At 71.9% G+C, this 114142-nt stretch carries 105 protein-coding genes and 2 tRNA genes (1 of these 107 cut by a window edge); 62 read left to right on the top strand and 45 right to left on the bottom strand.

The annotated features are described in order from the left end of the window. Window positions 1–460, top strand: the 3' portion of a protein-coding gene (locus tag ABD709_RS17190; RefSeq protein WP_344777660.1) for a YbhB/YbcL family Raf kinase inhibitor-like protein. The gene continues 113 nt to the left of window position 1, outside the view; only the last 460 of its 573 coding nucleotides appear in the window; its start codon lies off the left edge, out of view; it ends in the stop codon at window positions 458–460. A 4-nt stretch (window positions 461–464) separates the two neighbouring features. Here ABD709_RS17190 and ABD709_RS17185 read toward each other — a convergent pair whose 3' ends face one another. Genes ABD709_RS17185 through ABD709_RS17170 form a run of 4 tightly spaced genes read right to left on the bottom strand, consistent with a single transcriptional unit; the run spans window position 465 to window position 4253 of the window. Further along, on the bottom strand, window positions 465–1232 hold the full coding sequence (locus ABD709_RS17185) for a thioesterase family protein (RefSeq protein WP_344777658.1): 768 nt from the start codon (window positions 1230–1232) through the stop codon (window positions 465–467). Between the two features lie 7 nt (window positions 1233–1239). Next, window positions 1240–1872 carry a DedA family protein gene (locus ABD709_RS17180; RefSeq protein WP_344777656.1) on the bottom strand — a complete coding sequence of 211 codons (633 nt, stop codon included), beginning with the start codon at window positions 1870–1872 and terminating at the stop codon, window positions 1240–1242. 7 nt (window positions 1873–1879) lie between these two features. Beyond that, complete coding sequence (locus tag ABD709_RS17175; RefSeq protein WP_344777654.1) at window positions 1880–2785, bottom strand: alpha/beta hydrolase; 906 nt, start codon at window positions 2783–2785, stop codon at window positions 1880–1882. A gap of 4 nt (window positions 2786–2789) precedes the next feature. Continuing rightward, window positions 2790–4253, bottom strand: coding sequence for a flavin-containing monooxygenase (locus ABD709_RS17170; RefSeq protein ID WP_344777652.1), 1464 nt, complete (start codon window positions 4251–4253; stop codon window positions 2790–2792). A 126-nt stretch (window positions 4254–4379) separates the two neighbouring features. Between ABD709_RS17170 and ABD709_RS17165 the strand changes: the two genes are divergently transcribed. The 5 genes from ABD709_RS17165 to phoA all read left to right on the top strand — a co-directional run bounded on the left by ABD709_RS17165 (window position 4380) and on the right by phoA (window position 9338). Next, on the top strand, window positions 4380–5420 hold the full coding sequence (locus ABD709_RS17165; RefSeq protein WP_344777650.1) for an AraC family transcriptional regulator: 1041 nt from the start codon (window positions 4380–4382) through the stop codon (window positions 5418–5420). Window positions 5421–5622: 202 nt separating this feature from the next. Then, window positions 5623–6534 (top strand): cation diffusion facilitator family transporter, encoded by a 912-nt coding sequence (locus tag ABD709_RS17160; protein ID WP_344777648.1) that lies wholly within the window; start codon window positions 5623–5625, stop codon window positions 6532–6534. After that, a complete protein-coding gene (locus ABD709_RS17155; protein ID WP_344777646.1) occupies window positions 6531–6866 on the top strand; it encodes a YidH family protein in 336 nt (111 codons plus the stop codon). Before ABD709_RS17160 ends, ABD709_RS17155 begins: the two co-directional genes overlap by 4 nt. 36 nt (window positions 6867–6902) lie before the next feature. Beyond that, window positions 6903–7472 carry a TetR/AcrR family transcriptional regulator gene (locus ABD709_RS17150; RefSeq protein ID WP_344777644.1) on the top strand — a complete coding sequence of 190 codons (570 nt, stop codon included), beginning with the start codon at window positions 6903–6905 and terminating at the stop codon, window positions 7470–7472. A 117-nt stretch (window positions 7473–7589) separates the two neighbouring features. Then, window positions 7590–9338, top strand: a complete 1749-nt coding sequence (gene phoA, locus ABD709_RS17145) for an alkaline phosphatase (protein ID WP_344777642.1) — start codon at window positions 7590–7592, stop codon at window positions 9336–9338. A gap of 42 nt (window positions 9339–9380) precedes the next feature. Here the strand turns inward: phoA and ABD709_RS17140 are convergent, their stop codons facing one another. Further along, window positions 9381–10142 carry an SDR family NAD(P)-dependent oxidoreductase gene (locus tag ABD709_RS17140; RefSeq protein WP_344777640.1) on the bottom strand — a complete coding sequence of 254 codons (762 nt, stop codon included), beginning with the start codon at window positions 10140–10142 and terminating at the stop codon, window positions 9381–9383. 162 nt (window positions 10143–10304) lie between these two features. On the opposite strand from ABD709_RS17140, the gene leuS reads away from it, so the two are divergent. The 3 genes from leuS to ABD709_RS17125 all read left to right on the top strand — a co-directional run bounded on the left by leuS (window position 10305) and on the right by ABD709_RS17125 (window position 14732). Then, the gene (gene leuS / locus ABD709_RS17135; RefSeq protein WP_344777683.1) at window positions 10305–12806 is read left to right on the top strand and encodes a leucine--tRNA ligase; all 2502 of its coding nucleotides are present in this window, start codon (window positions 10305–10307) and stop codon (window positions 12804–12806) included. Between the two features lie 3 nt (window positions 12807–12809). Further along, a complete protein-coding gene (locus ABD709_RS17130; RefSeq protein ID WP_344777638.1) occupies window positions 12810–13673 on the top strand; it encodes a DegV family protein in 864 nt (287 codons plus the stop codon). Window positions 13674–13787: 114 nt separating this feature from the next. After that, on the top strand, window positions 13788–14732 hold the full coding sequence (locus ABD709_RS17125) for a helix-hairpin-helix domain-containing protein (protein ID WP_344777636.1): 945 nt from the start codon (window positions 13788–13790) through the stop codon (window positions 14730–14732). A 6-nt stretch (window positions 14733–14738) separates the two neighbouring features. Here ABD709_RS17125 and ABD709_RS17120 read toward each other — a convergent pair whose 3' ends face one another. Next, window positions 14739–15785 (bottom strand): HPP family protein, encoded by a 1047-nt coding sequence (locus tag ABD709_RS17120; RefSeq protein WP_344777634.1) that lies wholly within the window; start codon window positions 15783–15785, stop codon window positions 14739–14741. Between the two features lie 23 nt (window positions 15786–15808). On the opposite strand from ABD709_RS17120, the gene ABD709_RS17115 reads away from it, so the two are divergent. Next, a complete protein-coding gene (locus tag ABD709_RS17115; RefSeq protein ID WP_344777632.1) occupies window positions 15809–18136 on the top strand; it encodes a ComEC/Rec2 family competence protein in 2328 nt (775 codons plus the stop codon). Between the two features lie 46 nt (window positions 18137–18182). Then, the gene (gene holA / locus ABD709_RS17110) at window positions 18183–19127 is read left to right on the top strand and encodes a DNA polymerase III subunit delta (RefSeq protein ID WP_344777630.1); all 945 of its coding nucleotides are present in this window, start codon (window positions 18183–18185) and stop codon (window positions 19125–19127) included. A 76-nt stretch (window positions 19128–19203) separates the two neighbouring features. On the opposite strand, the gene rpsT is transcribed toward holA, so the two are convergent. Both rpsT and ABD709_RS17100 read right to left on the bottom strand, forming a co-directional pair. Continuing rightward, window positions 19204–19464, bottom strand: a complete 261-nt coding sequence (gene rpsT, locus ABD709_RS17105) for a 30S ribosomal protein S20 (protein ID WP_344777628.1) — start codon at window positions 19462–19464, stop codon at window positions 19204–19206. A 142-nt stretch (window positions 19465–19606) separates the two neighbouring features. Further along, window positions 19607–20524, bottom strand: a complete 918-nt coding sequence (locus ABD709_RS17100) for a phosphotransferase family protein (RefSeq protein WP_344777626.1) — start codon at window positions 20522–20524, stop codon at window positions 19607–19609. A gap of 60 nt (window positions 20525–20584) precedes the next feature. On the opposite strand from ABD709_RS17100, the gene lepA reads away from it, so the two are divergent. Genes lepA through ABD709_RS17080 form a run of 4 tightly spaced genes read left to right on the top strand, consistent with a single transcriptional unit; the run spans window position 20585 to window position 25215 of the window. Then, window positions 20585–22468, top strand: coding sequence for a translation elongation factor 4 (lepA, locus tag ABD709_RS17095; RefSeq protein WP_344777624.1), 1884 nt, complete (start codon window positions 20585–20587; stop codon window positions 22466–22468). Continuing rightward, window positions 22465–23592 (top strand): hypothetical protein, encoded by a 1128-nt coding sequence (locus ABD709_RS17090; RefSeq protein WP_344777622.1) that lies wholly within the window; start codon window positions 22465–22467, stop codon window positions 23590–23592. Before lepA ends, ABD709_RS17090 begins: the two co-directional genes overlap by 4 nt. Continuing rightward, window positions 23589–24536, top strand: a complete 948-nt coding sequence (locus ABD709_RS17085) for an aminoglycoside phosphotransferase family protein (RefSeq protein WP_344777620.1) — start codon at window positions 23589–23591, stop codon at window positions 24534–24536. Before ABD709_RS17090 ends, ABD709_RS17085 begins: the two co-directional genes overlap by 4 nt. A gap of 49 nt (window positions 24537–24585) precedes the next feature. Further along, window positions 24586–25215, top strand: coding sequence for an MBL fold metallo-hydrolase (locus ABD709_RS17080; protein ID WP_344777619.1), 630 nt, complete (start codon window positions 24586–24588; stop codon window positions 25213–25215). Between the two features lie 273 nt (window positions 25216–25488). Here the strand turns inward: ABD709_RS17080 and ABD709_RS17075 are convergent, their stop codons facing one another. Further along, the gene (locus tag ABD709_RS17075; protein WP_344777618.1) at window positions 25489–26937 is read right to left on the bottom strand and encodes an HNH endonuclease; all 1449 of its coding nucleotides are present in this window, start codon (window positions 26935–26937) and stop codon (window positions 25489–25491) included. A gap of 360 nt (window positions 26938–27297) precedes the next feature. On the opposite strand from ABD709_RS17075, the gene ABD709_RS17070 reads away from it, so the two are divergent. From ABD709_RS17070 to ABD709_RS17050, 5 genes are all read left to right on the top strand, one after another. Next, a complete protein-coding gene (locus tag ABD709_RS17070; protein WP_344777616.1) occupies window positions 27298–27954 on the top strand; it encodes a hypothetical protein in 657 nt (218 codons plus the stop codon). Window positions 27955–28015: 61 nt separating this feature from the next. Then, window positions 28016–28678 (top strand): MOSC domain-containing protein, encoded by a 663-nt coding sequence (locus tag ABD709_RS17065; protein ID WP_344777614.1) that lies wholly within the window; start codon window positions 28016–28018, stop codon window positions 28676–28678. A 60-nt stretch (window positions 28679–28738) separates the two neighbouring features. Further along, window positions 28739–30559, top strand: a complete 1821-nt coding sequence (locus tag ABD709_RS17060; RefSeq protein WP_344777612.1) for an AMP-dependent synthetase/ligase — start codon at window positions 28739–28741, stop codon at window positions 30557–30559. A gap of 17 nt (window positions 30560–30576) precedes the next feature. Further along, entirely contained in the window at window positions 30577–31800 is a 1224-nt protein-coding gene (gene hemW, locus ABD709_RS17055) for a radical SAM family heme chaperone HemW (RefSeq protein ID WP_344777610.1), read from the top strand. A gap of 50 nt (window positions 31801–31850) precedes the next feature. Further along, a complete protein-coding gene (locus tag ABD709_RS17050; RefSeq protein WP_344777608.1) occupies window positions 31851–32303 on the top strand; it encodes a TM2 domain-containing protein in 453 nt (150 codons plus the stop codon). A gap of 29 nt (window positions 32304–32332) precedes the next feature. Here the strand turns inward: ABD709_RS17050 and ABD709_RS17045 are convergent, their stop codons facing one another. The 3 genes from ABD709_RS17045 to ABD709_RS17035 all read right to left on the bottom strand — a co-directional run bounded on the left by ABD709_RS17045 (window position 32333) and on the right by ABD709_RS17035 (window position 34693). Continuing rightward, window positions 32333–33178 carry a DUF3097 domain-containing protein gene (locus ABD709_RS17045; RefSeq protein WP_344777606.1) on the bottom strand — a complete coding sequence of 282 codons (846 nt, stop codon included), beginning with the start codon at window positions 33176–33178 and terminating at the stop codon, window positions 32333–32335. Between the two features lie 285 nt (window positions 33179–33463). Next, a complete protein-coding gene (locus ABD709_RS17040; protein ID WP_344777604.1) occupies window positions 33464–34312 on the bottom strand; it encodes an MBL fold metallo-hydrolase in 849 nt (282 codons plus the stop codon). Window positions 34313–34321: 9 nt separating this feature from the next. Continuing rightward, the gene (locus ABD709_RS17035) at window positions 34322–34693 is read right to left on the bottom strand and encodes a hypothetical protein (protein WP_344777603.1); all 372 of its coding nucleotides are present in this window, start codon (window positions 34691–34693) and stop codon (window positions 34322–34324) included. Between the two features lie 118 nt (window positions 34694–34811). Here ABD709_RS17035 and hrcA point away from each other — a divergent pair, with 118 nt between their 5' ends. From hrcA to ABD709_RS17020, 3 genes are read left to right on the top strand one after another with little or no spacing between them, the layout of a single operon-like run. Next, complete coding sequence (gene hrcA, locus ABD709_RS17030) at window positions 34812–35834, top strand: heat-inducible transcriptional repressor HrcA (protein ID WP_344777601.1); 1023 nt, start codon at window positions 34812–34814, stop codon at window positions 35832–35834. Then, on the top strand, window positions 35831–37000 hold the full coding sequence (gene dnaJ / locus ABD709_RS17025; RefSeq protein ID WP_344777599.1) for a molecular chaperone DnaJ: 1170 nt from the start codon (window positions 35831–35833) through the stop codon (window positions 36998–37000). Before hrcA ends, dnaJ begins: the two co-directional genes overlap by 4 nt. 11 nt (window positions 37001–37011) lie before the next feature. Beyond that, complete coding sequence (locus ABD709_RS17020; protein ID WP_344777597.1) at window positions 37012–37752, top strand: 16S rRNA (uracil(1498)-N(3))-methyltransferase; 741 nt, start codon at window positions 37012–37014, stop codon at window positions 37750–37752. 139 nt (window positions 37753–37891) lie between these two features. Here the strand turns inward: ABD709_RS17020 and ABD709_RS17015 are convergent, their stop codons facing one another. The 5 genes from ABD709_RS17015 to ABD709_RS16995 form a co-directional block, all read right to left on the bottom strand. After that, window positions 37892–38833 (bottom strand): type IV toxin-antitoxin system AbiEi family antitoxin domain-containing protein, encoded by a 942-nt coding sequence (locus tag ABD709_RS17015; protein ID WP_344777595.1) that lies wholly within the window; start codon window positions 38831–38833, stop codon window positions 37892–37894. A gap of 239 nt (window positions 38834–39072) precedes the next feature. After that, the gene (locus tag ABD709_RS17010) at window positions 39073–40128 is read right to left on the bottom strand and encodes a winged helix DNA-binding domain-containing protein (RefSeq protein ID WP_344777593.1); all 1056 of its coding nucleotides are present in this window, start codon (window positions 40126–40128) and stop codon (window positions 39073–39075) included. A gap of 28 nt (window positions 40129–40156) precedes the next feature. Further along, complete coding sequence (locus ABD709_RS17005) at window positions 40157–41035, bottom strand: Gmad2 immunoglobulin-like domain-containing protein (RefSeq protein WP_344777591.1); 879 nt, start codon at window positions 41033–41035, stop codon at window positions 40157–40159. Between the two features lie 33 nt (window positions 41036–41068). Then, the gene (locus tag ABD709_RS17000) at window positions 41069–42085 is read right to left on the bottom strand and encodes a GerMN domain-containing protein (RefSeq protein WP_344777590.1); all 1017 of its coding nucleotides are present in this window, start codon (window positions 42083–42085) and stop codon (window positions 41069–41071) included. 2 nt (window positions 42086–42087) lie between these two features. Continuing rightward, window positions 42088–42702, bottom strand: coding sequence for a SigE family RNA polymerase sigma factor (locus tag ABD709_RS16995; protein ID WP_344777588.1), 615 nt, complete (start codon window positions 42700–42702; stop codon window positions 42088–42090). 67 nt (window positions 42703–42769) lie between these two features. Here ABD709_RS16995 and ABD709_RS16990 point away from each other — a divergent pair, with 67 nt between their 5' ends. The 4 genes from ABD709_RS16990 to ABD709_RS16975 all read left to right on the top strand — a co-directional run bounded on the left by ABD709_RS16990 (window position 42770) and on the right by ABD709_RS16975 (window position 45949). Then, window positions 42770–43123: an HIT domain-containing protein gene (locus tag ABD709_RS16990; protein WP_344777586.1), complete on the top strand. Its 354-nt coding sequence runs from the start codon at window positions 42770–42772 to the stop codon at window positions 43121–43123. Window positions 43124–43184: 61 nt separating this feature from the next. Further along, window positions 43185–44183: a PhoH family protein gene (locus ABD709_RS16985; RefSeq protein ID WP_344777584.1), complete on the top strand. Its 999-nt coding sequence runs from the start codon at window positions 43185–43187 to the stop codon at window positions 44181–44183. Further along, entirely contained in the window at window positions 44180–44641 is a 462-nt protein-coding gene (gene ybeY, locus ABD709_RS16980; protein WP_344777582.1) for an rRNA maturation RNase YbeY, read from the top strand. The genes ABD709_RS16985 and ybeY overlap by 4 nt, the downstream gene beginning before the upstream one ends. A gap of 12 nt (window positions 44642–44653) precedes the next feature. After that, the gene (locus tag ABD709_RS16975; protein ID WP_344777580.1) at window positions 44654–45949 is read left to right on the top strand and encodes a hemolysin family protein; all 1296 of its coding nucleotides are present in this window, start codon (window positions 44654–44656) and stop codon (window positions 45947–45949) included. Here ABD709_RS16975 and ABD709_RS16970 read toward each other — a convergent pair. Then, window positions 45933–47666: a calcium-binding protein gene (locus ABD709_RS16970; RefSeq protein WP_344777578.1), complete on the bottom strand. Its 1734-nt coding sequence runs from the start codon at window positions 47664–47666 to the stop codon at window positions 45933–45935. The two genes, ABD709_RS16975 and ABD709_RS16970, sit on opposite strands and share 17 nt — an antisense overlap. A gap of 71 nt (window positions 47667–47737) precedes the next feature. Continuing rightward, window positions 47738–49426 (bottom strand): calcium-binding protein, encoded by a 1689-nt coding sequence (locus ABD709_RS16965; protein ID WP_344777576.1) that lies wholly within the window; start codon window positions 49424–49426, stop codon window positions 47738–47740. A gap of 149 nt (window positions 49427–49575) precedes the next feature. Between ABD709_RS16965 and ABD709_RS16960 the strand changes: the two genes are divergently transcribed. The 10 genes from ABD709_RS16960 (at window position 49576) to era (ending at window position 58798) form a co-directional block, all read left to right on the top strand. Further along, a complete protein-coding gene (locus ABD709_RS16960) occupies window positions 49576–49938 on the top strand; it encodes a cytidine deaminase (protein ID WP_344777574.1) in 363 nt (120 codons plus the stop codon). 45 nt (window positions 49939–49983) lie between these two features. After that, a complete protein-coding gene (locus ABD709_RS16955) occupies window positions 49984–50907 on the top strand; it encodes an ABC transporter ATP-binding protein (RefSeq protein WP_344777572.1) in 924 nt (307 codons plus the stop codon). 1 nt (window position 50908) lies between these two features. Next, window positions 50909–51694 carry an ABC transporter permease gene (locus ABD709_RS16950; RefSeq protein ID WP_344777570.1) on the top strand — a complete coding sequence of 262 codons (786 nt, stop codon included), beginning with the start codon at window positions 50909–50911 and terminating at the stop codon, window positions 51692–51694. 20 nt (window positions 51695–51714) lie between these two features. Next, window positions 51715–52821: a sensor histidine kinase gene (locus ABD709_RS16945; RefSeq protein ID WP_344777568.1), complete on the top strand. Its 1107-nt coding sequence runs from the start codon at window positions 51715–51717 to the stop codon at window positions 52819–52821. Then, window positions 52818–53426, top strand: a complete 609-nt coding sequence (locus ABD709_RS16940; protein ID WP_344777566.1) for a response regulator — start codon at window positions 52818–52820, stop codon at window positions 53424–53426. The genes ABD709_RS16945 and ABD709_RS16940 overlap by 4 nt, the downstream gene beginning before the upstream one ends. Window positions 53427–53436: 10 nt before the next feature. After that, window positions 53437–54849, top strand: coding sequence for an FAD-binding oxidoreductase (locus tag ABD709_RS16935; protein ID WP_344777564.1), 1413 nt, complete (start codon window positions 53437–53439; stop codon window positions 54847–54849). Beyond that, on the top strand, window positions 54846–56138 hold the full coding sequence (locus tag ABD709_RS16930; RefSeq protein WP_344777562.1) for a class I SAM-dependent methyltransferase: 1293 nt from the start codon (window positions 54846–54848) through the stop codon (window positions 56136–56138). Before ABD709_RS16935 ends, ABD709_RS16930 begins: the two co-directional genes overlap by 4 nt. An 82-nt stretch (window positions 56139–56220) precedes the next feature. After that, window positions 56221–56973, top strand: coding sequence for a hypothetical protein (locus ABD709_RS16925; RefSeq protein ID WP_344777560.1), 753 nt, complete (start codon window positions 56221–56223; stop codon window positions 56971–56973). Between the two features lie 41 nt (window positions 56974–57014). After that, window positions 57015–57797, top strand: coding sequence for a siderophore-interacting protein (locus ABD709_RS16920; RefSeq protein ID WP_344777558.1), 783 nt, complete (start codon window positions 57015–57017; stop codon window positions 57795–57797). After that, window positions 57794–58798 carry a GTPase Era gene (era, locus tag ABD709_RS16915; RefSeq protein ID WP_344777556.1) on the top strand — a complete coding sequence of 335 codons (1005 nt, stop codon included), beginning with the start codon at window positions 57794–57796 and terminating at the stop codon, window positions 58796–58798. The genes ABD709_RS16920 and era overlap by 4 nt, the downstream gene beginning before the upstream one ends. A 77-nt stretch (window positions 58799–58875) precedes the next feature. On the opposite strand, the gene ABD709_RS16910 is transcribed toward era, so the two are convergent. The 4 genes from ABD709_RS16910 to ABD709_RS16895 are packed head-to-tail and all read right to left on the bottom strand — an operon-like array spanning window position 58876 to window position 62232. Beyond that, a complete protein-coding gene (locus ABD709_RS16910; RefSeq protein WP_344777554.1) occupies window positions 58876–60030 on the bottom strand; it encodes a hypothetical protein in 1155 nt (384 codons plus the stop codon). Window positions 60031–60069: 39 nt separating this feature from the next. Continuing rightward, window positions 60070–60894, bottom strand: a complete 825-nt coding sequence (locus ABD709_RS16905; protein WP_344777681.1) for a septum formation family protein — start codon at window positions 60892–60894, stop codon at window positions 60070–60072. 5 nt (window positions 60895–60899) lie between these two features. Further along, window positions 60900–61715 carry a septum formation family protein gene (locus ABD709_RS16900; protein ID WP_344777552.1) on the bottom strand — a complete coding sequence of 272 codons (816 nt, stop codon included), beginning with the start codon at window positions 61713–61715 and terminating at the stop codon, window positions 60900–60902. 19 nt (window positions 61716–61734) lie between these two features. Beyond that, the gene (locus ABD709_RS16895; RefSeq protein WP_344777550.1) at window positions 61735–62232 is read right to left on the bottom strand and encodes a flavodoxin family protein; all 498 of its coding nucleotides are present in this window, start codon (window positions 62230–62232) and stop codon (window positions 61735–61737) included. A gap of 142 nt (window positions 62233–62374) precedes the next feature. Between ABD709_RS16895 and leuA the strand changes: the two genes are divergently transcribed. Then, complete coding sequence (leuA, locus tag ABD709_RS16890; RefSeq protein ID WP_344777548.1) at window positions 62375–64108, top strand: 2-isopropylmalate synthase; 1734 nt, start codon at window positions 62375–62377, stop codon at window positions 64106–64108. A 91-nt stretch (window positions 64109–64199) separates the two neighbouring features. Here the strand turns inward: leuA and ABD709_RS16885 are convergent, their stop codons facing one another. Beyond that, window positions 64200–64835, bottom strand: a complete 636-nt coding sequence (locus ABD709_RS16885) for a hypothetical protein (RefSeq protein ID WP_344777546.1) — start codon at window positions 64833–64835, stop codon at window positions 64200–64202. Then, window positions 64832–65422 (bottom strand): RNA polymerase sigma factor, encoded by a 591-nt coding sequence (locus tag ABD709_RS16880; RefSeq protein WP_344777544.1) that lies wholly within the window; start codon window positions 65420–65422, stop codon window positions 64832–64834. The genes ABD709_RS16885 and ABD709_RS16880 overlap by 4 nt, the downstream gene beginning before the upstream one ends. A 68-nt stretch (window positions 65423–65490) precedes the next feature. On the opposite strand from ABD709_RS16880, the gene ABD709_RS16875 reads away from it, so the two are divergent. Beyond that, window positions 65491–66369 carry an alpha/beta fold hydrolase gene (locus tag ABD709_RS16875; RefSeq protein ID WP_344777542.1) on the top strand — a complete coding sequence of 293 codons (879 nt, stop codon included), beginning with the start codon at window positions 65491–65493 and terminating at the stop codon, window positions 66367–66369. On the opposite strand, the gene ABD709_RS16870 is transcribed toward ABD709_RS16875, so the two are convergent. Both ABD709_RS16870 and ABD709_RS16865 read right to left on the bottom strand, forming a co-directional pair. Continuing rightward, entirely contained in the window at window positions 66339–67400 is a 1062-nt protein-coding gene (locus ABD709_RS16870; RefSeq protein WP_344777540.1) for a lipase family alpha/beta hydrolase, read from the bottom strand. The two genes, ABD709_RS16875 and ABD709_RS16870, sit on opposite strands and share 31 nt — an antisense overlap. Window positions 67401–67473: 73 nt before the next feature. Further along, window positions 67474–68010 (bottom strand): hypothetical protein, encoded by a 537-nt coding sequence (locus ABD709_RS16865; RefSeq protein WP_344777538.1) that lies wholly within the window; start codon window positions 68008–68010, stop codon window positions 67474–67476. A gap of 145 nt (window positions 68011–68155) precedes the next feature. Between ABD709_RS16865 and recO the strand changes: the two genes are divergently transcribed. Further along, window positions 68156–68911: a DNA repair protein RecO gene (gene recO, locus ABD709_RS16860; protein WP_344777536.1), complete on the top strand. Its 756-nt coding sequence runs from the start codon at window positions 68156–68158 to the stop codon at window positions 68909–68911. A 198-nt stretch (window positions 68912–69109) separates the two neighbouring features. Here recO and ABD709_RS16855 read toward each other — a convergent pair whose 3' ends face one another. Further along, window positions 69110–70165, bottom strand: coding sequence for a type IV toxin-antitoxin system AbiEi family antitoxin domain-containing protein (locus tag ABD709_RS16855; RefSeq protein WP_344777535.1), 1056 nt, complete (start codon window positions 70163–70165; stop codon window positions 69110–69112). Between the two features lie 147 nt (window positions 70166–70312). Here ABD709_RS16855 and ABD709_RS16850 point away from each other — a divergent pair, with 147 nt between their 5' ends. Then, window positions 70313–71095, top strand: a complete 783-nt coding sequence (locus tag ABD709_RS16850; RefSeq protein WP_344777533.1) for an isoprenyl transferase — start codon at window positions 70313–70315, stop codon at window positions 71093–71095. 7 nt (window positions 71096–71102) lie between these two features. Here the strand turns inward: ABD709_RS16850 and ABD709_RS16845 are convergent, their stop codons facing one another. After that, a complete protein-coding gene (locus ABD709_RS16845; RefSeq protein ID WP_344777531.1) occupies window positions 71103–71390 on the bottom strand; it encodes a hypothetical protein in 288 nt (95 codons plus the stop codon). A 70-nt stretch (window positions 71391–71460) separates the two neighbouring features. On the opposite strand from ABD709_RS16845, the gene ABD709_RS16840 reads away from it, so the two are divergent. Both ABD709_RS16840 and ABD709_RS16835 read left to right on the top strand, forming a co-directional pair. After that, entirely contained in the window at window positions 71461–71766 is a 306-nt protein-coding gene (locus ABD709_RS16840) for an antibiotic biosynthesis monooxygenase family protein (protein ID WP_344777529.1), read from the top strand. A gap of 56 nt (window positions 71767–71822) precedes the next feature. After that, window positions 71823–73232, top strand: coding sequence for a glycine--tRNA ligase (locus tag ABD709_RS16835; RefSeq protein WP_344777527.1), 1410 nt, complete (start codon window positions 71823–71825; stop codon window positions 73230–73232). A gap of 7 nt (window positions 73233–73239) precedes the next feature. Here ABD709_RS16835 and ABD709_RS16830 read toward each other — a convergent pair whose 3' ends face one another. Then, on the bottom strand, window positions 73240–76170 hold the full coding sequence (locus ABD709_RS16830) for an InlB B-repeat-containing protein (protein WP_344777525.1): 2931 nt from the start codon (window positions 76168–76170) through the stop codon (window positions 73240–73242). Window positions 76171–76332: 162 nt separating this feature from the next. Here ABD709_RS16830 and ABD709_RS16825 point away from each other — a divergent pair, with 162 nt between their 5' ends. The 8 genes from ABD709_RS16825 to ABD709_RS16790 all read left to right on the top strand — a co-directional run bounded on the left by ABD709_RS16825 (window position 76333) and on the right by ABD709_RS16790 (window position 83924). Beyond that, window positions 76333–77037: a hypothetical protein gene (locus tag ABD709_RS16825; protein WP_344777523.1), complete on the top strand. Its 705-nt coding sequence runs from the start codon at window positions 76333–76335 to the stop codon at window positions 77035–77037. Then, window positions 77034–78170, top strand: a complete 1137-nt coding sequence (gene dusB / locus ABD709_RS16820; protein WP_344777521.1) for a tRNA dihydrouridine synthase DusB — start codon at window positions 77034–77036, stop codon at window positions 78168–78170. Before ABD709_RS16825 ends, dusB begins: the two co-directional genes overlap by 4 nt. A gap of 128 nt (window positions 78171–78298) precedes the next feature. After that, window positions 78299–79180 (top strand): VldE C-terminal domain-containing protein, encoded by an 882-nt coding sequence (locus ABD709_RS16815; RefSeq protein ID WP_344777519.1) that lies wholly within the window; start codon window positions 78299–78301, stop codon window positions 79178–79180. Window positions 79181–79219: 39 nt separating this feature from the next. Further along, window positions 79220–80449, top strand: coding sequence for a deoxyguanosinetriphosphate triphosphohydrolase (locus ABD709_RS16810; RefSeq protein ID WP_344777517.1), 1230 nt, complete (start codon window positions 79220–79222; stop codon window positions 80447–80449). Beyond that, window positions 80449–81369, top strand: a complete 921-nt coding sequence (locus tag ABD709_RS16805; protein ID WP_344777515.1) for a 2-hydroxyacid dehydrogenase — start codon at window positions 80449–80451, stop codon at window positions 81367–81369. Before ABD709_RS16810 ends, ABD709_RS16805 begins: the two co-directional genes overlap by 1 nt. A 57-nt stretch (window positions 81370–81426) precedes the next feature. Then, on the top strand, window positions 81427–83301 hold the full coding sequence (gene dnaG, locus ABD709_RS16800) for a DNA primase (RefSeq protein ID WP_344777513.1): 1875 nt from the start codon (window positions 81427–81429) through the stop codon (window positions 83299–83301). After that, the gene (locus ABD709_RS16795; protein WP_344777511.1) at window positions 83298–83777 is read left to right on the top strand and encodes a hypothetical protein; all 480 of its coding nucleotides are present in this window, start codon (window positions 83298–83300) and stop codon (window positions 83775–83777) included. The genes dnaG and ABD709_RS16795 overlap by 4 nt, the downstream gene beginning before the upstream one ends. Before the next feature lie 71 nt (window positions 83778–83848). Next, window positions 83849–83924 (top strand) — tRNA-Asn (locus tag ABD709_RS16790). A 107-nt stretch (window positions 83925–84031) separates the two neighbouring features. Here ABD709_RS16790 and ABD709_RS16785 read toward each other — a convergent pair. Further along, window positions 84032–85603, bottom strand: coding sequence for a hypothetical protein (locus ABD709_RS16785; RefSeq protein ID WP_344777509.1), 1572 nt, complete (start codon window positions 85601–85603; stop codon window positions 84032–84034). Between the two features lie 76 nt (window positions 85604–85679). Here ABD709_RS16785 and ABD709_RS16780 point away from each other — a divergent pair, with 76 nt between their 5' ends. Beyond that, entirely contained in the window at window positions 85680–86528 is an 849-nt protein-coding gene (locus ABD709_RS16780; RefSeq protein ID WP_344777507.1) for a uracil-DNA glycosylase, read from the top strand. Between the two features lie 22 nt (window positions 86529–86550). Here the strand turns inward: ABD709_RS16780 and ABD709_RS16775 are convergent, their stop codons facing one another. From ABD709_RS16775 to ABD709_RS16760, 4 genes are all read right to left on the bottom strand, one after another. Further along, the gene (locus tag ABD709_RS16775; RefSeq protein ID WP_344777505.1) at window positions 86551–88830 is read right to left on the bottom strand and encodes a putative bifunctional diguanylate cyclase/phosphodiesterase; all 2280 of its coding nucleotides are present in this window, start codon (window positions 88828–88830) and stop codon (window positions 86551–86553) included. A 171-nt stretch (window positions 88831–89001) separates the two neighbouring features. Continuing rightward, window positions 89002–90000: a non-homologous end joining protein Ku gene (gene ku / locus ABD709_RS16770; protein ID WP_344777503.1), complete on the bottom strand. Its 999-nt coding sequence runs from the start codon at window positions 89998–90000 to the stop codon at window positions 89002–89004. A 28-nt stretch (window positions 90001–90028) separates the two neighbouring features. Continuing rightward, window positions 90029–92740 carry a putative bifunctional diguanylate cyclase/phosphodiesterase gene (locus tag ABD709_RS16765; protein ID WP_344777501.1) on the bottom strand — a complete coding sequence of 904 codons (2712 nt, stop codon included), beginning with the start codon at window positions 92738–92740 and terminating at the stop codon, window positions 90029–90031. Next, window positions 92731–94503 (bottom strand): S8 family peptidase, encoded by a 1773-nt coding sequence (locus ABD709_RS16760; RefSeq protein ID WP_344777499.1) that lies wholly within the window; start codon window positions 94501–94503, stop codon window positions 92731–92733. The genes ABD709_RS16765 and ABD709_RS16760 overlap by 10 nt, the downstream gene beginning before the upstream one ends. Window positions 94504–94654: 151 nt before the next feature. Here ABD709_RS16760 and ABD709_RS16755 point away from each other — a divergent pair, with 151 nt between their 5' ends. Beyond that, window positions 94655–95299: a methyltransferase gene (locus tag ABD709_RS16755; RefSeq protein ID WP_344777497.1), complete on the top strand. Its 645-nt coding sequence runs from the start codon at window positions 94655–94657 to the stop codon at window positions 95297–95299. On the opposite strand, the gene ABD709_RS16750 is transcribed toward ABD709_RS16755, so the two are convergent. Together ABD709_RS16750 and ABD709_RS16745 are read right to left on the bottom strand one after the other, a co-directional pair. Beyond that, window positions 95290–96018, bottom strand: a complete 729-nt coding sequence (locus ABD709_RS16750; RefSeq protein WP_344777495.1) for a glutamine amidotransferase — start codon at window positions 96016–96018, stop codon at window positions 95290–95292. The two genes, ABD709_RS16755 and ABD709_RS16750, sit on opposite strands and share 10 nt — an antisense overlap. 23 nt (window positions 96019–96041) lie before the next feature. Then, window positions 96042–97040: a cation diffusion facilitator family transporter gene (locus ABD709_RS16745; RefSeq protein ID WP_344777493.1), complete on the bottom strand. Its 999-nt coding sequence runs from the start codon at window positions 97038–97040 to the stop codon at window positions 96042–96044. Window positions 97041–97064: 24 nt separating this feature from the next. Here ABD709_RS16745 and fdhD point away from each other — a divergent pair, with 24 nt between their 5' ends. From fdhD to ABD709_RS16715, 6 genes are all read left to right on the top strand, one after another. After that, window positions 97065–97907, top strand: a complete 843-nt coding sequence (fdhD, locus tag ABD709_RS16740; protein ID WP_344777491.1) for a formate dehydrogenase accessory sulfurtransferase FdhD — start codon at window positions 97065–97067, stop codon at window positions 97905–97907. 102 nt (window positions 97908–98009) lie between these two features. Beyond that, a complete protein-coding gene (locus ABD709_RS16735) occupies window positions 98010–98639 on the top strand; it encodes a hypothetical protein (protein ID WP_344777489.1) in 630 nt (209 codons plus the stop codon). A gap of 62 nt (window positions 98640–98701) precedes the next feature. Continuing rightward, on the top strand, window positions 98702–99694 hold the full coding sequence (locus ABD709_RS16730; protein ID WP_344777487.1) for a hypothetical protein: 993 nt from the start codon (window positions 98702–98704) through the stop codon (window positions 99692–99694). 73 nt (window positions 99695–99767) lie between these two features. Then, the gene (locus tag ABD709_RS16725; RefSeq protein WP_344777485.1) at window positions 99768–101390 is read left to right on the top strand and encodes an LCP family protein; all 1623 of its coding nucleotides are present in this window, start codon (window positions 99768–99770) and stop codon (window positions 101388–101390) included. 13 nt (window positions 101391–101403) lie between these two features. Continuing rightward, window positions 101404–102123, top strand: a complete 720-nt coding sequence (locus ABD709_RS16720; protein ID WP_344777483.1) for a lysophospholipid acyltransferase family protein — start codon at window positions 101404–101406, stop codon at window positions 102121–102123. Window positions 102124–102172: 49 nt separating this feature from the next. Next, window positions 102173–102246: transfer RNA gene (locus ABD709_RS16715), tRNA-Ile, on the top strand. Window positions 102247–102286: 40 nt separating this feature from the next. On the opposite strand, the gene ABD709_RS16710 is transcribed toward ABD709_RS16715, so the two are convergent. From ABD709_RS16710 to ABD709_RS16685, 6 genes are all read right to left on the bottom strand, one after another. After that, window positions 102287–103414, bottom strand: a complete 1128-nt coding sequence (locus tag ABD709_RS16710) for a glycoside hydrolase family 16 protein (protein ID WP_344777481.1) — start codon at window positions 103412–103414, stop codon at window positions 102287–102289. Between the two features lie 280 nt (window positions 103415–103694). Further along, window positions 103695–104687, bottom strand: coding sequence for a hypothetical protein (locus tag ABD709_RS16705; RefSeq protein WP_344777479.1), 993 nt, complete (start codon window positions 104685–104687; stop codon window positions 103695–103697). A 101-nt stretch (window positions 104688–104788) separates the two neighbouring features. Further along, window positions 104789–106036, bottom strand: a complete 1248-nt coding sequence (locus ABD709_RS16700) for a choice-of-anchor P family protein (RefSeq protein ID WP_344777477.1) — start codon at window positions 106034–106036, stop codon at window positions 104789–104791. Window positions 106037–106143: 107 nt separating this feature from the next. Then, window positions 106144–106809 (bottom strand): hypothetical protein, encoded by a 666-nt coding sequence (locus tag ABD709_RS16695; RefSeq protein ID WP_344777475.1) that lies wholly within the window; start codon window positions 106807–106809, stop codon window positions 106144–106146. 77 nt (window positions 106810–106886) lie between these two features. After that, the gene (locus ABD709_RS16690; RefSeq protein ID WP_344777473.1) at window positions 106887–107336 is read right to left on the bottom strand and encodes a hypothetical protein; all 450 of its coding nucleotides are present in this window, start codon (window positions 107334–107336) and stop codon (window positions 106887–106889) included. 5 nt (window positions 107337–107341) lie between these two features. Next, window positions 107342–108094, bottom strand: coding sequence for a PIG-L deacetylase family protein (locus ABD709_RS16685; RefSeq protein ID WP_344777471.1), 753 nt, complete (start codon window positions 108092–108094; stop codon window positions 107342–107344). A 51-nt stretch (window positions 108095–108145) separates the two neighbouring features. Here ABD709_RS16685 and ABD709_RS16680 point away from each other — a divergent pair, with 51 nt between their 5' ends. Further along, complete coding sequence (locus tag ABD709_RS16680) at window positions 108146–109198, top strand: DNA adenine methylase (protein ID WP_344777469.1); 1053 nt, start codon at window positions 108146–108148, stop codon at window positions 109196–109198. Here ABD709_RS16680 and ABD709_RS16675 read toward each other — a convergent pair. Then, complete coding sequence (locus ABD709_RS16675; protein ID WP_344777467.1) at window positions 109173–109991, bottom strand: DUF72 domain-containing protein; 819 nt, start codon at window positions 109989–109991, stop codon at window positions 109173–109175. The two genes, ABD709_RS16680 and ABD709_RS16675, sit on opposite strands and share 26 nt — an antisense overlap. 16 nt (window positions 109992–110007) lie before the next feature. Between ABD709_RS16675 and ABD709_RS16670 the strand changes: the two genes are divergently transcribed. Further along, the gene (locus ABD709_RS16670; RefSeq protein WP_344777465.1) at window positions 110008–110988 is read left to right on the top strand and encodes an NAD-dependent epimerase/dehydratase family protein; all 981 of its coding nucleotides are present in this window, start codon (window positions 110008–110010) and stop codon (window positions 110986–110988) included. Here ABD709_RS16670 and ABD709_RS16665 read toward each other — a convergent pair. Next, window positions 110969–112426 carry a serine/threonine-protein kinase gene (locus ABD709_RS16665; RefSeq protein ID WP_344777463.1) on the bottom strand — a complete coding sequence of 486 codons (1458 nt, stop codon included), beginning with the start codon at window positions 112424–112426 and terminating at the stop codon, window positions 110969–110971. The two genes, ABD709_RS16670 and ABD709_RS16665, sit on opposite strands and share 20 nt — an antisense overlap. A 57-nt stretch (window positions 112427–112483) precedes the next feature. Between ABD709_RS16665 and tyrS the strand changes: the two genes are divergently transcribed. After that, the gene (tyrS, locus tag ABD709_RS16660) at window positions 112484–113755 is read left to right on the top strand and encodes a tyrosine--tRNA ligase (protein WP_344777461.1); all 1272 of its coding nucleotides are present in this window, start codon (window positions 112484–112486) and stop codon (window positions 113753–113755) included. Window positions 113756–114142: the final 387 nt, after the last annotated feature.

Here is a 114142-nt window from a genome sequence, read left to right as displayed (position 1 = left end):
ACCGGCGGAGTCGACGATGCCGAGGGAGCACGTGGCCAAGCGCGCCGGCGGCGACAACGTGTCGCCATCGCTGACTTGGGACGAGGCCCCCGCCGGGACCGCGGAGCTGCTGCTGGTGGTCGAGGACCCGGATGCGCCCACGCCGCGGCCATGGGTGCACTGCGTGGCTCTCCTCGATGCGGGCCTCACCGAGCTGACCGCGGGAGCGCTGGGCAAGGGGCGGAACGCCTCGGGCGTGCGGGTGCTGCGCGCGACGATGGGCCGGGGCTACCAGGGACCGGAGGCGCTCAAGGGTCACGGCCCGCACCGCTACGTCTTCCAGTTGTTCGCGCTTCCCGAGCCGCTTCCCGCGGCGCCGGGTGGCAGGCCGGTCGAGCGCGCCGGGCCGCGCGCCGTCCTCGGAGCTGCGCCCGGTCCGGTGCTCGCGCGCGGCCGGTGGGACGTTCTCTTCGAGCGCTGACTCCTCAGAGCGGGCGCACGGTCAAGGCCTGCGCCAGCGTCCCGACGGGTCCGCCCTGGTCGTGGATCACGCTCGAGGTGAGGCCGAGGCCCGTCGTACCGAAGGAGACAGTCGTGTCGAAGCCGACCCACTCACCGCGAGGCTGCTCGAAGAAGTGCGCGGTCAGGTCAACGTTCGGGAACGCGACCTCGGTGGGCGACTCGCGGACCGTCATTCCGTTGGCGATGTCCAGGAGGGCGGTGAAGCGCGCGAGGTCGCTCACGGGCTCGTCTCCGAGCAACGTGGTCCGCGACCGCACCCAGAAGCGCGCGCGACCCGGCTCCTCCTGGTCCCGGAGCACGTCCACCGACCGGACGAAGCCGCCGGGCCAGATCGCCGGGTCCCACGGCTCGAGCGCCGACACCGGCGGCATCGGGGCGAGGCGGGTGCCGGCGACCTGCTTGGTCTCACCCGGGTGGAGCAACCAGGCATGGAGCCGTACGACGTCGCGCCCGCCGTGCCGCAGGCGCGCCTCCACCAGCTCCACCGTCCGCCCCGGTCGCGCGACGGAGACCGACACCTCGACCTGCTCGACCGGCACGGTCCCCAGGATGTCGTAGGAGAGCCGGGACACGGCCAGCCCCTGCCGCCCGCGTCCGTCGCGGTCCCGCTCGACCTCGTGCACGAGCAGCCCGAGCGCGGGCGCGATGTGCTGCTCCTCGGTGTTCCAGGCCCCGCTCACCTCCTGGGAGGCGGCGAAACGGTGGTCGTCGAGCCGGTCGAAGTAGGCCATGCCCCGATCATGGCCGGTCGGTGAGCGCGGCCGCCGCAGCGGTACGGCGTCGCCGCACCTTGTAGACGAGGACCAGCAGCACGACGAGCGCGACCGTGACGACCGCACCGGCGGTGGACACGAGGTGCGCGAGCGTGTGCCAGCTGTTCCCGGCGACGTAGCCGATGAGCACCATGACGACGCCCCACACGACGGCGCCGCTCACGTTCGCGACGGCGAACTTCGGATAGGCCATGCCGGACATCCCGGCCAGGCCGGGGATCATCACCCGGAGGACCACGGTGAACCGGCCGAGGAAGACCGACCAGCCGCCGCGTCGCGCGAGGGCGTTCTGCGCCCGGTCGAGGTGCTCGACCTTGACGAAGCGGCCGAACGTCGAGTCCAGCAACCAGCGGCCCCAACGGCGCCCGACGACGTAGCCGACCGCGTCCCCGGCGACCGCCCCGGCGATCGCCGCGGCGGCGACGGCGACCACCGAGAGGTCGCCCTGGCCGGCGTACACGCCTCCCAGGATGACGGCGGTCTCGCCGGGGAAGGCGAAGCCGAGGAAGGCCGAGGACTCCAGCGCCGGGAGGGCGAAGACCACCAGGAGTGCCACCCACGCCGGGGCCGACAGCAGGTGCTCGACGATCCCGGTCATGGCACGGTCAGCTGTCCAGCGCTGCCGCGCGGGCGAGGGCGGTCGCGAGCAGCTCGACGGCCTGGGTGGACTCCCGGACCAGCCCGGCGTGCAGGTGCATCACGTGCCAGCAGCCGTCGAGGAACTCGTAGTCGACCGGTACGCCGGCCGCGCGGGCGCGCTTCACGATCGTCTCGGCGTCGCCGAGCAGGATTTCGTCCGAGCCGGCGTGGACGACCATCGGCGGCAGCCCGGCGAGGTCGGCCAGGGCGGGGGAGACCGCGGGATCGGCGCGGTCAAGGTCGCCGGCGTAGGCCGGGGCGCACGACTCGAGCCACTCGCGCCGCAGCATCGGGTCGTTCGCGACGGGCTCGAGGTGGTCGAGCGTGAGGTCCGCCCACGGTGAGATCAGCCCGAGCACGCCGGGGAGCGGACCGCCGTGGTCGCGCAGGTGGATCGCGGTGGCGAGCGCGAGGCCACCGCCGGCGGAGTCGCCGACGATCGCGACGCGGCTCGGTTCGAGCCCGCTCTCGAACAGGGCGGTCACGGCAGCGACGCAGTCCTCGACGGCGGCGGGGTAGGGGTCCTCCGGGGCGAGCCGGTAGTCCAGTGCGTGGACCGGGGAGCCGGTCGCCGCGGCGAGGTGCACGGCCAGCGCGCGGTGCGTGCGCCGCGAACCGAGGGTGTAGCCGCCACCGTGGAGGTAGAGGATGGCCCGGTCCGTGGCCGGGGTCCCGACCTCGAGCAGGTCGGCCGGGCGGTCGCCGAGCGTGGTCTCGGTGATGCTGGTGCCCGGTGGCAGCGAGGCGACCCGCCCCAGCGCGTCCAGGGCGAGCCGCTGCTTCGTGACGGGCAGCGACGGGGACAGGATGGGCCGCACCGACGTGCGCACCATCCCGCGCATCACGGTCCGGGGGATGAAGTCGCGAGGCACCTGGTCAGCTCACCTTCTCGTAGTCCGCGGGGTCGAACCGCGCGTGGGTCCTGTACTCGATCCCGAGCGACGGCCAGTTGGTGGTGATCCGCCCGTCCGGCTGGCGGTACCACGACGTGCACGCGCTCCACACGCTGCCGGACAGCTTCTCCTGCACCTTCTGGTCGTAGGCACGCTCGACCTCCGGGCGTACGGCGAGCGGCGCGCCGGTGGTGGCGAGGTGCGCGACGTAGTCGCCGACGTACCTCGCCTGCGTCTCGAGGAAGTAGATGATCGACCCGCCGCCGGTGTTGGTGTTGGGGCCGTACATCACCAGCATGTTGGGGAAGCCCGGGACGGTCAGGCCGTAGTAGGCGTGCGCACCCAGCGACCACTCGTCCTCGAGCTTGCGGCCCCCGGAGCCGGTGATCCGCATGGGGGAGAGGAACTCGGTGGCCTTGAAGCCGGTGCCCCAGATGATCACGTCGGCCTCGTGCAGGGCGCCGTCGGCGGTGACCACCCCGCGCGGCGTGATCTCCCGGATCCGGTCGGTGACCACGTCGACGTTGTCCTGCGCGAGCGCGGGCAGGTAGTCGTCGGAGAACAGCACCCGCTTGCAGCCCATCGGGTAGTCCGGCCAGACCTTCTCGAAGAGGCCGGGTTTGGCCGCGGCCCCCTTGCGCATGTGCCGCTTCGAGCGGGCCCGGAGGACCGCGGCCAGCGGCTTGGCGTAGACCCACGCGAGGCTCAGGCTCTCGACCATGCCGTACCAGGTCGCGCGCTCGACGAGCTGGGTCGCGGGGACCCGCTCGAAGACCTTGTGGTGCAGCTCGGAGAACTCCCGGTCGGGCCGGCCCAGGAGGTAGGGCGGCGTCCGCTGGAAGACGCTCAGCTGCCCGACCTCGGGCTGGATCGCCGGCACGAACTGGATGGCGCTCGCGCCGGTCCCGATCACGGCGACCCTCTTGCCGCGGAGGTCGACGTCGTGGTCCCAGAGGGCGGAGTGGAACATCGCCCCCTCGAAGGTCTCGCTGCCCGGGATGTCGGGGTAGGACGGCCGGGACAGCTGCCCGACCGCGGGGACGAGCACGTCGACGACCACGGGCTCGCCGCGGTCGACCTCGATCGTCCACTTGCCGGTCGCGTCGTCGAAGGCCGCCCCGAGCACCTCGGTGTCGAACCGGCAGTGCCGGCGCACGTCGTACTTGTCGACGACGTCGTTGATGTACTCGAGGATCGCCGGCTGCCGGGAGAACCGGTGCGGCCAGCGCGGGTTCGGCTCGAAGGAGTAGGAGTAGAACGGCGAGGGCACGTCGCACGCGGCGCCCGGATAGGTGTTCTCCCGCCACACGCCGCCAGGGCTGCTGGCCTTCTCGAGCACGACGATGTCGTCGTACCCGAGCCGCTTGAGCTCGATGGTGGCGGCGATGCCGCCGAAGCCGGTGCCGATGACGGCGACCGACGGGGTCGAGGTGGCAGCGGTGCTCATGGGGGCTCCTCGGACGGGTGGGACTCGTGACCGTAACGCTAGGAGACGGCGAGCCGCCCGCACAGGTGATCGATGGCCGAAAAGTTACTAGGATCGGCAACCGGTTCGGGTGGGAGGTGGCGCGGGGTGGTGCACTGGGACGTGCCGCGTACGCCGACCGGCGCCCTGCTGGCGGTCCGCTTCGGCGAGGACCTCGGCGTCCCGGCGGCGGTCAGCCTCCGGGGCACCGGCCTGCGCGCCGACCGGCTCGGGGACCCGCGGCTCGAGGTGACGCCCGCGACCGAGCTCGACATCATCCGCAACATCGTCGGCGCCGCCGGCGACGAGCCCGGCCGCGGGCTGGAGGCGGGCTCGCGGTTCACGCTGTCCTCCTACGGCATCTGGGGGTTCGCGCTCGTGACGAGCCCGACGCTGCGCTCGGCGGTCGACGTGGCGTTCCAGTTCCTCGACCTGACCTTCGCGTTCACGAGGATCGAGCGGCGGCCCGGCCGCGACGGGCTGCGCCTCGTGGTGACGGCGCCGGACGTGGAGCCGGCGCTGCAGCGGTTCGTGGTCGAGCGCGAGGTGGCGGCGATCCGGGTGCTCGAGCGCGACCTGCTCGGTGACCGGGCGCGGCCGGTGGCGGTCGAGTTCGGCTTCCCGGAGCCGTCGGCGGACGTCGTCGAGCGGTGCACGGCGCTCCTCGGCACCCGGCCGTCCTTCGATGCCCCCGAGACGGTGGCGACGCTCGACGCCGGCCTCCTCGACCTGCCGCTGCCGCAGGCCAACGAGGTGACGATGGCGATGGCCCTCGAGCAGTGCCGGGAGCTCCTCGACCGGCGGCACGCCCGCACCGGCGTGTCCGGGAAGGTGCGCGACCTGCTGGTCGCCAACCTCGCCGACCCGCCGGAGGCGCGGCAGGTCGCCGCCGCGCTCGCGGTCTCGGACCGCACGCTGCGGCACCGGCTCGCCGTCGAGGGCACCACCTTCCGCGCCCTGCTCGACGAGGTCCGGGAGCGGCTCGCCGAGGAGCTGCTGGTCCGCGGTGGCCTGCCGGTCGCGGAGGTTGCGGTGCGGCTCGGGTACGTCGAGGTGTCGAGCTTCTCCCAGGCGTTCCGGCGCTGGAAGGGCATGGGGCCGCGCGACTACCGCGCCCGCCACGGCGAGGGCCTCCTCGCGCGGACCTGACGGTCCCGCTGCCGGAGCCTCGCACCACCGCCTGGTGGGATCGGGGTGAAGCGAGGCCCCGGAGCTTCGGGCAACAGCCCTCCTCGGCTTTGTGGGGAAGCCGGATCAAACGGTAACGAGCGGCGCGGACGGCCGTGGGCATGTTGCAGGTGGCGGCGCGGCACGCATCTTCGAGCCTCCGGCCATCTGGGAGACTCGGGGAATGGGTGCGGGCCACGGGCACGGGGTGGCGCCCGGCCACGCCGCCGGTCGCTACCGCTGGCGGCTCGCGGTCACCTTCGCCCTGGTCGCCGCGTTCCTCGTCGTCGAGGTCGTCGCCGGCCTGCTCGCCGACTCGCTCGCCCTGATCTCCGACGCGGGTCACATGGCCGCCGACGTCGTGGCCCTCGGCGCGGCGCTGGTCGCGACCCGGATCGCGACCAGGAAGGACACGACCGGCCGGCGCACCTACGGCTCCTACCGGGCCGAGGTGTTCGCGTCCGGGCTCACCGTGCTCGTCATGCTGGGCGTCGCGGTCTACGTGGTCGTCGAGGCGGTCGGCCGGATCGGGTCGGAGGCCGAGGTCGGCAGCGGCGCGCTGCTCGTCGTCGGCGTGGTGGGACTCGCGGTGAATGTCGTCTCGATGCTGCTGCTCCGCGAGGGCGCCGCCGAGGCGCTCAGCGTGCGGGGCGCCTACTTCGAGGTCGTCGCCGACGCGGTCGGCAGCCTCGGCGTGATCGCCGCGGGCGTCCTCGTCGCCCTCACCGGCAGCGCCTGGTGGGACACCGGCGTCGCCGTGGCCATCGGGCTGTTCGTCGCCGTGCGCGCGGTGCTGCTCGGCCGGCAGGTGCTCGCCGTACTGGGTCAGCACGTACCGGAGGGCATGGAGCTCGAGCAGGTCGTCGCCGACCTCGAGGCGGTCGAGGGCGTCGGCGGCGTGCACGACCTGCACGTCTGGACGCTGACCTCCGGCATGCACGTCGCGACCGCCCACCTCGTCCTCGCCGGCGGCGCGGACGCCCAGGTCGTGCTCCTGCGCGCGCAGACGGTGCTGGCGACACAGCACCGGATCGAGCACGCCACCCTCCAGACCGAGACCGCCCCGACCCGGCAGTGCCACGAGGTGACCTGGTGAGCGAGGCACCCGACCCGCGCTTCTCCCTGGCCAACGAGCGCACCTTCCTGGCCTGGATCCGGACGGCGCTCGCCCTGCTCGCGGCCTCCGCCGGGCTGGCCGTCGTCGACGTGCCGTGGCCGACGGCCGTCGTGCGCGTCCTGGGCTGCGTGCTCGCGCTCTGCGGAGGCGTGTGCGCCGTGCTCGCCTGCGTCCGCTGGCGCGCGGTCGAGGTCGCGATCGGCGAGGGCCGGGCCGCCCCGATCGCGCGCCCGCACCTGCTCGTCGCGATGTCCGCCGCCGTCGGCGTGGTCGCGCTCGCCGTCGTCGTCCTCGTGCTCGCCACGGGCTGACCGTGATCCCGCTGCCGCCGCACTAGGGTGGCGGCCATGGCGAGGTCGCGCGGCCGAGGGCGCACCCGGGAGGCCGTCTTCGCGGCCCTCCGCGAGCTGCTGCTCGAGAACCCGTGGGCGGAGGTGACCCTCGAGGCCGTCGCGAAGAAGGCGGGCGTCAGCCGCCAGACGCTCTACAACGACTTCGGCTCGCGGCGCGGGCTCGCCGAGGCGTACACGTTCGCGATGGCCGAGGCCTACTGCGACGCCGTCGACGACCTCCTCGCCGCCGAGCCCGAGCCGCTGGCCGCCCTCGAGGCCGCGATGCAGCTGTTCCTCACCGGCGCGGCGGAGGACCCGCTGATCCGGCGCGTCCAGTCCGGGGAGGCCCACCACGACCTGGTGCGGATCGTGACCGCGGACAGCGGCCCGCTGCTGGACCGGATCGCCGAGCGGCTGGCTGCCGGCCTGGCCGGGCGCTGGCCGACCGTGGACGCCGCGACGGTCGAGGCCGCGGCCACGCTGATGGCCCGGCTGGCGCTCGGGCTCGTCACGATGCCGCCGCCGGCGGGGGACGAGCTGGCGAAGCGGATGGCGCTGCTCGTGGCCCCGGCGTTCGGAGCCTGACGCGCCACCAGGTGCCTGCCTCGGCTTCGCCCGCCCGACACCGGGGCAACCGGCTGGGTTCACCCGCCACTGATCGGCTTCGGGTGTTCGTGCCCACCCTCAGGAAAGAGACACCCGATGCCCCGATCGTTCGGCGCCTCCCAGCGCGCCCGGACTCTCAGCCTCGTCACCGCGACCCTGGTCGCGGGCGGGGTGCTCGTCACCGCCGGTCTCGCCTCCGGCGACTCCGACACCCCGGCCGACCTCACCCTCAAGGGCGCGGCCCGTCGCCTGGACGGCGACCAGACCGCCTCCGTGCGCAGCGAGGTGAGGAGCGGCCACCCGCAGAACGTGATCCTGCTGATCGGCGACGGCATGGGCGACTCGGAGATCACCGTCGCCCGCAACTACGCCGAGGGCGCCGCCGGGCACTTCGACGGGATCGACGAGCTGCCGATGACCGGGTCCTACACGACCTACGCCCTGCACAAGTCGGGCCCCTACCAGGGCAAGCCGGACTACGTGACCGACTCGGCCGCGTCGGGCACCGGCTGGTCGACCGGCACCAAGACCTACAACGGCGCGATCAGCGAGAACCTCTCCGGCGTCCCGCAGCAGACGCTGCTCGAGCTCGCCAAGGTCAACGGCCTCAAGACCGGTGACGTCACCACCGCCGAGATCCAGGACGCGACCCCGGCCGTGCAGACCGCCCACGTCGCCGACCGGGGCTGCTACCAGCCCGGCCTGAACAACGGCGGCACCGTCACCAAGGGCATGAACAACTGCCCGAACGACACCTACTCGATCACCGAGCAGCAGCTCCAGGTGCGCCCGGACGTGCTGATGGGCGGCGGCGCGAAGTGGTTCGGTGCGAGCGCCACGACCGGCGAGTACGCCGGCCAGACCCTCACCGCGCAGGCGGCCGCTCGCGGCTTCACCACCGTGACCGACCAGGCCGGCCTCGACGCCGTGACCGAGGCGGACCAGGAGCACCCGCTGCTCGGCCTGTTCGCTCCGGGCAACATGCCGGTGCGCTGGACGGGCCCGATCGCCAAGCACGGCGGCTACGCGGACCCGCCCGCCACCTGCACGGACAACCCCAACCGGCCCGCCGCCCAGCCGAGCCTCGCGCACATGACCCAGAAGGCGATCGACCTGCTCGAGAACCCGAACGGGTTCTTCCTCCAGGTCGAGGGGGCCTCGATCGACAAGCAGGACCACGCGGCCGACCCGTGTGGCCAGATCGGTGAGACCGTCGACCTCGACGAGGCCGTCCAGGTGGCGCTCGACTTCGCGAAGCAGGACGGCAACACCCTCGTCCTGCTCACCGCCGACCACGGCCACTCGAGCCAGATCATCAACCCGGAGGACATCAACCCCGCGTCGCCGGCCACGGTCCCGCCGGGCCTCACCACGACGCTGATGACTGCCGACGGAGCGCCGATGACGATCTCCTACGGCACCGCCGACACCGGTGGCTCGCAGCAGCACACGGGCACCCAGGTCCGGCTCGCCGGCTACGGCCCCTACGCGGCGAACGTCGTCGGCCTGACCGACCAGACCGACCTCTACTTCACGATGCGCGACGGCCTCGGCCTGGTCGACGACCCGGCGGACGCCAGCTCCGACGGTGCCGTGACCGCCACCCCGGCCAAGGTGAGGAAGGGCAAGAAGGTGACGCTGAACCTCACCGGGTTCGAGGGTGATCGGCGGGCGAGCGTGAAGGTCACCGGGCCGAACGGCTACAGCAAGACGCTCGACCTCCAGCTGACCGTCGGGAGCGCCTCCGCCCAGCTCCCGATGAAAACCCTCGGCAAGTACAAGGTGAAGACGACCGGCGCGCAGACCGGCGTCGCAGCCTCCACCTCCTACACGGTCGTCGGCTGACCTACACCCGGGTACGGCGTGCGCTCGGGCGCACGCCGTACCTCAGGTGATCGTCAGCCCGCCGTCGACCGCCCAGGTCTGGCCGGTGACGTAGCCGGCGGCGTCCGAGGCGAGGAACACGACCGTGGCGGCCAGCTCCTGCGGGTCGCCCTTGCGGGCCATCGGGATCCGGCCGCGCATCAGCTCGAGGTAGCCCTCGGGGTACTGCTCGGTCATCTCGCTCTCGAAGAACCCGGGCGCGATCGCGTTGACCCGGATGCCCTTGCGACCGGTCCACTGCTGCGCCAGGTCGCGGGTGAGCCCGATCAGCCCGGCCTTCGAGGCGGAGTACGCCGCCTGCGGCAGGCCGGCGGTGGTGATGCCGAGGATCGAGGAGATGTTGATGATGCTCCCGCCCGGCTGCATCACCCGGCCGCACGCCTGAGCCATCCAGTAGCAGCCGTTGAGGTTGACGTCGATCACCTGGCGGAACTGCTCCGGCGTCTCCCGGGTCGCGGGGACGGCGGTGCCGACGCCCGCGTTGTTCACCAGCACGTCGACCTTCCCCAGCTCGGCCATCGCGGCGTCGACGAGCGCGGTGCAGGACTCCGGGTCGCTCACGTCCGTGGCGACGGTGACGGCCCGCCGCCCGGCGGCCTCGACCAGTCGGGCGGTGTCGGCGAGCTTCTCGGCGCGGCGCGCGCCGAGCACGACGTCGGCGCCGGCCTCGGCCAGCGCCTGCGCGAAGGCGACGCCGAGGCCGGAGGAGGCACCCGTGACGACGGCGACCCGGCCGTCGAGCCGGAACAGATCGGTGACAGTCATGCGGCGACTCTAGGGGCGGATTCGTGCGATATCATGGCGGGGTGCGAGTGACCCTGCTTCTTCCCTAGCCGCGTCGACGATCCAGTCGGGTCGACGCGGCCGCCCCTCCCTGCGAGGGGCTTTTGTGTGTCCGGAGCAGGAACGATGGAGAGAGACGAAGCGATGAGCGAGCAGGAGCGGACCGAGCCGGGGTCCTACGACGTCCACGCGGTCGAGGAGAAGTGGCTGCCCGTCTGGGAGAAGCTCGACCCGTTCCGGGCCGACGACGCCGCCGTGCTGGCGGGGGAGCGGCCCAAGCGCTACGCGCTGACGATGTTCCCCTACCCGAGCGGCGACCTGCACATGGGGCACGCCGAGGTCTTCGCCCTGCACGACGTGATCTCGCGCTACTGGCGGTTCCGCGGGTTCGAGGTGCTGAACCCGATGGGGTGGGACTCCTTCGGCCTGCCCGCGGAGAACGCGGCCATCCGCAACGACGAGCACCCGGCGACGTACACCTACGCCAACATCGAGACCCAGCTGGAGTCGATGAAGCGCTACGGCCTGTGCTTCGACTGGTCGCGACGCCTGCACACGTCCGACCCCGAGTACTACAAGTGGACGCAGTGGCTGTTCCTGAAGCTGCGCGAGCAGGGGCTGGCCTACCGGAAGAACAGCCCGGTCAACTGGTGCCCCAACGACCAGACCGTGCTGGCGAACGAGCAGGTGCTGGCCGACGGCACCTGTGAGCGGTGCGGCGCCGAGGTCACCAAGAAGGAGCTGACGCAGTGGTACTTCAAGACCACGCACTACGCGCAGGAGCTGTACGACCGGCTGGATGACCTGCAGGACACCTGGATCGGCAAGGTCGTCAACTCGCAGCGCAACTGGATCGGCCGCTCCGAGGGCGCCCACGTGGTGTTCGAGGTCGAGGGCCACGGCCCGGTCACGGTCTTCACGACGCGGCCGGACACCCTGTTCGGCGCGACGTTCTTCGTCGTCGCGGCCGACGCCAAGCTGGCCGCGGAGATCTGCGCGCCGGAGCAGCGCGAGGCGTTCGAGGTCTACCTGGACGAGGTGCGCAAGGCCTCGGACATCGACCGGCTGTCGACCGAGCGTCCGAAGACCGGCGTCTTCCTGGGGCGGTACGCCGTCAACCCCGTCAACGGCGAGCGGATCCCGGTGTGGGCGGCCGACTACGTGCTGGCCGACTACGGCACCGGCGCGATCATGGCCGTCCCGGCCCAGGACCAGCGTGACTGGGACTTCGCGAAGGCCTTCGACCTGCCGATCGTGCGGACGGTGCAGCCGCCCGCGGACTTCGAGTCCTCGGGGGGCGAGGCGTTCACCGGCACCGGCCCGGCGATCAACTCGGCCAACGACGAGGTGTCGCTGAACGGCATGGACGTGCCCGAGGCGAAGTCGACGATCATCGCGTGGCTGGAGAGCAAGGGCCTGGGCAACGGCACGATCAACTTCCGGCTGCGCGACTGGCTGCTGTCGCGGCAGCGCTACTGGGGCGCGCCGATCCCGATCATCCACTGCCCGGTCGACGGCGAGGTCGCCGTCCCCGAGGACCAGCTGCCGGTCGAGCTGCCCGAGCTGCGCGGTGCGGACCTGAAGCCGAAGGGCACCTCGCCCCTGGGGGCCGCGGCCGAGTGGGTCGACGTCACCTGCCCGACGTGCGGCGGCCCGGCGAAGCGGGACACCGACACGATGGACACGTTCGTGGACTCGTCGTGGTACTTCTTCCGCTACCTGTCCCCGCACGACGACGACCGCGCGTTCGACCCGGCGCTGGCCGAGGCATGGGGTCCGGTCGACTTCTACCTGGGCGGCGACGAGCACGCGGTGCTGCACCTGCTGTACTCGCGGTTCTTCACCAAGGCGCTGCGCGACATGGGCCTGATCACCTGGGACGAGCCGTTCTCGGCGTACCTGTCCCAGGGCAAGGTCGTCAACAACGGCCGCAAGATGAGCAAGTCGCTGGGCAACGGCGTCAGCCTCGGCGACCAGCTGTCGGAGTACGGCGTCGACGCCGTACGGCTGACGCTGGTGTTCGCGAGCCCGCCCGAGGACAACATCGACTGGGCGGACGTGTCGCCGGCGGGTTCCCTGCGTTTCCTGCAGCGCGCCTGGCGGCTGTCCGGGGACGTCACCTCGGAGCCGGGCACGCCGGCCACGGGCGGCGACGTCGCGCTGCGCAAGGTGACCCACAAGACGGTGCACGAGGCCGAGCAGCTGCTGGAGTCCTACCGGTTCAACGTCGTCGTGGCGCGGGTCATGGAGCTGGTCAACGCGACCCGCAAGGCGATCGACAGCGGGTGCGGTCCGGCCGACCCCGCGGTCCGGGAGGCCGCCGAGACCGTCGCGATCCTGCTGTCGCTGGTGGCGCCGTACACCGCCGAGGAGATGTGGGAGCGGTTGGGCCACCAGCCGTCCGTCGCGCAGGCGGCGTGGCTGACCGTCGACCCCGAGCTGCTGGTCGAGGACTCGGTCACCGCCGTCGTCCAGATCCAGGGCAAGGTGCGGGCGCGGCTGGAGGTCGCCCCCGACATCACCGCCGCCGACCTGGAGGCCGTCGCGCTGGCCGATCCGGACGTGGTCCGTGCGATCGACGGCCGGGACGTGCGCCGGGTGATCGTGCGTGCGCCGAAGCTCGTCAACGTCGTCGTCGGTGGTTGAGGTGTGACCACCGCGATTGTCACCGACTCGACCGCGAGCCTGCCGCCGGAGGTCGCGGAGCGGCTCGGCGTCGAGGTGGTGCCGGTGCAGGTGGTCGTCGACGACGTGTCCTACGACGAGGGCGCCGCGGACGTCACCTCGGAGCGGGTGGCGGTCGCCCTCAAGGAGAAGCGGGCGGTCAGCACCTCGCGACCCGCACCGGCGGTGTTCGGCGACGTCTACCGCCGGCTTGCGGCCACCGGCGCCGACCAGATCCTGTCGGTGCACCTGTCCAGCCGCGTCAGCGGCACCTTCGAGTCGGCGCACCTCGCCGCGCGGTCGGCCACGGTGCCGGTGACCTGCGTCGACACCCGCGAGGTCGGGCCGGCGACGGGGTACGCCGTCGAGACCGCCGCCGCCGTGCTCGCGGCCGGGGGAGACCGGCTCGCCGCCGCCGAGGCCGCTCGGGCGCGCGCCGCGGCCTCGTCGTCGCTGTTCTACGTCGACACCCTGGAGTACCTCCGCCGCGGCGGCCGGGTCAGCGCGGCCGGCGCCCTGCTCGGCGGGGCGCTCGCGGTCAAGCCGCTGCTCAGCATCGTCGACGGCGTGATCAAGCCGCTGGAGAAGGTACGGACGTCGACGAAGGCGATCGCCCGGCTCGAGCAGCTCGCCGTCGAGCGGGCCGGCGACCGCCCCGTCGACCTGGCGGTCGCCCACATGGCCAGCGCCGAGCGCGCCGAGGAGCTCACCCAGCGGCTCGGCCAGCGGCTCGCCGGCCAGCTCGAGGGCCGCGAGATCCGGTGCGCCGAGCTAGGCGCCGTGCTCGGCGCCCACGTCGGCCCCGGCATGCTCGCGGTCTGCGTCTCCCCGCGTCCCGACCTCCCCTGACCCCTCGCCGAGGACGGGCCAGGAAGCGTGCACAGGGCGCCGCTGCTGCGGCGTTGTCCACAGGGCTGACACGGGCTCGGTGCGCGTGCCGGACCGGCTGCCTAGGTTCCCGGCATGCGCAGCAGACGAAGCACGGACGCCGCGTGGTCCGAGGCGGCCGCGCGCCGGCTGGCGCAGCTGACCGCGGACCTCGGGGGCGCGCCGCCGGCGGGGTCGGACGACCACACCCGGCCGCGCGAGGACTGGTGGGCCGACCACACGCGGGTGGCGCAGTCGCCCGCCGCCGCGTGGAAGGAGGCCCTGGCACCCGACCCGGACCCGCCGGAGCCGGCGGGGCTCCCGCAGCCGGGCCGGCACGCTGCGCGGCGGAGGCGCTCTCCGGCCTGGCGTCCGGCGACGCCGGCGCTGCCGGCTCTCGGAGCGGCGCAGGTCGCCGTCGTCGCCGTGCTCGCGGCCGTCGGGCTGGCCGCCACCGCGTGGTGGGTCGCGCGCGACCATGCCCAGCCGGTGCAGGCGGTCCCCGTCGCCGAGGCCTCGCCCCTCGTGCCGCAGCCGACGTCCACGGCGACGGCCGCGTCCGCGGCGGCCTCGGGGCCGGCCGGCACGGGGTCGGCCGGTGCGCAGGTGACGGTCGACGTGACGGGGAAGGTGCGCCGGCCGGGGATCGTCGTCCTCGACGCCGGTGCCCGGGTCGTCGATGCCGTGAAGGCCGCCGGTGGCGCGCGACCGGGGATCGACCTGGCCTCGCTCAACCTGGCGCGCCTGCTCGTGGACGGGGAGCAGATCGTGGTCGGCCAGCCCGCGGTGGCACCGCCGGCCGCGGCGTCCGGGGCTCCCGGGGGATCTGCGGCGCCCTCCGGGCCGACCGCGCTGGTCAACCTGAACCTCGCGACGGAGGCCGAGCTGGAGTCGCTGCCCGAGGTCGGGCCGGTCACGGCGCAGGCGATCATCGCCTGGCGCGACGCGCACGGCGGCTTCACCTCCGTCGACGAGCTGCTCGAGGTCGACGGGATCGGCGAGGCCACGCTCGCGCAGGTGACGCCGTACGTGACGGTCTGACCGGTGCTAGGCGGTGGCGGCGCCGTCGGCGCCCAGCAGCGCCCGGTGCAGTACGGCGATCAGCTCGCCGCGGGTGATGATCCCGACCAGGCGGTCGTCGTCGTCGACGACGGGCACGTTCTTGAAACCCTCCTGGGTCATCAGCGGCACCAGCTCGGCCACCGGCGTGGAGGCGTGGATCGTGGTGACGTCGCGCCGCATGATCGACTCCACCGGCTCGAGCTCGACGATGTCGCGGGTGAACAGGTCGATGATCGAGATGATGCCGACGACGTGCCGGTCCTGGTCGACGACGGGCAGCGTCTTGACCTGGTGCTGCACCATCGCGGTCCGGGCGCGATAGATCGACTCGAACGGCTGGACCACCGCGACGTCGGTGAGCATGATCCGCTCGACGGGGAGCGAGCCGAGCCGCCGGTCCAGCGCGTGCGTCTCTGCGTCCTGGACCAGGGCGAGCACGTCCTCGGGCAGCACGTCGAGGCGCTGGCTGAGCCGCCGCATCGCCTCCTCGATGTCCGGCGTGGCCAGGCCGAGCTGGGCGGCGGGCCCGCCCGGGGCCACGGCCGCCCGGTGCGGGTAGCGACGCCCGGACAGGTTGTTGACCGCGATGCCGATCGCCAGCAGGGCCAGCGTGTTGACCGCCACGGGGGCCGCCACGAACACCAGCCCGCGGTCATAGACGGCCGGCGTCGCCGTCGCCGCCAGCAGGGCGCAGGCGCCACCAGGCGGGTGCAGGCAGCGCAGGAGCATCATCACGCCGATCGCCACGCCGACCGCGACGGCCGCCGCGAGCAGCACGTCCGGAACCAGCCAGTGCGCCGTCAGGCCGATCGTCGTCGACACCAGGTTGCCGCCGATCACCGGCCACGGTTGGGCGAGCGGGCTCGCCGGCACGGCGAACAGCAGCACCGCGCTCGCACCCATCGGAGCCACCAGGAACGGCAGCAGGTCCGACCCGCCGGGGACGAGCTTCGCGGTCGCGCCGGAGACCGCGATCCCCAGGAGTGCGCCGAGGGCTCCCCGCGCGATCTCGGGCCTGCTGTAGCTCGTCACCCGCCGAAGGTTAAGCGAACCGCGTGACCCACGACTGGCGGATGCCGGCACTCGGTGCGGCGGCGTGGCTGGCCGGCCTCGTCGGTTACCTGCCCGCGCCCTGGCCGGACCGGCTGGTGCCGCTCCTGGGAGCCGGGGTGGTCGTCGCCGCCGCGGGCGCGTGGCGCGCCGGCACGGAGCAGCACCGGGCACGGCTCCGGCTGGCGACCGGTCTGCTGCTGGTCGCGGCCGCCGTGCTCGCCGGCGTCGTGCTGCGGCATACCGCGGTCGCCGCGAGCCCGTTGGAGGCGTGGGCGCAGCAGCGTGCGGTCGCCGAGCTCGACGCGACCGTGGTGTCGGACCCGCGCACGATCAGCGGGCAGTGGGGCGACCAGGTGGTGGTGCGGCTGCAGGTGCATGCGGCGTCGGCCCGCGCGACGACGTACGACGTCGGCGGCAGCGTGGTCGTGCTCGGCGATCCGGCGTGGCGGCGCGTCGCGCTCGGCGAGCGGGTCGCGGTCGAGGGCCGGCTCGGCCCCGCCGACGACCCGGACACGGTGGCGCTGGTGACCGGGGCCCGGCCGCCGGTGCTGATCAGGGGGCCGGACGTGTGGTGGCGGGCGGCCGACGCCGTACGAGCCTCGATCCGGGCGTCCGTGGCGCATCGCCCCGACGCCCAGCGCGGCCTCGTCCCGGCGCTGGTGGACGGCGACGACGCGGCGCTGCCGGCGGAGGTGGAGCAAGACTTCCGCACCACCGGGCTGACCCACCTCACGGCGGTCTCCGGCACCAACCTCACCCTGGTCGTCGGGTTCCTGCTGACGATCGCGCGGCTGGCAGGCGTACGCCGGCGGTGGCTGCACCTGGTCGGCCTGCTCGGGATCGTCGGCTTCGTCCTCCTTGCGCGCACCGAGCCGAGCGTGCTCCGGGCGGCGGTGATGGGTGTGGTGGCGCTGTTCGCGTTCGGTGCGGACGGGCGGCGCCGGGGCCTGCGCGCGTTGGGGGTCGCCGTGGTCGTGCTGATGCTGGTCCAGCCGGCACTGGCGGTCTCGCCCGGCTTCGCCCTCTCGGCGCTGGCGACCGCCGGGATCGTCGTGCTCGGACCGGGCCTGCAGCGGGCGCTGGGGCACTGGCTGCCCGCGCCGCTCGCGGAGGCGGTCGCCGTACCGCTGGCCGCGCAGCTCGCATGCACGCCGGTCATCGCCGGGCTGTCGGGCCAGGTGAGCCTGGTGGCGGTCGTCGCGAACCTGCTCGTCGCACCCCTGGTCGGGCCCGCCACCGTGCTCGGGCTCGTCGCCGGGCTGGTCGGGCTGGTGTGGCCGTGGGCGGCGTCGTTGGTGGGCACCGGCGCCGCATGGTGCGTGGCCTGGCTGGTCGTCGTCGCAGAGCGCGGTGCCGGGCTCCCCGGGGCCGCGATCGGTTGGGGGAGCGGCGTCGTGGCGCTGGCGGTCCTGGTGGTCGTCTGCGTCGCGCTGGGGCTGCTGCTGCCGTGGCTGCTGGGCCACCCGCTGGTGGGGGCGAGCGCGGCGCTGCTGCTGGTGGTCGTCGTGCTGGGAGTGCCGGGGCGGGTCCCGTTCTGGCCGGGCCACTGGCCGCCCGACGGCTGGGTCCTCGTCGCGTGCGACGTCGGGCAGGGCGACGCGCTCGCCCTCGCCGTCGGGTCCGGCTCGGCGATCGTCGTCGACGCCGGCCCGGACCCGGCCCCGGTCGACCGGTGCCTCGACCGCCTCGGGGTCCGGCAGGTGCCGCTCGTCGTGCTCACCCACTTCCACGCCGACCACGTCGACGGGCTCGCGGGGGTCCTGCGGGGCCGTCGGGTCGGCGCCATCGAGACCAGCCCGGTCCTCGACCCACCCGAGGGCGTGTCACTCGTCAGGGACGTCGCCGACGACGCGGGCGTGCCGGTGGCGATGGCGCCGTACGGGCAGTCGATGACGTACGGCGACGTCCGCTTCCAGGTGCTCTGGCCCGACGTCGCCGGCCCGGTGCCGGGCGCGGGCGACGGCAGCTCGGCCAACAACGCCAGCGTGGTGCTGCTCGTGGAGAGCCACGGGATCCGGCTGCTGCTCGGCGGCGACGTCGAACCGCCGGGCCAGGAGCAGATCGCCGCGATGCTGCCCGGCCTGCACGTCGACGTGCTGAAGGTGCCGCACCACGGGAGCCGCTACCAGGACCGGGACTGGCTCACCTCCCTCGATGCGCGGGTCGCTGTCGTGTCGGTGGGCGTCGACAACGACTACGGCCACCCCGATGAGTCGCTGCTCGACCTCCTCGCGGCCCAGCACACCGACGTCGGCCGTACCGACCAGGACGGCAGCGTGGCCGTCGTCGTCGGCCCGGACGGCGGCCCGGAGCTGGTCCGGGCGCACTGATCGGGGCTGCGCCGACGTGTCGGGAGGGTGTGGCAGGGTTTGCGCCATGCGGGCCGAGGACGTGCTGGGACGGGTCGCCCTGCTGACCGGCAAGGAGGAGTTCCTCGCCGCGCGCACCGTCGACGAGGTGCGCCAGGTGGTGAAGGCCTATGACGCCGAGGCGGAGGTCTCCGACGCCGACGCCTCCGACCTGACCCTGGCCACCCTCGGTGAGCTGTCCGCGCCCTCACTGTTCTCGGCGGTGCGCTGCGTCGTCGTCCGCGGCCTGGAGAACCTGCCCGACGAGTCCGTGGACGGGCTGCTCGGCTACGCCGCCCAGCCTGCCGAGGAGGTCGCCCTGGTGCTGGTGCACGGCGGTGGGCCGAAGGGGAGCGGCGTCCTCGCGAAGCTCCGCAAGCTCCCGACGGTGACCGAGGTCAAGACCGCCGAGGTCAAGCCCTGGGAGATGAGCGGCTTCGCCACCGGCGAGGCCAGGCGGCTGGGCGCCACCTTGGACAAGGACGCCGCCGAGGTCCTCGTGGCCGCCGTCGGCAACGACCTACGCTCGCTCGCCGCCGCCGTCGACCAGCTCACCAACGACTTCCCGGGGGAGCGGATCACCGAGGAGAAGGTGCGCCGCTACTTCGGTGGCCGCGCCGAGGTGAAGAACTACGAGATCGCCGATGCGATCCTCGCCGGCAAGCGGGAGCTGGCGCTGCGCGAGCTGCGCTGGTCCATCGAGGCCGGGACCTCCGAGGTCTACATCCTGTCGGCCATCGCCGGACAGGTCCGCTCGCTGGCCAACCACGTCGCCGGCAACCGGGACGGCGGGATGCCCGCCTGGAAGGCCAAGTCGCTCAACGCCCAGGCGCGCGGCTGGTCCGAGCAGGGCCTCGGCCGCGCGATCCGCGCGGTCGCCCTGGCCGACGCCGACCTCAAGGGCGCCGCCAGCGACGCGTCCTACACCCTCGAGCGCCTGGTCCTGACCATCTCGTCCTTCCGCGACCGGTGAAAAAACGCCGAGTCGGCAGAAACTTGGCTCAAGTTTCTGCCGACTCGGCGTGACTCCGGACCGGAGCCGGTGAAGGTCAGAGAGAGGCGGCCTTCTTGGCGATCGCCGACTTGCGGTTGGCGGCCTGGTTCTTGTGGATGACGCCCTTGGAGGCGGCCTTGTCCAGCATCTTGTTGGCGGTCTTGCCGAGCTCGACGGCCTGGTCCTTGTCGCCGGCCTCGGCGGCCTCGCGGAACTTGCGGACGGCGGTCTTCAGGCTGGTCTTGACCGCCTTGTTGCGCTCGTGGCGCTTCTCGTTCTGCTTGTTCCGCTTGATCTGGCTCTTGATGTTCGCCACGTGTGCTACGCCTCTTGGTGTTCGGGATCCCGGAGGATCGAGGATTCTGGTCAGGTCCGGAGTGCGACGGGCATGCGGACAGCGCGCCCTGACGCGACGGACAAGGCTAACAGCGCCGGGATTCCCCACCCAAATCCGTGGGTCACCAGCCCCGGCGCTCCGCCAGCCAGTCGCGGACCACGTCGCGCTGCCAGCCCTGGACGTCGCGGATGTACGGCGACGTGGTCGGCACCGGCAGGGCGGCGCTCGCAGCGAAGTAGCCCAGGATCAGGGCGAGGGCGACGTCGATGGCCTCCGGGTCGACTCTCGACAGCATCGGGTGGTCCGCGAGGTGTGCTTGGACGTCCAGTCCGTCCCCGCGCGGCCCGATCAGCAGGAACAGCGAGTCCAGCCAGGCGGCGCCGACGACCGGCCAGTTCCAGTCGCAGGCGACGACCGAGCCGTCGGCTCGGATGATCAGGTTGTCGTCCCGGAGGTCGCAGTGGACGAGCGTGTCGCCGGCGACGACGTCCTCGAACCGCACCGTCAGCGCCCGGCACTCGGCTGCGTGCGGATCGTCGATCCGCTCCCAGAGGGCCGGCCAGTCGCCGAACGCCTCCGCGGCGGTCTCGATCCCGGCGGGCGCCGGGGTGAGCAGCCCGGCCGTCTCGACCACCATCGCGGAGGCCGCGGCGAGGTCCGCCGCCGTCCACGGACGACCCGGCGGCCGGCCGTCGACGTACTCGAAGCCGAGGACGACCCAGTCGTCCGCGTCGTGCACCCATTGCAGCCGTGGCGCCGGCACCGCGGGCGGCAGCAGGCGCAGCTTGCGCGCCTCCTCGCGGTAGGCGCCCGCGAACGTCTTCTGTGCGACCGTCGAGGCCGCCTTCACGAAGTGCCGCGACCCGTCGGCGCACACGAGCACCGACGCCAGGCCCGGCGTGAACCCGGAGGTCCGCGACTCCGACTCCACCACGGGCGACCCCAACCGCGACTCGACCGCGGCCCTGATGTGCGGCGGCAGGTGCACCCACTCCAGGCGTCGGGCGGTCCGGCCGTGCGGGATCGTCGTCGGGATCACCCGCACATCCTCGCCGACGAATTCCGGACCGTGCGGGCCCCCTGCGAGAATGGGCGGACCATGCCGCAAGCCGCCGCCGCGCCCGCCCCGGGCCACACCGACCCCGCGATCCTCCGCAACTTCTGCATCATCGCGCACATCGACCACGGCAAGTCGACCCTCGCGGACCGGATGCTGCAGCTGACCGGGGTGCTGTCCGACCGGGACGCCAAGGCGCAGTACCTCGACCGGATGGACATCGAGCGCGAGCGCGGCATCACGATCAAGAGCCAGGCCGTGCGGATGCCGTGGACGGTGACCGCCGAGGCGGGAGAGCTCCACGACGTCGAGCCGGGCACCTACGTCCTCAACATGATCGACACCCCCGGCCACGTCGACTTCACCTACGAGGTCTCCCGCAGCCTGCAGGCCTGCGAGGCCGCGATCCTGCTCGTCGACGCCGCGCAGGGCATCGAGGCCCAGACCCTGGCGAACCTCTACCTGGCGATGGGCGCCGACCTGCACATCATCCCGGTGCTCAACAAGATCGACCTGCCCGGCGCGGAGCCGGAGAAGTACGCCGAGGAGCTCGCCGGCATCATCGGCTGCGACCCGGGCGACGTGCTCAAGGTGAGCGCCAAGACCGGCGAGGGCGTCGCGTCCGTGCTCAACGAGATCGTCAGGCAGACGCCGCCGCCGGTCGGCGACCCCGACGCACCGGCCCGGGCGCTGATCTTCGACTCCGTCTACGACACCTACCGCGGCGTCGTCACCTACGTCCGGGTCGTCGACGGCAGCCTGAAGCACCGCGACCGGATCAGGATGATGTCGACCAACGCCGTGCACGAGATGCTCGAGGTCGGCGTGATCAGCCCCGAGCCGGTCAAGGCGACCGAGATCGGCGTCGGCGAGGTGGGCTACCTCATCACCGGCGTGAAGGACGTTCGCCAGTCCCGGGTCGGTGACACCGTCACGTCCCAGCACCACGGCGCCACCGAGTCGCTCGGCGGCTACCAGCACCCAAACCCCATGGTCTACGCCGGCCTCTACCCGATCGACGGTGACGACTACCCCGTGCTGCGCGACGCCCTGGAGAAGCTGGAGCTCAACGACGCCGCGCTGACCTACGAGCCGGAGACCTCAGGGGCCCTGGGATTCGGCTTCCGGGTCGGCTTCCTGGGGCTTCTCCACATGGAGATCACCCGGGACCGCCTCGAGCGCGAGTTCAACCTCGACCTGATCTCCACCGCGCCGAACGTGGTCTACGAGGTGCACCTGGAGGACGGCAAGGTGATCGAGGTGACCAATCCCAGCGAGTACCCCGACGGCAAGATCGCCGAGGTGCGTGAGCCGGTCGTCAACGCGACGATCCTCAGCCCGTCCGACTACATCGGCACGATCATGGAGCTGTGCCAGGAGAAGCGCGGCAACCTCCAGGGCATGGACTACCTGTCCGCCGACCGCGTGGAGATGCGCTACACGCTGCCGATGGGCGAGATCGTCTTTGACTTCTTCGACCAGCTGAAGAGCCGCACCAAGGGCTACGCGAGCCTCGACTACGAGCGCTCCGGCGACCAGGCCGCCGACCTCGTCAAGGTCGACATCCTCCTCCAGGGGGAGCCGGTCGACGCCTTCTCCGCGATCATCCACCGCGACGCGGCGTACTCCTACGGCGTGATGATGGCCGGCAAGCTCAAGGAGCTCATCCCGCGCCAGCAGTTCGAGGTGCCGATCCAGGCCGCCATCGGCGCCCGGGTGATCGCCCGGGAGAACATCCGGGCGATGCGCAAGGACGTGCTCGCCAAGTGCTACGGCGGTGACATCACCCGCAAGCGCAAGCTGCTGGAGAAGCAGAAGGAGGGCAAGAAGCGGATGAAGATGGTCGGTCGCGTCGAGGTCCCCCAGGAGGCCTTCGTCGCCGCGCTCTCCACGACCGGACCTGCGGGGGACAAGCCCAAGAAGTGACCCGGCGCGCGCTGCTCGTCCTCGCGGCCGCCGCCGTCGTCACGGCGCTGCCGACCGGCTGGGGCGTCCTCACCGCGCACGACACCGGGCCCGACCCCGCGGCCGACCGGCCTGCCACGCCGGCCGCCGGTCACCCGACCCAGCTCTCGGACCTGCACTGGGACCGCGCGGCCCTGCTCGGGCTGGACACCTGCGACTCGGTCGCGGTCGTGTCCGAGGACGGCCGGCCGCTGGTCGTCGTCGACGGCGACCACGTCGTCGTACCCGGCGTGCTGGCTCCGCCCGGCTCCGGCCTCGAGGTCGACGGCACGTGGACCACGTCCGGTGGGTGCGTACCGACCGCCCGGGGACCGGTCGTGGTGGTCGAGGCGCAGAAGTCGTACGCCGACCCGTCGCCCCCCGGCCCGAAGGTCTTCGCCGGCTTCACGCCCGAGGGCCGGCAGCTGTGGTCGCGGCGGGAGGATCCCGGCGCGTTCGGGAGCTACGCCGGACGCGGCGCCTTCGTCGTCGACGGCTCCCGCGACCGGCGCTGGGCGATCGTCGACGCCCGGACCGGCGCCGACGTCGCCACCGGCACCCCGGAGGAGCACCGGCCGACGGTGCCGCTGACACCGCACCTGGTCGGCGACGAGGCCGGCGGCCTCGTCGAGTACCCGGACGGCCGCCCGGTCGGGGACTTCGCCACCGCGATCGCGCAGGTCGACGACGACCGGATGATCGTCTCGGGGGTGCAGGGTCTGGAGCTGGTCCGCCTCGACGGCCTGCAGCGGATCTGGCTGCGCCGCGACCTCGCTCCGTCGGTGATCTGGGACGAGGTGGCCGACCTGTCGACCGGCACCGCCGTCCTCTTCGACTTCCGGAACCGGATCCACGGCGTCGACCTCGCCACCGGTACGGACCGCTGGATCGCCGACGTGCCGCGCAGCGAGGTGAACGGCATCGAGCTGCAGGCCGGCTCCGGCGTCGTCGTGTTCCGCACCTCCGGCGGCGCCGGCCAGGTCGTCCTCGACTCCGAGACCGGCGAGCGGCTGCACCCGGGCGGGTTCGTGCTCGCCGACCAGCACCTGCTGCTCCTCGTCCGCGGCGGCACCCCGCGTCCGGTCACGGTCGAGGACCTCCGGTGAGGCTGCCGGGACCGGTCCCGCCGGGTCTGGAGGAGCACCGGTCGCTCGGGGCCGACTGGGCCGACTGGCTGGACCGGCTGCCGGTGCTCGCCGCAGACGTCAGCGAGGAGTGGGGCCTGACCTTCGAGGGCCCGCTCTGGCACGGGTTCTGCTCGCTGGTCGCGCCGGTCACCACGACGCGCGGCCGCCCGGCGGTGCTGAAGATCCACACCGACGCCGACGCGGAGGAGTCCGACCACGAGCACCTCGCGCTCCAGCACTGGCGCGGCCGTGGAGCCGTGCGGCTGCTCCGCGCCGACCCCGGCCGCCGCGCGCTGCTCCTCGAGCGGCTCGAGCGCACCGATCTCTCCGACCACTGGGACGAGGAGGCCTGCAGGATCGTCGCGGGGCTCTATCCCCTGCTCCACCTGCCCGTCATGCCCCAGCTGCGGGCGCAGTCGACGTACGTCGCCCGCTGGGCCGCCGCCCTCGCCCGCGACGCGCACGACGTACCGGTCCCGCGTCGCCTCGTCGACCAGGCCGTCTCGCTCGCCCGCGAACTCTGTGCCGAGCCCGCCACCGCGGTCATCCATGCGGACCTGCACTACGAGAACGTCCTGCTCGGCGACCGCGACGGCGCGCCCACCTGGCTGGCGATCGACCCGAAGCCGACCAACGGCGACCCGCACTACGAGCTCGAGCCGATGCTGCGCAACAGGTTCGAGGAGTACGCCGCCCCCGGCGCCTTCGGGTCGGTGCGCGACGGCATCCGGCGCCGCTTCCACGCCCTGGTCGACGCCGCCGGCTTCGACGAGCACCGCGCCCGCGACTGGGTCGTCGTCCGCAGCGTCCTCGACGCCCACTGGGCTCACGCCGACGCCGTCCGCGCCGGCCGGCCCCTCGACGCCGAGGACCGCGACCACGTCACGCGATGCATCACGGTGGCGAAGGCTGTCCAGGACTGATGCGACGGGCCGCCGATGAGAACCGCGATCGGGAGGAGTCGACAGGGACGTGACCACGCTCTCGACCATCACCCCCGTCCTCGTCGGCGACCTGCTCGCCGAGGACGACCGGATGCCCGTCTACGTCCACGTCGTCGACCACCCCGAGGGGCGGATCCTCGTCGACACCGGGATGACGCGGCTGCACCCAGCCGTGGCCGACATGGATCCGCGGTTGGACCCGCTCGACGCGCAGGCGGACTTCGACCTGGCCGGGATCGACCTCGTGGTCAACACCCACCTGCACTTCGACCACTGCGGCGGCAACCACCTGTTCGCGGGCACCCCGGTCTACGTGCAGCGGGTCGAGCTCGAGGAGGCGCGGAGCAGGGACGACTACACGATCCGGGAGTGGGTCGACGCGGACGGCGTCGAGTACACGCCCGTCGAGGGCACGCTGGAGCTGCTCGCGGGGGTGCGGCTGGTGGCCACCCCGGGACACACCCGCGGCTCGCAGGTGGTCGTCGTGGAGACGGGCGCCGGCACGTCGGTGATCGCCGGCGACACTGCCGTCTACTTCGCCGAGCTCGACGAGCCGCGGACGGAGGGTCAGCACTTGGTCCGCGGACTCGACCCGGTGGAGGTCTGGCTCTCCCACGAGCACGAGCCGTGGCGGCCGCCCGGAGCCGTGGCCAGCTGAGCGAGGTTCGCCGCCGGAAGGCTGGAGCGGGCTCCGCGATCTTCCGCCGGTCGAATCGACAACCCCGGGTCCGCGGCCTGCGTTCAGGATTCTGGATACGTGGGCGCTCGCCGCTGGGGGTCGACGGTCTGTGGTCGCGGCTTGGAGGCTCGGAGGCGGTCGGTGGTCGAGGAGGTCGCGCATCGACCGTCACGAGACCCGTTCAGGGCCCTTTGGACGTGTCGATGACCCCGCCGGTGCTGCTCGGGGCAGGCGGGGTGTGGGGCGGGACGGTCACTGGTCGGGTGGGTGGGCGCCGGGGCACGGGGCGCCGTCGTAGTCGTGGAGCTCGGTTGTTTCCCAGGGGTGCTCGACGTCCATGGTCTCCGGGTCCAGGCGTCGGGGTGGGTCGAGCTGGCGGGTGCCGTCGTGGTCGACGAGGAAGTGTCGGTCGTGGGGCGCGATCCACAGGTAGGTGCCGGGTTCGACGATCACGTAGCGCCACAGGCTCAGGGTCTTGGCGCGGTGATGTCGGCGGCACAGGGGGACCAGGTTGCACGGACAGGTGGACCCGCCCTTGGTGTGCTCTTTGGCGTGGTCGAGGTCGCAGGCCTCGGCCGGGCGGCCGCAATGCGCGAAGACGCAGTGCGGGTCGCGCAGCCGGACCCGGGTCTTGAGGCGGTCGGGGATCTCGTAGGACCCGACGGGGAGGTGATCGGCGAGGTCGATGACCGGTCGGACGATCACGGTGGTGTTGGGCTGGTTGACCCATTCCCTGATCTGGAACGGGCTGATCGGCGTCTGGGCGTTGGCGAGCCGCCCGACCGCGGCATGCGCTGGCAACGCGCCCAGTCCCGTGGCGGCGAGGGCCCGGATGGCGGTGTCGGTGAGGTGGGCGTGCAGCTCGACCTTCCTGCCCGGAACGGTCCGGACCACCTCACCGGTCTGGGGGTCGGTGACCTCCAGATCGAGGGTGAGGTCCTGGCGGGCCAGCTCACCGGCGGCATTGGACCGCCGCAGGTCCAGGGTGTCTTCGGAGCCGAGCTTCCCGAGCAGGTTCGCCCGCCGGCCGATCGCGGTGTTCAGGTCGATCCCGTCCGCGGCGTCCAGGACCCCCTCGACCGTCACCAGGCCGCTGCTGTCGACCTCACGCAGGTTGATGTCGAAGTGCCGTTCCTCGGCGGCCTCGCGACGGCGCTTCTCGGCGAGCTCGGGGTCGAATCGGATGATCGCCTCCTCGCCCAGGCGTTCGATCTGGGCCCAGGTGCAGGTCGCGATCACGGGCGCGATGTGGCGGTCCACGAACTCCGCGGCGTCTGCGGAGAGCTGGCGGGTGAGGTCGGCGAGCCGTTCGGCACGCCACGCGGCACACCGCCCGTCGAGCACGGCGGCGAAGGTCCGCTGCAGTCGCCAGCCGAGCTCGATGACCCGACCCACGTAGTCACGGCCACCATCAGGAGACCGGCCGAGGACCGCGACCAGCTCCATCAACCCAAACTCACTGACCAGGGGTGCGCCGGGGCCGGCGATCGGGACCCCGGTGTCCAGGAAGCCGTCGGTGATCGTCGCGGCACCCTCGGTGCAGTCGGTGGTGTTGGCGTCGGCCCAGGCCACGATCTGGCACCACTCATCGATCCGCGCGTCGCGCTGGACCTTCAACGCGGTGGTGAGCCCGGCGAGCAGGTCGCGGGTGGAGCGGCCGTCGTACCGCCCCATCGGCGAGGGGTGCTTCCCGAGATCCATGAGCGAATTCAAGCACCGACCGCCGACACAAAGAGACGTCGAGAACCCGCCTGTGGACAGGGAATTCGCCCACCCGGGCTGGGCACGGATGGTGTCGATACGCCCTCGCTCGTGCCTCGCGAGGGCTACTCAACCAACGGTGGGGTGCCGGAGGTTTCGAGGCTCGGCGCTGGGGCGCCTCGCACCTCAACCACCGGCGCAGGCTCGGCGCTGGGGCGCCTCGCACCTCAACCACCGGCGCAGGCTCGGCGCCAGGGCGCCTCGCACCTCAACCACCGGCGGCGGCTCAAGCGGCGGTGGTGCGGGCCGAGTTCGGGTGTTCCGCTGCGAGGGGTGTCCGGCTCATCCAGAATCTTCAGCATGTCTCGGATAGTCGCGGCCGTTCTCGTTGCTGCGGCAGTGCTGCTGCCCTCGGCCGCCCACGCAGAGCGTTGGACAGGCGCCGACCCGCGCAAGGACGTCGCCGGGTTCTGGTTCAGCCCCGATCCGGCACCGTGCGGCAGCCACGCCGACGTGGACGCGACCGGTGACAAGAACGACGACCTGGTCCGGTTGACGGCGCGCCACGCCGACCGCGCCGTGTGGCTCAAGGGGCGGTTCCGGGACCTCGAGGAGGAGAGCGAGCAATGGGTGACGTTCCGGCTCCGGACGCCGGCAGCGCGCTGGGAGCTCGACGTCAACCGATTCCGGACCGATGCTGGCAAGGTCCGGGTGATGGGTTTCATCGGCCGACTGCCGAAGAACGCCCCGCGGGATGACTGCGGCACGACGACGTTCGCCTACACGGTCGTGGGCGAGGGCTGCCGCGTCTACCCCGAGGTCGACACCGATGCCGACACGGTCCGTGCCCATGTGGCACGCAGGTGCCTCGGCAAGCCGCGCTGGATCGAGGCGGGTGTGTACGCCAACGGGTGGGTGGAGCCGACGGACCCGGAGGACCCCAGCTCCACCGTCTTCTCCGACTCCTGGGACGCGTTCGGAAGCTACGGGCCGCGCCTGTACCGAGGAGCCTCGTGACGGTCGCTGCGCGCGCGGGAAATGGGAGGCCGGAAGGCGGCGATCCTGGGAGGATCCGGCCATGGCGTACCTGAGATCGGTGAACGTCGGCCTCCCGAAGGTCAAGGACTGGGCGGGCATCGGCCGGACGTCGATCGACAAGCGGCCGGCGACCGGGCCGGTGGCGGTGGAGCTGCTCGGGCTCGCCGGCGACCAGGTGTCGGACACCGCGCACCACGGCGGCCCCGACCAGGCGGTGTCGGCGTACGCCCGCGAGGACATCGACTTCTGGGAGGGCGAGATCGGGCGCACGATCCGGGACGGCCAGTTCGGGGAGAACCTCACGACCGAGGGGCTCGACCTCAACGAGGCCGAGGTCGGCAGCCGGTGGCGGATCGGCAGCGCGGAGCTCGAGATCGCGCTCACGCGCACGCCGTGCAACGACTTCAAGGGGTGGATGGGGGAGTCGGGCTACGACAACACGGCCTGGGTCAAGCGGTTCGCCGCGGCCCAGCGCCCGGGGCCCTACCTGCGCGTGCTCACGCCGGGAACGGTCACCTCCGGCGACGAGATCCATGTCGTCCACGTGCCCGGCCACGGCGTGACCGTGCGCACCATGTTCCTCGCGCTGACGCTCCGTCAGGACCTCCTGCCGGAGCTGTTGCGGGTGCCCGGGCTGGCGGAGAAAGCCCGCCGGAGGGCCGAGGAGAACGCCTTGCGGATGGGATCGGCTACCGGCGCGTAACCAGGTGTTCTAGGTTACGTGGAGTAGCCCGTCGTTCTCGCTGAGCGCTTGAGGAGCGTCATGCCCATCAACCTTGACACCGGCTTCCTGGCGCACATGCCACCCAACGTGGCGGTGCAGTTCTTCGATCGGGTCGCCAAGTCCGGCGACCGCGAGGCGTTCCGGTTCCCCAAGGGGGACGCCTGGGAGTCCGTCACCTGGAAGCAGGTCGGCGAGCGCGTACGCCGGCTCGCGGCCGGTCTCCGCGCTCTCGGCCTGGACAACGAGCAGCGCGTCGGCATCGCGTCCTCGACGCGCTACGAGTGGATCCTCGCCGACCTCGCGGTCATGTGCGCCGGCGGCGCGACCACCACGGTCTACCCGAGCACCGGGGGCGCTGACACGGCATACATCCTCGGCGACTCCGAGTGCCGGTTCGTCTTCGCCGAGGACGAGAGCCAGCTGGCCAAGCTGCGCGACCACAAGGCCGACCTGCCCGCGCTGGAGCGCGTCATCGTGTTCGACGAGACTCTCGCCGACAACGAGTGGGTGATCAGCGTCGACACGCTGGCGTCGATGGGCGACGGCTACCTCGCCGACCACCCCGACGCGGTCGACGAGATCGCCAAGGAGATCCAGCCCGACCAGCTCGCGACGCTGATCTACACCTCGGGCACGACCGGGAAGCCCAAGGGCGTGCGCACCCTGCACCGCGCGTGGGTCTTCGAGGGTGAGGCGATCAAGGCCCAGGACATCCTCAGCGAGGACGACCTGCAGTTCCTGTGGCTGCCGATGGCGCACTCGTTCGGCAAGGTGCTGCTCTCCACCCAGCTGGCGTGCGGGTTCCCGACCGCGATCGACGGCCGGGTCGACAAGATCGTCGACAACCTCGGCATCGTGAAGCCGACGTTCATGGGCGCCGCGCCGCGGATCTTCGAGAAGGCGCACGGGCGGATCGTCACCATGACCCAGGCGGAGGGCGGGCTCAAGGAGCGGATCTTCAACCAGGCCTTCAAGGTCGGCATCGAGCACGACCGGCTCCGTCGCGAGGGCAAGGCCATCCCGCTCGGTCTCAAGCTCCAGCACGGCCTGTTCGACCGGCTCGTGTTCAGCAAGGTGCGTGAGCGGTTCGGAGGCCGGGTCCGCTTCTTCATCTCCGGGTCGGCCGCGCTGAACGCCGAGATCGCCGCCTGGTTCAACGCCGCGGGCATCCTCATCCTCGAGGGCTACGGCATGACGGAGAACGCCGCCGGCGCCACGGTCAACCACCCCGACGACAACCGGATCGGCACCGTCGGGCAGCCGTTCCCGGGCACCGAGGTGCGGATCGCCGACGACGGCGAGGTCCAGCTCAAGGGGCCACACGTCATGGCCGGCTACCACAACCTTCCCGAGGAGACCGCGAAGACCCTCACCGAGGACGGCTGGCTCCGCACCGGCGACAAGGGCGAGCTGGACGACGGCTTCCTCCGCATCACCGGCCGGATCAAGGAGCTGTTCAAGACGTCCGGCGGCAAGTACATCGCCCCGCCGGCGATCGAGGCGAAGTTCAAGGCGCTCTGCCCCTACGTCAGCCAGTTCATGGTGTTCGGCGCCGAGCGGAACTTCGTCGTCGCGCTGATCACCCTCGACCCGGACGCGATCGCAGACTGGGCCAAGGAGAACGGCATGGGCGGCACGGCCTACGCCGAGCTCGTGCGTTCCGCCAAGGTGCGTGAGATGGTCGGGGAGTACGTCGACGAGCTCAACTCCCACCTCAACCGCTGGGAGACCATCAAGAAGTGGGAGCTGCTCGACCACGACCTCACGATCGAGTCGGGTGAGCTGACGCCGTCGTTGAAGGTGAAGCGCTCCGTCGTCGAGACCAACAACAAGGACCTGATCGACTCCTTCTACGGCTGAGGTGTGAGACTGGTCGGGTGCCGTCAGCGCTGCCCGAGGGGGATCCTGCTCCTCGCGACGGCAGCCTCCCGGAGGCGGCGCTCACCGAGGTCGGCACGCGCCCGTTCGGCGTCTACGTGCACGTGCCGTTCTGCCGCGTGCGCTGTGGCTACTGCGACTTCAACACCTACACGGCCGAGGAGCTGGGGTCCGGCGTCTCCCGGTCGACGTACGCCGACCAGGCCGTCGCGGAGGTTCGGCTGGCGCGTCGGGTGCTCGGAGACCGCGACGTCAGCGTCGGCACCGTCTTCCTGGGCGGGGGCACACCGACCCTGCTGCCGCCGGGCGACCTCGGGCGCATCCTGGCCGCGATCGACGACGAGCTCGGGCTCGCGCCCGACGCCGAGGTGACGACCGAGGCCAACCCCGACTCCGTCGACGCCGCGAGCCTCGAGGGGCTGAGGGAGGCGGGGTTCGACCGGATCTCGTTCGGCATGCAGTCCGCGGTGCCGCACGTGCTCGCCACCCTGGACCGCACCCACGACCCACGCCGGGTGCCCGGCGTCGTCGAGGCCGCGCGGCGTGCCGGCTTCGACCAGCTCAGCCTGGACCTGATCTACGGCACGCCGGGGGAGTCCATGGCCGACTGGCAGGCCAGCCTCGAGGCGGCCGTCGGCTACGGGCCCGACCACGTGTCGGCGTACTCGCTGATCGTCGAGGAGGGCACCGCACTGGCCCGCCGGGTCAAGCGCGGCGAGCTGCCGATGCCGGACGAGGACGACCTCGCGGACAAGTACCTCGCCGCGGACGAGCGGCTCACGGCGGCCGGGCTGGGCTGGTACGAGGTGTCCAACTGGGCCGCCGACGAGCGCGCGCGCTGCCGGCACAACCTCGGCTACTGGCGGGGCGCCGACTGGTGGGGCGTCGGGCCGGGCGCACACAGTCACGTCGGCGGCGTGCGGTGGTGGAACGTCAAGCACCCGGCGGCGTACGCCGATCGCATCGCCGCAGGTGTCAGCCCGGCGCACGCGCGCGAGCTCCTGGACGCCGAGACCCGGCGGGTCGAGCGGGTCCTGCTCGAGGTGCGGCTGGCCGACGGGATGCACGGCGACGTCCTCGACGCCGCGGGCCTGGCCGCAGTGCCGGCCCTCGTCGGACGCGGCCTGGTCGACGGCGACGCGTGGGCGGGTGACGACCGGATCGTGCTGACCCGGGAGGGCCGGCTGCTCGCGGACGGCGTGGTGCGCGACCTGTTGGGGTGAGATCCGCAGGTCTGCGACGCGGGAGGCCCGCTGCGCCGTACGCTTCGGGCGTGACCACACCGCCGAGCGGCCCCTACGACGGGTCGCAGAACCCCGAGGGCCAGCAGCCCCCGCCTCCCTACGGCGACCAGCAGCCGGGCTACCAGCCCTACAACCAGCAGCAGCAGCCGGGCTCCTACCCGCCGGTGCCGGGGACCGGAGCGCCGGGCTACGGCGCGCCGCCTCCGGGCTTCGGCCCCCCGGGAGCGCCGTACGGCGTGCACCCGGTGAGCGGCATCCCCTACTCCGACAAGCAGAAGATGGTCGCGGGACTCCTGCAGATCTTCCTCGGCGGGTTCGGTGTCGGGCGGTTCTACATCGGCGACACCCAGACCGGCGTGCTGCAGATCGTCGTGACCGTGTTCACCTGCGGCATCGGGAGCATCTGGGGCCTGATCGACGGCATCATGATGCTGACGGGCGAGCCGAACGACGCCCAGGGCCGGCCCCTGCGACCCAACTGACCGGTTGACCGACCGCGGTCGGGGAGCTGTCAGTCGACGGTCACGAAGTCGATGAGCTCCTCGACGCGGCCGAGCAGCGCGGGCTCGAGGTCGTCGTAGGACTGCACCTTGGACAGGATGTGCTGCCAGGCGCGGGCGATGTCCGCCTGGTCGCGGTGCGGCCAGCCGAGGTGCTGGCACACGCCCTTCTTCCACTCGATGCTCCGCGGGATCGTCGGCCAGCCAGGCAGGCCGAGCCGGTCCGGCTTCACCGCCTGCCACACGTCGACGAACGGGTGACCGACGATCCGCACGTGCTGGCCGTGCGGGCCGCGTGCGATGGCATCGGCGATGCGGGACTCCTTCGATCCGCGGACCAAGTGGTCGACGAGCACCCCGACCTTGCGCTCCGGGCCGGGCTTGAAGGAGACCAGGTGGTCGGCGAGGTCGTCGACGCCGCCGAGGTACTCCACGACCACGCCCTCGATCCGGAGGTCGTCGCCCCAGACCCGCTCGACCAGCTCGGCGTCGTGCCGACCCTCGACGAAGATCCGGCTCGCGCGGGCGACCCGCGCCTTCGCGTCGTGGACGGCCACCGACCCGCTGGCCGTGCGAGTGGGCTTCTTGGGCGCCGAGGAGCGCACGGGCGCGGTGAGGATCACCGGCTTGCCCTCGAGCAGAAAGCCCGGTCCGAGCGGGAAGGTGCGGCGCTTGCCGCGCCGGTCCTCGAGGGTCAGCGTGTGCAGGTCGCGGTCGACCGCGACGATCTCGCCGCACCAGTCGGTCGTGACCTCCTCGACCACGGCGCCGATCTCGGCCGCCGCCTCGACGGCGCGGCCGTTCCTCGGCTTGCGCCAGTCGGTGGACAGGACGTCGGATCCGTAGCGGTCGGTCACGACCCGGGACCGTACGCCGGACGGGGTCAGCGGCGGCGGTGCCGCGCCGTCCGCGCCCTCACGAACGCACGCCGTTCACGCGGAAGAAAATCCAGATCGATGCATCCGCGATCCGCTGGACCGCCGCGCTCGCTGCGTGGGTCACCTGCTCGCTCATCTCCTCCACCTCCTGCCCTTGGCATGTCGCCGTGATTCCTCGTTCCGTATCGACTGAGACGCTTCACGTCTCTCATCGGTTGCAGCGAGCATTCCCTGATATTTCGGGCTCAATCCGGGTTGCGGGTCTCAGAGCAGAGGCAGGCGCCGGTCGCCCGGCCCGAGGTGCTCGTAGCCCCGGCGCACCGCGTGCTCGAGCCGGTCCTTGTCGAAGGGCCACTCGTCGGCCGCGTCGAGCGCGTCGTCGGCACGTACGCCGCGCGCGGCCAGGTCGCGGATCGTCGCGGCCACCATGCCGATCTCGACGCGCTGGTCGAGCACGAACGCGCGGTCGACGAGTGCGCCGTGCCCCGGCACCACGACCGTCCCGGACGTCAGCAGGCCGGTGGCCACGTCGAGGGTCTGCGGCCAGTCGAGCGGGAAGCAGTCGGCGCCGAACGCCGGCGGCCCGGACTCCTCGACCAGGTCACCGGCGAGCAGCACGTCGGCGTCGTCGATGCGGACAAGGAGATCGCCGCCGGTGTGGCCGCGGCCGGGGTGCACCAGCTCGACCAGCCGGTCGCCGAGGTCGATGACCGCTGCCGAGGAGAAGGTGTGGTCGGCGGGGACGATCTCCGTCGCCCTGATACCGGGCACGTGCGGGTCGTCGTACTGCTCGGAGCGCGCCTTCCAGCCGTCGCCGCTGAGGACCGTCCGCGCGGCAGCCTCCTCGGTGGCGTGGATCGGCACGTCGCCGTACTCCTGCCGGAAGGTGCCGTTGCCGAAGGTGTGGTCGAAGTGCTCGTGCGTGTTGACCACGCCCACGACCTCGCCCGCGCCGAGCGCGCGGACGTCGTCGATCACCTGCCGGGCGAGCGGGGCCGAGGCGTAGGTGTCGACCACGACCAGGCCCCGCTCGCCGCCGACGAGGCCGATGTTGATGTCGATGAAGTCGTAGTGGGCGACCCAGACCCGGGGCGCCACCTCGGTGAACGGCATGCGGTCACGCTAGTCGGACGACTCGGTGGTCTCCTCGGAGCTCTTGTCCGCGCTCTTGTCCGCGTTCTCGTCCTCGTCGGAGTCGTCGTCGCCGGTCATGGTCTGCTCGGCGACCTTGTTCTCCTCGCCGGGCTCGTAGACGGTCTTCTCCGCCTGCTTGCCCTCGTCGAGCAGGTCCCCGGCCTGCTCCCCGTCGGGCAGACCCTCGGCGAGCGGGTTGTCCTCGCCGGGGACCAGGTCGTCCGGGAGGTTCTCGTCGGAGATGCCGACCGTGGACTCGGAGTCGGACGCGGAGTCGGACGCGGTGTCGGTCTCGGTGCCGGACTCGGTGCCGGACTCGGTGCCGGACTCGGTGTCGGGTTCCTCGTTCTGCTGGCTCATGTCCGGCCTGTACCCGCGCGGCCGACGCGGCAACCCACGTGGTCGGCCGTGCAGGCACAGGTCCGCGCTAGGATTGGCACTCGTTCGTTCGGAGTGCCAGTCAGGTCGGGAGGTGGGCATGCAGGAGGACCGCAGGCTCGCCGTACTGCGCGCGATCGTGGAGGACTACGTCGCGACCGAGGAGCCGGTGGGCTCCAAGGCGCTGGTCGAGCGGCACGGGCTGAACGTGTCGCCGGCCACGATCCGCAACGACATGGCGGCGCTGGAGGAGGAGGGCTACCTCGCCCAGCCGCACACCAGCGCCGGCCGGGTGCCGACCGACAAGGGCTACCGGCTCTTCGTCGACCGGCTGACCACGGTCAAGCCGATGAGCGCGCCGGAGCGCCGGGCGATCGCCCAGTTCCTCGACGGCGCCGTCGACCTCGACGACGTCGTGCACCGCTCGGTGCGGGTGCTCGCGCAGCTGACCCGCCAGGTCGCGGTCGTGCAGTACCCCACGCTGTCGCGCTCGACGGTCCGGCACATCGAGCTGGTCGCGCTGACGCCGTGCCGGCTGCTGGTGGTCCTGATCCTCAGCACGGGCCGGGTGGAGCAGCGGCTCGTCGAGCTCGACGCCGACCTCGACGAGGACGAGCTCGCCGCGCTGCGGTCGCGGGTCAACCTCGCGGCGACAGGACAGCAGATCGCGCTCGCTGCGACTGCGCTGCAGGACCTCGTCGAGGGCGAGCAGCCGGCCCCGCCGGCCACCGTCGCCGTCGTCGAGACGCTGGTCGAGGCGATGAGCGACCACCGTTCCGACGAGCGGGTCGCGGTGGGCGGCACGGCCAACCTGGCCCGCTACGGCGACAGCTTCGACACCGCGGTCCGGCCGTTGCTCGAGGCGCTGGAGGAGCAGGTCGTGCTGCTCCGGCTGCTCGGCGAGGCGACCTCGGGCGGCGCCGTCACCGTGCGGATCGGCACCGAGGGGCCCTTCGAGCAGCTGTCCTCGACCAGCGTGGTGGCGACCGGCTACGGACCCGACGACGCGCTCGCGTCGCTCGGGATCGTCGGCCCGACCCGGATGGACTACCCCAGCACGATGGCGGCGGTGCGCGCGGTGGCGCGCTACGTCTCCCGCATCCTCGACGAAGGCAATCAGTGAACACCGATCTCTACGACCTGCTCGGCGTCCCGCGGGACGCCGACGGCGACACCATCAAGAAGGCCTACCGCAAGCTGGCACGGCAGCTGCACCCGGACGTCAACCCCGACCCGGAGAGCCAGGAGCGGTTCAAGCAGGTCTCGGCGGCCTACGAGGTGCTCTCGGACCCGCAGAAGCGGTCGGCGTACGACCGCGGCGGCGACCCATTCGGCGGCGCCGGCGGGTTCGGCCAGGGCGCCGGCTTCTCCTTCACCGACATCATGGACGCGTTCTTCGGCGGCGGCGCCGCCACCGGTGCGACGCGCGGGCCGCGCTCGCGGGTCCGCCGCGGCCAGGACGCCCTGATCCGGCTCGAGGTCGACCTGGCCGAGGCCGCGTTCGGCGTCGCCCGCGAGCTCAAGGTCGACACCGCCGTGCGCTGCTCGACGTGCGACGGCGAGGGCGCCGCGCCGGGGTCGCACCCGGTGCCCTGCGAGACCTGCCACGGGGCCGGTGAGGTCGCCCACGTGCAGCGCTCGTTCCTCGGCGAGATCCGCACCCTGCGGCCCTGCCCGACCTGCCGCGGCTTCGGCTCGGTCATCCCGGACCCCTGCCGCGAGTGCGCCGGCGAGGGCCGGGTGCGCTCGCGCCGCACGCTGACCGTGAAGATCCCCGCCGGCGTGGACACGGGCACCCGGGTCCAGCTGAGCGAGCAGGGCGAGGTCGGTCCGGGCGGTGGGCCGCCGGGTGACCTCTACGTCGAGATCCACGTCGCCCCGCACCCGCTGTTCACCCGGCACGGCAACGACCTGCACTGCACCGTCTCGCTGCCGATGACGGCCGCGGCGCTGGGCACCACGCTGACCCTCCCGACGCTGGAGGCCGACCTCGACGCCGAGGACGGGTCGGGTGCGGAGACGACGTACGACCTGCCGATCGCGCCGGGCACCCAGTCCGGCCACGAGGCCGTGCTCCGTGGGCTCGGTGTGCCGGGGCTGCGCGGCGGGCGCGGCGACCTGGTCGTCAACGTGCAGGTCGAGACGCCGACCCGGCTCGACGCCCACCAGGAGCAGCTGCTGCGCGAGCTGGCAGCGGTGCGTGGTGAGGAGCGACCCACTGGGCACGTGAAGCCGGCTCAGAAATCGGTGTTCGGGCGGTTGCGCGACGCCTTCGGCGCCACGCACTAGCGCCGGCGCCGATGACGCTGCCGCAGCACCTGGTGCCGTCGCTGGCCGGGGTGGGCGTCGGCTCGACGGTCACCGTCGAGGGCGACGAGGCGCACCACGCGGTCGTCGTACGCCGGCTCCGGGTCGGGGAGGCGGTGACCCTCACCGATGGCCTGGGCCTGGTCGCGACGGGCGAGGTCGCGTCGACCGGCAAGCGGGTGTTCGAGGTCGCGGTCACCGCGGTCGACGAGGTGCTGGAGCCGTGGCCGCGGTTCGTCGCGGTCCAGGCGCTGCCCAAGGGCGACCGCGGTGAGCTCGCGGTCGAGGTGCTGACCGAGGTCGGGGTCGCCCGGATCGTCCCGTGGGCGGCCGCGCGCAGCGTGGCCGTGTGGAAGGGCGAGCGCGCCATCAGGTCGCACGGGAAGTGGCAGGCCACGGCCCGCGAGGCAGCCAAGCAGGCCCGGCGCGCGTGGCACCCCGAGGTGCTTCCGCTCGCCTCGACCACGGACGTCGCCGGTGTCGTCGCCGCCGCCGACCTCGCCGTCGTGCTCCACGAGGACGCCACCGAGCCGCTCGGCGCGCTCGCCGTACCTCGCTCCGGCGAGGTCGTCGTCGTCATCGGTCCCGAGGGCGGAATCACCGACGACGAGATCGCCGCGTTCGAGGCCGCCGGCGCCGTCACCTGCCGCCTCGGCACCGAGGTGCTGCGTACGTCGACCGCCGGCCTCGCCGCCACCGCCGCGCTCCTCGCCCGTACGGGCCGCTGGGGCTGATGGCGCCTTGCTGCGGGTTCCCCAAGGGATGCAGGGACACCTGCGCCTCCCCATGGTTGTAGCTCTTGGGGAGCGCAACCTTTCCTACATCCCTTGGGGAACCTGCAGAGGTACGGCGACGGGCGCTCGCTGAACATGTTCAGCCGACCCGGCCCACCAGCCGCTCGAATCGCGCTCGGATCTCCCGAGGTGACTGGTAGTCGTCCCAGACCAGGCGCAACATCTTGGCACCGGTCTGCTCGCGGAGGCGGTCCTCGCGACGTTTCTCCTCGAACACGACGTCCCCGGGCTCCTGTCCCGGCTTGAGCAGCCGTCCGTACTTGATCCGTCCGTCGAACTCGCCGAGGACGCCTTGGCTCTCCCACCACCAGTCAGAGATACCGAGGAGTACGCCGTCGGCGTCGTGAACCTTGAATTGCAGCTGCGGCGCCGGCATCCCCACCGAGCGGAACCACCACCGTCCACGGGACTCACCGACCGATCCTGACCGGCCGTCCGCCATCCGGATCGGCACGTGCAGGTGCTGGACGAATGGCCAGTGCTCCATCAGCTGGAAGCTGTGGTGCAGGTCGTCGACGGAGAAGGCCTCTGCGCGCAGGCCGGAATCGAAGAGGCACAGCGCCACCTCGTTCCTCGCACGGGAGGCGGCCTCGACCACACACCGGGCCGCGGTGAGGACTCTCTCGCCGCCGACCGTCCGGACGTCGTCCTGTGGTGCGAAGCCTTCGTGGTGGATCACGTCCCGCTCGATGCGTCCCGGACCGCCGTCCAGCCGGGTCACGTGAACCCGTTCGAGAGGCACTCCCCAGGTGTCGATCCCGTGCCGGATGACGCCGGAGACGTGGCTGAGGGCGACGCGGTCGCCGTGGGAGCGCAGGACGGCACTCGAACGTACGCGGTGCCTGCCGACGTCGTCGAGATTGGTCCACTCGTCGGCGAAGGCGTAGCAGCCCCGGCGGAAGCGAACCCAGGTTCGTTGCCTCACCATGCGCGCGATGTCGCGGTCGCCGTACCCGGCCTCCTTCGCCTCCCGACACGTGAAGAAGCCGCACTCGGCGGTCAGAACTCTCAGCGGATCCATGGCGGCGATGATCCGAGGGCGGTACGCCGCTGCGCCGACGTAGGGCGCCACCTTGTGGAAAGAGGGTCGAGCACCGACCGTTGTGGAGACTTGGTGGCCGGACATGGGACGGAATCGTGCCCGCGGCACCTGCAGGTTTCCCAAGGGATGCAGGAACAATCCCACTCCCCAAGCGCTGCAACCATAGGGAGGCGCAGCTTTCCCTGCATCCCTTGGGAAACCTGCAGGTGCGCCGCAACTCAGGCGGCCAGCAACGCCTCGACCCGGGCGGTCTCGTCGTCGAGCTCGCGCTGCTCGGCAGGCGTGAGGTCGCGGAGCAGCTTCTGTACGACGACCCGGCCGTCCTCCGCCTTCCAGATGCCGGCGAGCCAGCCGTCGACGAACAGGGTGTTGCCGACGCCGCCGTTGCTGCCCATCCACTCCTTCCGCGCGTCCGGCTCGGTGACGCGGTCACGGGAGGCGTGGGAGAGCCACACGTTGTCGTAGGCGCCGAGCAGCCGCACGGGTGCGGGTGCGTCCTCGTCGGCGACCGGGGCGCCGGAGACGTCGTAGAGGGTGCGGCCGTCGGCGTCCTCGTGCTGCTCGAGGTCCGCCATCGCGGACAGGACGGCGCCCAGGCGAGTGATGCCGGACCATGCCGTCACGTCTGCGGCCGTCGCCGGGCCGAAGGCGCGCAGGTAGCGGCGCACGACCGCGGGCACGTCGGGGTCGCTCAGCGGGCGCCCCAGCCAGGTCGCCAGGTGGTCGTAGACCACACCGGTCGATCCGGCGGGTGGGTTCCACGTGCCACGGGGTGGGAGCTGGGCGAGCACCTCGCGCACCCGGGCGACGTGGCCGAGCGCCGTCGCCTGGTGGTCGGGGAACCGGTTCGCGAGGGCCGCGCCGAGCCGGCCCGACGCCACCGGCCCCTCAGCCAGGATGTCCGCGACCGCCGCGGTGAACGCCTCGGGATCGACCTCCCGGGCCCGGCCGATCGACTGGCTCGCCCGCAGCTCGCGATCCCGGACGGGCGCGGCCCAGACCGGGAGGGCCAGGGCGTCGTCCGGCACGTGCAGGTGCACCGTGTCGCGCAGGCTCAGCACCCGGACCAGCCGCTTGTCCTCGAGCGCGCGGGTCACCTCGTGCGGGTCGAGGTCGGTGAGCCGTGCAGCGAGGCCGAGGTACGGCGCGAGCTGCTCCTGCGCCTGCAGACCCACCAGGTGTTCCACGAGCCGTTCCGGCGTCAGGCGGACCCGCTCGAGCAGGTGCTGGCGCAGCAGCAGGGTCCGGTTGAGCCGGCGTCGGGAGAACCGCATGCGGTGACCCTAGGGGCGGGCGCCGACGTCAGGAGACACGGAAGGTCTTGGTGTCCTCGGTCGGCTCGAAGCCCTCGCGACCGGAGGGGTTCGAGGTCTTCGCGAGGAAGGTGTAGCGCCCGGGCTGGAGGCTGCTGATGTCGACCGAGGCCTGCCAGGGGTAGAGCCGCGTGCCCCACCCCTGCGCGGTCGTGAAGCCGTTGAGCACCCGGCGGCCGCGGTCGTCGAGGACCTGCCACGGCACGTGCGCCTCGAAGGAGTCGGCAAGCCCGCTCGCGGAGATCGTGTCGCCGGTGACGACCGCCTGGTCGTCGGGTTCCAGGACGTTGACCAGTGCGAGCGTCCGCACCCGCGGGGCGGCCGTCGCGCCGCTGGGCACCCCGAGGAAGGGGACCGCGCGGCCGTCGAGCCGGAACTCGATCCGCGCGGCCTCCGACCCGTCGCCGGCGGCCGCCCGCAGCGTGTACAGCAGCTCCTGGACGGCGAGTCGCGCCTCCTCCCGCGACAGCCCGTGCGGTCGCCGTGTCCACCGGTGGCTCGCGACGGACACGGAGAACGTCACGCGGTCGCCCGTGCGGTGCGCCGCGACCCGACCGGTGCCGGCGAGGCTCCCGCGCGGCAGCAGCGAGCGGTAGTCCGGGTCGCGTGGGCGGCCGGCGAGCAGCGCCTCGGCCGCGGCGGTGAGCCGGTCGCTCCCACCGGCGTCGTGCTGCTCCAGGTACAGACGCGGTCCGCGCGGCGTGTGCCCGACGAAGTACGCCGGCACCCGGACCTCCGCGTCCGTGCCGGGTGTCGGCTGCGCTCCTCCTGGTGCGTCCTTCCCGGCAAGGTCGCAGCCCGTCAGCCCGAGTGCCAGGACGACGCCGGCCAGAGCCGCGAGGGCGCGCGACAGGGAGCGGGTGGGCATGACGCCTCGATTCTGCGGGAGCGGTGAGGACCGTCAGTGGACGAGGAACGTACGGCTGTCCATGGGCACCGGTGCCATCGGGTTGGCCCGGACGGCCCTGACGACAAGCTGGTAGCGGCCGGCGCCCAGGCCCTGGACGTCGATCTGAGCCTCCCACTCCAGCATGCCGCGCACCGCGAGGGTGCCGTCCTGGATCGCCTTCCCGGGGACGGTCACGGAGATGGCGGACGAGGAGCCCGGGTCGTCGAGGTTCTGCACCAGGACGTCGACCTTCTTGACGCCGTCGGTCATCGTGCCGCGCGCGACGAGGAAGTCGGCGTCGACCGACGAGCCCTCCGACGGGTCGCTGATGTTGACCGGGGCGACCGTGCGGTCCTGCGCCGCTCGGTCGACCGGCCCCGGCACGCTGGTGCCGAGCACCCGGCGGGCGGCCGTGCCGGCGTACTCGAACGAGACCGGGAGCGCCCGCCCCAGGGCGGCGTCGGCGGTGTAGACGACCTGCTGCACGCCCAGCCGGGCGGCGGCAGGAGCGATGCCTGCCGGGCGCCGGGTCGCCGGCTGGTTGAGCGACACGACCACCTCGTGGTCGGTGACGCTGACCGCACCGAAGGAGCCAGCCGGCCACGCCGTCCGGTAGTCGGGGTCGTCGGGGCCCGCGTCGGACTCCAGCCGGGCGAGCGCCTCGGTGACCGCCTCGGTGCCGCTGGCCGCGGGGACGGACTGGAACTCGCGATAGAGACGGGTCCCGCCCGGGACCTCGCCGACGAAGTAGACCGCGGCGGCGCGGTCCTGCGGCGCCTCCGCGACGGGCGGTCCGTCGTCACCGGAGCGGCCGAGCTGGCCGACGAGAACCGCGCCCGCCACCACGGCGGCGGTCGCGGCGCCGGCGCCGACGACCACCGGCAGCCAGCGCCGCTGAGGGCGCGCGGGGCGCCTGGTCCGGCGGCGGATCTCGATCAACCGGTCCGGCGGGTGGACGTCGGCCACCGCCTCCTCGAGGAGGCGACGCAGTGCCTGGTCGTCGCCGGTGTGGTCGGTGTCGTCAGCCATCGTCATCCTCCTCTCACGTCGGGGCCGAGCTGGTCGAGGATCGGCCGCAGCGCGGCCGCCCCCCTGGACGCGTGACTCTTCACGGCGCCCTTGCTGATGCCGAGGGTCTCCGCGATCTGCGCCTCGGACATGTCCATGTAGTAGCGCAGCGCCAGCACCTCACGCTGCCGGCGGGGGAGCTGGCGCAGCGCGTCGAGAACGAGCCCGCGCCGGGCGTCGCCGAGGACCGGCTCGTCCGAGCCGGGCGCCGGGTCCGGCAGCGCCTGCCGGTTCAGGTAGCGCTGCACGACCGCGCGGTGCCGCAGGGCGGAGCGGGACCGGTTGACGATCGCCTGGCGCAGGTAGGCCAGCGCACGCTCGGGGTCGTTGAGGCGGTCCCAGCGCTGGTGTACCGCCACGAAGCTGTCCTGCACGATCTCCTCCGCGGCTCCCTGCTCGCGGACCAGCAGGACCGACAAGCGGACCAGACGGTCCCAGTGCTCGAGGTAGAGGCGCTCGATGCCCTCGTCGGCGGCGCTGCCGGCGGAAGCAGCGGCCCGCGCGTCGGACCGCTCGGTCACGACGTACGCCGCCGGCCGGGTGCCGGCGATCCCGGGAAGCGCCACATAGGAGGTCACGGTAGTTCCACGCGCGCACCCGCGAACGGGTTGACCTCGGTGCGGCGGGATTTGGCAGGCTGGGCAGGTGACCTCAGCCACTCCCGGAGACTGCCTGTTCTGCAAGATCGTCGGCGGCGACATCCCGGCCGACATCGTGCACGAGACCGAGCGCACCGTCGCGTTCCGAGACGTGAACCCCCAGGCGCCGCTGCACGTGCTGGTCGTGCCGCGGAAGCACCAGCCGAACGCAGCCGCGACCACCGCCGCGGACGGCGAGGACGCGTCCGCGCTGATCGCCGCTGCCGACGCGGTGGCCCGGGCGGAGGGCTACGACAGCTACCGCCTCGTGCTCAACACCGGCGCCGACGCGCACCAGACGGTGTTCCACACCCACCTGCACGTGCTGGCCGGCCGGGCAATGACGTGGCCCCCGGGCTGAGGTGCCGCGTACGATGGAGGAGTACGTCCCCACACTGAAAGGCTGAGCCCTCCGGGCGCCCATGGCAGACCAGACACAGACCCGCCACACCGTGGTGGTCCCCAACAGCATCGACATGGTCAGCCTGCTCGGTCCCGGTGACGAGCACCTCGGCGTGATCGAGCGCGGTTTCGACGCCGAGATCCATGTGCGCGGCAACCGGATCACGCTGCACGGCGAGCCGGGCGAGGTCGCCCTCGCTGAGCGGCTGCTCGACGAGCTGGTGGCGATCATCCGCACCGGCCAAGGTGTCACGCCCGAGACCGTGGAGCGGGTCGCCTCGATGCTCCGCGCCGAGACCACCGAGCGACCGGCCGACGTGCTGTCCCTCAACATCCTGAGCAACCGCGGCCGCTCGATCCGTCCCAAGACCCTCAACCAGAAGCGGTACGTCGACGCGATCGACAAGCACACGATCACCTTCGGCATCGGCCCCGCGGGAACGGGCAAGACCTACCTCGCCATGGCGAAGGCGGTCCAGGCCCTCCAGGCCAAGCAGGTCAACCGGATCATCCTGAGCCGGCCGGCCGTCGAGGCGGGGGAGAAGCTCGGGTTCCTGCCGGGCACCCTGAGCGAGAAGATCGACCCCTACCTGCGCCCGCTCTACGACGCGCTCCACGACATGATGGACCCCGAGGCGATCCCGAAGCTGATGGCGGCGGGCACGATCGAGGTCGCACCGCTGGCCTACCTCCGCGGACGCACGCTCAACGACGCCTTCATCGTGCTCGACGAGGCGCAGAACACGACGCCGGAGCAGATGAAGATGTTCCTGACCCGGCTCGGCTTCGGCTCCAAGATCGTCGTCACCGGCGACATCACCCAGATCGACCTCCCGACCGGCACCAAGTCCGGGCTGCGAATCGTCGAGGAGATCCTCGACGGCGTCGACGACCTGACCTTCCAGCGGCTCACCAGCCACGACGTGGTGCGCCACAAGCTGGTCGGCCGGATCGTCGCGGCCTACGACGAGTTCGACGCCCGCGGCCAGCAGAGCGGCCCGGGACGGCTGAACCGATGAGCATCGAGGTCCTCGACGAGTCCGGCTACGACGTCGACGTCAAGCACCTGGCCGAGCTGAGCCGCTACGTCCTCGACAGGATGCGCGTCCACCCGATGGCGGAGCTGTGCATCAAGGCGGTCGACGAGGCGACGATCGAGCGGCTCAACGAGCAGTGGATGGAGAAGGAGGGCCCGACCGACGTGCTCGCCTTCCCGATGGACGAGCTGCGGCCCGGCCTGGTCGACGAGGAGCCCGATGAGGGCGTGCTCGGCGACCTGGTGCTCTGCCCGAAGGTGGCCGAGCGGCAGGGCGAGACCGCGGGCCACGGCACCGTCGCCGAGCTCGAGCTGCTCACGGTCCACGGCATCCTGCACCTGCTGGGCTACGACCACGCGGAGCCGGAGGAGCACAAGGAGATGTTCGGTCTCCAGGACGAGCTGCTCGCAGGCTGGCGCGCGCCGGCCGGCACCGCCTGACGACGGCTGACGATGGCCTCCGGCGACCTGTGGCAGCTCGTGGCTGCGGCCGTGCTGGTCGTGCTCGCCGGCCTCTTCACGGCCGCGGACGCGGCGGTGGGCGGCTTCTCGAAGGCCCGCGCGCACGAGCTGGTCGGTGAGTCCCGTGCGGGCTCGCGCCGGCTGGTCGACGTACTCGACGACGCGCCGCGGCACCTCAACACCGCGCTCCTGCTGCGGCTCTTCTGCGAGACCGCCGCGGTCGTGCTCGTCACGCTGTTCGTCGCCGAGCACGTCCACGACTCCTGGTGGGTGCGGGTCGGCATCTCGGTCGGCTCGATGCTGGTGGTCTCGTTCGTGGTCGTCGGCGTCGCGCCGCGCACCCTCGGTCGCCAGCACGACGAGACGGTCGCGCTGTGGTCCGCGCTGCCGCTGCAGGTGCTCACCAGCGTGCTCGGGCCGATCCCGTCGCTGCTGATCCTCGTCGGCAACGCGATCACGCCGGGCCGCGGGTTCCGGCACGGGCCGTTCTCCACCGAGACCGAGCTCCGGGAGATGGTCGACATCGCCGAGGCGTCCGCGCTCATCGAGGAGGAGGAGCGCAAGATGATCCACTCGGTGTTCGAGCTCGGCGACACCACGGTCCGCGAGGTGATGGTGCCCCGGGGCGACGTCGTCTACGTCGAGGCCTACAAGAACCTCCGCCAGGCGCTCTCGCTGTTCCTCCGCTCCGGCTTCTCCCGGATCCCGGTCATCGGCGAGAACCTCGACGACGTGCTCGGCTTCGCCTACCTCAAGGACGTGGTCCGCCGCGACTTCGAGGCACCCGAGGTCGAGTTCACCCAGCCGGTCTCCGAGATCATGCGGCCCGTCGTGTGGGTCCCGGACTCCAAGCCGGTCGACGCCCAGCTGCGGGAGATGCAGGCGCGTCGCCAGCACATCGCGGTCGTCGTCGACGAGTACGGCGGGACCGCCGGGCTGATCACCATCGAGGACCTGCTCGAGGAGATCGTCGGGGAGATCACCGACGAGTACGACGAGGCCGGCGTCGCGGTCGAGCGCCTCGACGGGGGCTCGGTCCGGGTGTCCTCCCGCTACCCGATCGACGACCTCGACGAGCTGTTCGGCTTCGACGTCGAGGAGGAGGACGTCGACTCGGTCGGCGGCCTGATGGCCAAGCACCTCGGGAAGGTCCCGATCCCCGGCTCCGCCGTCGAGGCGCACGGCCTGCGGTTCGAGGCCGAGGAGGCCACCGGGCGGCGGAACCAGGTCTCCACCGTCCTGATCCGCCGCCTCGACGACCGGGCCGACGTCAGCTCCGCGGGGTGAGCGTCACCGTGTAGTCGGTCGTGGTGTCGCCGGCTCCCTCGTAGCTGCGGTGCAGCGTGACGACTCCCGACGGGTCCGGCTGGTAGGCCGTCGTGAACTGCTCCTTGGCCTCCACGTGCGTGGGCCGGGTGAAGGTCTGGTCCGGGCAGGTCCAGGTGCTGTCGGGAGCAGAGCCGAGGCCGATCCAGTCGAAGCTGATCGTCTCTGCTTCGCTGTCGATGACCAGCCCGACCGCGATGTCGTCGGTGCCGTCGAGGGTCCCGCTGTTCGTGATCGTGCACGCGTCGTTGAAGCCCTCGACCGTGTAGCTGCCGGAGCCGGCGGCGTTGTCGTCGATGTAGTCGACCTTGGAGTGGAACGTCCCCGACACGTTCAGCACGGTCGTCATCGTCCAGTGCGTGGTCTCCTCGTGGGCTCCCGGTGCCGGCGCCCACACCGTCGTCCCGGTGAAGGTCGCGGTCCAGGACCGCGCCTCCTCCGTGCTGCGGCAGGAGTGCTCGGTCTCGGCGGTGCACACGTCGGGGTCGTCCGGAGTGTTCTCGCTCGTCCCCGGCGCGCCCCCGTCGCAGAGGTCGTTGCCGTCGCCGCCGTCGCAGGTGTCGACATCGGCGCCGGCGCGGAGGACGTCGTCGCCGCCGTTGCCGAGCAGGGCGTCGCTGCCCGTGCCGCCGTCGGCGAGGTCGGCGCTCGGGCCGCCGGTGAGGTGGTCGTTGCCGGCGTCGCCGTACAACGTGGCCCCGTCGGTCGTGCCCGCCCGGAGGTCGTCGGCGCCGCCGTTGCCGTGGATCACGTCGTGACCGGACCCGGCGGTGATCCGGTCTCTGCCGGCGCCGCCCTTGACGCTGGTGTCGTCGCCGTCGTCCAAGGTGACGACGTCGTTCCCCGCACCGGCGTCGACGGTGTCCGCGTAGGGGCCGCCGACGATCTCGTCGGCGCCCGCCCCGCCGTCGAGCAGGGTGAACTCCGCGGTGGTCTCCAGGTGGTCGGCGTCGTCGCCGCCGAGCAGGGCGTCCTGCGGACCCTGGGCGGTCAGCGAGTCTGCGCCCGCACCGCCGAACAGGTGCACGCCCTCGCCGTCGCCGGACCAGATGGTGTCGTTGCCGCCGTCGCCGTACAGCTCGTCGGTGCCGTCCTCGCCGTCGATCCGGTCGTCGCCGGTCCCGCCGTGCACGTCGGTGTCCTTGCCGTCGCCGGCGTCGATGGTGTCCTTGCCCGGCCCACCGTCGATGTGGTCGGGCTGGTGGGAGCCGCCGATGTAGTCGTTGCCCGGACCGCCGTCGAAGAGGGTGGCCCGCGAGCTCTCGCCCGCGTAGAGGTCGTCGTTCCCCTTGCCGCCGAGGAGGGCGTCGATCCCGTGCCCGAAGAGCGTGTCGTCGCCCGCGCCGCCGTCGATGCTGTTGTTGCCCACGCCCGAGGAGACCGTGTCGTCCCCGTCCCCGGAGCAGATGACGTCGTCGCCTCCGCCGCCGTCGATCTCGTCGTCCCCGCCGAGGCTGACGATCACGTCGTCACCGGGGGTCCCGGTGATCTTGTCGGCGTGCTCGGTGCCGACGACGGTCGCCTTGAAGGCGAGGCAGGACGCCACGGGCGCGGCGTCGGCGCGCGCGGCTTGAGCGAGTGGCAGGCCGAGCACCAGCAGGGTGCCGGCTGCTGCCGCGGTCAGGCGGTGTCGGTTCATCTTGTGCTCCGGAGGCGTCGAGGGGCGTCGGTGCGTCATGACCGCACCGTGCCCCTCGACACTTCAGGCTGACTTGGGAAGCACTTGGGCCGGTCCCGACGGTCCGGCGATCAGCCCAGCGGCGTCATCGTGAGCGTGTAGTCGACCGAGGTCCCGGAGTCGCTCACGAAGGTCCGGTGCAGCGTGACCACGCCGGCGCCGTCCGGCTGGAAGGGCACGGTGAACTGCTCCTTGGCGTCGACGCGCACCGAGTAGGGGTAGGTGTGGCCGTCGGGGCAGCTCCGCGACGCAGCCGCACCTTCGAGGATGCCCCACTGGAAGCGGATCGTGCCTGCAGCGGAGTCGATCGACGGCTCGACGTAGCCGTCGTCGGCCTGGAGGTCGGCGCTACCGGAGAGCGAGCAGTCGCCGTTGTTGCCCTCGACCGTGTAGCTGCCCGTGGTGACGTTGTCGTCGACGTAGTCCACGGTCGACTCGAAGGTCCCCGACACGTGGATCGTCGTCGTGGCCGTCCACCGGGTCGTCTCGGTCGAGGAGCTCGACGGCTTGTGCACGCTCGTGCCGGTCACGGTGACCGTCCAGGCTCGCGGCAGGCCGGTGCTGCGGCAGGACTGCATGGTCTCCGCCGTGCACAGGTCCGGGTCGTCGGCGGTGTTCGCCGTGGTGCCGGGTGCGCCGCCGTCGCAGAAGTCGCTGCCGTCGCCACCGTCACAGGTGTCGACGTCGGCTCCGCCGCGGAGCACGTCGTCGCCGCCGTTGCCGAGCAGGGTGTCGCTGCCGGCCCCGCCGTCGGCCACGTCGGCGTTCGGGCCGCCGGTCACGTGGTCGTCGCCGCCGTCGCCGTACAGGGTGGCCGTGTCGGCCGTGCTCGCCCGGAGGTCGTCGGCACCACCGTTGCCGTGGATCACGTCATGGCCGGGGCCCGCGGTGATCCGGTCCTGGCCGGACCCGCCCTTGACCGCGGTGTCGTCACCCGCGCCCAGCACGACGACGTCGTTCCCCGTGCCGGCGTCGACGGTGTCGCCGTAGTCGCCGCCGTGGATCTCGTCGGCACCGGCCCCGCCGTCCAGCAGGGTGGCCTCGGCGCTCGTCTCCAGGTAGTCGGCGTCGTCGCCTCCGAGCAGGGCGACCTGGAATCCCTCGGCGTGCAGGGAGTCCCTGCCGGCGCCCCCGAACAGGTGCGAGCCGTCGCCGGAGCCCGAGCGGATGTCGTCCTTGCCGCCGTCGCCGTAGAGCTCGTCGGTGCCGGTCTCGCCGTCGAGCTCGTCGTTGCCCGGGCCGCCGTGCACGTCGCGGTCGTCGCCGTCGCCGGCGTCGATCTCGTCGTTGCCGGGCCCGCCGTCGATGTGGTCGGTGTGGTGCGAGCCGCCGAGGTAGTCGTCGCCGGCCCCGCCGTCGAGGAGGACCCCGCCGGCGTCCTCCTGCGCGAACAGGTCGTCGTTCCCGTCGCCGCCGAGAAGCGCGTCGATGCCGTGCGCGAAGAGGGTGTCCTTCCCGGACCCACCGTCCAGGGTGTTGCTGCCAGCTCCGGCATCGAGCTCGTCGTTGCCCCCGCCTCCGCAGAGAACGTCGTTGCCGTCGCCGCCGTCGATGGTGTCGGCGCCCCCGAGACTCACGATGACGTCGTCGTGGGACGTGCCCTTGATCTCGTCGGCACCCGGGGTGCCGACGATGGTGGCCGTGAAGCCCTGGCAGGTCGGCACGGGCGCGGCCTCGGCGTGGGTGGTGAGGCCGAACGGCAGGCCGAGCACGAGCACGGCTCCCGCGGCGGCCGCGAGGTGGTGCTGCGGTCTGTACATCGGAGTTCTCCTGTGGTGTCGATCGTGGTTGGTCGACGGAGCCGGTCCGTCGCCACTTCAGGGTGACCGTCGCGGCGCTGGAGCACGTCGACCTGAGGGATGAATCCCCTTCCATCCCGCGGGATGACGGCTCGGGGATAATCGCGGCCATGCCCGAGCCGCTCTCCGCTGAGGACAAGAAGCTGGTCACCCTCGCCCGCGCCACCCGGGCCCGGATCCAGGCCGCCGAGGGCGCCGCCGTGCGCGACACCGACGGCCGGACCTACGCCGCCGCCACCGTCGACCTGCCCTCCTTGCGGCTGACGGCCGTCCAGGCGTGCGTCGCCATGGCCGTCGCGTCGGGATCGACAGCGGTCGACGCGTGCGTGGTGCTGGGGGAGTCGGGCATCGTGTCCGAGGACGACGCAGCCGTGCTGGGCGACTTCGCGGGCGCGAGCGGCGCGGTGGTCCACGTCGGCGACCCGAGAGGCACGATCTCCGGCACCATGACATTTGTCAGCCAGGACTCGTGACGACCGGTTGAGGGTCGGGGCCGCTCCGGCCCGCATGCTCGTGGCATGACCTCAGCAACGACCGTCCCGGCGGTCCGCCTCTCGGGCGTGACGAAGGACTTCGGCAACGTCCACGCCGTTCGCGGCGTGGACCTGGAGCTGCAACAGGGCGAGATCGTCGCCTTCCTCGGCCCGAACGGGGCCGGCAAGACCACGACCATCGACATGGTGCTCGGCCTGAGCCGGCCGAGCACCGGCGAGGTGTCCGTGCTCGGGCTCGAGCCGCGCCAGGCGATCGCCCGCGGGCTGGTGTCCGCCGTCATGCAGACCGGCGGGCTCCTCAAGGACCTCACGGTCCGCGAGACCGTCGAGTACACCGCGAGCCTGTTCGCCAACACCCGGCCGGTCGACGACGTCCTCGACCGCGCCGGCATCGCCGGCATCGCCGGCCGTCGGGTCGCCAAGTGCTCCGGCGGCGAGCAGCAGCGGCTGCGGTTCGCGATGGCGCTGCTCTCCGACCCCGCACTGCTGCTGCTGGACGAGCCGACGACGGGCATGGACGTCGAGGGCCGCCGGGCTTTCTGGTCCGCGATCCGCGCCGACGCCGAGTCCGGTCGGACGGTCCTCTTCGCGACGCACTACCTGGAGGAGGCCGACCAGTACGCCGACCGGATCGTCCTGATCAGCCACGGCCGGATCGTTGCCGACGGCACCGGCTCGCAGATCCGTGCGCTCGCCTCGGGACGCACCGTCCGGGTGACGCTGCCGGGTGCGGACGAGCGGGTGACCGACGCGATCGCCTCGCTCGGCGGCGTCGACCGGGTCGAGGTCCGTGGTGACACGGTCCTGGTTCACGCCAAGGACAGCGACACCGTCGCCCGCTACCTGCTGACCGAGACCGATGCCCGCGACCTGGAGATCACCGCCAAGGGCCTGGAGGAGGCGTTCCTCAGCCTCACCGGCGACGCGGCGCACGAGGAAGAGGACTGACATGACGACGAGCACGATCGACCCGACCGCCCGCAAGGTCCCGCCGCTGGGCGGGATGAACCTCACGGTGCTCCGCATCGAGCTGATGCGGATGCTGCGCAACCGCCGCACCATCATCTTCACCCTGGTGCTGCCGGCCGCCCTCATGCTGTCCTTCGGCGGCCAGGCCGGGTGGGACGACCCGGTCGGCTCCGGAAACGTCGGCGCCTACATCCTGCTGTCGATGGCGCTGTACGGCGCGGCGCTGACCGCCGCGGCGGGCGGCTCGATGGTCGCGCTGGAGCGCGCGCTCGGCTGGTCACGGCAGCTGCGGCTGACTCCGCTGCACCCGGTCGCCTACATCATGATGAAGACCTTCGTCGCCCTGGTGATGGGCGCCCTCGCCATCGGCGCGGTGAACCTGATCGGGATCCTCCAGGGCAAGGCCGAGATGCCGGAGCACATCTGGATCGCCGGCGCCGCCCTCGGCCTGGTCTGCACGTTGACCTTCGCCGCGCTCGGCGTCTTCGTCGGGTACGTCGTCCCGGGCGAGAACGCCATGCAGATCCTCGGCCCCGGCCTCGCGCTGCTGTCGTTCCTCGGCGGCCTGTTCATCCCGCTCAGCCAGTACGCCCACGCGGTCCGGCTGATCGCCTACTGGACGCCGATGTACGGCGTCGCCGAGGTGGTCCGCTCACCCCTGACCCACGAGCTCCCCTGGTACGCGGTGGTCAACGCGGTCGGCTGGTTCGCGCTCTTCGTCGCCGGTGCTGCGTGGCGGATGAGCAAGGACACGGCACGGGTCTGAGGACCACTAGCGTGACGACCGTGACCGCACCCGTGGAGAGCCTCGACACCGAGGGCCGCGGCTGGCTGGGCATCGTCTACGCCGCCGTCTGGCTCGCGTTCCTCGAGGCTCCCGCGGCGACGGCGGTGCAGCTGCTGCCGTCGCCGCGGGGCTTCATCGGCCTCGTCCTGCTCGCCGCGTTCGCGGCGGCGTACCTCGCGACGTTCCTGTTCACCAGGGCCGTTCGACGGGCGGGTGGCCGGATCCCCTGGCAGCGCGCGGTCACCGGTGTCACGGTGCTTGCCGTCATCGCGGCCGCGCTGTGCGTGGCGGTCGGCCAGGACGGCACCGCCACGTTCGTCTTCCTGGCGGTCGCGATCGTCATCAGCTTCGAGTGGCGCTGGGCGATGGTGCTCGTCGCCGTCGTGGCGGTCGCCAACGAGGTGCTGCCGCACCTCGTGTCCGGCTGGACCCGGCAGGCGTCGCTCACCCTGGCCATCGCGCTCGCCGCGTTCGCCATGAGCGGCGTGCTGCGGGTGATCGACCGCAACCTGAAGCTGCTCGAGGCCCACCGGACCAACACCGAGCTGGTCGTCGAGAACGAGCGCAGCCGGTTCGCACGGGACCTGCACGACATCCTCGGCCACTCGCTGACGGTCATCGCGCTCAAGGCCGAGCTCGCCGGGAAGCTCTTCGACGCCGACCCGGAGCGGGCGCGGGCCGAGGTGGCGGACCTGGAGCGGCTCAGCCGCGACGCGCTCGCCGACGTACGCCGGGCCGTGGAGGGTTACCGCGAGCTCACCCTGCCCGGGGAGCTGGCCAGGGCGCGTACGGCACTCGCCGCGGCCGACATCGACGCCGAGCTGCCCAACTCGACCGACGAGGTCGAGTCGGACCTGCGCGAGCTCTTCGCCTGGACCGTGCGGGAGGGCGTGACCAACGTGCTCAAGCACTCCGGCGCCCGCCGGTGCGAGGTGGTCCTCGGCGCCTCCCGAGCCGAGGTCCGCGACGACGGTCCGGGGCCGACCAGCCCGGGCGGGAGCGGCAGCGGCCTGCGCGGGCTGGAGGAGCGGGCCCATGCGGTCGGAGCGACCGTCGTGACCCGGCGGCTCGAGCCGGGCTGGTCCCTGGCGGTGGTGCGGGCATGACCATCCGGCTGCTGCTCGCCGACGACCAGGCCCTGGTCCGCGGCGCTCTCTCGGCCCTGCTGTCGCTCGAGCCCGATCTCGAGGTGGTGGCCGAGGTCGGCTCCGGTGACGAGGCGGTCGAGGCGGCCCGCCGGCTGCGTCCCGACGTCGCGCTGCTCGACGTCGAGATGCCCGGTCGGGACGGGATCTCGGCGACCGCCGAGGTGCTCGCGGCCGCCCCGGGCACGCGGGTGCTGATCGTCACCACGTTCGGGCGGCCCGGCTACCTGCGTCGCGCGCTCCAGGCCGGCGCCTCGGGGTTCGTCGTCAAGGACACGCCGGCGGCGCAGCTCGCGGACGCCGTACGCCGGGTGCACCAGGGGTTGCGGGTCGTCGATCCGGCGCTCGCCACCGACTCCCTCATCGCTGGCGAGTCCCCGCTGACCGCCCGCGAGACCGACGTCCTCCGGGCCGCGCGGGACGGCTCGACCGTCGCCGCGATCGCGCGGACGCTGGTGCTCTCGGAGGGCACGGTCCGCAACCATCTCTCGTCCGCGATCGGCAAGACCGGGGCGGCCAACCGCGCCGAGGCATGCCTCGTGGCGGACCGAAACGGCTGGCTCTAAGGTGGAGTTCATGGCTGAGGCTGCTCGGGAGGAGCACCAGAAGGCGGTCGAGCGGCTCGCGGCGTCGTACGCAGCGATCCCGCGGGGAGAGACCGTCCGGCTGGCGAAACCCACGACGAACCTGTTCCGGGCCCGGTCGGCGACCACGGCGCCGGGGCTCGACGTCACCGGTCTGACCGGCGTCATCGAGGTCGACCCGGTCGCGCGGACCGCCGACGTGCAGGGCATGTGCACCTACGAGGACCTGGTCGACGCCACGTTGCCGCACGGCCTGATCCCGTACGTCGTCCCGCAGCTGCGCACGATCACGCTCGGCGGCGCGGTCACGGGGCTGGGGATCGAGTCGACCAGCTTCCGCAACGGCCTGCCGCACGAGTCGGTCGTCGAGATGGACGTCTTCACCGGCGCCGGCGAGGTCGTGACCACCCGGCCGGGCGACGACCTGTTCGACGCGTTCCCCAACTCCTACGGGAGCCTGGGCTACGCGACCCGGCTGCGGATCGAGCTCGAGGAGGTGCCGCCGTACGTCGCGTTGCAGCACCTCCGCTTCGACGACGCGGGCCTGCTCGCCAAGACGATCGAGGAGATCACGGCCAGCGGGGAGCACGACGGGCAGCCGGTGCACGGGCTCGACGGCGTCGCCTTCGAGCCGGGGGAGTACTACCTGACCCTCGCCCGCTGGACCGACGAGCTGCCCTCCTCCGGTGGTCGAGGAGGTCGCCCTGGCGACCGTCACGAGACCCCGAGCGACTACGCGGGCCAGCAGGTCTTCTACCGCTCGATCCAGGAGCGCGAGACCGACCTGCTGACGATCTACGACTACCTGTGGCGCTGGGACACCGACTGGTTCTGGTGCTCGGGCGCGTTCGGCGCGCAGCACCCGCTGGTCCGCCGGGTCTGGCCGCGGCGGCTGCGCCGGTCGGACGTGTACATGAAGCTGCTCAAGCTGGACCGCCGGTTCGCGGTCGCCGACCGGCTCGACCGGCGCGCCGGCCGACCGTTGCGCGAGCGCGTCGTGCAGGACATCGAGGTCCCGGTCGAGCGGCTGCCGGAGTTCCTGGACTGGTTCGACCGCGAGATCGGCATGCGACCGGTGTGGCTGTGCCCGCTGGTCGCCAAGGGTTCCGCCGGCGGCAGGGCGTGGACGACGTACCCGCTCGAGCCCGGCCGTGCCTACGTCAACGCCGGCTTCTGGGGCACCGTCCACGTCGGCCCCGACGCGGTGAACGCACCGAAGAACCGGGCCATCGAGGAGAAGGTGCACGAGCTCGGCGGCCACAAGTCGCTCTACTCCGAGGCGTTCTACGACCGTGAGACCTTCGACGATCTCTACAGCGGCGCCGACCTGGCCGAGGTCAAGCGTCGCTACGACCCCGACGACCGACTGACCAACCTCTACGACAAGGCGGTGCGCAGCAGATGACCGACATTGCCCCCACGATCGCGTCCCTGTTCCCCGACGGACTGCCCTTGCGGTTGACGGCGTACGACGGGAGCAGTGCCGGGCCGGAGGACTCGCCGTACACGATCGAGCTGACCAGCCCCCGCGCGCTGTCCTACCTCCTGACCGCGCCGGGCGACCTCGGCCTCGGCCGGGCGTACGTCGCCGGTGACATCGCGCTGCACGGCGCCCACCCGGGCAACCCCTACGGGCCGTTCTCGCTGCTCAAGGACCACACCGACTTCGGGATCCCGCGCCCTTCGCAGGTGATCGAGCTGGTGCGCGCGCTGGGGCTGCGCAACCTGGTGCCGCCGGCGCCGCCGCCGCAGGAGCACCTGCCCGCCTGGCGGCACCGGCTCGAGGGCCTGCGTGCGGTCACGCAGTGGAGCCGGCACTCGCAGGAGCGGGACGCCGACGCGATCCACCACCACTACGACGTGTCGAACGCGTTCTACGAGTACGTCCTCGGTCCCTCGATGACCTACACCTGCGCCGTCTTCCCCACCGAGGACGCGACGCTGGAGGAGGCGCAGGAGAACAAGTACGACCTGATCTGCCGCAAGCTCGACCTCCAGCCCGGTCAGCGGCTGCTCGACGTCGGCTGCGGCTGGGGCGGCATGGTGCGCCACGCCGCCAAGCACTACGGCGTCAAGGCGCTCGGCGTCACGCTGTCGCGCAACCAGGCGGAGTGGGCGACCCAGGAGATCAAGCGGCAGGGCCTCGACGACCTGGCCGAGGTGCGGTTCTCCGACTACCGCGACGTGCCCGAGGGCGACTTCGACGCCGTCAGCTCGATCGGGCTCACCGAGCACATCGGCGTGGCGAACTACCCGGCGTACTTCGGGTCCCTCCGCGACAAGCTCAAGCCGCAGGGCCGGCTGCTCAACCACTGCATCACGCGGGACGACAGCACCAAGAGCCCGAAGGCGGGTGCGTTCATCGACCGCTACGTCTTTCCCGACGGAGAGCTGATCGGCTCCGGAACGATCGTGCGCGAGGTGGAGAACGCCGGGCTCGAGGTGCAGCACCACGAGAACATCCGGATCCACTACGCCAAGACGCTGCAGGGCTGGAGCGAGAACCTGGTGGAGAACTGGGACGCCTGCGTCGCCGAGACGAGCGAGGGCACCGCGCGGGTGTGGGGCCTCTACATGGTCGGCTCCCGGATCGCGTTCGAGCGCAACGAGATCCAGCTGCACCACGTCCTGGCGACGAAGACCGACGAGAACGGCGTGAGCGGCTACCCGCTGCGGCCCGGCTTCGGCGTCTGACCCGTTCGGGCCATATCCACCCGGGCATCCGCTTACCTAGCCTCGGGGGGTCACGTCTCCCGACGCCTCTGAGGAGCTCCCGATGTTCCGTCCTGCACGAAACGGCCGGCGTACGTTGCTGGCGGTCGCGGCCGTCTCGCTGTGCCTGGCGGCCTCCGCCTGCAACTCCGGCGGCGACGACAGCGCGTCCGACAGCGACACATCGTCGTCGGCTCCGAGCAGCTCCTCGACGAGTGCGTCCGCATCGACGTCGTCGGCGACCGACTCGACCGCGTCGAGCACCTCGACCCCGCTGACCGACGACCAGGTGACGCCGGCGCTGCTGGTGCCGGACGACCTCCAGGGCTACGGCTTCACCGCCGGTCCGACCCCGAGCGACGACGACAGCGCGCTGCCGTGCGCCGCGCCCGGCTCGCCCGGCATCGACGCGCAGGTCCCGCCGCAGGCCCATGGCGGCACGGAGCTCGACAACAACGCCGTCGGCGCCTCGATCGTCCAGGAGATCCAGGTCTACGACACCCCGGACGAGGCCGCGCAGGCCTTCGGCCTGCTGGTCGACGGCCTGAACTGCCCGTCGGGGACGCTGCCCGACGGGACCACGATCCAGATCAAGGCGGCCGGGGACGTGACCGCGCAGGTCAACACGAACGGTCTCGGTCAGTCGACGGCGTGGCAGCTCAAGAGCGCCCAGTTCGACGGCATCATCGTCGCCACCCTGTCGCAGTCCGTCGCGACCGACATCCTCTACCTCAAGGCGAAGGGCGCCGACGAGTCCCAGCTCCCCAACCCGCTGGACGTCTCGAAGGTCGCGTTCCAGAAGATCCTGGCGAACTGACCGGGGGGATCCCGGAGGAGCGGCCTCGGTAGGCTCGTCGGGTGAGCACCCGGGCCCAGGAGTACGCCGCCGAGGTCCTTCGGCGCGACCAGCTGAGCCCCCACCTGGTGCGGCTCACGCTCGGCGGCGCGGGCCTGTCGGGGTTCGTCTCGACCGGGATCCCCGACGAGTGGGTCGGGCTGGTCGTGCCCGGACAGTTCCAGAGCCGCTACTACACGGTGCGGTCGTGGAACGGGACCGAGCTGGTGCTCGACGTCGTCGTGCACGAGGTCGGGCTGGTGACCGAGTGGGCGAGCGGTGAGTGCGTCGGCGACCGGGTGACGATCACCGAGCCGAAGGGCTCGTTCTCCATGCCCGACGACGCCGCCTGGCTGCTGCTGGTCGGCGACCTGACCGCCCTGCCCGCGATGGCCCGGATCGCCGAGGAGCACGCGCACGGCGTACCGACGCGGATCCACGCGGAGGTCGCGGACCTGCCCGAGGAGCTCGACGGCTACCTCCCGAGCGGCGCGGACACGACCTGGCTGACACCGCCGGCCGGCTCCAGCCGGCTGGCCGCCGTGGTCGAGACGATGGACTGGCCGGCGGGCGACGGGTACTTCTGGATGGCCGGTGAGTCCGCGCAGATGCGCGCGATCCGCAAGCACCTGATGCGCGAGCGGAAGCTGCCGAGCGACCGCTACGACGTGATGGGCTACTGGCGCTCGGTCGAGGCGCGACAGCCGCGGAAGGTCGACCCCGGGCCGATCTGGCGCGCCGGCAAGGCGGCCGGGAAGTCCGACGCCGAGATCTGGGCGGAGTACGACGAGGCGGCGCGGCGATGAGCGACGACGAGCTCGACGAGGACTTCGACGAGGCCTTCGGCGACCGGCCGCTTCCCGCGCCGGTGTTCGGCGCGGTGGACACTCCGGAGGGCTACCGGAGCGGCTTCGCGTGCTTCGTCGGGCGGCCGAACGCGGGGAAGTCGACGCTCACCAATGCGCTGGTCGGTCAGAAGATCGTGATCACCTCCGACAAGCCGCAGACCACCCGTACGGTCGTGCGCGGCATCGTGCACCGTCCCGACGGTCAGCTCGTGCTCGTCGACACGCCCGGCCTGCACCGGCCGCGGACCCTGCTGGGGGAGCGGCTCAACGACCTGGTGATGTCGACCTGGGCGGAGGTCGACGTCGTGGCCGTCTGCTTCCCGGCGGACGAGAAGATCGGCCCCGGCGACCGGTTCATCGTCAACGAGCTGGCCAAGGCCCGCCGTACGACGAAGATCGCGGTCGCCACCAAGACCGACCTCGCCTCCCCGCAGCGGATCGCCGAGCACCTGCTCGACATCGCCGCGCTCGGCGAGGAGACGAAGACCGAGTGGGCAGAGGTCGTCCCCGTCTCGTCGGTGGCCGGCGACCAGATCGAGCTGCTGAGCGACGTGCTCATCGCGCAGATGCCCGAGGGCCCGCCGCTCTACCCCGACGGCGACCTCACCGACGCGCCCGAGCAGGTGCTCGTCGCCGAGCTGATCCGCGAGGCCGCCCTCGACGGCGTCCGCGACGAGCTGCCGCACTCGATCGCAGTCGTGGTCGAGGAGATGCTCCCCCGCGAGGGCCGCCCCGAGGACAAGCCGCTGCTCGACATCCACGCGAACCTCTACGTCGAGCGCGACTCCCAGAAGGGCATCGTCATCGGCAAGAAGGGCGCCCGCCTCCGCCACGTCGGCACCACCGCCCGCAAGCAGATCGAGTCCCTCCTCGGCACCCCCGTCTACCTCGACCTGCACGTCAAGATCGCCAAGGACTGGCAGCGCGACCCCCGCCAGCTCCGCAAGCTCGGCTTCTGACCCCTTCCTTCCGCCGAATCTTCCCTCCTGACGCGCCGAATCTTGCGGCATGCTGCGCCGAATCTTGTGAAATGCGCTCACGCGTCGCGGAGGCGGTCGCCGCGCTCGAGCCTCCGGCGGTTGGAGTACGGCGAACGAAGAGCCTCGCGCACCTCGCCGAGCCACCGGGCCAGCGCCTCACCGGTGAAGTCTCCCTTGCGTACGACGATCACGACCCAGCCGTGTGCCCGCAGCCATGCGCGCCGCTCCTCATCGTGCCTTCGCTGCTGCTCGTTGCGTTCGTGCGCGTCCCAGCCGTCGTACTCGACGGCCACGCGCCGGCGACGGTAGGCGAGGTCCAGCCGGTAGACCGGTACGCCGTCCACCTCGATCCAGACTTGTGGCTCGGGGGAGGGGAGCCCGGCGTCGACGATCGCGAGTCGGGTCCACGACTCACGTTGCGACTCGGCGCGCGGATCGCTCAGGGGTACGAGCTCGCGCAGCTGTACGACGCCGCGGCGGCCACGGAACCGAGTCGCGGCGGCGCTGAGCTCACCGAGCTCGATGCCGTGCAGACGTCGAAGTGCATCAAGCGCTGCGAGCGCGTCGCGGCGCTCGAGAATGCAGCCGAGGTCCAGTGCGGTCCTCAGCGGAGTCGTGACCGGGACACCACCGACGACCGTGACGTCCCGGTCGGCGAGGTCGCGGGTGTGTCCGGACACCGCTTGTCGCTTGCACGAGTTCCTGCCGATCCGCGCTGCAGTCTCGATCGGCGGCTGGTCGAGGTCGCTCCAGCTGTACGCATCGACGCCCCAGATCCAGGCGGCGGTGCGGTCACACAGGACTTCGTGAGGGCGGAGGACGCGGATCATCGCCCGGGCGCGAAGCTCCACCGTCCACGGGAGGCGTGCGTCGACGTACGCGTTCGTCGTCACGCGCCGCACACGTCCTTGCCGGATCAACTGGTCGAGCGCGTGCCGGCTGAGTCCGAGCTGCGGCAGGTCGACCAGACAGAACGGCGTGTCAGGCAGTCGGGGAGAAGCATCCATGGGGTGGAGATTTCCGCCCGGGGACGGAACGCACGACGGCGAGGGAAACGCTTGTGGACGACGCCACTCGATGCCGGTCCTGTGGACGGAAGCTGGGCCGCGACAATCCGGCACGGCGCGCGCGAGCTGACACGACGTGAAGCAAGGCTCGGCGCGGCAAGAGGAAAGATTCGCCGCGGCACGAGGAAAGATTCGCCGCGCCACGGGGGAAGATTCGGCGCGGCACGGGGAAAGATTCGGCGACTAGTCGGGGGCCCAGCAGCGGCCGAAGGTCTGGCCGGCGGCCCACTGGTCGGCGGTGGGGTACTCGTAGCCCCAGTCGAACTGGAGGGGGTCGTCGGCGACGTCGAGGCCGGCGTTCTCGCAGGGGGTCTGGCCGCGGGATTCGGCAGCCTGGACGCCGGGGTAGGGGCCGGGGGTGAACGGGACGACGGCGATGGCGCGCCACGTGTGCTGGCTCGAGCACTGCACCCGCTCGAAGTCGTCGGCGTCGGGGGCCGCGGTGCCGCACATGGCGTAGGTGTCTCGGCCGTCGTCCTTGCCCAGCACGCCCTCGAGGCTGGTGTCGAGCTCGGCGAGCTCGTTGTCCCCGGCGACGACGACGGCGTCGCAGCGGTACCAGTTCTCGCCGCGATCGGACCCGCGCACGGTCGGTGTGAACCACACGGGGCGGATCATGCTCAGCCGCAGGTCCGTGAGGTCCCCGCCGAGGAACGCGCTCAGGTCCGCAGGGCAGGCCTGCGAGATCTGCTCCTGGACCCGGTCGGAGTCGACGGCGACGAGGTGCCCGTCCACCACCGTGTCGAGGTCGCCGACGTCGTAGGTCTCCGACGTGTGCGGCTCGTCGCACGAGCGCGGCTTGCGCTTGCTCGTCGGCGCGACGGCCTGCTTGAAGGTCAGCGTGTAGCACTCGCCGGTCTTCGGGCCCGGCGGCGGCGGCGCCGCGGACGGCGGCGGGGTCGGCGCCGTCGTGTGCTCCGGCGGAGGAGTCGAGGAGCCGCCGTCGTCGCACCCCGCGAGCAGGAGTACGGCGACCAGAGCGCCCGCGGCTCGTCGTACGCCCTGCATCTGCGTCACTGGTCCGTCTGCGCCCAGCAGACCGAGCGCCGGTTGCCGGCGTCCCACTCGGCCTGGTGGAAGTAGGTGTAGGCGAACTTGAAGGTCGCCGGGTAGTTGAGCCACGCCTGCACCGAGGTGCGGCAGAACGCATCGGTACGGCCGGCAACGACCTTGTCACCGGGATAGGACTCGCCGGCCTTGCCCACCGTGACGGTGCTGACCGCGCGCCAGTCGTGCTTCTCCGAGCACGGGAGCTTCTCACTGCGCTCGAACGTGTCGCCCCTGGCGCAGACCAGCCACTGGTCGTCGGGCAGCCCGAGGAGCAGTCCCTTCGTCGTGGTGGGCAGCGGTCGGTAGCTCGAGCTGCCCTCGGCACCGCCCACGACGTCGCACCTGAGCCAGCGCGCTCCCTTGCCCCAGGCGGTCTCGGACGGCCGGAACCATGCCCAGCTCAGGATCGTGCGCAGGACCAGGCTCTCGTCGGCCCCGACGAACTTGGCGAACCCCTTGGAGCACGCCTCGTAGGCGTACTTGCCGACGTCCTGGTCGTCGTATCCCGCGTCGTCGTAGCCGGCCGGCAGGTCCTCGACGAGGAACGTCTGCGCGGTGTGCTTGGCCGAGCAGGCGACGGTCTTGGTCGCGTTGGCCGGCTGCTCGACGTCCTCAGGGGTGAGCATCCGGCAGGCGTCGTCCGGCGGCGGGTCCGTCGCGTCGACCAGGTCCGGGTCGACGTTGCCGCCCTGGTCCTCGGCGCTGCACCCGCCGAGCGCCAGCGCCGCCACCACCCCGGCGACCGCGCACAGCGCCGCCACGGCGCGCCGGTGCGTCAAGGTCGTCCCTCCGAAGCGGTCAATTGCTCAGCAGTGCGGCGATCGTAGCGCCCAGCTCGTAGGCGGCCGCGCGCTGCTCCTCGCCGACCTCGCCCAGGACCTCGAGCACGTCGTAGGACTGCTTCCACGCCAGCGCGCCGACGATCGACTGCACCGACCGCACAGCGCCCGTGAGGTCGTAGCGGCCGTGCAGGTAGAGCCCGTAGGGACGACCCTTGGTCCCGTCGTCGCCGTCGGCCTCCGCTGCCGCACCGCTGGGGTCGAGGCTGCCGCCGACGGCCAGGAACGTCGAGTCGAAGAAGTGCTTGAGCGCCCCGCTCATGTACCCGAAGTTCGCGGTCGTGCCGAGTACGTAGCCGTCGGCCGCGAGCACGTCGTCCGCCGTCGCCTCCAGCGCCGGTCGTACGACGACCTCTACACCCTCGATCGCGTCGTCGCCGGCACCCGCGACCACCTGCGCGGTCAGCGCCTGCATCGACCGCGAGGGGGAGTGGTGGACCACGAGCAACCGAGGCACGCGGCCGAGACTACGTGCTAGCCTCGGGTCGTCATGAAGCGCGTTCTGCTCCTTAGCGGCCGCAGCGAGGTCTGAAAGCCGGACCCCCTCGCTGCGGAGTGAGTCGCGCGCCCGGCGCCCACCGACCACAGTCGAGGAACTCATGACCACCATTCCTTCCCAGCAGCCCAGCGGGATGCCCTTCGGGCGGTACACCGCCTTCGAGCCGGTGACCGTGCCGGACCGCACCTGGCCCGACCGCAAGATCACCTCCGCGCCGCGCTGGCTCTCCACCGACCTGCGCGACGGCAACCAGGCGCTCATCGACCCGATGAGCCCGAGCCGCAAGCTGAAGATGTTCGAGCTCCTCGTCCGGATGGGCTACAAGGAGATCGAGGTCGGCTTCCCGTCGGCCAGCCAGACCGACTTCGACTTCGTGCGCCAGCTCATCGAGGAGGACCGGGTCCCCGACGACGTACGGATCTCCGTGCTGACCCAGGCCCGCGAGGACCTGATCTCGCGCACCGTCGAGTCGCTCGTCGGCGCCGACAAGGCGACCGTCCACCTCTACAACGCGACCGCCCCGCTGTTCCAGCGGATCGTCTTCAACGTCACCGAGGCCGAGTGCATCGCGATCGCGACCCGCGGCACCGAGTGGGTGATGAAGTACGCCGAGCAGCTGCTCACCGGCCCCGGCGACACCGACTTCGGCTACCAGTACAGCCCGGAGATCTTCACCCAGACCCCGACCGACTTCGCGCTCGAGGTGTGCGAGCGGGTCTCCGACGTGTGGCAGCCCGAGCCCGGCCGGGAGATCATCCTCAACCTGCCGGCCACCGTCGAGATGTCGACGCCGAACACCTACGCCGACCAGATCGAGTACTTCGGCCGCGGTCTGACCCGTCGTGACGTGACCGCGATCAGCCTGCACCCGCACAACGACCGCGGCACCGCGGTCGCGGCGACCGAGCTGGCGCTGATGGCCGGCGCCGACCGGGTCGAGGGCTGCCTGTTCGGCCACGGCGAGCGCACCGGCAACGTCGACCTGGTCACCCTCGCCATGAACCTGTTCAGCCAGGGCATCGACCCCCAGGTGAACCTCTCCGACATCGACGAGATCCGTCGCACTGTCGAGTACTGCACCCAGCTGCCGGTCCACCCGCGCCACCCCTACGCGGGCGACCTGGTCTACACCGCCTTCTCCGGCTCCCACCAGGACGCCATCAAGAAGGGCCTCGAGGATCTCGACAAGCGGGCCGCCGACCAGGGCATCTCGGTGCGCGACATCCCGTGGGAGGCGCCGTACCTGCCGATCGACCCCAAGGACGTCGGCCGCACCTACGAGGCCGTGATCCGGGTGAACAGCCAGTCCGGCAAGGGCGGCGTCGCCTACGTCCTCAAGGCCGAGCACAACCTCGACCTGCCGCGCCGCGCGCAGATCGAGTTCAGCCGGGTCATCCAGCAGCACACGGACACCCAGGGTGGCGAGGTCACGCCGGAAGACATCTGGGCGATCTTCAAGCGCGAGTACCTCGAGCGGGAGACGCCGTACTCCCTGGAGAGCTGGACCTCCCAGACCGACGCCGACGGCGACGACGAGCAGCAGGTCCACCTCGCCGTGCGCGGCGAGCACCGGACCTTCTCCGGACGCGGCAACGGTCCGGTGGCGGCGTTCGTCGACGGCATGCAGCAGGCCGGCGCCGAGATCCGGGTGCTCGACTACGCCGAGCACGCGCTCTCGTCGGGCGGCGATGCGGTCGCCGCGGCCTACGTCGAGTGCGAGGTCGCGGGCGAGATCGTGTGGGGCATCGGTATCCACCACAACATCGTCACCGCGTCGCTGCGCGCGGTCGTGTGCGCGGCCAACCGCGCCCAGGCCGTCACCATCCCCGCCTGACCCCCGGTGGTCGAGTAGCGCGAGGAACGAGCGCGTATCGAGACCGACGACGGCCCCGGAGCGATCCGGGGCCGTCGTCGTCGGTACGTCGTCAGCAGTGCTTCTCGACCTGCACCATGATCCCGGCCGCGCCGTCGTCCTCACCGCTCGTCGTGATGTGGACCTGGGTGTCGGAGTCGACGAAGGACTTCGACAGCGTGAACGTCACGCCGTCCCCGGAGCGCTCGACCGACACGGTCGACTGGTCCCGCTCCGCGGCGGTGGGCGGTGCGTCACCGCACGGCCCGGCAGGAGCCGGCGTCCCCTTGGGGGCGTCGTGGCGCTCGAGCGTCCCGCCGGTGTCGCCGCTTCCGGGCTGCTCGGAGTGCGTGACGGTGCCGCCGTTGTCGCCGGGCTCCGGTGCGGGGGGCAGGTCGGCGGAGTAGTCGACCTCGGCGTCGACGCCCTGCGCCCGGAGCGCGCTCTCGAGCCCGTCGGCGTCCTTGAGGCTGGAGATGGTGACGACGATGTCGCCATTGGCCTGCGGGTCGACCGCGAACGCGGCGTCGGGCCGCAGGGCGAGGCCGCCGGCGGTGACGGCGACGGCGGCGCCGAGGGCGGCCCCGGCGGCGGTGAGGCGCCGCCTCAGCCGTGGCCGGGCAGCTGCCGGCGCACGGGTGGCGACGTGCTGGCGCAGCTCGGTGAGCAGCGCGTTCTCGAACCCGTCCAGGGGTGCGCGGGTGGTCATGGCTGTACCTCCAGGTTGAGAGCGGCCACCGCGTCGGCGAGCGGTGGCCGCAGGTGTGCTTGGACCCGGGCCCGGCTGCGGTGCAGCCGAACCCGCGCGGTGGCCGGCTTCACCCCCAGCACGGCGGCGGCGTCGGTGACGGAGAGCCCGTCAAGGGCGACGAGCTCGATGAGCGCCCGGTCGCGCTCGGGGATGGCGGCGAGGGCGGCGTACAGCTCCCGCGCCTCCCGCTCGACGTCGATCCGGTCCTCGATCCGGGCGAGGGCGTCGGCGTCGACGAGCCGCCGCCCGGAGATCCGGCGCTCGGCGGAGCGGTGCCGCTGCTGGCGCCGGAACTCGGAGGCCACGACGTTCCGGGCGACCCCCATCAGCCAGCCTCCCGGTGAGCCCCGGTCCGCGCGGTAGCTCCGCGCGTTGTCGATCGCGGCGACGAACACGTCGGCCGTGAGATCGGCGGCGAGGTGGGCGTCGGAGACACGGCGCGCGACGAAGCGCTGCACGGCGGGCAGGTGCTGCCGGTAGAACGCCTCCAGGGCGTCGGGGTCCTCGCCGATGCGGTGCACCTCGGTCGTCTGCGGCTCGTCCATGCCCCTACTTGGCCGCTGGCTGCCGGACGTTACAGCGGGCCGTCCTCCGCTCGTGCCATCATCGAACCATGACCGGTGCGGATCGCGTCCTCGTCTCCGAGCGGATCGGGCAGCTCTTCCTCGACACCGAGCGCGGTCGGGACCGGCTGGAGTACACCGAGTACGGCTCCGGCGACTCCTGGGTCGTCCTGCTGCCGGGGCTGCTGATGCCGCGGCGGATGCACGACCATCTCGCCCGCGCTCTCGCCTCCAACGGCGCCCACGTCGTCACCCTCGACCTGCTCGGCCACGGGCGCTCGGACAAGCCTGCGGACCCGCTGGTCTACTCCGTGACCTCGTTCGCGGAGCAGGTCGTCGCGCTGCTCGACCACCTGGGCGCGCCGCAGGCGGTGGTCGGAGGTACGTCGCTCGGCGCGAACGTGTCGCTCGAGGTCGCCGTGATCGCGCCCAAGCGGGTGCGCGGGCTGATCCTCGAGATGCCGGTGCTCGACACCGCGCTCGAGGCCGCCATCATCGCGTTCGCACCGCTGCTGCTGACCGCGCGCTTCTTCCCGGGCGCGCTGACGGGGGTCCGGTGGGCGACCCGGGCGGTGCCGCGCGGCGTGGTGCCGTGGTGGCTCGGGATCGGGCTGGACACGCTCGACCAGCGGCCCGGACCCGTGGCGGCGTACGTCCACGGGCTCTTCTTCGGGCGAGCGGCGCCCAGCCTGCGGGAGCGCAAGGCGATCACCGCGCCCGCGCTGGTCGTCGGCCACCCGCGCGACCCGCTGCACCCGGTCGCCGACGCCGAGCTGCTCTCCGAGGAGCTGCCGAACTCGACCTTCGAGCGGGCGCGCTCGATCATGGAGTGGCGACTGCGGCCCGAGCGGCTCGACCTCGCCGCGACCAAGTTCGTGCTCGACTGCTGGCGCGGGCCTCAGCGCCGGCAGCGGTCCACGAACGCATAGCAGCGGACCTTCGGCTCGCGGGGAAGCAGCGGCGCGCCGGAGAAGGTGATGTCGGGGACGGCGGTGCTGACGAGCGTCGGGAGCGCCATCAGCGGGGTCGTCAGCGTGTCGATGTCGGTCGGGTCGATGCCGGGCATGTACAGCCGGCTGCACGCGCTCGCCGGGACCCGGTCCGCGTCGGCCGGCCCCGGATGGGTCAGCGCGTCCATCACCAGCGAGTAGACGGTGTTGCTGACGGTGCCCATCAGGACGTGCTCGTAGGGGTCGAGCGGGCACACCGACTGGACCTTGATGTTCGAGATCCGTCCTTGCCCGGTGGTGAGCCCGGCGCTCTTCGGAGGGGTGACCACCTCGTCGAACGCGGTGTAGATGTTCGTGTAGTCGATGCCCCGGAAGGTCTCGGCGCGCGAGTTCAGAGCCTGGATGAACTGAGACCCGTAGGCCTGCTGCCAGACGGCGGGCACGCACCTCGTGACGCCGACGATGCAGGTGGCGAGCGACTTGGTGCCGTGGTTGGACGGCGCCATCCCGATGACCTCCGAGACCATGTGCCGCAGGTCGGGCCAGAACCGGAGCGCCCACCGGCCGCTCATGCCGCCCTGGCTGTGGCCGAGGATCGCGACCTTGCCGCCGGTGCTGTGGTACATGGTGCGGATCGCGTAGACGATGTACTCCGCTGCGGTCTGGATGTCGCCGAAGGTGTGGAACGGCATGGTCATCGTGCACCAGTAGCGACCCTGCCCGTCGAACAGCGGCTCCCAGTTCCAGCTGTAGTTCTCGTCCGGCGTCACGCTGGTGGCCGGGTTGAGGAACACCGCGCGGGGGCCCTTGCCGGGCGTGCCGTGGCACTGCATCGCCGCCCGCAGCGTGGCCGTGGGTACGTCGAGCGCCGGGCCGGGGCGGTCCAGTGGTGCGTACGCCGGCGTGGGGCTCGCCGGGTCGGCGAGCGCGCCGGTCGCCGTACCGGTGACCAGCAGGGCGGCCGTCGTGAGGACCAGGGCGAGCAGGGTGGCGAGGCGTCGTCCGAGCACGACGGTCTCAACGGTTGCCTGTTGCATCCGTCACGCGCGAGCGCCGCCCGAGCGGCGATCGCGCGTGAGCCGGTCACTCGGGGCAGTAGACCCGCGGGTTCCAGTCGTTGAAGGTGCCGAGGGAGTTGTGCCGCTCGTGCCACACGTGCAGCTCGTAGAAGGTCGGCAGGCCGTAGCGGTTGCCCTCCTCGACCCGCTCGAACCGCTGCCCGTAGAGCTTCGGCGCGCGCTGGTGCTCGGCGTCCCAGGCGTCGGCGAGGACCAGGTACTCGGCCGCGACGAGCTGGTTGGAGCCGTCGGACTCCGGCTCGTAGATGAGGGCCTCGGGAGCGAGCCGCCTGATCCGTCCGTCCTGCAGGTTGTCCACGTCGACGTAGTGCACGCCCATGTCGCCGGTGCCGTCCGGGTCCGTGATGCAGCTGATGCCGTCGAGGTCGATCACCTCGGTCGTCCACGGCGCGGCCGGGCCCGCGCGGAACGGCGCGGTGACGTCGCGCAGGTCGTCGAACTTGCTGGCGTGACCGCTTGCGTCGGCGCGCGGCCCGAGGGTGAGGGCGACGGCGACGAGCGCAGTAGCGCCGGCAAAGCCCCAGAGAGGTCGGTTGAACATGTGCTTCTCCTTGTCAGGTGGCGGCGGGAGTACCGCACTGCCGCGACGCTAGGAGCGAGGTGTCGAGAGCCGGATCGGCAAGAACCACCCACATTGACCGCCCGGCGTGCCCAGGTTTGTCGGTGGTGCGCGGCAGAATGGGCAGGTGCCGCTCTTCCGTGACGAGGCGATCGTGCTGCGCACCCACAAGCTGGGTGAGGCCGACCGCATCATCACGCTGCTGACCCGTGAGCACGGCCGGATCCGCGCCGTCGCGCGCGGCGTACGACGTACGACGTCGCGGTGGGGGTCGCGGCTCGAGCCGTTCACCCACGTCGACCTGCAGCTCGCCGAGGGCCGCAGCCTCGACACGATCACCCAGGCCGAGACCCGGGGTGCCTACGCTGCGGCGATCGGCAACGACTACGACCGCTACACCGCCGGCACGGTGATGCTGGAGACCGCGGAGCGGCTGGTCGTCGAGGAGCGGGAGCCCGCGGTGCAGCAGTTCCTGCTGCTGCTCGGCGCGATGCGCGCGATGGCGTCGGGGGAGCGGCGGCCGGGACACGTGCTCGATTCCTACTTCCTGCGCTCCCTCGCGATCGCGGGTTATGCCCCGTCCTGCGTCGACTGCGCCCACTGCGGCCGGTCGCCCAGCGTGCTGCCCGACGGCGCACCGGGTGCCCACCGCTGGTTCAACCCGTCCATGGGCGGGGTGCTGTGCGCCACCTGCCGGATCCCCGGCTCCGCGAGCCCCGCGCCCGAGACGCTCCGGCTGCTCGGCGGCCTGCTGGCCGGTGACTGGCCGACGATCGAGTCCGCCGACCCGCGCCACGAGCGCGAGGCGAGCGGCCTGGTCGCGGCGTTCGTCCAGTGGCAGCTCGAGCGCGGTCTGCGGTCGCTGGCCTACCTCGAGCGCTGACCGTCGCGCGGCGCCCGCGCGGTCCGTGGGGTGGGCGTGGGCGTGGCGTGGGCGAATCATCACGGTATGCAGGTGAGAAGGCACTTCCCGGGTGGGATTCCGCAAGGGAACCGTCGATTCACCTGCATACCGTGATGATTCGGCACCCCCACGGCTCACCCGCAGCGAGCCGCCGTACGGCGATCGCGGCTGAGGTTCTCAGCCGATCTTCCGGCTCAGGCGCCAGAAGCGGTCACCGATCGAGGCGCGCTCGTCGTAGTCCGCCCAGACCAGCCGGAGCATCGCGCACTGGGTCGCTTCGCGGAGCATGTCCTCACGACGTTTCTCCTGGAAGACCGCGTCGCCGGCCTGCTGGCCAGGTCGAAGCAGACGGCCGTACTTCACCCGCCCGTCGAACTCGCCGAGCACGCCGTGGTCGGGCCACGCCCAGTCGGTGATGCCGATCAGCGCACCCGTCAGGTCGCGGACCTCGTACTGCAGAACGGGCCGGGGCAAGCCGAGAACGAAGAATGCCCACATCCCACGCGATTCGCCGATCGAGCCGCTGCGTCCGTCTGCCATCCGCACCGGGATGTGTAGGTGGCGCATGAAAGGCCAGCTCTCCATGGCCTCGAACGTCCTCTCGAGCGCGGCGCGGTCGAAGGCCTTCACCCTGAGCCCCGCGTCGAACAGAGCAAGAGCGGCCTCGTTGGACACGCGAGAGCCCGCCTCGAGGACGGCACGCTCGGCTCGCACGGTCGCGAGTCCGTCGACTGTCACGAGGTCCTCGTCGGCGATCTTGCCCTCGTGATGAACGACGTCTCCCTCGACCCGGCCGGTCGCGGCGTCCAGACGCGTGACGTGGACCTTGCCGAGCGGCAGCCCCCAGAGGTCCAGCCCGTGACGAGCCGCCGCGGACTGGTGCGAAAGCGCGACGGACGGTCCGAGCGAGTGCATCACGGCGTTGGCACGAACGTTGTGCCTGCCGACGGCGTCGAGACGGGACCACTCGTCGCTGAACGCATAGGCGCCCCGTCGGAATCTCGTCAGCTCGCGTCGCCGTACCAGTCGGGTGAGGTCTTTGTCCGCGAACCCGGCGGACAGCGCTTGAGGGCGCGTGAAGTACCCGACTGCGGCGGTCAGACCTCTCAACAGTTCCACGCGATCACTCTCTGTCGCGCCGCCGCCTCGATGCCTCTCCGACGAAACTTCCTGTGGAGGACCGGCACTGATGGCCTCGTTGTGGACAACATCTGGCTCGCCTGGTGGCGTCACCCCGCCGCGGAGCGGTGCGAATCATCACGGTAAGCAGGTGAGTGAGCGCCTCCCCAGCGGAATTCCGGCCGGGAACCGACCATTCGACTGCATACCGTGATGATTCGGCCCCCGCGCACCCTGACCGCGCCCCACTAGGGTGGCGCCGTGCCGCGCCGTACGCCCGTCCGACCCCCGAGCCCCCACCCGTCGGGAGCGCGGCCGCCGGCGATCCCGCGCGAGCTGGTGCCGGAGCACGTGGCGATCGTGATGGACGGCAACGGGCGCTGGGCGAAGGAGCGCGGCCTGCCGCGCACCAAGGGGCACGAGGAGGGCGAGTCCTCGCTCTTCGACGTGGTCGAGGGAGCGATCGAGATCGGCGTGAAGGCGATCTCGGCGTACGCGTTCTCGACCGAGAACTGGAGCCGCAGCGCCGACGAGGTGCGCTTCCTCATGGGCTTCAACCGCGACGTCATCCGGAGACGACGCGACGAGATGCACGAGCTGGGCGTGCGGGTGCGATGGGCCGGCCGGGCGCCGCGGCTGTGGAAGTCGGTCATCAAGGAGCTCCAGGTCGCGGAGGAGATGACCCGCGGCAACAACGTGCTGACGCTGACGATGTGCGTCAACTACGGAGGGCGGGCCGAGCTCGGCGACGCGGCCCGCAAGCTCGCCCAGGACGTCGCCCTCGGCCGGATCAGGGCCGACAAGGTCGACGACCGGACGTTGGGTCGCTACCTCTACGTCCCCGAGCTGCCCGACGCGGACCTGATCTGGCGGACGTCGGGGGAGCAGCGGCTCTCGAACTTCATGCTCTACCAGGCGGCGTACGCCGAGCTCGTCTTCTCCGACGTGCTCTGGCCCGACGTCGACCGGCGGCACCTGTGGCAGGCGATCGACGAGTACGCCCGGCGCGACCGCCGGTACGGCGGAGCGATGCCCAACGCCTGACCGCCGGTCAGTGCTCGACCCCGGGCTCGATCTCGGGCTCGACCACCGGGTGCACGTGGTCGCCGTGGTGCACGTGGTCGTCGTGGTGGATGATGCCGTGCTCCTTGTCGAGGAGCTCGTGCTGCCGCGCCAGCCGGGCGTTGAAGTAGCCCTTGATCAGCGGCCACAGCATGCCGAGCATCACGACGTCGAGCAGGATCGTCAGGGTGATTTCGACGGCCACGTGGGCGGGGTCGGTGAGGATGGACCAGTACTCGTGAAGGAACCCGCCGCCTTCAGCCTCCAATACCAACATGAGAATCATTCTCATCCGGAACCGGCGGTCGCGCAAGTCCCCTGAACCGACGCTGCCGTACTCTCGGCTCGTGCTCGTCGTGAACCGGTTCCGTGGCGGCGACGGCCTGCGCGCGGACCTGGAGGCGGTGCACGCGCTGCTCGCCGGCTTCCCCGGGTACGTCGACGGGGCGATCGGCCGCAACCTGGACGAGCCCGACCTGTGGGTCCTCACGACCCGGTGGGAGAACGTCGGCGCCTACCGCAGGGCGCTGTCGTCGTACGACGTGAAGCTGAAGGGGATCCCGGTGCTGAGCCAGGCCCTGGACGAGCCGGGCGCCTACGAGGTCGTGGAGCCGAACGCGGTTCTGAACGAGGCACGCAGCCGCGTAACCTAGGCCGTTGCATGACTGCACGGCAGCCGGCCGCGCAGCCCCCAACCTAAGGAACCGCCGTGGCCAAGCCCCCGCCGTCCGTCGTCGACAACGTCGTCTCCCTCGCCAAGCGGCGAGGATTCGTCTACCCGTGCGGCGAGATCTACGGCGGCACCCGCTCGGCATGGGACTACGGCCCCTTGGGCGTCGAGCTCAAGGACAACATCAAGCGCCAGTGGTGGAAGTCCATGGTGCAGATGCGCGACGACGTCGTCGGCCTGGACTCCTCGGTGATCCTGCCGCGCCAGACCTGGGAGGCCAGCGGCCACGTCGCGACCTTCACCGACCCGCTGACCGAGTGCCAGTCCTGCCACAAGCGGTTCCGGGCCGACCACCTGCAGGAGGAGTACGCCGAGAAGGAGGCGCGCAAGGGCAAGGAGGTCGACCCCGACTCGGTGGACCTCGCGACGCTCGCGTGCCCCAACTGCGGAACCCGCGGCGCCTGGACCGAGCCGCGCCAGTTCTCCGGCCTGCTGAAGACCTACCTCGGCGTGCTCGAGGACGAGTCCGGCCTGCACTACCTGCGGCCCGAGACGGCCCAGGGCATCTTCCTCAACTTCCTCAACGTCGTGACCAGCCAGCGGATGAAGCCGCCGTTCGGCATCGCCCAGATCGGCAAGAGCTTCCGCAACGAGATCACGCCGGGCAACTTCATCTTCCGCACCCGTGAGTTCGAGCAGATGGAGATGGAGTTCTTCGTACGGCCCGGCGAGGACGAGGAGTGGCACCAGTACTGGATCGACGAGCGGACCCGCTGGTACACCGACCTCGGCATCGACCCCGACAACCTGCGCCACTTCGAGCACCCCAAGGAGAAGCTCTCCCACTACGCGAAGCGGACCGTCGACATCGAGTACCGCTTCAAGTTCGCGGGCTCGGAGTGGGGTGAGCTGGAGGGCATCGCCAACCGCACCGACTTCGACCTGAGCACGCACGCGAAGCACTCGGGAACCGACCTGTCCTACTTCGACCAGGCCGCCAACGAGCGCTACGTGCCCTACGTCATCGAGCCCGCGGCCGGCCTCTCCCGCAGCCTGATGACGTTCCTGGTGGACGCCTACCACGAGGACGAGGCGCCCAACACCAAGGGCGGCGTGGACAAGCGCACCGTGCTGCGGCTGGACCGCCGGCTCGCCCCGGTCAAGGTCGCGGTGCTGCCGCTGTCGCGCAACGCCGACCTGACACCGAAGGCCAAGGACCTCGCTGCCGAGCTGCGGCAGAACTGGACCGTCGACTTCGACGACTCGGGCGCGATCGGCCGGCGCTACCGCCGCCAGGACGAGATCGGTACGCCGTACTGCGTCACGGTCGACTTCGAGACGCTCGAGGACCACGCGGTCACCGTCCGTGAGCGGGACAGCATGCAGCAGGAGCGGATCGCGCTGGACAAGCTGACCTCCTATTTCGCCGAGCGCCTGCTGGGGTGCTGAGCGCCTGTCACCGCCGCACGAAGTAGGTGCCGCGCACCGTGCTCCTGTTCCCTGCCACGTCGACCGCTCGGACCCGGTAGCTGACCAGGACGAGGCCGTCGCCGCCGCTCGAGCGGTCGACCTTGACGGTGCAGGCGTGGATACCGGAGAGGAGGTCGTCCGCGACGCAGACCGGCCTCCGGAAGTGGTCATACGTGGCGCCGTCCCGGACGCCGGTCGCGCGGACGGCGGGCCTGGTGCGGTCGATCGAGACCACGACGTGCACGCTCGCGCTGCCACCGTCGGCTGCGGTGACGGTGCGCTCGACCCGCTGGTCAGCGCCGTCCTGCGACCGCCTCGCCGGTCGCGGGCAGTCGACCGTCGCGCTGCCGGGCGTGCAGTCGAAGACGACTCGCACCGGGGTGCGGTACCAGCCGCGCGTGCGGTCGTGGCGAGCCTGGACCGTCGCGGTCACGACCGGGTCCGTCCTCGTGGTCGACGCCGTCGAGCCGGCGTGGAACCGGTCGCCGGAGTAGGCGGCCTGGACGTGCCGTGAGTCGCCTGCGGGGATGACGGTCGGGAGGACCGCCCGCGCGACGCCGTCACCGGTCGGGACGAGATCCCCCGAGCCGACCGCACCGCCGTCGACGGTGAAGGTCACCGACCCGGTGGGTGTTGCTGCTGGGTCGCCGTGGACCTCCGCGATCAGCCGGTCGGGTCGCACCTGGACGCTCGTGGTCGTGGCGGCCTTCGCGATGACCGTGATCGACTGCTCCGCCGGCTCAGCAGCGTCGTAGTCCGCAGTGCCCGCCTGATCGGCGCGCAGCTCGCACCTACCGGCGGCCTCGAAGGTCACCACCCCGTCGTGCACCGAGCACGCCACAGCCACCCCGTCCGGGACGGGGAGGACCGAGAAGCTCACCGGCGCGCCTGAGTCGCCGCCGGTCGCCGCGGGGGTGTAGGTCTCACCCACAGCGCCTGGATCAGGCGCTCCGGAGGTGAAGGTGACCGTCTGCCGGCCCTTGGCGACCTCGATGTCCTGGAAGGCCTGCGCCATCGGATAGTTCTCGTCACCGTCGACGACGGCGATCAGCTCGCAGGTGCCGACGTGCTCGAAGTGGACCACGCCGGTGCTGTCGATCGAGCAGGGCGCGTGCGGGGCCGCGGCCACGCTGATGACGATCGGGTTGCCGGACCCGGTGTCGCCCGCGGCGGCGGGGGTGTACGAGCCACCGACACGTGCCGGATCGGGCGGCGTCGAGGTGAAGGCGAGGCGCTGCTCGCCCGGGACCGGACCGATGGCGGCCGAGGTCCGGGTGGTCGAGCGGTAGTCGGGCGCCGAGGCCGTGACCTCGACCTGCAACCGGGCGCCGACGTCCGCGGCCGACACCTGGTAGGTGGCCGCGTTCGCGCCCGGGACGACGGAGGTGGAGCCGAGTCGGTCGACGCGGTACCACTGGTACGCCAAGGTGGCGTTCGCCGGATCGGTGACACCGACGTGCGCGGTGAGCAGCTGACCGATCTCCGGAGTGCCGCTGACGGTCGGCTCCGGAACGGTCACGGGGAGCTGCTCCCACTGGGCGTACGCCGTCAGCGGCACGGGCGTGCCGTTGGTGCTCGACCCGGGCAGTGTGCTGGTCGCCGTCACCGGGTCACCGCTCCCGTCGGCCGCCGTGTTCCAGCCGACGAAGACGTGACCGTTGCGCGTCGGTGCGGGCGGCAGCGTTCGATTCCCGCGAGTGAGGTTCGCCGCGAACACCCGCACTGCGGCCGGAGCCGGTGAACCGCCCTGGGTGTCGAAGGAGACCGTGTAGTTGTGTCGGGTCACCGTGGGCGTCGGCAGCTGTCCGCCGACCAGTCCGATCATTCGGTCCGTGGGCAGCCGGATGGAGCCGTCGTTGTCGATCCTGCCGTCGCCGAAGATCACGCCGTACGTCGAGGAGGCGTTCGCCGTGCCGTCGATCACGGCGTCCGGGCCCAGCGTGACTTCGGTGCCCGCGGTGTCCGGAACGTACAGCCAGCCGGAAGGAGGTAGCCGAAGGGTCCCGCCGGTCATCTCCAGCCGCATGTTCGGCTGGCCGCCGATGGCCGGTCCGCCCGGCCCGAAGGGGAACGCGACCGCGCTGGGTGTGTTGCCGGTGGCGGTGACGGTGCCGCCGGTGATCGCCACCTTGCCGCCGGGGTCCCCGCTGCTGGAGACTCCAGGACTTTCGCCCACCCCGTGCGCGGTGACGACACCGCCGGTGATCGTGACGGTGCTGAAGTTTGCGGTTGCCCAGCCGCCGATGCCGACCGCACCCAGCCCCTGGGAGGGTGCGCCGTTGCCGCCCGTGGCGACGACCGTCCCCCCGTTGACCACGGTGGTCCCGCCTCCGCCGTTCAGCCCACCGCCGATGCCGGAGCCGTCCACGCCTCCGGTGGCAGTGACGGAGCCACCGTTGATCTTGGTGCTCCCTGCGTCGAGGAAGATGAGGTCGAGCGGTGACGACGGCCAGGCGCTGCCGATGCCTGCGGCCTGGGCGCCACCGCGCGCGACGACCGTGCCGCCGTTGACGACGAGTTCGGCGAGGCTGGTACGGATGCCCGCGGTGTTGGGTTGGCCGGAGGCGTCGGCCGTGAGGGACCCGCCGCCGACGGAGTCGTCGACGACCAGACGCGCACCCGGGACCATGAAGACGGACTGGACAGCGAGGTCGTGCCCGGCGAGGTCGAGTACGACCTCGCTACAGCCGACGCCTAGAGCTGTGCTCGGGGCGGTGATGTCGGCGGTCATCCGGACCGTGCCCGGATCGCTCGGCGGGCAGACGAAGGCCAGCTGGAGGGCGTCGAACGTGCCGACGTCGACGGTGGCCGCAGTTGCCGGTGACGGGACCAGGCCGACCAGGGTCGCCCCGAGGCCGAAAGCGAGCAGAGCTGAGCGGAAGCGCGCGAACCGCGCCCCGAGGTGGCGTTCGAGCATTGACTCTCCGTGGATCCGGACGCTCCCCGATGGCTGCGTCAGGGGAACCAATCAAGCAGCGCGCCTCCTCGTAGGCGGGTTTTTGCAAAGTTCGTTGCCAGGCGCAACGGCATCTGCCGGTGCCACCGCGGCCGCCCGCACCCGGCTGCCAGAATGGGGGCCATGACCCTCCGTCGAGCGATCGTCCTCTCCGTCCTGGCCCTGGTGCTGCTGGCCGGGTGCAGCGACAGCGGCGACGAGGGCTCCGCGGGCGAGTCGTCGTCCGCGACGTCGAGCGACTCCTCGTCGGCGGCACCGACGGATGGCGAGTACCTCGAGGTGCCCGACGACGTCGCGCTCACCCCGCCCGGGACCATGCTCGACTTCGGTCAGCCGGCGACGATCGCCTGGGAGCCGCGGATCGACGAGACCGCGATCCTCGACGTGACCGTCGACCGCGTGGAGCGGACGACGTTCAAGGAGTCGTTCCAGGGCTGGGTGATCACCGACGAGATGGAGGGGCAGACCCCGCTGTTCGTCCAGGCGACCGTGTCCAACGCGGGCGAGGACCGGCTCGGCGGCGAGGAGGTGCCGCTGACCGTCGTCGACGACACCGGCATCCACGTCCAGCCGACGATCGCGCAGGACGAGACCTTCGAGCCCTGCCCGGGCGGTCCGCTGCCGAAGAAGTTCAAGCCAGGCGCGAAGACCAAGGTCTGCCTGCTCTACCTGCTCGACCCGGGACGCGAGTTCACCTCGGTCGCTTTCCAGCCCGTCGACGCCGAGCACCGGCCGGTCGCCGACGCGATCAGCTGGACCGGCTCGCTGACGCCGCTGGACGACGGCAAGGACGACCAGGGCAAGAAGGGCAAGAAGGGCCAGCAGTGACCGCGCCGACGGGGCTCGCGCTCGGCCCCCTGGAGGTGCCGACGCCGGTGGTGCTGGCGCCGATGGCCGGCATCACCAACGCGGCCTACCGCCGGCTGTGTGCCGAGTACGGCGCCGGGCTCTACGTCTGCGAGATGATCACCAGCCGCGGGCTGGTCGAGGGCGACGAGACGACGCGGCGGATGCTGGTCTTCGACGACGCGGAGCAGGTGCGCTCGGTGCAGCTCTACGGCACGGACCCGACCTACATGGCGAAGGCCGCCGAGATCCTCTGCGCGGAGTACGGCGTCGCCCACATCGACCTCAACTTCGGGTGCCCGGTCCCCAAGGTGACCAGGAAGGGCGGCGGAGGCGCGCTCCCGTGGAAGCGGGGGCTGCTCGCACGGATCCTCGAGGCGACCGTGACGGCCGCGTCGGCGTACGACGTCCCGGTGACGATGAAGACCCGCAAGGGCCTCGACGAGGAGCACCTCACCTACCTCGACGCCGGCCGGATCGCCCAGGAGGCGGGCTGCGCCGCGATCGCGCTGCACGGCCGGACCGTCGCGCAGGCCTACTCCGGCGAGGCCGACTGGGACGCCATCGGGCGGCTGGTCGACAACGTCGACATCCCGGTCCTCGGCAACGGCGACATCTGGGAGGCGGCGGACGCGCTCCGGATGGTGGCGGAGACCGGTGCATCCGGTGTCGTCGTCGGCCGCGGCTGCCTCGGCCGCCCCTGGCTGTTCCGGGATCTCGCCGCTGCTTTTGCTGGAGAGGCGACGACCACGCTCCCCACGCTCGGCGAGGTCGCCGCCATGATGCGCAGGCACGCCGAGCTGCTCTGCGAGCACATGGGGGAGGAGCGGGGCTGCAAGGAGTTCCGCAAGCACGTCACCTGGTACCTCAAGGGCTTCTCCGCCGGCGGCGAGATGCGGCGCTCGCTGGGTCTGGTCGACTCCCTCGCCAGCCTCGACCGGCTGCTGGCCGAGCTCGATCCCGACGAGCCGTTTCCCGTCAGCGCGCTGGGTGCGCCGCGGGGCCGCCAGGGCTCGCCGCGCAACCGCGTGGTGCTGCCCGAGGGCTGGCTCGACGACACCGACGGCAGCGACTGCGCGGTCCGCGAGGACGCGGACGAGACGACGGGCGGGTGACCAGGAACACGTGGCTGTGCGCCGCCGGCGATTGGGCGGGTGAAAAGTCGTGTGGTTCGGTAGATGATCGCGCCGGGGGCCGCTAGGTTGGCTCGGGCGCCGTCCTGTCGTCGACGTAAGGATCCTCTGTGGGGGGCAAGCACAACGCCAAGCGGGTATTGAGGAGCTCCCGGGCTCCTTGGGTCGCCGGCTCTCTCGCCGTCCTCGCGACGAGCGCCGCGGTCACCGCGGGTGTCCTCGGCTCGGGCGGCCCGGACGCGCTGCTCACCGCGGACAGCGCCGCGGCGGCCGGCTCGATCGACCACGCCGACCGCACGCCGACGCTCTCCCGCGACGGTGACAACATCCGGCCCACGGCGCCGCAGGACACCCCGGTCATCCAGACGCCCGCCGACATCGCGATGCTCCCCGCCAACGTGAGGACGGCGGTGAAGCGGGCGCACCTGGAGCTGTGGACGACCACGGACCTCAACCTCTGGACCCGCCCGGACAAGACCGCGAAGCAGACCGGCGAGATCAAGAGCGGCAAGAAGGTCCTCGTGACCGGCCGCTCGCTCGAGGGCCGCCAGGAGATCGTGGTCGACGGCGAGTCCCGCTGGGTGACCTCGGGTTACCTGAGCAAGGACAAGCCGCTCGGCTCGGGCGCCGGCCTCTCCGACGCGCCGTGCCCCGACTCCTCCGTGGAGCAGGGTCTGGCGGCCGACACGATCCTCGTCTACCGCTCGGTCTGCCACGCGTTCCCCCAGGTCACCGAGTACGGCGGCTGGGCGGCTCGCACCGAGCACAACACCGGCCACGCCCTCGACGTGATGGTGTACGGCGACAAGGCGCTCGGTGACGCGATCGCGCAGTGGGCGTTCGAGCACGCCTCGGAGCTGAACCTCTACGACATCATCTGGTACGACCGGATCTGGACCCCGGTGCGCGCGTCCGAGGGCTGGCGCGACTACGGCGATCACGGCTCGCCGACGGCCAACCACATGGACCACGTCCACATCGGGACCAACTGACCGACCGGCCGACGACGGCCAGGCGGTAGCCTCCCGCGGGTGGCGGACGTCGAGGCGCTCTATGACGAGCACGCGCGCGAGCGGGTCGTGCCCGAGCCGCCGAAGCGGGTCGACGCGCCCGAGCGGAAGCCGTTCGAGCGGGACCGCGCCCGGCTGGTCCACGCCGCGTCGTTCCGGCGGCTCGCGGCCAAGACCCAGGTCGTCGGTCCGCAGAGCGACGACTTCGTCCGCAACCGGCTGACCCACAGCCTCGAGGTCGCCCAGATCGCGCGGGACCTGTCCCGCGCGCTCGGCACGCACCCCGACATCGCCGAGACGGCCGCCCTGGCGCACGACCTCGGCCACCCGCCGTTCGGTCACAACGGCGAGCGGGTGCTCGCCGAGCTCGCGTCCGAGTGCGGCGGGTTCGAGGGGAACGCGCAGACGCTGCGGCTGCTCACCCGGCTCGAGGCCAAGACGGCCGACTCGGCCGGACGCTCGGTCGGGCTCAACCTCACCCGGGCGACGCTCGACGCCTGCACGAAGTACCCCTGGCCGCGCGCCGTCGACGCCGCGAAGTTCGGCGTGTACGACGACGACCGGCCCGCGTTCGACTGGATGCGCGCGGGTGCCCCCGCCGGCCGCCGCTGCGTCGAGGCACAGGTGATGGACCTCGCCGACGACGTCGCCTACTCGGTCCACGACGTCGAGGACGGCACCGTCGCCGAACGCGTCGACCTGACCGGCCTGGACGCGCCGGCGGTCTGGGCGACGGTGCGCGCGTGGTACGCGCCCGACGCGACCGACGCGGCACTCGACGAGGCCCTCGCGCGGCTCCGCTCCGTCGGCAGCTGGCCGCGGTCGGCGTACGACGGGAGTCGGGGGAGCCTGGCTGCGCTCAAGAACCTGACCAGCGACCTGATCGGCCGCTTCTGCGGCGCGGTCCAGCAGGCGACGTTCGCCGTGGCCGACGGACCGTTCACCCGCTACGCGGCGGACCTCGTCGTACCCGCCGACACGTGGACGGAGATCACCGTGCTCAAGGGGATCGCCGCGCACTACGTGATGCAGGCCGACGACCGGGTCGCGGCGATGGCGCGGCAGCGCGAGCTGCTGGCCGAGCTCGTCGAGACGCTCGTCGAGCAGGCGCCGCACCAGCTCGACGAGATGTTCCTGCCTGACTGGAAGGACGCCGTCGACGACGCCGCTCGGACCCGCGTGGTCATCGACCAGGTCGCCTCGCTCACCGACGCCAGCGCCGTGACCTGGCACGACCGGCTGGTCCGCTGATGACCGACGGCCGTCCCCTGGTGTGGCTCCCGTTCGAGCCGGCGCTCCTCGGCGACCCGCCCGCGGGGCTGCGCTACGAGGTGGTCGACCCGTCGCAGCTGGTGCCGGCCGGCGTCGGCGAGGTGGAGCTCTACGTCCCGCCCTACCTGGGCGGCCCGGCCGACGTCGAGGTGATCGAGCAGATGACCCGGCTGCGGGTGCTGCAGACCCTCACCGCCGGCGTGGACAACGTGCGCGACCGGATCCCCGCCGGCGTCACGCTGTGCAACGGGCGCGGCATCCACGAGACCTCGACCGCCGAGCTCGCGCTCACGCTGGTGCTCGCCTCGCTGCGTGGCGTCCCCGGCTTCGTCCGGGCGCAGGATCGCGGCCGGTGGTCGTTCGAGTGGCGCCCGGCGCTGGCCGACCGGCGGGTGCTGCTGATCGGGTACGGCGCGGTGGGTGCGGCGATCGAGGCGCGGCTGGCGCCGTTCGAGATCGAGCTGGTCAAGGTCGGTCGGACGCCGCGGGACGGCGTGCACGGCATCGGCGAGCTGCCTGCCCTGCTGCCGGACGCCGACGTCGTGATCCTGGTCGTGCCACTCACCGACGAGACCCGCGGCCTGGTCGACGCCGGCTTCCTCGCCGCGATGAAGGACGGCGCGCTGCTGGTCAACCTCGCCCGAGGTGCGGTCGTGGTCACCGACGACCTGGTGGGCGAGCTCGGCCGCGGGCGGATCAGCGCCGCTCTCGACGTCGTCGACCCCGAGCCGCTCCCCGAGGGCCACCCGCTGTGGTCGGCGCCGAACCTGCTGATCAGCCCGCACGTCGGCGGCGCCAGCAGCGCGATGTGGCCACGCGCGCACCGGTTGGTGCGCGACCAGCTGCACCGCTTCGCCGCCGGCGCGCCGCTCGCGAACGTGATGACGGGGGAGTACTGACCGACCGGCTGTGGAGCGCCCGCCCGTGGCCGCCGGGCGGACCGTAGGATCGCCGACATGGCCGGCCGGATTCGCGATGACGACATCGCGGTCGTGCGTGAGCGGGCTCGGATCGACGACGTGGTCTCGGCGTACGTCACGCTGCGGAACGCGGGTGGCGGGTCGCAGAAGGGGTTGTGCCCCTTCCACGACGAGAAGTCGGCCTCGTTCCACGTCACTCCCAGTCGTGGGTTCTTCCATTGCTTCGGCTGCGGCGAGGGCGGCGACGTCATCTCGTTCCTGATGAAGATCGACGGGGTGTCCTTCACCGAGGCCGTCGAGCGGCTCGCCGACAAGTACGGCGTCGAGCTGCGGCGCGAGGAGGGAGGCGTCGAGGACCGCCCCAAGGGCCCGCAGCGCCGCCGGCTGATCGAGGCGCACGCGGCGGCCCAGGAGTTCTACGAGAGCTACCTCTCGAGCCCCGACGCCGTCGCCGGGCGGCAGTTCCTCGACCAGCGCGGCTTCGACCAGGCCGCGGCCCGGCACTTCGGCGTCGGCTTCGCCCCGCGGGACGGGGAGGCCCTCTGGCGCCACCTCCAGTCCCGGAAGTTCACCCTCGACGAGGTCGTCACCGCCGGGCTGGTCGCGGTGGGCCGGTCGCCGTACGACCGGTTCCGCGGACGGCTGCTCTGGCCGATCCGCGAGGCTTCGGGAGAGACGATCGGCTTCGGCGCCCGCCGGATCTTCGACGACGACAAGATCGAGGCGAAGTACCTCAACACCTCCGAGACCCCGATCTACAAGAAGAGCCACGTCCTCTACGGCATCGACCTCGCCCGGCGCGAGATCGGCCGCTCGTTCCAGGCCGTGGTGGTCGAGGGCTACACCGACGTGATGGCCTGCCACCTGTCCGGCGTGACGACGGCCGTCGCGACCTGCGGCACCGCGTTCGGGGACGACCACGCGCGGGTGCTGCGCCGCTTCCTCAGCGACCACGAGGAGTTCCGCGGCGAGGTGATCTTCACCTTCGACGGCGACCAGGCGGGCCAGAACGCCGCCCTCAAGACCTTCGCCGGGGACCAGCGGTTCGTGTCGCAGACCTACGTCGCGATCGCACCCGAGGGCATGGACCCGTGCGAGCTCCGGATCAAGGAGGGCGACGCGGCGGTGCGCGAGCTGATCGCCACCCGGCGCCCGCTCTACCGGTTCGTGCTGGGCAACATCGTGGGCAAGTACGACCTCGACCGGGCCGACGGCCGCGTCGACGCGCTCCGCGAGGGCGCGCGGCTGGTGTCCTCGGTGCGGGACAAGTCGAAGGTCGACGCCTTCGCGCGAGAGCTCGCCGGCATGATCGGCGTCGACCCCGACGACGCGCGCGCAGAAGTACGGCGAGCCGCGGCGCGGGGCAGCCGCCAGCAGGCCGAGCAGGCCGAGCACGGGGCGCCGACGCAGGCGCAGCGACCCGCCCTCCCCGACCTGCGCGACCCTAGGTTCGGCATCGAGCGGGAGACCCTCAAGCTCGCCCTGCAGCACCCGATCGCGATCGGCCGGGCGACGGCTGAGATCGGCGCCAACGACTTCACCCACCCGACCTACCGCGCCGTCTGGCAGCTGATCGAGGCCCACGGCGGGTTCGCTGCGGGCGCCGGCGACCCGGACCGTGCCGCGAAGGTCCGCGACGCCGCCACCGACCCGGACGTCGCCGCCGCGGTGACCGCGCTCGCGGTCGAGCCGGTGCAGACGAGCGGGGAGCCGGACTCGGGCTACGTCGCCCACCACGTGTTCCGGCTGCTGGAGCTCACGGCGCTGCGGCGGATCGCCGACATCAAGTCGCGGTTGCAACGGACCAACCCGGTCGAGCAGGCGACGGAGTACAACAAGATGTTCGGCGAGCTCGCCGCCCTCGAGCAGCACCGCCGCTCGCTGCGCGACAACATCGTGGGCACTCCTTGAGGCTCCCGTCGAGGCCCAGCCGGTCCGAGCGGGTGCTCGCCTCGGCGAGCGGCGCCGACGGCGCGGTGTCCGGCAGCCGCGACGCGATCTTCCTGCCCACCGGCGACGAGCCCCGGCGGGTGCCGTGGGAGCAGGTCGCGAGCGCCGACTGGGACTCCGAGGAGGCCACGCTGACGGTCGTCGAGCTCGCGCCGTGGGGCGAGGCGCAGCCGCGGCACCTGCTCCGCCTGGAGCAACCCGACCGGCTGCTCCAGCTGGTCCGCGAGCGGGTGACGGCGAGCATCGTGCTCCAGCGCCACGTGCCGCTCGGCGGACGCCGTACCGCCCGCATCGTCGGCCGCCGGCCGCCGTCGGGCCGAGGCGAGATCACCTGGTTGGTCGAGTACGACGCCGGCGCCGACCCCGCCGACCCGGCGGTCCGCGCGACCGTCGGCGACGCGCTGGACCGTGCCCGTGCGGACATCGGCGAGTTGTGACCACCGATTTCATCCGCCGCCGACGCCCTTGCTAATCTGTCCGGGCTGCGGGCCGAACAGACCCGCGCCGGTCCCCTGTAGCTCAACTGGCAGAGCATTCGGCTGTTAACCGGAGGGTTGTTGGTTCGAGTCCAACCGGGGGAGCCAAAGAGAACGGCCCGTGACCGCGCGTTCGCGCGGATCACGGGCCGTTTCGCTCGCGCGGCCCGCAGCGGAGCGGGCGTCGCGACGGCGAGCGCCGCCGCTGGAACGGGCTAGAGCCCGAGCAGCCCGAGCAGGCCACCGAGACCCAGGCTGTCCAGGACCGGGCTGAGCAGGTCCGTCAGGGCCGAGCCGGACGGCAGGCCGCCCGGACCATTGGCCGCGTCGCAGATCGGCTGCGCCCCGGGAACGGCCGTGCACAGCTCGGTCAGCGACAACGCGCTCGGCTGGAGGCTCCCCGCTCGGGCGGCGAGCGTCGTGCACACCAGTTGCGGCACCCCGGCATCGCAGAGCGCCTGGACCGAGGTCAGGTCGCTGGGCAGCGGCCCTCCGCCGCCTCCTCCGAGGAGCCCGCCGAGCCCGAGGGTGTCGAGCACGGGGCTGAGGAGGTCGGTGAGCCCGGTCAGGTTCGTGGGCAGGCCGGCTCCGAGGTCCGCGGCATCGCAGATGGCCTGTGCCTGGGGCACGGCGGTGCACAGCTGGGCGAGCGTGAGGTCGGTCGGGAGGCCGTTGGCGAGGCCGGCGAGGCTGTCGCAGACGGTCTGGGGGAGGCCGGCGTCGCAGAGCGCCTGGACCGAGGTCAGGTCGCTGGGCAGGGGCCCTCCGCCTCCTCCTCCGAGGAGCCCGCCGAGCCCAAGGGTGTCGAGCACGGGGCTGAGGAGGTCGGTGAGCCCGGTCCGGTTCGTGGGCAGGCCGGCTCCGAGGTCCGCGGCATCGCAGATGGCCTGTGCCTGGGGCACGGCGGTGCACAGCTGGGCGAGCGTGAGGTCGGTGGGGAGGCCGTTGGCGAGGCCGGCGAGGCTGTCGCAGACGGTCTGGGGGAGGCCGGCGTCGCAGAGCGCCTGGACCGAGGTCAGGTCGCTGGGCAGAGGCCCTCCGCCGCCTCCTCCGAGGAGCCCGCCGAGCCCGAGGGAGTCCAGAAGAGGTTGCAGGAGCTCGGTCAACGCGGCCGGGTCGGCGGGTAGGCCGTCGGCGGCGGCCGCACAGAGGGGCTGGAGCTGGGGCAGGGCGTCGCAGAGCTGCTGGAGCGGAGTGGTCGCGTCACCGCCGGCAAGTCCTCCGAGGGCGTCGCAGAGCTGCTCCGGGAGCCCGGTGTCGCAGAGCGTCTGGATCGGGCTGCTGGTGCCACCACCGCCACCACCGCCACCGCCGTGCTGACAGGTCACCAGTGCGAGCGCGGTGGCACCGACCTGTGCACGGGCGAGCTCGAGCCGGTGGGTCAGGCGCCGCACGCGACGCTGGAGCTTCCGGACCTTCTTGGCCAGCTTGTGGGCCTTGGCCGCCTGGTGGGCAGCGACGGCATGCCGGAGCCTGCGCTTCGTCACCGTCACCCGGTGCTTGGCCGCGCGCATCTTCGCCACTGCTGCTGTCCGCTGGGACACCGCGGTGTCGTACGCCGCCTGCTGGGCGGAGCAGTCGGGAGCAGCCGCGACCTCCGGTGCGGCGGCGGAAGGTGAGACCACCGCGGCCGCGGTCCCGGCGACCTCCGCGCCGGTCAGCACCAGGGCGATGGCCACTGCGAGAGCGACGGCAAGGCGAACGGTGGCACGAGTCATCTGTGGCCCTCCCTCCAGGGAGACCCAGGTGAGCAGGTCTCCGGAGCGCACGCCGGTGTGCGCGCGCATCCTGACTGCCTATCGGCAGCGGAAGCGCTTCTCGGCGAGGTTTCTCCCGGAAGTTCTGACCGTGGAGGATGGCGAGATGCACGACGACCTGCTGCCGCACCCGGCGACCGGCGAGCTGTTCGCATCGCCGGTGCCGCCGGGCACCGGCTGGCCCGGCGATCCGGCGACGGCGGAGACGCCGGTCGCGCGAACTCCCGCTCAGGTACGCCGCCTCGCCCGACGCGCGGACCTCGGGGAGCTCGACGCCCGGGTCAGCGTCTGCCGCGCGTGCCCGCGGCTGGTGCGCTGGCGGGAGGACGTCGCCCACGGGAAGCGCGCGTCGTACGCCGACCAGCCCTACTGGGGGCGGCCCGTACCCGGCTTCGGCCCACCGACCGCGAGCATCCTGGTCGTCGGGCTCGCACCGGCCGCCAACGGTGCCAACCGCACCGGCCGGCTGTTCACCGGCGACCGCAGCGGCGACTGGCTGTTCGCGTCCCTGCACCGGGTGGGCCTGGCGACGCAGGGCACCAGCGTCCACTCCGCCGACGGCCTCGAGCTCGTCGACACCCGCATGGTCGCGACGGTGCGGTGCGCGCCGCCGCAGAACAAGCCGACCACGAGCGAGCGCGACACCTGCTCGCCGTGGATCGAGGCGGAGCTCGGCCTGCTCGCAGAGCACGTCCGGGTCGTGGTCGCGCTCGGTGGCTACGGCTGGGACGCGACCCTGCGGGTGTACGCCGCCCTCGGCTGGCAGGTCGCCCGGCCCAAGCCGCGGTTCGGTCACGGCGTCGAGGCGACCCTCGTGCACGACGCCCGCTCCGTCACGCTGCTCGGCTGCTACCACCCCAGCCAGCAGAACACCTTCACCGGGCGGCTCACCGAGCCGATGCTCGACGAGGTCTTCGGCCGGGCCGCGGAGCTCGGCGGCGCCCCGCAAGGATGAACGGGGAGCCGCGCGTCCGGTGCTAGCAGGGAATCTTGTCGGGCGGAGCCGGTCGCCCGAGCAGGTATCCCTGGCCCTGATGACATCCCAGCAGGGCCAGGTGCGTGCGCTGTCTCTCGGTCTCGATGCCCTCGCCCACCACCACCAGGCCGATGGCGTGGGCGAGGGTGATCACCGCCGAGACGATCGCGTCGCACACCGGGTTGCTGCCCAGCTCGGCGACGAAGGTCCGATCGATCTTGATCTCGTCAGCCGGAAGCTCACGCAGGTGGGACAGCGAGGAGAAACCCGTGCCGAAGTCGTCGAGGGCGACGCCGACGCCGAGGCTGCGGAGCATCTCGAGCTGCACGACCGTCGCCTCGATGTCGGTGAGGACGGCCGACTCGGTGACCTCGACCATCAGGTCGGTGGCCCGGGCGCCCGTCTCGGCGAGCGCGCGGCCGAGAGTCGCCACGACATCGGTCCGGAGCAGCTCCGCCGCGGAGACGTTGATGGACACCCGCTTCGGGCAGCCCGCGGCCCGCCACGCCTGGGCGTGCCGAGCAGCCTCCGTGGCGACCCAGCTGCCGATCTCCAGGATCAGGTCGGAGTCCTCGGCGACGTGCAGGAACGCCTCGGGGCTGAGCAGGCCGCGGCGTGGGTGCTGCCAGCGGAGGAGCGCCTCCACGCCGGCGGTGCGTCCGGTGGCGAGGTCGACCAGCGGCTGGTACCGCAGTGTGAGCTCGCCGCGCTCGAGGGCACGCCGGAGCTCGCCCTCCGTGCGCAGCCGCTCGACCGCGAGGGTCTGCATGTGGTCGTCGAACTCGGCCCACCCTCCCCGCCCCTCTTCCTTGGCGCGGTACATGGCGGTGTCGGCCTCGCGGATCAGGTCGTCACCGCTCAGGCCGGGCCGGGACCGGGCGATGCCCGTCGACCCGCCGACGCGCAGCTCGAGGCCGTCGACCCGGATCGTTCCGCGCAGCACGGCTGCCAACCTCTCGACCGCCGGGCGAGGATCCGCCGTCCGGGGTCCCAGGACGACGAACTCGTCGCCACCGAACCGGCTGACGATCCAGTCACGGGGCACGGCGGCGCGAAGGCGGTCGGCCAGCTCGACGAGCAGCCGATCCCCGACGTCGTGGCCGTGACTGTCGTTGACCAGCTTGAACCGGTCGAGGTCGATGAAGAGCACGACCACCGGGGCGGCCTCGGCATCCGCGAGGAGCCTGGTCAGCTCTCGAGTCACGCCGCGCCGGTTGAGCAGTCCGGTGAGCGAGTCGTGACGGGCGTTGTGGCGCAGACGTCGCACCAGGCCGTCGTGCGCCTCGACGAGGTCGTTGAAGGCCCGGGCCACCTCGGCGACCTCCGTGGGACCGGACTCGGGCGCCGGACGTCGCGGACCACCGTCTCGTGAAGCGGCGATCGCCGATCCGAGTCGCCGGATCGGTCGCGCGAGCCGGCGGTGGAGCGCCACCGCCAGTGCGATCACCAGAGCGACGATGGCGCCGCCGAACAACAGCAGGGAACGGCGCTGGTCCCGGGCGGAGGCGGTCGCGGCGTGCTCGTCGAGGCCCGCGAGGATCCGCCAGCCTGTCGCAGGCACCTCGACCTCACGCCAGATCCGACGGGTGCCGTCGACACCGACCGCGGGTGGGCGCGTCCACGCAACCGCGGCGCCCGGCTCGTAGGGAGCGTGCGGGGTGGTGGCGGCCACGAGTCCGCTGGCCGGGTCGATCGCAACGACCACGGTCGCCGCGTCGGCTCCTGCCGGTAGGGCGAGCTCGGGAACGTCGGTGAAGAGCACCGCAACCACCGCTCCCACCGGGTGACCCGGGCCCGGGATCGGCGCGGCGATCGTGACGGCGGGATGCCCGCTGCCCGGATCGATGAAGATGCGGTCGTCGGGAACGGTGGTCGCCTCGTGGAGTGCTTCCGAGTAGGCAGTGTTCGGCACCGTCTCCCCTCGATCCCCGGAGAGGGCACAGACGGTTCGGCCGCCGGCCGTGACGACGACGATCCGCGCCGCTGACCTGACGCTCGCCAGAGGAGCGAGGGCTCGCTCGCACCCGCGGCGATCCAGCTGCCTCAGACCAGGGTTCCGCGCAAGGTTGTCAAGGAGGGGCGCGGCGCTGTCGAACAGGGAGCCGAACTCGGTCGCCTCGGTCGCGGCGAGTGCGGTCAGCTGGCCCTCGGCGCGGTCGCGCTCGCGGTCGAAGGTCGCGGCGGTCACCCACACGATGAGTGCGCCGACGGCTACCAGGCAGGCGGCGAAGCCGGCGACGACCGACGCCGTGACCGACCGTCCCACCCTGCGGGCGGGCATCTCAGCTGCTTTCGGTGCGCCGTCTGTCCCGAGCGTGGTCGCGGACGAATTCGTTCCTCATGCTGTCTCCCCCATGTGTGCGATCGCACCAGCCTGCCTGAAGCAGGCGCGCCTGTTGAGGACGCAAGGAACTGCGATGCCAGGTACAAAGACCCTGCCGCGGCCGGGGGCTCAGCTCGCGCGTCTGCGGCGCCCGCCGCGGTCGCTCTTGGCCTTCGTGATCGCCTTTCGCAGGTCGGCGGCGCTCATCTTCGAGCGCCCCTCGATCTCGAGCTCCTTGGCGAGCTCGACCAGCTGCTTCTTCGGCAGGTCGTCCAGGTCGACGTCCTCCGGGCCCCGCTTGCGGGTCCGCACCGGCGCCACGTCCTGGGTGTTGCCGGCCCGGTGCTTCTTGCTCGTGTCGACCGACGCCTGCAGGGCGGCGAGGAGGTCGACGACCTTCTCCTCCGACTCCTCGCGGTCCGGCTGGGTGACGACGACCCGGTCCTTCTTCTTCGCGTCGATGAGCTTCTCGACCCGCTCGGTGTAGGTGTCGCGGTAGTTCTTCGGGTTCCAGGAGGTCGTGAGGGTCTCGATGAGGTCGACGGCCATCTTCAGGTCCTTGCCCCGGGAGGAGGCCCGGCCCGGCAGGTTGTCGAGCTCCTTCTTGGGATCGCGGACCTCGTCGGCGAAGTACATCGTCTCCAGCACGAGCACGCCGTCCTTCGGTCGGATCGCGGCGAGGTACTGCTTGCCACGCATCACGAACGTCGCGACGCCGACCCGCTCGGCCTTGTCCATCGCGCCCACCAGCAGCGCGTAGGCCTTCTTCGCGGTCTCGTCGGTCGGCGCCAGGAAGTAGGACTTCTGGTAGAAGATGGGGTCGATCTCGGCGGCCTCGACGAAGTCGCTGATGTCGATCGTCCGGCTCGTGCCCGGCTCGACGGACTCCAGCTCCTCCTGGGTCAGCATCACGTACTCGTCGTCGCCCACCTCGGCGCCCTTGACGATGTCGTCGTAGTCGACCTCGTCACCGCTGTCCTCGTTGACCCGCTTGTTGCGGATCCGCGAGGAGGTGCCCTTCTCGAACTGGTGGAAGTGGACCTGGTGCTCCTGGGTCGCGGAGAAGAGCCCGACGGGGATGTTCACCAGGCCGAACGAGACCGAGCCGGTCCAGATCGCGCGTGCCATGGCCCGGCGGTACCCAGGCAGCCTGTCCTCAGGCGGGCTGGCGCTGCTGGTCCCGCTGGCCGGCAGGCCGGCCGTCCGGCCGGGCGAGCCAGAGGTCTTCGAACTGGCCGGCGGGCAGCGGCCTCGCGATCAGGTAGCCCTGGATCAGCGGGCAGCCGAGGTCGACGAGCGCCCGGCGCTGCTCGACGGTCTCGACGCCCTCGGCGACGACGGTGATGCCGCAGGCGGCGGCGAGCCGGACGACGGCGGCGACGATCTCGGAGTCGACCTGGCTCCGGCCGAGCCCGGCGGTGAACGCCTGGTCGACCTTGACGACGTCGACCGGGAACCGCTGCAGGTAGGAGAGGGAGGAGTACCCGGTGCCGAAGTCGTCGATCGCCACCCGGACACCCAGCGCCTTCAGCTCGCGGAGCGTCGCGATGGTCAGCTCGGTGTCGGCCATCAGGCCGGTCTCGGTGATCTCGAGGCACAGCTGCTCGGGCGGGAGGTCGGTGCGGAGGAGGGTGTCGGCCACCTCCGCGACGATGTTCGGTCGGCTGAACTGCACGGCGGAGAGGTTCACATTGATCCTCAGCGGCTCCCGCTCCGGGTGCGCGAGCGCCCAGGCGCGGGTCTGCCGGCAGGCCTCCTCCAGCACCCACGCGCCGAGCGGGACGATCAGGCCGGTCTCCTCGGCGACCGGCACGAACCGCAGCGGGGTCACGATGCCGTCGGCGGAGTTCCAGCGCACCAGCGCCTCGGCGCCGACGGTCCGACCGGTGACGGTGTCGACGACCGGTTGGAAGTAGAGCTCGAATTCGTCCTCGTCGAGCGCGCGACGCAGTCCCGTCTCCAGCTCGAGACGGGCCCGCGGGTCCTCGGCGGTGGCGGGCGTGAACAGCCGGAAGGTGCCCTTCCCGGCTCTCTTCGCGGCGTACGTCGCGCTGTCCGCGGCCGCGACCAGGGCCTCCCGGCTGTCTGCCTGGTCGGTGGTCGCGATCCCGATGGACGCGCTGACGAACACCTCGTGCCCGCCGATGACGGTGCCCTCGGCGACGTCGGCCAGGATCCGCTCGGCGACCGCCACCGCCTGGCGCTGGTCGGCGATGTCCTCGATGAGGATGGCGAACTCGTCACCGCCCAGCCGCGCGCAGGTGTCCTCGGGCCGCAGACGTCGCCGCAGCAGGGCCGCGACGTGGACGAGCAGGTCGTCGCCGATGGGGTGACCGTAGGAGTCGTTGACGAGCTTGAACCGGTCGAGGTCGAACATCAGCAGCGCGTGCCGGGTCTGGTGCCGCTGCGCCCGGACGAGTGCGTGCTCGACGCGGTCCTGGAACAGCCGCCGGTTCGGGAGGCCTGTGAGGGCGTCGTGGAAGGCCAGGTAGGAGAGCCGCTCCTCGAACGCCTTGCGCTCGGTGATGTCGTGCAGGACCAGCACGAGACCCGGATGGGGGACCGGCAGGCTCGCCGCGGTGAGGGCGACCGGGATGCGCTCCTCGCCGACGCGGAGCACCGCGTCGTCGTCGCGGACGGTGTCGTGGGCCTCGGAGACGTCCCGGAGCCGCAGGGGGCCGGAGGTGCGCTTGATCGAGAAGACGTCGTCGGCCGGCCGACCCACCAGGTCGCCGTCGTAGGCGAGCAGTGCGTGCGCCGCCGGGTTCGCGAAGGTGATCACGCCGGCCGCGTCGACGGCCAGGACGCTCTCGGACTGCGCATCGGTGATGGCCGTCAGGTGGGCGAGCAGCTGCGCGTTGCGCAGGGTCTCCGCCCCGACGCTCGCGAGCGTCGACAGGGCATCGCGCTCGGTGTCGATCCACGCGCCGCCGCCGATCCGGTCCCAGACCCGCAGCTCGGTGTGGTCGTCGATCTCGGCGCGCAGGTCCCCGGCCGAGGCCGGCTCCGTCGGCGACACGTACGTCGCCGCGCCCGCGCGCAGGACGTCGGTGGCAGCGGACAGGAGCTGTGCCCGGACCTCGTCCGGGTCGGCGGAGGAGCGCACGGCGACCACGCCGTCCTGGAGCGCCTCGGCCGCCAGCCGACCCTGCCGCTGGACGACGACGGCGACGTACGCCGCCTCGATCGTCCAGGCGAGCGCGATCGCGGGGATCGCCGCGACGGGGTGGTCGTGCACGGCGACCGCCGCGACGACGCCGAGGAGGAGCGCGCCGAACGAAGCCAGGCCGCGGCTGCGCCACTGCTCCCACATGCTGAGGAGGATCGGGTCCCCGACGGCGAGCCGGACGATGACGGCCACGGCGCCGGAGGAGGCCACCGCGAACACCAGGCCACCGACGGCGCACGCCAGGATCGCCGCCGGGGTGAGGGCCGAAGCGGCAGGGGGCACGATCAGCGACGCGACGGCGTACCCCGCGAGGCTGGCCAGGACGGTCTGCCCGACGTTGAAGACGGTCTTGATCGGTGCTCGCCGCGCGGCGAGGTTCCCGGCGAAGGACGCGACCACGACGGCGACCGCGACCTCGAAGGGGCTGAGCATCAGGATCATGGGCGGCAGCAACGCCTCGTCCAGGTGGTCGGACTCCACGCTGCCGTGCCGGTGCACGAGCCGCGTCGGGCGCAGGTGGGTGTAGACGAGCAGCACCGTGAGCACCGCGAACGTCAACGGGTGCGGGAACGACTCCTGGCCGCCGCGGGCGGCGGCCAGGACCGTCGCGGCCACAGCGGCTGCGCCGACTCCGGCGCAGACCGCTGTCAGCCCCGCCGGCGGCAGGACCTTAGGGACCCTCGAGGGGGTCAGTTCCATGCCGCCGACCAGAACCCGGTGGACGCCCACCCGCCGGCGTTCCACGCGGCGGAGTTCCAAGCCGCCGAGTTCCACGCAGCGCTGTTCCAGGCGGCGCTGTTCCAGGCCGCCGAGTTCCACGCCGCGCTGTTCCACGCCGCGGAGTTCCAGGCGGCCGAGTGCCAGTCGTAGCCGTTCCAGGCGGCGCCGGCCCACTCGTAGGCGTTCCAGGCGGCGGAGCTCCACGCGACGCTGTTCCAGAGCAGCGCGTTCCAGGTGTAGCCGTTCCAGTTCAGGGTGTTCCACGCCGCGCTGTTCCAGGCGGCGGAGTTCCAGGCGGCGCTGTTCCAGGCCGCGGAGTTCCATGCGGCGCTGTTCCATGCGGCGGAGTTCCACGCGGCGCTGTCGCCGGTGGGTGCGCCGGCGTTGACCAGCGAGCCCTCGGAGCTGAACAGCGACCCGGAGCCGTCCGACCGGAGCAGACCCTGGTTGGCGGCCGCTCCTGCAGGCGCGGCGAGCAGGGCGGCGATGTTCAGCCTGCCGGCTCCCTGCGCGGTGGCCGGAGCGCCGGGCACCGGGACGGCGGTGCCGGTCAGCATCGCCTTGACCTGGTTGTTCGTCAGGTCCGGACGCTGCTGGAGGAGCAGGGCGACGGCACCGGCTGCCTGCGGGGCTGCGAACGAGGTACCGGAGCCGCGGAAGTAGACGGGGGCGATCCGCGACGCGGGGAACTGGGTGTCGATCGAGGAGCCGGAGGCGCGGGTGGAGACGACGTGCGCACCGGGCGCGACGAGGTCCGGCTTCGCGATCCCGGCCGCGGTCGGGCCCGTCGAGGAGAACGGTGCGACGGTGTCGTCGCCGGGGTCCGCGGTGGTCGCGTCGTCGGTGGCGCCGACGGTGATGACGTAGGGGTCGTCGCCCGGCTTGGAGATACCGCCCGGGCCCGAGTTGCCGGCTGCGACCGTGACGACCATGCCGCTGCGCCACGCGCCCTCGACCGCAGCGTCGAGCGGGTCGATCCGCCAGTTCTGGGTCGAGTCGGTGCCCAGGGAGAGGTTCAGGACCCGGATGTTGTCCTTCGCAGCGTGGTTGACCGCCCACTGGATCGCGGTGATGACACGGACGACGTCGCTGGAGCCGTTGGCGCCCGCGACCTTGAGCGAGATCAGGTCGACGCCGGGCGCGACGCCCTTGATCGCCCCGCCGGATGCGACGCCCGAGCCGGCGATGATGCCCGCGACGAAGGTGCCGTGGCCGAAGCTGTCGGTGGCGTAGCTGCCCTCGCCGCTGAGGTCGTAGCCGTCGACCACCCTGCCGGCCAGGTCGCCGGTGTTGCTGATGCCCGTGTCGATGACCGCGACTCCGACGCCGTGGCCGTCGACGCCGCTCGCCCACGCGGCGGGAGCGCCGTCGGCCTGCGGGTAGACCGCCGACGCGTCGTGGCTCCCGGCTCCCCAGTCCGCGTCGTTGACGGTGACGGGCGCATTGTCGGAGACGTGCAGGCCCGTCGCCTCGAGGGCGGCGACCTGCTGGTCGGTGAGGTCGGCTGCGAAGCCGTGGATGATCGGAAGGTTCTGGTAGCCCTCGAACCCGGAGACCATCGGCTTCGCGTCCCGGACGGCCTGCCGCGATCCGGTGACGATGACGGTGCGGGTCTCGGCGTGGGCCGAGACGGCGGGACTGCGTTGGGCGCTCTCCGCCGGGGTGGCCACGACCACCAGGGAGAGGGCGGCTGCCAGGAGCGCGGGAACCGTCGCACGAAGCCTGCGGGACTGAGGTCGCATGGGCGGATCCAACTCTCTTCGGGCGGGCGCGCCCGGGCGGACCCGGGCATCATGGTTGCCATCGGCAGCCGTCCGGCCCGGTTGAGGCCTTCGCGTGAGAATTCTCTGGGGGATGAAACCCCGGTCGGTTGGGCAACTCCGGGTCGTGACCATGGCATCGGACCAGACGACGGAGATTGCCCGGTTCGGCGATCTCGACATCGCGTGGGATCCGCGGGTCCTGCAGCCGCGGGCCTGGACCGCGGCGCAGAGCGAGTGGGCGGCCGAGCTGTCGCCGCAGTGCCCCGACGGCCCGATCCTGGAGCTGTTCTGCGGTGCCGGGCAGATCGGGCTCCTCGCCGCCTCCCTGACCGGTCGGCCGCTCGTCCAGGCCGACCTCGATCCCGTGGCTGCCGCGTACGTACGCCGGAACGCGGCGGCCGCGGGCCTGACCACCGACGTCCGGGAGGCCGCCGTCGAGCAGGCGCTGGCTCCGGACGAGCGGTTCGGCCTGGCCGTCGTCGACCCGCCGTGGGTTCCGACGGCCCGGATCGGGACGTTCCCGGAGGACCCCCCGCTCGCCATCGACGGCGGGGCAGACGGCACCGACCTGGTCGTCCTCGGCGTCCGGGTCGCCCTCCGCCACCTGAGCCCGGGCGGTAATGCCGTGGTCCAGGTCGGTGACCCCGGCCAGGTGGAGCTCATCCGGTCCCTGCTGCCGGAGGGCGGTACCGGCGACGCCGCGCCGTGGGCGGTGCTCGAGGTCCGCGACTTCATGCCGCGCGGGATGCTGGTCCGGGTCGGGCCTCAGCCGTAGCGCTCGACGAACCGAGCCAGGATCAGTGGCGGCACGGTCACGACGGCTTCCTGCACCCGGTCGATGATCTCGTCCATCGTCTCCGGCGGGTAGTAGCCGTAGTGCTGGTAGATCCGGATCCGCGTGACAATGCCGTCGACGTCGAGCTCGGGGTGGAACTGGGTCGCGTAGAGGTTCGTCCGGACGCGGAACATCTGCACCGGGCAGGCCGGCGACGACGCGAGCAGCACGGCGGTCGGCGGCAGGTCCCGACACGCCTCCTTGTGGCCCACGAAGGCCTCGAACGTGTCCGGCAGGCCCGCCAGCAGCGGGTCGGACCGGCCAGCATCGGTCAGCGTGACGGGGACGGCGCCGATCGGCTCGGCGTACGTCCCGTCGACGACGCCGCCCTGGTGCACGCCGAGCGTGCCGACGCCGTAGCAGGCGCCGAGGAAGGGGAAGTCGCGGTCGACCACCTCGTCGAGCAGGGAGCGCAGCTCCGACTCCACCCGCCGCTGGGTCGTCGACTTCGAGTCCTCCGGATCGCTGGAGTCGAACGGACCGCCGCCCAGCACGATCCCGGCGTAGCTGTCGAGGTCGATCCGCGGCATCGGGCCGGCCTCCAGCCGGACCCGGTGGAGGTCCCGCTCGTCGAGACCCGACGCGCGCAGCATCGCGGCGTACTCGCCGTCCGCGGCCTGGTCCTCGGCGCGCGTCGCGAGCAGCAGGAACGGTCTCACGCGGGACATCGTCTCCTACGCGGTCACTGCTGGGCGACGTACCAGCTGGGCAGCGCGCCGGGTCGCAGGTCGGTCTCGTTGCCGGGCCGCGTCAGCGTCAGCACGGCGCGCAGGATCAGCGGCGACCTCTCGGTGAGGGCGTCCTCGACGGCGGCGAGCTGGCTGGCCACCTCCGACTCGGGGGCGTCGCCGACCAGGTCGACGGCGGCGACGAGGTAGATCCGGTCGGCGCCGACCCACTCGGTCCGCAGGTAGCTGACGCGCTCGACGTCGGGGTGCTCCAGGAGCGTGTGCAGGACCGCGTTCCGCGCGAGCGGCGTCACCTCCTCGCCGGTGAGGAAGTCCATGTTCCGCATGATCAGGAACAGCGCCACCGCCCCGAGCAGGACCCCGACCGCGATCGAGCCGATCGCGTCCCAGACCGGGTCGCCGGTCACCTGGTGCAGCCCGATGCCAGCCGTCGCGATCACGATGCCGACCAGCGCCGAGAGGTCCTCGGCGAAGACCGCGCGCAGCATCGGGTTGGAGGTGAGCTGGACGTACCGCAGCGGGTGGAGCCGACGCTGCCGCGCCCCCGAGCGGGTCTGGCGGAGCGCCTGGAGGAAGGAGACGCCCTCGAGCACGAACGAGGCAGCGAGGACGGCGTACGCCCAGCCGTAGGGAACCTCCTCCGACGACGCGGAGGCACCGAGGGCCTGGATCCCGTGCCAGACCGAGACCGCCGCGCCGACGCTGAACAGGCCAAACGCGGCGAACATCGACCAGACGTAGCCCACGCGGCCGTGCCCCAGCGGGTGCTCCTCGTCGGGCGGGCGCGCGGCGTGCCGATCGCCGACGACGAGGAACACTTCGTTGCCGGTGTCGGCCCAGGAATGCGCGGCCTCCGCCGCCATCGAGGCCGAGCCCGTGATCACCGCAACCACGGTCTTCGCGAGCGCGATCAACAGGTTCGCGACGAGCGCGACCACCACGGTCACGAGCCCCTCGCTGTGTTGGGGCGTCGGTCCGGTCTCTGTGGTCACGCCGTCGACCCTAGTGTTGGGGCCATGGGCCGAGTGACCGTACGACGACCGGTGCTGCGGGTCCGCGACGACGCACGGTCGCGGCGTCCGGACACCCTGGCCGCGGAGGAGCCGATGGAGATCCGCATCGGTGCTCGGCCGCTGGCGATCACGATGCGCACCCCCGGTCACGACTTCGACCTCGCGCTCGGGTTCCTGGTCGGTGAGGGCGTCGTGCACAGCGCCGAGGACGTCGTCGCCCTTCGCTACTGCGCCGGCGCGACCGACGACGGCACCAACACCTACAACGTGGTCGAGGTGGTCCTCGACCCGTCGGTGCCGCCGCCTGCGGCGTCGCTGGAGCGCAGCTTCTACACGTCCTCCTCCTGCGGCCTGTGCGGCAAGGCCTCCCTCGACGCCGTACGGACCGCCTCGGCGTACTCGGTGGCCGACGACCCGTTCCACATCTCCGCCCGGCAACTGGCCGTCCTGCCGGACCGGCTGCGCGCCGCTCAGACCGTGTTCGACGCCACCGGCGGCCTGCACGCCGCCGGCCTGTTCACCGCCGACGGCGAGCTGCTCGCCGTCCGTGAGGACGTCGGCCGGCACAACGCCGTCGACAAGGTGATCGGCGACGCCGTCCGTAACCGCGCGCTGCCGCTGACGGGCACGGTGCTGATGGTCAGCGGGCGGGCCTCGTTCGAGCTGGTCCAGAAGGCCGTGATGGCCGGGATCCCGGCACTCGCGGCGGTCTCCGCGCCCTCCTCGCTCGCGGTCGACCTCGCCGAGGAGGCCGGCATGCTGCTGGTCGGCTTCCTCCGCGGGACGTCGATGAACGTCTACAGCGGGTCGCACCGGCTGGACGGTGCAAAAAATTCTGGCGATTGACGGGTGAGCGACTGGGTACCTCCAGGACGGTCCAGTCGCAGGGCGACTTTCTCGGGTGCGCACGCAGCTGGACGAGCTCCCCGAACAGAAAGTCAGCCAGTCATGAAGAAGTCTCTTTGTGCTGCCCTCCTGGCGCTCGCGACCGCATCGGTCCCGGCCCTCGTCGGCACGCCTGCCCACGCCGCACCCGGTCAGACCCTGATCTGCGACAACCACCGGAACAACCCCTACACAGGCACCTACAAGCAGGTCACCGTCCCTCGCGGTGCGTCCTGCTTCCTCGCGAACGCGCACGTCCTCGGCAACTTCAAGGCCCTGCACGGCGCCGTGAACGTCTACATCATCGCGACGCCCGTGGACCGCAACATCCACATCAAGGGCGCCACCCGCGACGTGAAGATCGGCCCCCGGCACTGCCGGTTCGACCCGACGGTGGGCAACAACATCATCGTCACGCGCTCCCACAACGTGGCGATCTGCTTCAGCACCGTCAAGGACAACATCAGCGTCACCCGCAACGACGGGCGGATCATGCTGCGCAACAACAAGGTCGGCAAGAACATCAGGGTGGTCGACAACCTGCCCTACGCCCACCAGCCCGGTGACGGCCAGCACCCGAACATGGACGCGATCCGGTTGCGGGACAACACGGCGGGCCGCCACATCACCGTCACGCGCAACAACGGCCGTCCGCTGATCGCCGACGGGAACAGCCCGGCCGTCAACAGCTGACGCCGGCTGACACCGCCGTAATCCGCTGGCGCTGGACCGGTCCGGAGGAACACGCTTCCGCCGTGACCTGGTCCAGCGCCGAGTGGATGACGGCGGAGTTCCGTGCGGAGCTCCGCGAGTTCGTCGCGGGCGCGGTGGGCGAGCCGGACGTCCTCGAGCCGGTCAAGGTCCGGCCGTGGTCCACCGTGTGGCGGGCCGAGGCCGGCGGGTCGACGTACTTCGCCAAGCAGAACTCGCCCGGCCAGGCGCACGAGGCCGCGCTGATCACCGCGCTCGCCCGGATCGCCCCCGAGTACGTCGTCCCCGTGGTCGCTGCGGACCCGGCGCGCGACCTCCTGCTCACCGCCGACGCTGGGCCCACGTTGCGTGCAGCCGGCGCGGCCGATGACCCGGCCGCGTGGTGCCGGATCGTGACGGACGCGGCGGCGCTGCAGCGTGCGGTCGCCACGCACGTCGCCGAGCTGCCGATCGGGGTGCTGGCGCCCGGCGACGCCGTCGGGTACGTGGCCGACGCCGTCGGGCGACTCGCGGCCCTCGCCCCGGACGACCCGCGTCGCCTCGACCCCGACATTGCTCGGGCCCTCGAGGCGCACCTGCCGGTGATCGACGCGTGGGCCGACCAGGTCGGTGACCTGGACCTGCCGATCACGCTCAACCACAACGACCTGCACGACAACAACGCCTTCGTCCCGAGCGGCGACGCGCCGCTGCGGTTCTTCGACTTCGGCGACGCGATCCTGACCGAGCCGCTCGGCGCCCTGCTGATCCCGCTCAACCTGTGCGCGCACCTGTGGGAGGCCGGACCGGATGACCCCCGGCTCCGGCGGGTGGCCGATGCGGGGCTGGACGCGTGGAGCGACCTGGTCGACCTCGGCACGCTGCGCGAGGCCCTGCCGGCGGCGCTGCAGCTCGCCCGGCTGGGCCGGGTGGAGTGCTGGCGACGCTGCGTGGCGACCATGACACCCGCCGAGCTCGGCGAGTGGGGCGATGCTCCCGCCTACTGGCTGGGTACCCTGCTGGGGGAGCCGCCAGTGGGGAGGAGCCCACGAATGTGACGCCACGGCTCGGGCTGGCGATACTTTCCGGGGCGCGTGAGGAGGTCACGCGCGCAGTGGTGAGGGGTCGTTCATGGTCGAACCGACGAGCCGCGGTGGCGCGCGCCGCGCGCCGCGGTCGATACGGCTGACCCGTCGTGACCGCAAACGCCTCCGCCACGCCGAGAGCCAGGGCGGCCGCCGGGCCCTGCGCGGCGAGGACCTGACCGCCGCCCGCCGTACCAGCACCGGCTCCGCCGGAGGCGGTCGTCGGGCGCTGCGCACCGAGCGGCGTACCCACGGCCTCGCCGGCACCCTCGGGATGACCCTCCTCGGCGCGATGGTCCCGGGCTCGGGTTACCTGTACGCCGGACGCAAGCTCATCGGCGGCATCGTGCTCGCCGGCTGGCTGGCCATCGTCGGCTTCGTCGCGTGGCACTTCGGGCGGAACTGGCACCACGCGCTCGACCTCGCGCTGAACCCGACCGCCCTGAAGATCGCCGTCGGCGTGCTCGCTGCGCTCCTGCTCGTGTGGCTGTTCGTGGTGTGGACCTCCTACCGACTGGTCCGGCCGAGGGAGCGCCCACGCTGGCACACGATCGTCGGCAACGTCGCGGTCGTCGTGTTCTGCGCGATCTTCGCGGCGCCGGTGCTGCGGGCCGCGCAGTACGGGCTCGCGACGGCGGACTTCGTGCACACCGTCTTCGACGGCAACAGCACCGCCACCGCCCCGCACGGGGTCACCGAGGACGACCCGTGGGCCGGCCAGGACCGGGTCAACGTGCTCCTGCTCGGCGGCGACGGAGGCGAGGGGCGCGAGGGCGTCCGCACCGACACTGTGATCCTCGCGAGCATCGACACCCACACGGGCAAGACGGTGACGTTCAGCCTCCCGCGCAACATGGCGGACGCGCAGTTCCCCGAGGACAGCCCGCTGCACGACCTCTACCCGAACGGCTTCACCGACGGCGACCCCGCCGACGGCGAGTACATGCTCAACGCGATCTACCGCAACGTCCCCGCGGTGCACCCCGGCGTGCTCGGCAAGAGCTCCAACGAGGGCGCCGACGCGATCAAGCAGGCCGTCGAGGGCACCCTCGGCATCCCGGTGAACTACTACGTGCTGGTGAACCTCGACGGCTTCAAGGAGCTCGTCGACGCGATGGGCGGGGTCACCGTCAACATCAACGAGCCGGTCGCCGTACAGGGCTGCACGGACTGCGGCCAGCCGCCCGACGAGTGGCTGGCACCCGGGCCGGACCAGCACCTCAACGGCTACTACGCGCTGTGGTTCGCACGCGGTCGGTTCGGCTCCGACGACTACGAGCGGATGGACCGGCAGCGGTGCATGGTCAACGCGCTGGTGAAGGCCGCCGACCCTGGTCACCTGCTGCTGCGCTACCTCGACCTGCTCAAGGCCGGGCAGGAGATCGTCTACACCGACATCCCTCGCCAGGCCGCCTCGGCGTTCGTCGAGCTGGGCCTGCGGGTCAAGGACGCGAAGATCAAGTCGGTGGTCTTCAAGACCGACGACCAGTGGAGCTCGGCCGACCCGGACTTCGACTACATGCGCGACGTCGTGCAGCGCGCGCTCAACCCGGAGCCGGGGTCCGGCGGCCACAAGAAGGACCCGGCGACGGGCGCCAAGGACGCATGCGCCTACCACCCGACCGGCGTCACGGTGGCCGACGTCGAGGCGGAGTACGGCACCGGCTGATGGGACCCAGAGCTTGACCACGAACGAGGAAGCCCACCGGATCGCTCGTGAGCACGGGGTGAGCGGGCCGCTCTACCTGTTCGTGAAATTCGTCGCCGCGCTCGTCTTCCGGTTGCTCTGCGGCTTCACCGCGACCGGCACGGAGAACGTCCCGAAGACGGGCCCGGTCGTCATCGTCCCCAACCACAAGAGCTTCTGGGACCCGTTCTTCGTGGCGATCGTGCTGCGCCGCCCGGTGCACTTCATGGGCAAGGCCGAGCACTTCGACGGCCCGATGGCTCCGATCTTCCTCCGGCTCGGTGCCTTCCCGGTGCGCCGGGGCGACTCGGACGCCGAGGCACTCGAGACGTCTCGCGCGATCCTCGCCCGGGGTGACGTGCTCGCGCTGTTCCCCGAGGGCACCCGCTTCCGCGGTGAGGGACTCGGAGTCCCCAAGCGCGGCGCCGCCAGGCTGGCGATCGAGGCCGGCGCACCCATCGTCCCGGCGACGATCACGGGCACCGAGAAGCGGCGCTGGCCGCTGCCGCGCAAGGTCCGGGTCGTGTTCGGCACCCCGGTCTCGGTCGAGGGTCTCGAGGCCACGCCGGAGGACGCCGCGACCGCCATCGACACCGCGTGGCCCCAGGTCACCGAGGAGTACGCCCGCTGGCAGAACCGTCCCGGCCTGGTTGCCGCCGGCCTGGCCGCCGTCGGGCTCGGCGCGCTGATCGTGAAGAAGCGACGCGGCAGGTGAGCCGGTCGGCGGACCGTAGCCGGCGCCCTCGATAGGCTCCTCGAGGCGAGGGGCGGTAGCTCAGTCGGTCAGAGCAGAGGACTCATAATCCTTGGGTCGTGGGTTCGAGCCCCACCCGCCCCACATATCGTCTTCGTTGGTTCGGCTGGAAACTGTGACGCGGCTACTTCCACACTCGGACGTAGTCGATCTTCATCTCCACCGTCTGGGGAGTCGTCGCCACCGGCGCGTTCCAGAGCTGACCCCAGCCTTGAGTGAGCACGACGTTGAACGGCTGGTCGAAGGGCTGGGGGCTCCGCAGCGGATCCGATGGCCTCCAGGTGTGCTGGTAGACCATCGTCCCGTCGAGGTAGAAGCGCATGATCGGCGGTGTCCACTCGACGGTGTAGACGTGCCATCGGCTCACGTCGACGACGTGGGCGCGCCCTGTGTGCACGTTCGTGCGGCCGTCGACGTAGTGGAGCGACGAGAACACGCCTGCGGGCAGGGCACTGAACCATTCGGCTACGTCGACCTCTCCCGAGAGGGGCCACCGCCCGTAGGTCTGTCGGTCGGGGTAGAGCCACACTGCTGAATGCGCACCCGGGACCCGGGCGGTGCTGAACTGGGCCCTGAAGGAGAAGCGACCGTAGGCCTGGCTGAACAGTCCCTTGGTCGTGATCGTCGAGGACACGCGGTCGGTTACGAAGTCTCCGTAGGGGCTCTTGCACGTGATCGGGGTGGCCAGATGCCGTGCTCTCAGCGTCGCGCTGCCGTCGGTCACCGAGATCTGGTCGGGGCCGGCGAGTAAGCAGGCGGTCCCGTTGGCAACGCCGGTGATGGACGTCTGCTGGGGCACCCACTTCGCAGAATCGAGGGCACCGGCAGAGAAGTCGTCGACGAAGGTGCAGGCCCAGAAGGACCCATCGGCTTTGCGCACCCCCGGACCGCATGCATCAGAGGGCGTGGTGTCGATCGGCGACGGCCGGACGGTGCGAACGCGGCTCTGCGCTCCTCGAGCCGACGCCAGGACTATCCAGGCAACGCCCGCGGGGCGGGGCAGGTCGATCCGGTATCGCCCGGTCGGCCCCGAGCGTTCGCTCGTGAGGTCGACCCAGTCTCCGGAGATCCGTCGCAGGATCCGGATGGTCGTGAGTGCAGGGTCGCTCCCTGTGAGCACCACATGCTTGCCTTCGATGTGCGGGCGTTCGAGCGTCACGCGCTCGACGCCCAGCGATGGAGTCACGGTGAACGCGAAACCGGCGATAATGGCTGCAATGGCCGACGTTGCGACGGCGAACCGAATACGCATGATGTTTCCCTCCCCACGAAGCTCCCGCGGGTCGCGGAACGTTCTCCCGCTTCCACGGTAGGAACGTGGGGGCGCCATGCCATCGGTCTGATGACCGCTCAGCGAAGGACGAACGGCTTGTGACGGCCGTCACGCTGATGCAAGGTGACCCTGCTGGCCGGCCCTTCTCGGGATGCCTGTCGAGGACGCCGGGCTGAGGCGACCCCAACGCAGGGAGTGGCTCAGTCGGTCAGAGCAGAGGCGCCACGATGCGAGACCGATTCGGGCGCCGCGTCGTCGGTCAGTCGTGCTCGTCCACGAGCCGGTGGCGACGCTCCTCCTCGCGCTTGGAGTACGCCGCGGCGCGGATGGCTTCGTCCGACTCGAGGCCGCTGCCGAGGGCGCCGCCCACGGTGGCGGCGGAGGCCACGAACCAGGCCAGGACGACGAGGTCGCCGTACCCGAGAGACGCGTGGAGGTAGCCGCCCATCACGGCCGGATCGAGCACGAACAGCGCCCAGAGCAGGTTCAGGACATAGAGCGCGACGTAGCAGATCGTGCACCCGGCAGTGAGCGTCAGCAGCGTCGAGGTGTTGTAGAGGCGCGAGCGCTCCTTCGCCTCCGGCGAGTCGTCGTCGGGACGGTCCCAGAGCTCGCCGTCGATGACGAGCCAGCCGACGACGAGCGCGATGGACAGGATCGTGGCGACCACGAGACGCCAGGGGGACAACGAGCCCGCCAGCAGCCAGATCGTGGAGTTGACGGTGGCGATGGCGCCCGTGGTGAGGGCGGCGACGAGCGCGGACTTGAGCCCGGGCACGAGCAGCCAGGGGCGGTTGGCGAGCACCATCCCCAGGAGCAGCCGCCAGCGTCCGCTGAGACGCGGGAGCGGCACGCGCAGGTCGTCCCCGGAGTCGTCGGTCATGCCGCTGACCAGCTCGCGGACGGCCGCTCGGCTCCGTGCGTGCATCCGGAAGGCACCGAGCGCAGGCAGCGACAGCACGGCGGTCCGTTGCTGCGGGTCGGCCTCGACGAGCAGGTAGCGGCCGTCGTCGTCGCGCAGCGGCAGCTCGGTGAGACCGACGACGACGTCCCAGCGGTGCTCCTGAGCCTGGCCGGTCAGTCGTGACAGCGCGGTGTCGACGTCCTCGCACCCGACGGTGAACGGCTCGCTGACGACCTCGACGTCCCATCCGCCGCGACCGTCGCTCCCCGGCGGCGCGAGGTCGTGCATCCGGCGCGCGAGATCGGTCGGCTTGGACGGATCGGCCATCAAGCCGATGCGTGTCGTCATGATGGCGGAGTACCCACCGGCACCCACGAGGAGTCGGTCCGGAGGGACGCGGGTCGTGCGGACGGGGATGACCCCCGTCCGCACGAGCTCGGGCCGACGGGTCAGCGCGGCAGCTGGCCGACCCGCATCCGCGCCACGCCGAGGTCGACGACGGCACCGGAGCCGTCCAGCAGGGTGAGCCGCACGGCGGTCACCTCGATGCCGGCCTTCAGCTTCTTGACGAGATTGGTCTCGATCTTGACCAGACCCGGGATCTCCAGGCCGTCGAGCGGGATCTGCTGGGGCTCCCCGTTCACGGAGATCAGGACGGTGCCCGTTCCCTTGCTGCTGCGGATGAGGTGCCGGGACCCGCGATCGCGCTCGACGTAGGCGCGCGCCTTGATGCCCTCGATGTGGATGGCGCCGTTGGCGAGATCCACGTTGGCGATCTCGGCCTGCTCCCAGCCCTTGGCGGACTTGCGGGTCGCGACGGCCCGCTCCTTGGCCTGGGCGACCCCCGCCTCGAGAACGTCGGGGAGGTTCACGGTGGCGACGGAGGACTGCAGGACGTCACCGTCGGTGCCTGCGCACGGCATGAACACCTGCGGCGTGGCGCCGACGCCGACGACGTCACCGAGCACGCTGGCCTTGAGGCCGTAGGCGATGCCGCCGAAGACGCCGTGCGGCGTGTCGATCAGTCGCGCCACCGCGCGGGCGAGGGCGACCGTGGTGTTGCTCGAGTCGAGGTGGACGCGCAGACCCGTGGCCTGGGCGACCGCGCGGTGCGCACCGTGGACCTGGGTGGTCCCGCCGAGGCTGATGGTGCCGACGCCGGGGATCACGACCGGGTGGTTCGGGCCCGGGAGCGGAAACGTCTGCGGGTTGCCCCCAGACGGCGTGTACGTGATGCCGAGGACGTTGGTGTGCGCGGCGGTGTGGTAGCCCGCTGCGTCGTGGTAGGCGCGGGTCCAGGCCTCGATGCCGGTGATGGCGAGGGTGCCGGCGTCGTTGTCGGAGAGCTCGACATCCGCGATGCGGTGCCGGGCGTAGGTGGAGACGGTGTCGCCGTTCTTGCGGGTCCACACCCTGGTCTCGAGACCCTCGGCGGTGCCGAGGCCCTGCAGGTCGACCGAGGCGGTCGCACTGGTCTTGGTGATGCCCGCGATGTTGTTGCAGGCGACGATCGCGCGGGCGATCGGGCCGGATCCCACCGGGAGGGAACCACCCTTGACCTTCGCGCCGAACCCGAAGGCAGACATGCCGTAGGGGACGGGCACCTGGTCGGCGGCGCCGGCGGTGGACGAGGAGGCGACGACGAGGCCGCCGGCCATTGCTAGGAGAAGACTGAAGAGGACTGCGAGCCTACGCATGGGTGCTCCTTGGGGGAGACGGGGAAAAACGAGCAGTCCCCCCGGACCGACCCCCTCAGGTCCCGAGAAGATGTTGACTGCCTCGTCGCTGCGATGAAACTGTCTCTTTACTTCTCAACGTCCGACATGCCAAAAGGCGACGGCGTCGGCCGATTTGTGGTAGCGCCGGCGGGCGCTCGCCCCTCTCCCGCAAGCAGGACGACGAGTGCGACGAGACCCGCCATCGAGGTGGCGGGAAGCACCAGGAGAACAGCGACCACGGTGGCCGCCGCAGCCGACCACCTCCTGCTCCTGCCGACCGCGCAGGCGAGCACGATCATCGACGCCGCGGCGAGGAGCAGGCCGATCCGGTACGCCTGGCCCTCGCGCGTCCACCAGGACGCTGCGTCATCCGAAGCGCCGAGCGCCAGCGTTGCCGCGACCGCCGCTGATGCGGCGAGAGCCGTCGCGGCGCCGACGCCGGCAGCGACGAACGGTCGGCGTCCGGCCCGGCGCACCGTCCGACCCGCCCGGACGTAGGCGCACGCGATCACGATGCAGGCGAGGACCCAGAGCACGTCGCCGACGAGGACCCGCTCTGGGTGCGCCTGGTACCACTCCGAGACCTGAGCCGACGTCGGTCGGCCGGCGGGCTGGCCCGACCAGAGCACGACCTCGTCGAGGACGACGACGCTGGCGGCGAGGAGAAGCGCGACCGTCGGCCGGACGACCAGACGATCGAGAGACGCTGCCCGGCCCTCGCGACGCGGGGTGCGGACATCCGTACTGGGCACGCTCTCAGTCCAACGGACGTGCGAGTCGTCCGGCAGGGTCCAAGGACCTACGGCCGGTCGACCGCCGTCGCACCGGGTCAGCGGACGGCGAACCTCTCGATCGCCGACCTCCACCTGTCCGGGTCCGGCGCGAACAGCCCGACCTCCCCGTGATCGCTGGAGACGACCAAGAAGTGCTTGCCCGCGACGACCCGCCCGTTCCAGGCCTTCTCGACCCGCACGCCGGTGATCGCGGCGACGGGGACGGTGACGGCCCGGCCGAGGTAGGGATGGATCAGCAGGTCCGCGGTCGTCAGCGTGAGCAGGCTGTTGTTGGCGACGCGGGGGAAGTCGCCGGTGCCGCCGCAGTAGTTGCCGCGGTCCGGGCCGAGCACCACCCGGTCGCCGGTGGCGGCGAGGTCCGCCTGAAGCTCCGCCATCCTTGCCCTCCGACGGCGGGAGAGTGCCGTGAGCACGATCCCCCAGACGACGCCGTTGATCGCCAGGATGCCGAGGACGAGCAGGACGACGAAGACGACGACGTGCATGCGGTTCAGTCGCCCCAGCCCATGGGGAACACCTCGATCAGCGCAGCGAACGCGACCCCCATCCGGGCGCCGGCCTGGCGTGCGAACCCTTCGAGGAATTCCCGCGGATCCCAGTTCTCCCAGCCCAGGCCCTCGATGTACGCCGCATGCGCCTGCAGCGACTCGACGCCCGCCTCGAACGTCTCCGTCGTGTCGGCGCCGTGCTCGGACTCGGGCGAGCCCAGCGCCCAGACCTGGCGTACGCCGCCCCACGGCTCGACGCCGTCGGTGAGCTGCTCGTTGAAGACCCAGCGGTTGCCGGCGTCGCGGACCGCGTCGATGACAGCGCGGCCGACGGCGATGTGGTCGGCCTGGTTGAAGTTCTTGCCGCCCCACGTCTCCCTGAAGTTGCCGGTGATGACGATGTCGGGGCGGTGCCTGCGGACCGAGCCGGCGATCGCGCGGCGGAGGTCCACGCCGTACTCCAGGATCCCGTCGGGCAGGCCGAGGAACTCGACCTCGCTCACGCCGACGATGCGCGCGGACTCGATCTCCTCCGCCTCCCGCACGGTGCGGCACTCGTCGGGGGCCAGGCCGTCGATGCCGGCCTCCCCGCTGGTCACCATGCAGTACACGATGGTCTTGCCCTGCGCGGTCCAGCGCGCGATGGCGGCGGCACCGCCGTACTCGATGTCGTCGGGGTGGGCCACGACGCACAGCGCGCGGTCCCAGTCCTCGTCGACGGGGGTCAGGGGCGGCGGGGGAGGCTGCTCGGTCACGGGGACACGATCCTCCACCGGCGGCGGGCGGGGAAGCCCTACGCTCGGCGCGTGATCAAGTACCTCGGCTCCAAACGCACGCTCGTGCCGGTGCTGGGGGACCTCGCGGTGGGCGCGGGCGCGCGGACCGCACTGGATCTCTTCACCGGGACCACCCGGGTCGCCCAGGAGCTGAAGCGCCGGGGGATCCACGTCACGGCAGCCGATGTCGCGTCGTACTCGACGGTGCTGAGCGACTGCTACGTGGCGACCGACGCGGACGCGGTCAGCGAGGACCTCGACGTCGAGCTCGCGCGACTGGACGCGCTGCCCGGCGCGCCGGGCTACTTCACCGAGACCTTCTGCGAGCGGAGCCGCTTCTTCCAGGCCAAGAACGGCGCGCGCGTCGACGCGGTCCGCGACGCGATCGAGCGGGACCACCCGCCGGGCAGCCCGCTCCGGCCGGTGCTGCTCACCAGCCTGATGCTGGCCGCCGACCGGGTCGACTCGACCACCGGCGTCCAGATGGCCTACCTCAAGGAGTGGGCGCCGCGGGCGCACCGTGACCTCCGGCTCACGCGCCCCGAGCTGATCAGGGGAGCGGGAGCGACGCTCGCCGGGGACGTCATGGACACCGTTGCCCGGGCGCCGCACGTGGACCTCGCGTACGTCGACCCGCCCTACAACCAGCACCGCTACTTCGCGAACTACCACATCTGGGAGACGCTGGTCCGCTGGGACGCTCCGGAGCACTACGGCGTCGCGTGCAAGCGGGTCGACACCCGCGAGACGCGCAGCGTGTTCAACAGCCGGCGCACGATGCCCGACGCGCTGCGGCGGGTGCTGTCGGCGGTCCGCGCCGACGTCCTCGTCGTCTCCTACAACGACGAGTCCTGGGTCACGGCCGAGGAGATCACCGACATGCTGCGTGCGGCGGGCCACGAGACGGTCCGGCTGCTGAGCTTCGACCGGAAGCGGTACGTCGGCGCGCAGATCGGCATCTACAACCCGGCGGGGGACAAGGTGGGCGAGGTCGCCCGGCTCCGCAACGTCGAGTACGTCTTCGTCGCCGGCCCGGCCGAACGGGTCGACGCGGCGGTCAGCTCCGTCGCAGCCGCTCGATGAGCCCGACGGCGTCCCAGGGCGCCCGTCCCTTCGCGTCGTTGTCGAAGTAGACGTAGACGTCGGCCTCCTGAGCCCACTCCCGGCAGCGCTCGGCCCAGGAGTCGAGCGACCTGGCGGAGTAGCCGCTCGTGTAGAGCTCGGTGTGGCCGTGCAGCCGCACGTAGACCACGTCGCTGGTCACGACGTCGGCCTCGGGCCAGCGGCCGGGGGAGTCCGAGACGACGCAGCCGATGCCGTGCGCCCGCATCTGGTCGAACGCCTCGTCGCTGCAGAAGCTGCGGTGCCGGAACTCGAGGACGTGGCGGACGGGCCGGTCCGCGTCGATCTCGGTGTGCACCCGGTCGCCGCGCAGCTTGTCGTCGTGACGGGCGGCCAGCTCGGCCGCCGCGGCCGTGCTGCGGGGGAGCTGGTCGTAGAACTGCCCGAGCAGCTCCTCGTCCCACTGGACCGACGCCGGGAGCTGCCACAGCACCGGGCCCAGCTTGGGCCCCAGGGCGAGCACCCCGGACGCGAAGAAGTTCGCGAGCGCCGACTCGACGCCGCGGAGCCGCTTCATGTGGGTGATGAAGCGGCCGCCCTTCACCCCGAACTCGAAGCCGTCGGGCACCGCGTCGCGCCAGGCGGCGTACGACGTCGGCCGCTGCAACGAGTAGAACGACCCGTTGATCTCGATGCTGGTCATCCGCTCGGCGGCGTACTCCAGCTCCCTCCTCTGCACCAGGCCCTTGGGGTAGAAGTCGCCCCGCCAGCGCGGGTACGACCAGCCCGAGATGCCGACGCGGATTTCGCCCATGTTCCATAGTGACCACATGCGACTAGTGGTTCTCGGTGGCACCGTCTTCCTGTCCCACGCGGTCGCGGCCGACGCCGTCGCCCGCGGTCACGAGGTCACCTGCGCCTGCCGCGGCACGTCGGGGTCCGTCCCGGAGGGCGCGCGGCTGGTGACCTGGGACCGCGACCAACCGGTGCCGGCCGAGCTCGCCGAGGGCGGGTTCGACGCGGTCGTCGACGTCGCGAGGCACCCGTCGCGGGTGCGGTCCGCCGTCGCGGCGTTGCCGGACGCGCACTGGGTCTTCGTCTCGACCGTCAACGTGTACGCCGACGACACGACGCCGGGCGGCACCCCCGGGACCATCCCGCTCCGCGACCCGATCACCGAGGACGTCGACCTCGCCGAGGACCCGGAGGCGTACGGCGGCATGAAGGTCGCCTGCGAGCGGATCGTCCTCGACGAGGCGGCCTCCGCCACGGTGGTGCGGCCAGGCCTGATCGTCGGGCCCGGCGACCCGACCGGCCGGTTCTCCTACTGGCCCCGGCGCCTCGCGCGCGGCGGGAACGTGCTGGCGCCGGGCAGCCCCGACGACCTCATGCAGGTGATCGACGTGCGCGACCTCGCCGCGTGGATCGTCACGCTCGCCGAGAACCGGACCGAGGGCGTCTACGACGGCGTCGGGGAGCCGATGGAGATGTGGCGGATGCTCGGCGAGTGCGCCGCGGGGGTCGGCGACACCGGCGCGGCGTACACCTGGGTCGGCCAGGACCGGCTGACCGAGCTGGACGTCGAGCCGTGGATGGGCCCCGAATCCATCCCGCTCTGGCTCCCGCGTCCGGACTACGACGGTCTGCCGACCCACGACGTCGAGCCGTCGCTGAGCGCGGGCCTGGAGCTGCGGTCGATCGCGGAGACCAGTCGCGACACGCTCGCCTGGCTGGAGGAGCAGCCGGACGCGCCGGTCAGCGGAATCTCCGCGGAGCGCGAGGCCGAGCTGCTCAGGCTGGCGACGACGTAGCGTCGGCGATCAGGATCTGGTCGCCCTTCCGCACGAGGTACAGCGTCACCTGGTCCGTGTGCTTCTCCGCGCCACGGCCCTTGAGGTGGTAGCTGTAGGTGTAGGTGACCCGCATGTTCGACGGGTCGGCGGTGATGTCGAGGACCTTGACGCCGGACACCGACCCCCAGAACTCCTGGTACTGCGGGCTGCGCTGCTGGTAGGCCGGCGTGAGCTGGTCGAAGCCGGCGGCCGGGTCCTTGCTCGCCGTCTGCAGGTAGGACTGCGCGAAGCCCTCGAGCTCGGCGGCGGTGGGCGGCGGAGCGGTGGTCTCGTCGGAGCTGCTGGGCGGGCTGCTGCTGGTGGCCGCGCCGCCACCGGTGCTCGCTCCGCCGCCGGTCTGCGCGGCGGGCGTGTCGTCACCGTTGTTGCCGAGGAGGAGGAAGGCTGCGACGAGGACGAGCAGGGCCACCGCTCCGCCGCCGATCGCGGCGACGAGGCCGGCCCTGCGGTCCCGTCCGTCGGCCCGGCGTGCCGGCGCCACCGGAGCCGGGTCGGGCGCGGGCTCGGGCGGCGGGGCGATCGGCGTGGCGGTCGTCGGCGGGTTCGCCGGTGGTGCGGGAGGCGGCGGCACGACCGGCATCCGCTGCGTCTCCCGGGAGGTCGCGGGCGCCCGGAGGTAGTCGCGCACCTCTGCCATCGCCGGCCGGCTCGCGGGATCCCGGGTCATCGTCATCTCGAGCAGCGGGCCGAGCCACCCGGCGGTGCGGAGGCGCGGCGGGTCCTCGTTCACGATCCGGTACATCGCGCCCATGACGTTGTCGCCGATGTCGTACGGCGGCTTGCCGGCGAGCGCGTGGAACATGGTCGCGCCGAGCGACCAGACGTCGCTGGCCGGCGTGGCCGAGCGGCCCGAGGCGACCTCGGGGGAGAGGTACGCCGGCGAGCCGGTCACCAGCCCGGTCTGGGTCAGCGAGGCGTCGGCCACGGCCCGTGCGATCCCGAAGTCGGTGAGCTTCACCGTGTCCTCGTCGCCGAGCAGGATGTTCGACGGCTTCACGTCGCGGTGCACGATGCCGGCGGCGTGCGCCGCGGCGAGCGCGTCCGCGACCCGCGCCATCACCCGGGCGGTGTAGTCCGGCGACAGCGCGCCGCGCTGCTCGATCGTGGCGGCCAGCGTGGTGCCCTCGACGTACTCCATCACCAGCCAGTAGCCGGCCTCGGCCTCGACGAGGTCGAAGACGGCGACGACGTTCGGGTGGTTGACCCGGGCGGCGAGCCGCGCCTCGCGCTCCGCGCGGATCAGGTCGACGTCGACCGAGCCGGGCGGGTAGCCGACCTGCTTGAGCGCGACGGTCCGCCCCAGGACGTCGTCGCGCCCCAACCACACGGCACCGGACCCGCCCTGACCGATCTTGCGGTCCAGCGAGTACCTGTCTGTGACGCGCCCGGCTTCCATCGCGCCGTCCAGCCTATCCTTGGCCTGTTCCGACCCAGACTTCGAGAAAGGCCGACCGTGCCCGTCGACCCCACGCTCCTCGACGACCTGGAGTGGCGCGGACTGATCGCCCACTCCACGGATCGCGACGCCCTCCAGGCGGCGCTCAGCGAGGGCAGCGTGCGTTACTACGTCGGCTTCGACCCGACGGCCCCGAGCCTGCACATGGGCAACCTCGTCCAGCTCGTCACCGCCCGCCGCCTGCAGCTGGCCGGGCACACGCCGTACGTCCTCGTCGGCGGGGCGACCGGCATGATCGGCGACCCCAAGGACTCGGGGGAGCGGACGCTGAACTCGCTGGAGACGGTGAAGGACTGGAGCGAGCGCGTACGCCGCCAGGTGTCGGCGTTCGTGGAGTTCGAGGGCGCGAACGCGGCCACGGTCGTGAACAACTACGACTGGACCTCGGGTCTGTCGACGATCGACTTCCTCCGCGACATCGGCAAGCACTTCCCGGTCAACCGGATGCTGGGCCGCGAGACCGTCAAGCGCCGGCTCGAGTCCGGCATCAGCTACACCGAGTTCTCCTACGTCCTCCTGCAGTCGATGGACTTCCTCGAGCTGTTCCGCCGGCACGGGGTCACGCTGCAGTTCGGCGGGTCGGACCAGTGGGGCAACCTCACCGGCGGCGTCGAGCTGATCCGCCGCGCCGACGGAGGGGACGCCCACGCGTTCGCGACCCCGCTGATCACGAAGCCGGACGGCACGAAGTACGGCAAGACCGAAGGCGACGCGCTCTGGCTCGACGCCGACATGATGCCGCCCTACGGGTTCCACCAGTTCTGGCTCAACCGGGAGGACGACGAGGTCGGGCAGCTGCTGCGGATCTTCACGTTCCTGTCGCGCGAGGAGATCGAGGACCTCGAGGCCCGGCACGCGGAGAAGCCGTCCCTGCGCGAGGCGCAGAAGGTGCTGGCCGACGAGGTCACCACGCTGGTGCACGGCGCCGACGAGACCGAGCAGGCCAGGGCGGCCGCCCAGGCCCTGTTCGGGACCGGCGACATCACCTCGCTGTCGGCCGCGACGCTGGCAGCCGCGCTGGGGGAGGCCGGCGCCGTCGACGTGGACGCCTCGTCGGGGATCCCCGATGTCGTCGAGCTGCTGACCCTCACGGGTCTGGTCAAGAGCAAGGGGGAGGCGCGGCGCACGATCGCCGAGGGCGGCGCCTACCTCAACAACGTGCGGGTCGACGACCCCGAGCTGGTGCCCACGAGCAGCGACCTGATCGGCGGCAGCTGGCTGGTGCTCCGGCGCGGCAAGAAGCGGTTCGCAGGCGTGCGGGTGGCCTGATCCGGGCTCCCGCGGGGGCTCTCGGAGGCCTGTGACCCGGCACACGCGACCCCGATTTGTACTGCGTCCGGGAGTGGTCTAATGTTCTCCGAGTCGCCAGGGAGCGGCGGGAGACAAGAGGGTCCGGAGTCATCCGGAGATCGGGTCTCCGGCCCCGGGCGGCCGCCCACCACTCACACAGCAATCCGGTGAAAATCCGGACCCGTTGTGTGCGCGGTGACCATCAGCTCGGACACGAACCCGCAAGGGCGAGGTCCGGTGCGTCTGATGTTTGAGAACTCAACAGTGTGTCATGCATATGTCGATGTGAGGTTTGTGCGCATCTGGCCTTTTGGGGTTGGGTGTGTGGGTTTTTTCGGCATTTCAATGATTCTGGCTTTTGTCAGA

Source organism: Nocardioides panacisoli (genome assembly GCF_039537325.1).
In the GTDB taxonomy this organism is placed as follows: domain Bacteria; phylum Actinomycetota; class Actinomycetes; order Propionibacteriales; family Nocardioidaceae; genus Nocardioides; species Nocardioides panacisoli.
Note: the sequence above shows the minus strand (reverse complement) of the source record. Positions and strands in the feature narration are given on the sequence as shown.

Coding starts and splice junctions, on each gene's coding strand:
- ABD709_RS17185 (WP_344777658.1), bottom strand. CDS start 1,232: ATGGCCTACTTCGACCGGCTCGACGACCACCGTTTCGCCGCCTCCCAG.
- ABD709_RS17180 (WP_344777656.1), bottom strand. CDS start 1,872: ATGACCGGGATCGTCGAGCACCTGCTGTCGGCCCCGGCGTGGGTGGCA.
- ABD709_RS17170 (WP_344777652.1), bottom strand. CDS start 4,253: ATGAGCACCGCTGCCACCTCGACCCCGTCGGTCGCCGTCATCGGCACC.
- ABD709_RS17160 (WP_344777648.1), top strand. CDS start 5,623: ATGGGTGCGGGCCACGGGCACGGGGTGGCGCCCGGCCACGCCGCCGGT.
- ABD709_RS17150 (WP_344777644.1), top strand. CDS start 6,903: ATGGCGAGGTCGCGCGGCCGAGGGCGCACCCGGGAGGCCGTCTTCGCG.
- phoA (WP_344777642.1), top strand. CDS start 7,590: ATGCCCCGATCGTTCGGCGCCTCCCAGCGCGCCCGGACTCTCAGCCTC.
- ABD709_RS17140 (WP_344777640.1), bottom strand. CDS start 10,142: ATGACTGTCACCGATCTGTTCCGGCTCGACGGCCGGGTCGCCGTCGTC.
- leuS (WP_344777683.1), top strand. CDS start 10,305: ATGAGCGAGCAGGAGCGGACCGAGCCGGGGTCCTACGACGTCCACGCG.
- ABD709_RS17125 (WP_344777636.1), top strand. CDS start 13,788: ATGCGCAGCAGACGAAGCACGGACGCCGCGTGGTCCGAGGCGGCCGCG.
- holA (WP_344777630.1), top strand. CDS start 18,183: ATGCGGGCCGAGGACGTGCTGGGACGGGTCGCCCTGCTGACCGGCAAG.
- lepA (WP_344777624.1), top strand. CDS start 20,585: ATGCCGCAAGCCGCCGCCGCGCCCGCCCCGGGCCACACCGACCCCGCG.
- ABD709_RS17075 (WP_344777618.1), bottom strand. CDS start 26,937: ATGGATCTCGGGAAGCACCCCTCGCCGATGGGGCGGTACGACGGCCGC.
- ABD709_RS17070 (WP_344777616.1), top strand. CDS start 27,298: ATGTCTCGGATAGTCGCGGCCGTTCTCGTTGCTGCGGCAGTGCTGCTG.
- ABD709_RS17065 (WP_344777614.1), top strand. CDS start 28,016: ATGGCGTACCTGAGATCGGTGAACGTCGGCCTCCCGAAGGTCAAGGAC.
- ABD709_RS17060 (WP_344777612.1), top strand. CDS start 28,739: ATGCCCATCAACCTTGACACCGGCTTCCTGGCGCACATGCCACCCAAC.
- ABD709_RS17040 (WP_344777604.1), bottom strand. CDS start 34,312: ATGCCGTTCACCGAGGTGGCGCCCCGGGTCTGGGTCGCCCACTACGAC.
- ABD709_RS17035 (WP_344777603.1), bottom strand. CDS start 34,693: ATGAGCCAGCAGAACGAGGAACCCGACACCGAGTCCGGCACCGAGTCC.
- hrcA (WP_344777601.1), top strand. CDS start 34,812: ATGCAGGAGGACCGCAGGCTCGCCGTACTGCGCGCGATCGTGGAGGAC.
- ABD709_RS17020 (WP_344777597.1), top strand. CDS start 37,012: ATGACGCTGCCGCAGCACCTGGTGCCGTCGCTGGCCGGGGTGGGCGTC.
- ABD709_RS17015 (WP_344777595.1), bottom strand. CDS start 38,833: ATGGATCCGCTGAGAGTTCTGACCGCCGAGTGCGGCTTCTTCACGTGT.
- ABD709_RS17010 (WP_344777593.1), bottom strand. CDS start 40,128: ATGCGGTTCTCCCGACGCCGGCTCAACCGGACCCTGCTGCTGCGCCAG.
- ABD709_RS17005 (WP_344777591.1), bottom strand. CDS start 41,035: ATGCCCACCCGCTCCCTGTCGCGCGCCCTCGCGGCTCTGGCCGGCGTC.
- ABD709_RS17000 (WP_344777590.1), bottom strand. CDS start 42,085: ATGGCTGACGACACCGACCACACCGGCGACGACCAGGCACTGCGTCGC.
- ABD709_RS16985 (WP_344777584.1), top strand. CDS start 43,185: ATGGCAGACCAGACACAGACCCGCCACACCGTGGTGGTCCCCAACAGC.
- ybeY (WP_344777582.1), top strand. CDS start 44,180: ATGAGCATCGAGGTCCTCGACGAGTCCGGCTACGACGTCGACGTCAAG.
- ABD709_RS16975 (WP_344777580.1), top strand. CDS start 44,654: ATGGCCTCCGGCGACCTGTGGCAGCTCGTGGCTGCGGCCGTGCTGGTC.
- ABD709_RS16970 (WP_344777578.1), bottom strand. CDS start 47,666: ATGACGCACCGACGCCCCTCGACGCCTCCGGAGCACAAGATGAACCGA.
- ABD709_RS16965 (WP_344777576.1), bottom strand. CDS start 49,426: ATGTACAGACCGCAGCACCACCTCGCGGCCGCCGCGGGAGCCGTGCTC.
- ABD709_RS16960 (WP_344777574.1), top strand. CDS start 49,576: ATGCCCGAGCCGCTCTCCGCTGAGGACAAGAAGCTGGTCACCCTCGCC.
- ABD709_RS16955 (WP_344777572.1), top strand. CDS start 49,984: ATGACCTCAGCAACGACCGTCCCGGCGGTCCGCCTCTCGGGCGTGACG.
- ABD709_RS16950 (WP_344777570.1), top strand. CDS start 50,909: ATGACGACGAGCACGATCGACCCGACCGCCCGCAAGGTCCCGCCGCTG.
- ABD709_RS16940 (WP_344777566.1), top strand. CDS start 52,818: ATGACCATCCGGCTGCTGCTCGCCGACGACCAGGCCCTGGTCCGCGGC.
- ABD709_RS16935 (WP_344777564.1), top strand. CDS start 53,437: ATGGCTGAGGCTGCTCGGGAGGAGCACCAGAAGGCGGTCGAGCGGCTC.
- ABD709_RS16930 (WP_344777562.1), top strand. CDS start 54,846: ATGACCGACATTGCCCCCACGATCGCGTCCCTGTTCCCCGACGGACTG.
- ABD709_RS16925 (WP_344777560.1), top strand. CDS start 56,221: ATGTTCCGTCCTGCACGAAACGGCCGGCGTACGTTGCTGGCGGTCGCG.
- era (WP_344777556.1), top strand. CDS start 57,794: ATGAGCGACGACGAGCTCGACGAGGACTTCGACGAGGCCTTCGGCGAC.
- ABD709_RS16905 (WP_344777681.1), bottom strand. CDS start 60,894: ATGCAGGGCGTACGACGAGCCGCGGGCGCTCTGGTCGCCGTACTCCTG.
- leuA (WP_344777548.1), top strand. CDS start 62,375: ATGACCACCATTCCTTCCCAGCAGCCCAGCGGGATGCCCTTCGGGCGG.
- ABD709_RS16885 (WP_344777546.1), bottom strand. CDS start 64,835: ATGACCACCCGCGCACCCCTGGACGGGTTCGAGAACGCGCTGCTCACC.
- ABD709_RS16880 (WP_344777544.1), bottom strand. CDS start 65,422: ATGGACGAGCCGCAGACGACCGAGGTGCACCGCATCGGCGAGGACCCC.
- ABD709_RS16875 (WP_344777542.1), top strand. CDS start 65,491: ATGACCGGTGCGGATCGCGTCCTCGTCTCCGAGCGGATCGGGCAGCTC.
- ABD709_RS16865 (WP_344777538.1), bottom strand. CDS start 68,010: ATGTTCAACCGACCTCTCTGGGGCTTTGCCGGCGCTACTGCGCTCGTC.
- ABD709_RS16845 (WP_344777531.1), bottom strand. CDS start 71,390: ATGTTGGTATTGGAGGCTGAAGGCGGCGGGTTCCTTCACGAGTACTGG.
- ABD709_RS16830 (WP_344777525.1), bottom strand. CDS start 76,170: ATGCTCGAACGCCACCTCGGGGCGCGGTTCGCGCGCTTCCGCTCAGCT.
- ABD709_RS16825 (WP_344777523.1), top strand. CDS start 76,333: ATGACCCTCCGTCGAGCGATCGTCCTCTCCGTCCTGGCCCTGGTGCTG.
- ABD709_RS16805 (WP_344777515.1), top strand. CDS start 80,449: ATGACCGACGGCCGTCCCCTGGTGTGGCTCCCGTTCGAGCCGGCGCTC.
- dnaG (WP_344777513.1), top strand. CDS start 81,427: ATGGCCGGCCGGATTCGCGATGACGACATCGCGGTCGTGCGTGAGCGG.
- ABD709_RS16785 (WP_344777509.1), bottom strand. CDS start 85,603: ATGCGCGCGCACACCGGCGTGCGCTCCGGAGACCTGCTCACCTGGGTC.
- ABD709_RS16780 (WP_344777507.1), top strand. CDS start 85,680: ATGCACGACGACCTGCTGCCGCACCCGGCGACCGGCGAGCTGTTCGCA.
- ABD709_RS16775 (WP_344777505.1), bottom strand. CDS start 88,830: ATGCCCGCCCGCAGGGTGGGACGGTCGGTCACGGCGTCGGTCGTCGCC.
- ku (WP_344777503.1), bottom strand. CDS start 90,000: ATGGCACGCGCGATCTGGACCGGCTCGGTCTCGTTCGGCCTGGTGAAC.
- ABD709_RS16765 (WP_344777501.1), bottom strand. CDS start 92,740: ATGGAACTGACCCCCTCGAGGGTCCCTAAGGTCCTGCCGCCGGCGGGG.
- ABD709_RS16760 (WP_344777499.1), bottom strand. CDS start 94,503: ATGCGACCTCAGTCCCGCAGGCTTCGTGCGACGGTTCCCGCGCTCCTG.
- ABD709_RS16755 (WP_344777497.1), top strand. CDS start 94,655: ATGGCATCGGACCAGACGACGGAGATTGCCCGGTTCGGCGATCTCGAC.
- fdhD (WP_344777491.1), top strand. CDS start 97,065: ATGGGCCGAGTGACCGTACGACGACCGGTGCTGCGGGTCCGCGACGAC.
- ABD709_RS16735 (WP_344777489.1), top strand. CDS start 98,010: ATGAAGAAGTCTCTTTGTGCTGCCCTCCTGGCGCTCGCGACCGCATCG.
- ABD709_RS16725 (WP_344777485.1), top strand. CDS start 99,768: ATGGTCGAACCGACGAGCCGCGGTGGCGCGCGCCGCGCGCCGCGGTCG.
- ABD709_RS16710 (WP_344777481.1), bottom strand. CDS start 103,414: ATGCGTATTCGGTTCGCCGTCGCAACGTCGGCCATTGCAGCCATTATC.
- ABD709_RS16705 (WP_344777479.1), bottom strand. CDS start 104,687: ATGACGACACGCATCGGCTTGATGGCCGATCCGTCCAAGCCGACCGAT.
- ABD709_RS16700 (WP_344777477.1), bottom strand. CDS start 106,036: ATGCGTAGGCTCGCAGTCCTCTTCAGTCTTCTCCTAGCAATGGCCGGC.
- ABD709_RS16690 (WP_344777473.1), bottom strand. CDS start 107,336: ATGCACGTCGTCGTCTTCGTCGTCCTGCTCGTCCTCGGCATCCTGGCG.
- ABD709_RS16675 (WP_344777467.1), bottom strand. CDS start 109,991: ATGGGCGAAATCCGCGTCGGCATCTCGGGCTGGTCGTACCCGCGCTGG.
- ABD709_RS16670 (WP_344777465.1), top strand. CDS start 110,008: ATGCGACTAGTGGTTCTCGGTGGCACCGTCTTCCTGTCCCACGCGGTC.
- ABD709_RS16665 (WP_344777463.1), bottom strand. CDS start 112,426: ATGGAAGCCGGGCGCGTCACAGACAGGTACTCGCTGGACCGCAAGATC.